The following is a 110333-nucleotide window of genomic DNA, read 5'->3' on the forward strand; positions in this document are numbered from 1 at the left end:
GGTACGGTTGTCGGTGTCATCATTTTGGAGTTGATCGGTAATATTCTCAATCTGCAAAGCCTGATCAGCCCCTACCTCAATCAGGCATTCCAGGGTGCCATCATTATTGTGGCGGTGTTGCTGCAAAGATCGAAACGGGTGGCAAACTAGTCACCAAAATCAACGCCTCAACCAGAGGCAAATCGGGAGGACTGCAATTATGTCATTTATCAAAGCAGCCGCACTGGCCCTGACCATCGGGAGCCTGGCTCTTGGTGGCTCGGCTATCGCACAGGAAAAGACCTACACAATCGGCGTTTCGGTACCAACGGCTGACCATGGCTGGACCGGTGGGGTAAACTTTTTGCCCAGCAGGCAGTTGATCGCCTTACCAAGGCCTATCCCAATCTCAGCTTTGTTCTGACCAGTGCGCCAGATTCAACCAAGCAGGCGGCTGATCTGGAAGATATGGTCACGACCCGCAATATTGATGGTCTGGTTATTCTACCGGGTGATCCGGACGCCATGACGTCCTCGATCAAGAAGGTCAAGGATGCCGGTAAATGGGTGACCGTTGTTGACCGCGCGCTGAGCCAGCCGGGCATCGAGGACCTCTACGTTGCCGGTGATAATCCGGGTCTGGGCACCACGACTGCAAACTACTTCAAGGAAGCCCTGCCCGACGGTGGCAACATCGTTATTCTGCGTGGTGCTCCCATTCCGATTGATGCGCAGCGCGTGGATGCCTTCATGGCTGGTATCGAAGGCACCAAGATCAATGTGCTCGACAGCCAGTTCGCCAATTGGAACCGTGATGACGGTTACAAGATCATGCAGGATTTTCTGACCAAATATGACAAGATCGATGCGGTCTGGGCGCAGGACGACGACACGCTGGTTGGCGTGCTCAAGGCCCTTAAAGAAGCTGGTCGCGACAAGGAAATGTGGTCTGTCGGCGGTGCTGGCATGAACCAGATCATCAAGATGGTTGAAGCAGGTGACACATCAGTGCCGGTCGATGTCAGCTACAATCCAAACATGGTGGCGACCGCTATTGATCTGACCGCATTGCACTTTGTCGCCGGTGCTCAGGTCGACGGCAAATTCATCATCAATTCAACGCTTATCACCAAGGAAAATGCGTCTGAATTCGATTATGAGAACACCCCGTTCTGATCGCTGATCCCGTACATAAAAGTTGAGGCCATCCGGGTGCTCCCCGGGTGGCCTTTTTGTTAGCGCGCTATAGCGGCTGGTCGAGCCGAACAGTCATGCCATCGTCGTGCACTGGGGCGAAGCGTTTGAGGACCTCAGGGTCGTGGCCCGGCACTACGATGGCACCTTTGGCCCTATAGGTCTGCAACAGTTTGAAACCATCAAGCATTGCTAGCGGATCGACGACGATGGGAAAGAGTTTTTCGCGCTCGAAATTCTCATAATAGTGGCTGGCGTCCGAGGCCAGGACCAGCGGCCCGTTAGCGGTATCGACCTCGACGATCTGCAGGCCGGAACTGTGGCCGCCGACCCGATGCACTCGCACACCGGGGACAATCTGCCCGCTACCGTCATGAAAGGTCAGCTTGCCGGCATAGAGCTGCTTGACGGCGGTGCAGACATGATCTGCGGTAAAAGGTGCACGCAACGCCGAATGGCACATGCAGGGCGACACGGCAAAGCCAAGTTCGGCTTGCTGAAGATGGAACTGGGCGTGCTCGAACTGGTCAAGACTACCGGCGTGATCATAATGCAGGTGCGTAACGATCAAATCGGTGATGTCGGTTGGGGCGATGTCCATCCGTTTGAGCATGTCGATTGGTTCGGACAGAATCGGGCGGCCACGGCGCGCAGCTTCCTTGGTGTCATAACCGGTATCGACCAAAATGGTGCGGGCGCCATTGCGCAATATCCAGACAAAATAATCCATGTCGTGGGGTGAGGCATGGTCGTCGTCAAACTGGAAGGAGTCGGCGCGCGTCCGGCCGTTGCGTTGCGCATATTTGAGCGCAAAAACTTCGTATTGATCGTCGGCCATCAATGTTCCTAGACGTGAAAAAAGCCGTGCTTGCGCAGGAGATCGAGCATCAATCCCTTGGCACGCAGCCGGTGATTGCGGTGAATCTGGCGGGCAGTTTCGGCATCGCCCGCTTCAATCGCCTTGAGCAAGGCGCGGTGATCTTCGTTGGACTTAGAAGGTTTAGGCCGCATGTGCAGCGTGATCATGCGAGCGCGGTGGGCTTGGTCGGAATAGGTCGAGACAATGCTTTTCAGCCGCCGGTTGCCAGCCAGGTCGACCAGCGCTTCATGAAAGTGATTGTCGGCTTCTGCCCAAGCGACGCGATCATCGCTGCCAAGCGCCACTTCCATGTCATCGACGGCCTGTCGCATGGGTGCCAGTTCTTCAATTGCGGGGCGCCGCGCCGCCAGATCATAGGCCGCCAAGGATTCGAGTTCGGTCAGGATCTGGTAAATTTCTTCCATGTCAGCGGCCGAAATGGGCAGAACACGCATGCCGTGGCGTGGCCGCACCTCGACAAGACCGTGCGCTTCGAGCATCAACATGGCCTCGCGCACCGGTGTGCGCGATAAACCCAGAAGCGCGGCCAATTCACCTTCAAGGTGATTGGAGCCGGGGGCAAGTTCATTGCTCATGATCTTGCGCTTGAGCTCGGTTACGGCCCGCTCGGTCTGAGACATGTGTCTGGTGCCCATGATTATCCCGACAGCGCTATACGATGGCCGCCCTGTGCGCTTCGATAGATAGCCTGTTCATACATGATAACATCGAGATAGTCCGCAGCGCTATTTTCCAATGGCGTGCCTTCGATCAGATGGCTGATCACGTGGGATTGCAACGCAAAGACGCAGTCTCCACCGAAGTTGCGATTTTCCCATTCATAAGCATGAGGGGCAAATGAATTTGTGCCGAAAGCGCGCAGGCTCAATTCACCATTGCCGGAAAGTTCAAGCGTCCCCTTTTCGCCCTCAATGCGCATTTCGCCCATTGTCAGGCGGCGGTTCTCAGCCACATGATCACTTAGCCGGTTGCCGTCGAGTTCGGCGCGAAAGCCATTGTCATAACCAAACAGGATGAGCCCTGCATCCTCGCCCTTAATCACCGGATTGAGGCGGCGCAGATCGCCAAAAACCCAGGATGGCTTGCCAAAAAGAAAACGGAAAGTGTCGACCCAATGCACGCCTGTCTCGTGCACGAAAAACCGTGGCATCTGCTGAAAATAGGGTTGGCGTGCCAGATAGGCCTCCGGCCCTTGGCCGTCGCCGGGGCGCAAGCTAAAGCGCGCCTGATATAGTTGACCCAGCGTATCGTCTTGCAACAGCGTCTTGATCTCGCGATACCAGGGCTGGAAGCGGAAGTTTTCATGGACGGTTATAGTCAGGCCCAATTCGGCGGCTTTTGCCGTCACGGCCCGTGCCTGCTCCAGATTTTCGCAGAAGGGCTTTTGGCAAATGACATGTGCGCCCGCTTCAAGCGCACGCGATACATAATCAAAGTGGGTTGATGGTGGAGTGATGATGTCGACAAGATCAGGCCGGGTTGTTTCCAGCATCTCTCCAAAATCGGCGAAGGCCCTGGCGCCGTAGCGCGTTGCCACCGCTTCGGCTTTCCCCAGCGTCTGATTGCATACACCGATCAGCTGAACCCCATCGATCCGGTCCCAGGCTTCATACTGGAACTGGGAGAAGTATCCTGCCCCGACTGCCGCCAGTTTCAACTCACTCATCAACTCTTCCCGGTCACGCTATTTCGTTGTTGGCCTGCACCCACCCTAAAGGTGGGCGGCCACGGCGTCAGCCATCTGCTGGGTGGTCGATGTGCCGCCAATATCGCGGGTGCGGAACCTGCCTTCGGCCAGAACGGCGCGAACGGCATCATCGAGCCGCTTGCCGGACTGGATCAATCCGTCACTGTTGTTTTCGTGGCCCAGCCAATCCAGCATCATGGCGCCGGAAAGGATCATAGCCAGTGGATTGGCCAAACCCTGACCGGCAATGTCGGGTGCGGAACCGTGGCATGGCTGGAACAGGGCAATGTCATCACCAATGTCAGCGGATGGCGCAAGGCCAAGGCTGCCCATCAGGCCGGCGCCAAGATCGGACAGAATGTCCCCGAACATGTTTTCGGTTACTAGCACATCAAAGGTCCAGGGGCGCTCCACCATCCAAAGGGCCGTCGCATCGACATAGGCGCTGTTGGCGGTGAGGTCGGGAAATGCCTTGGCCCGTTCCAGGAAAATCGAGCGGAAGAAGGCGAATGCCTGAAAGACGTTTGCCTTGTCGACACAGGTCACAACGCCCTTGCCGCGTCCGGCGGCCTTGCGACGTTGGGCAAGCTTGAAGGCAAAATCGAAGAGTTTTTCCGACACCTTGCGGGTGATCACCAGCGTTTCGGTGGCGCTCTCGTTGCCGTTGATGGTGCCCTTGCCGTGCGAAGCGAAAAGTCCTTCTGTTGATTCGCGGATCAGGACAAAATCGACCGTGGCGGCGCGCGGATCGCCCAGTGGGCAGGGCGCGCCGGGAAAGATGGTGACGGGACGGACGCCTGCATAGAGATTGAGTTCCATACGCAGGTCGATCTGCGGTGAAATTTCGGTTCCGTTGGGATAGCGGATTGAAGGCAGGCCCATGGCCGACAGAAGAATCGCATCGGCCTTGCGGGCCGCGGTGAGCGATTCGGCGGGCAGCGACTGGCCCGTCTTGGCGTAATGACCTGCACCGGCTGGATGGGACCGGAATGAGAGCGCGTAATCGGGCACCTGGCTGGTCACCTGCTGGATCAGCGCAATTGTGGGAGCCATGATTTCGGGACCAATTCCGTCACCGTCAAAAACCGCGATATCCAGATTTTTAACGCGGGCCGCTACATCATTCATCGTCGATCTCCTGGGTGGCCGCGCCTGCGCCCGGCAAATTCGTTATGGTCTGCATAGCGGGTTTCAACGCGCTTGACAATGCATACATTAACCAATACGCAAATAGTGGAGCGCTCGTTATGCGCCACTTTGCGCACTCGGCGGTCGTCAATGTCGGCCACGTGGCAGAGTTGATGAACAGGAGGAGAGCATGAAGAAATTTACAGCTTTGGCTGTTGCAGCAGCTTTGAGCATGGTAGGCGCGAGCGCTGCCCAGGCTCAGGAATATCCATTCCGCGATATTACAAATGCCGTGGTTTGGGGGGCTGGCGGCGGTACCGACACCATCAATCGCATGGTGATGGCAGAAATGGAAAAGTTTCTGCCCGTTGGTATTTCGGTAATCAATCAGACTGGCGGCGTCGCTGGCTCGAATGGCATGATCTACGTGCTCAATCAGCCCGACGACGGCTACACGCTTGCCGGTATTTCAGAATCCAACGTGACCGCTGCCGTTCAAGGTGGCTGGGACAAGCGCATGAACGTCTGGTTCCCGTTCATTGTTGGTGGCTCGCCACTGATGATTTCGGTGCCTGCCGGTTCACAGTACAACAGTCTTGAAGAACTTGTTGCTGCTGCTAAGGCCGCGCCAGAGACTATTCCGGCCGCTGCAAGTGGTTCGGGTTCGATCCATCACCTCAATCTTCTGGCACTGGAAAATGGTACCGACGCCAAGTTCCGTTTCGTTCCCTATCAGGGCTCTGCTCCCGCTATGGAAGCGGCCGTAAACGGAGAAGTGCAGCTGGTTATCGGCTCGCTGGCCGAACAGTTCCCACTGATCGACGGGGGCAAGCTTAAGCCATTGGCCATGTTGAGCGGTCAGGAAGCTTCTATTGGCGGCAAGACCATTCCAGATGCCCTGAGCGAATTTCCATCGTTGAAGCAATATCTGCCGCTGAGCCAGTCTATTGGTTTTGCTGTAGCCAATTCGGCTTCAGACGATGTCAAGAATGTGCTGTCGGAGGCCTTCACTCAGGCTATGGCATCGGACACAGTGAGCAAGTGGGCTAACGACAATCACTATGTGATCTCCGGTCAGATGGGTGATGCTGCCAGCCAGACATTTGCCAAGCTGGAAAGTGTTTTTGCCTGGACCCTCTGGGATCTGGGCGCGGCAACGGTAGACCCGGAAACACTGGGAATTCCAAAACCATAGGCGCATAATCAGCATGATTTGACCGGCCCAAGGGCCGGTCTTTTTGCAGCCTGGGGAGGCTAATTTGACAGACGAGAAGCGCTCTTTGCGTCAGAAAGATTTCTGGGCCGCATTGGCATTGATGGCCGCCTCGGCAGGGCTGTTGTTCAAAACACTTGAGATACCGTTTTTTCAGGCCCGTGCAGCCGGTATTGCTGACGGCAAATGGTACAATTCGGCGGCTATCGTGCCTTACATGGTCTTTGGACTGCTGTTTGTATTGTCGGTGACACTGCTGGTAATTTCCATTCGCGGCGATGGTTTGCCCACCAGGGCGGATCTGGAAAAAATTGCCGCGCAGGCGCGCGCGCCGCTATTCCAGAAATTCTGCATTATTTGCCTGATGCTGCTGGCCTATATTTTTGGGCTGGTACCGCGGGTTGATTTTACGCTCGCCACCGCACTGGTGATGATGGCACTGACCTATGGGTTTTATGAAGGGCGGATGCGCCCCGCTATATTGAGCCTGATCCTTGTCCTGTTGCCTTCCGTTTATGCCATGATTGTTCATTTTCCCAGCGAGCAATGGGCCAAGCCGCACGACGACGATATCGTCACTCTAATCGGCTTTGTCGTTCTGGTTGGGGTGGCTTTAGTTGAGGCCATTCGTACCCATGGATCGCTGCCGGGCTATTTGCGCTATGTGCCGATAATCAGTTTTTTCACGCCGCTGCTGCTGGTAATCGCCATGGCCTTCGGTTTTCATCAGAACGTGCCCAATCGGACGGGTCTGTTGTTTTCACAAATCGAATATCATTATTACGTCACGCTCAAGCCTCTGCTTGACGGGCGGAAGGACTGAGCCACATGGAACTCATCGCTTCCCAAATGACGGGCTTCGCCTATTCGCTGGCCCAATTGATCATTGATCCCATTACTTATCTCTATTTGCTGCCCGCCGTCGCACTGGGCATCATTTTTGGTGCGCTCCCGGGCCTGACCGCGACGTTGGCGGTCACCATTCTGACAGGTTTCTTTGGCAACAAGTTTCCGCTCGAATATTCGCTTATCGCCTTGATTGGCGCTTATGTCGGGGCAATTTACGGCGGCTCTTATCCGTCGATCCTTGTCAATATTCCGGGCACAGCAGCCTCGGCGGCGACGGCCATGGACGGCTATCCCTTGACCAAACAGGGTCGTGGCGGCGAAGCGCTTGGCCTCACAACAACAGCCTCATTCATTGGCACATTGATCGGCACCTTCTGTCTTTTGGTCGGGGTAGGGTTGCTTTTGATGATAAGCCAATCCATTGCCTCGCCGGAAAAGGCGCTTCTGGCTCTCTTCGGCATTCTGGTCAGTGGCACCCTTATGAGTCAGGACTTGGTGATCAAGGGGTGGATCGCCGGCCTTTTGGGTCTGGGCATGGCCATGGTTGGCCTGGATCCGTTATTGAGTGAGCCGCGCTACACTTTTGGCTGGGCCTATCTGCTCAGCGGCTTTCAGGTGGTGCCGGTGCTGATGGGGGCGTTCGCCATTCCCCAGATCATTTCGGGCCTGCTTGAAGGCACACTGATCTCCAAGGTTCGCGAGATCGGCCGGATCATTCCCAACTGGCGCACCATCGGCCAGCGGATGCCCACCATTGCTCGCTCGGGGGCGCTTGGGGTCGGTATAGGCGCCTTGCCCGGAGTTGGTGAAGACGTCGCGGGGTGGGTGTCCTATGGCATCGGCAAAAATCTCTCCAAGGAAAAAGAAAAATTCGGCAAGGGCGCGATTGATGGCCTGTTGAGTTCGGAGACCGCCAATAATGCTGCGATTGGCGGGGCCCTGATACCACTTCTGGTGCTGGGCATTCCCGGTTCGCCGCCAGCGGCCGCGCTATTGGGGGCGCTGATGATCAACAATGTCATTCCCGGCCCCAACATCGACCCCAACCTGATCCTTCATATTGTCTCGATCCTGGTCATGGCATCGGCCACCATGTTCCTGATGGGCCTGTTTACTGCGCGCGCCTTCATTCATGTGCTCAAAATTCCCCAGTCCATCTTTCTGCCGGTCGTTCTGGCACTGACCACCATCGGCTCGTTTTCGGTTGGCGGGGGTATCAACGATCTGTTCCTGATGGTCGTGGTGGGTATTGTTTCATTCGCTTTGATCGAAATGAAATATCCCATCGCGCCTCTGGTCATCGGGGTCATTCTGGGTGGGCTGTTTGATGAAAGCTTCCGCCGCACATTGCTGATTTCGGACGGCGATCTGTCGGGCTTTTTCACGCGTCCTGCAGCCGCAATCCTTTTGGCTTGCAACGTCTTGCTAATCCTGTCGCAATTGCCCATGGTCCGGCAACTATTTCGGCGCAAGATCCCGGTCATGGCGCCAGGCACGGGCGAGTGAGGCAAACTGATGTTTTTGGGCTGTATCGCCGACGATTTCACCGGAGCAACTGACCTTGGCGCGCTGATGGCGCGTGAAGGGTTGCGGGTGAGCCTGCATGTCGGGGTGCCCAAAAACGTTCCGCGCGACGCTGCCGACGCGATGATCATAGCCCTTAAGTCCCGTAATATCGCTGCTAGTGACGCCGTGGCGCAGTCATTGGCAGCGGCGCGTTTCCTGCGTGATCAAATGCAGGCTGAAGCGATCTATTTCAAATATTGCTCGACGTTTGATTCCACTGACAAAGGCAATATCGGCCCGGTACTTGATGCATTGATGGCCGAACTGGATGTTTCCAAAACCATCGCCAGCCCCGGCTTCCCAGAAAATGGCCGGCGATTGTTCATGGGCCATTTGTTCGTCCAGGATCGATTGCTATCGGAAAGTTCGCTGGCACGGCATCCGCTGACGCCAATGACTGACCCCGACATTGTCCGTGTCCTGGGTCGCCAGCGGCCGGGGCCGGTGGGCCTTATCTCCAAACTGGTGATCGATTCAGGGGCCGATGCCGTACGGCAGACTTTTGAGGAAGCCGCATCGGGTTCGGTTCTAATCTGCGACGTAATACAGACGCCGGATCTGGACGTCGTCGCCGCGGCTCTGCCAAAGCTAAGGCTCTATTCGGGGGGCTCCGCCATGGGTGGAGCGCTGGCGCGATTGCAGAACAGTCAGGGCGTCGAACAGCGCGGGCCGGCGACTGCCGACCCGGCCACGCTTCGCCCCATCATTTTTCCGGGTCTGGCTCGGACATGACCCAGTCTCAGGTGCGGCATGCCTTGGCAAAAAATGTCGATGCGGTGCAGATCAAGGCGATCGAAATTGTTGATCCTGCGGTTTCGGCCCGCGAGGTGTTGGCGCGCATCGGCAAGAATGGCGCCGTGCCGATGATTTATGCAACGGCCTATCCCAGCGATGTCGCCGAAGCGCAGGCAGCCTTGGGCGTGACTGAATCGGGCGAGCGCATCGAAGCTTTTTTGAGGCGCTGGCATCAGCGGCTCGCGCCGACGGGTTCAACGCATTCGTGGTTGCGGGTGGTGAAACATCGGGTTCTGCGGTGCGCGGCCTTGGGATTGACCACATGCAGATCGGCGTTGAAGTTGCGCCGGGCGTTCCGTGGATGCAGGCGGACGGGGTCTGGGCGATCCTCAAGTCTGGCAATTTTGGCACCGAGAGCTTTTTCTTCGACGCCCTTGAAAAATTGGGCATCGGGCAATGACGACGGCGCTGCGTGAAGAGCTCTGCCGGATTGGTCATTCCCTGTATGCGCGCGGGCTGACTTTTGGAAGTTCGGGCAATATTTCTGTGCGGCGCCCTGAGGGCGGCTGGATCGTTACCCCGACCAATGTGGCGATGGGCGATCTTGATCCGGGCCAATTGTCGATTCTTGATGAAAACGGAAATTGGATAGAGGGGCCCAAGCCGACCAAGGAAACCTTTTTGCACACCGCCATGTATGGCGCGCGCCGCGATGCGGGTGCCGTCGTGCACTTGCATTCGACCCATTCGGTTGCGGTCAGCGTGCTTGAGGATATTGACCCCGCCGATGTGCTGCCTGCCATTACCGCTTATTATGTGATGAAGGTGGGCGCTTTGCGGCTCATTCCCTATTTCCGGCCGGGTGATCCGGCGCTGGGCTCGACTGTTGCAGGGTTTGCAGCCAAACATCATGCACTATTGCTGGCCAATCATGGGCCAGTGGTCGCTGGTGCTGATTTGCGCAGCGCCCAGTATGCCACCGAGGAACTTGAGGAAACCGCCAAGCTGTTCCTTTTGTTGCAAGGCCACAAAATTCGCCCGCTCACCCCGGCGCAGGCCGAAGCCCTTAAGACCAGGCCCTAGGATTACAATGTTTGCCATCATCGTTGAGTTCGAGATCAAATCCGGTCAATTCGAAGCGTTTCTTGCCCGCGTCGAGCAGCAGGCCGCTGACAGTTTGCGGCTCGAACCCAATTGTCAGCAGTTTGATGTGCTGGTGGATCCAGCCAGGGCCAATCGTGTCATGCTGTATGAAGTCTACAATACGCCGGATGATTTTCAGACTCATCTGAAGGCTGACCATTTCAAGGCTTTTGATGCTGAAGTTGGTCCCATGGTCGCGGCCAAGCGTGTCGATCAACTGCACCGCCGCGCCTCAGACGCCGCCTAATTTTCCGGGCGACGGATAACGCCACTGGCACCCAGCCGGTCGATAACCTTGTCCGCCATGCTGTCACAGCGTGCGCCATCAAAGGGCAGGATATCGGCAAAGGAGTTGCCAATTTTTTCCGTCAGCGTTCGACGGAGAGCCTGCCGGGCACGATGCAGGCGGGTCTTGACGGTTTCGGGTTTCAGGCCCAACTGTTCGGCAGTTTCATTGACCGAACAACCTTCAACATCACGCATCAAAAAAACAAGCCGAAACGTCTCGGGCAATTGTGAGATTGCATTTTCCAATAGTGTACGCATCTGGGTTCGATCGACCTCACTGTCGGCGGTCCCCGGGGCAAGGGAAATTGGTTGAAGAGCGGCAAGGCCCGGATCGGCCATTCCTGCATTTTCCAAGGCGTCGAGATCCGTCATAGGCCGCCGTTTGCGAACCCTGCCGATGGCATCGTTCAACGCAATGCGGGTCAGCCAGGTTGAAAAACGCGCGGTGCCGAGAAATCCATCGAGATGGGTAAAGGCGCGCACGTAAGTTTCCTGCACTACGTCCTCGGCCTCGCTGTCATTGCGGACCACGCCCCATGCAATGCGGAAAAGGCGCTGATTGTTAGCCTTGATCAGTTTTCGGATGGCCGTTTCGTTGCCCAAGCGAGCCTGCTCGACCAATTCGGATTCGCTGTGGACAGACGCAGCTATGTCTGGCTGCTGCTGGACGATGCTCATGTTTCCCTCATTTCGAAGAGGCCAATATATCAGCAATTGTGGGGAAATTGGCGAGGGCAGCGTCGGGTAAAGCGATCAAGCCAGATCTGGCGGTATTGGGATAGTCGCGGTCTGGTGGTCGCCCAACCACTATCCTGCCGACCATGCCAGCGTGCTCATGCGGCTGGCAATAGTAATCGTAAACGCCAGTTACCGTCAGCCTCATCTCAAAGCTTTCGCCGGGCATCAGATAGCCAGAGTCCCACGGCCGCGCGCCATTGGGTATGCGTCTGGGGCGATCCAGAATATCGGGATGATAGGCAGTGGCGGTATGGGCATTGGCTGCATCCTTATTGGTCCAGCGCACTGTCTGGCCAGGCTGAATATGCACCCCGATAGGATCAAACCAGACGTGGGAGCCGTCCGGTCGGCCCGCCATGGTGATGTCAATGACATCGGTTGCAGCCAGCAAAGTAGGTTGAATGCTTAGCAGGGCAAAGGATGCCCCGCCGACCTGCAGGGCCTGTCGACGGGTTATCATTATTGTGCCACTCGGCTTTCCTCGGCCTGCGGAATATTCCACAGCACGACATGGACATGGGGTTCGGCGACGCCAGGGTGACCGGCGTTGTAATAGACATCGACATGGTCGACCTTACCCGCTGGCGCAGACAGATTGTCAAAGCTGTTGTCGGGATTGAGGTCCTTGAGGGGCAACATATAGATGGTGCTGACCAGCGCCCCATCATGGTCATAGGCGAGGAAGGGTCCTGCGGGCAGAGTGGCGGGATCGACAAACAACTGCCCCATGCCGGGCAGGAAGTCGGGCAGCGGCACCAGGGAACTGACCGCCGCAAATTCTCCAGCAGGCGGGGCCTTGGCGATTGTATCTGGAAGTTCATGGGCCAGCGCGGGCAGTGTGCTGGCAAACAGGATCATGGCGATCAGGGCTGACGTTCTCATTAATGCATCTCCAACAGGTTGATGCGGGCTTAACTGCCGCAACTGCCCTATTGGATGGTGTCGGCAACAAAAGGTTCCCGACACCGCGATGCAGTTGGATCAGGCCCTGGTTAGTGCCTGTTCGATATCAGCAATGATATCGTCGATATGCTCGATGCCCACCGAGATGCGCACCAGATCTTCGGACACGCCAGCGCGGGCCAGTTCCTGTTCGTTGAGCTGACGGTGGGTAGTCGAAGCTGGATGGCAGGCCAGTGATTTGGCGTCCCCGATATTGACCAGCCGCAGGATCATTTCGAGCGCATCGATGAACTTCCCACCGGCTTCCTTGCCGCCCTCGATACCAAAGCTGATAATGCCCGAGGCTTGGCCCTTAGTCAGCCGCTTGGAAAGGTCACTATACTTGCTGTCTGGCAAGGCCGCATAATTGACCCAGGTTACCTTGGGATGATTTTTGAGGAATTGGGCGACCTTGAGCGCATTTTCGCAATGGCGCTCCATGCGCAGTCCGAGCGTTTCCAACCCCATCAGGAAGAGGAACGCACTGTGGGGGGCAAGCGCGGCACCGGTATTGCGCAGCGGCACGACACGGCAGCGGCCGATATAGGCGGCGGGTCCAAGCGCTTCGGTATAGACCACATCGTGGTAGGATGGATCGGGTTCGTTCAGGACCGGGAAGCGTTCCTTGTTGGCAACCCAGTCGAACTTACCGCTATCAACGATCATGCCGCCGATGGAATTGCCGTGCCCGCCGATATATTTGGTGAGGGCGTGCACAACGATATCGGCACCAAAATCAATCGGGCGGCAAAGATAGGGCGTGGCGACGGTGTTATCGACGATCAGCGGCACGCCATGCTTGTGGGCAATGTTGGCGAGCTTTTCGATGTCGACGATATTGCCGGCCGGATTGCCGATGGATTCGCAAAAGACCGCTTTGGTCTTACTATCGATCAATCCGTCAATGGCATCGAGATCGTCGGCACCAGCCATGCGAACCTCAAGGCCCTGGCGGGGAAAAGTGTGCATGAAAAGGTTATAGGTGCCGCCATAGAGCTGGCTGATCGAAACAATATTGTCGCCAGCCCCGGCGATGGCCTGAATGGCATAGGTGATAGCCGACATGCCCGAGGCAACGCCCAGCCCGCCAATGCCACCCTCCATTTCCGCTACGCGCTGTTCGAGCACGGCGGTGGTGGGGTTCATGATACGGGTATAGATATTGCCGGCGACCTTGAGATCGAACAGGTCAGCACCGTGCTGGGTGTCGTCAAATGTATATGAGGTGGTCTGGTAAATTGGCACTGCGGCCGATTTGGTTGTCGGATCGGGCGTGTAGCCGTGGTGAAGGGCCAGCGTTTCCAGCTTCATGCGATTTTCCCTCTGAGGTAAATGGACCGAATTTGGCCCTGAAGTCAGCTCAGGAGCATACTAACCATTTGCGGCACAACTGGAAGGGACGGAGAAGCAAGAGGTTTCGAATATCGCCTTCAATTGCAGTATCAGTTGCTCTCCTGGCGGGAAGGGCGCGCAATAATTTACGCGCGAAGCGCGTTAGAGCTGGAACCAGCGTAATTGATCGGCATTGGCAGGCAGGGTGATGCAAGGGGAATGCCGGTGCGCGTGGGCCCGATCAGCCAAATCTTGGGCGACCGCAAATATTTCCGCTGCCGCAGGCGCCTTGAGTTGCGGCGAAGCGGGTATGGGATCAGGCCGCCACGCACAAAGCGATTCAAGCGTTGTTGTCGGCTCGGGCCGGGCGGACTTGAGTGTCCAGCAGCCGCTTTGTGGATTTACCGCATATAGATCAATCAGATCGTGACCGCGCTCAGCGATGAACGCCAAGGCATCAAGGCAATAGTCAATTGATGCATCGTCCATGACCGGGGGAAGCCCAAACGGACCCAACCGGGTTTCATGACCTCAAACCCCTCCAGCACCAGCGCGCGATATTGCGCCGAAACTTCTGCGCCAATGCCCAGCAGGTCGTGACCGTAAGGTCCAGCGCAGGAACAACCGCCGCGGGCCTGAATGCCAAAAATGTCATTGAGAAGGGTGACGACGAGCCCATGGTGCAAGACCTGACCGCCCGAGGCAATATTGAATGAGAAGATCGCCAGCCGGTCGGCGCTCGATGGACCCAGTAAATGCAGCCCCGGTGTTGCTTCGAAAAGACGAACGGTACGGGCGACGGCCTGCGCTTCTGCCGCCTCGATGGCATCAATGCCCATATCAGCCTTGAGCTGAAGCACCAGCCCAGCGCGGATATCGCCAATTATGCCGGGCGTTCCGGCCTCTTCGCGCGCTTCGATATTGTCTAGATAGGCGTGTTGGTCGGGGGTCACGAAACTGACAGTGCCGCCGCCGGGCGCCGAGGGACGTTCGATGCAAAACATTGCACGGTCGGCAACGAGAAGTCCGGATGCCCCCGGGCCCCCGATAAATTTGTGGGGCGAGAGCACAATGGCATCGATCTGGTCGTTGGCATCGGCCTGACTTGGGGACATGCTGATGGGCAAATAGGGCGCGCCGGCGGCAAAATCGACTACGCACAAGGCATTGAACTGGTGCAGCAATCGGGCAAGAGCGCGGACGTCGGTCTTGATGCCCGTCACATTGGAGGCGGCGGAAAATGCCCCGATCAGCTTGGGGCGGTCCTGGTATTTTTGCAAAGCCGCCTTGATCGCGTCATTGCAGGGCTGACCATCGGCAGCCAGCGGAATGCGCACAACTTCGGCCAACGACTCACGCCAGGGTAGTTCGTTGGAGTGATGCTCATAGGGGCCGACAAGGACGACGGGTCGCTCCGACGGATCAATTGTCGCCATCAGCCTGTCGCGCAGCGTCCTGTCGCAGGGCAGGGAAAGACCAAGCACAGAAACCAGCTTGTTGACGCCCGCGGTGGCGCCTGATCCGGCAAAGATCACTGCATGTTGGTCACCGGCACCGACGCATTGGCGCACTGTTTGCCGCGCCGCCTCGCGCAAGGCGCCGGTGCGGCGCCCGCCATAGGCAGCCTCGGAATGGGTATTGGCATAGGATGGCGAGACGTGGGTGCGGATAGCGTCTTCGATCAGATCGAGCTGGCGGCCCGATGCTGTATAATCGGCATAGATCAACGGGCGCGTACCGAACGGGGTCGCAAATGCGGGGCATTGCGTCAGCGCGGGATCGCGGCGCACGCGCTCCAGCACGGTTTCGGCGGTGGAACCGTCAACGATGAATTGAGATGCGACAGTCATTCCTTACGACGCCAATACTGTAAAATTGCAGATTGTGAGTACAATATGCTATTTTTTGACAAAATGCTAGTTAATTCGCCTAGATATCGGCAAAATCAAGCAATCCCAGTGGTTTATCAGTCTGGCGGCGATGTGGCCGGGTTGGTGCCAAAGCGCGACAGTGAAAAAGCGTTCAAATCGATGGGGTGCGGCTGTTGCAATAGACGGGCGGCAACGGCCTCGCCGATTGCGGCAGAATGCTTGAATCCGTGTCCCGAGCAGGGCGAAACCACAAGCACATTGTCCCTTTGTGGATGCTGATCGATAATGAAGCCGCTATCGGGCGAAGCGGTATAAATGCAGGTCTGGGTGCGCGCGACCTGCGGCGTCAAACCAGCAAATCGGCCAGCCATATGGGACTGGTACATCTGGGAGGATTGCTCAGGCGTCACCAGGCGGTCGATGGCGTTGGGATCGGATGCGGGGCCGTAACATTCATCGGCTGTTTTCATCGACTGCCCATCGATACTGGGAAAGCCGTAAAAAAAGCCCGACTCGTCATCGCCATGAGGCCACATGAACACCGGGGATTTTTCCCAGATGGATCTGGCGTCAGGTTCAATCATGAACCAATGCATCACCTGCCGCGTGGGTTTGAGCAGATCAATAAATGGTGCACCCAACAGGGCGGGTGCCCAGGCCCCGGCGGTGACGGCCACATGCCCCGCAAGAATTGTTTCGTCGGCGGTCACTATTCTGACGGCGGTCTGATCGGCGGCAATGTCGCGCACTTCGGTATCGAGCTGGATGGTTGCGTTGTGGCGTTGGGCCAGTGTCAAATTGGCCGCGACACAGGCTTCGACACGCAAATAGCCGCCACCAGGTTCAAAATAGCCAATCTCGTCGGGCTGCGGGGTAAAGTTGGGATAGCGGGCGGTTATCTCGTCGGCGGTGAGGATTTCGTGATCGATGTCGAAGCGGCGGGCCGCGGCTATCGAGCGATCAACGAACCCGGTGCGGCCGGGACGTTCCACATTGTCGCCCGGCCGACCGATAATCAGGCTGCCGGTTTGATGGAACAGATCCGCGCCCGTTTCAGCTTCGATCTGGGCCCAGAGTTGGTGGGAGCGTAATGCAAGCGGCACCAGAGCTTCGCCCTCTCCAATGGCGCGGCGGGTGATGCGGGTTTCGCCATGGGTTGAGCCCTGATTGTGCGGTGGGGTGAACCGGTCAATGCCAAGAACCCTGGCACCTGATTTGGCCAGGTGCCACAGGGCGGCACTCCCCATGGCCCCCAGGCCAACAACGATATAGTCATACTGGCGCATGTTCAGGCCGGTTGCACAAGGTTGGCCAACAGGCGAAATGCGCCGGGCACAAGTTTATCGAGTTGATGATGCAGAACCAGCGCTGTGTGGGTATGACGTCCTTTGCCGATGCTGGCCGAAAGCAGCGCACCTTCGAGCGGGGCTTCGCCCGCATCGTGCATTGCGATGATTGGCTGATAAATTGGATCCCATTCGGCGGCAAAGTAGAGGCCGCGTTCCTTGTCCCAGCCGGCCCAATCCTCCGGGCTGATGCGGTTTGGCCCATTAAGCAACGGGTGATCGGGCTGTAGAATTGTGACCTCGGCATCAGGATTGGTCACGCGCCAGCGCAGGGATGGCGACCCGATGACCAGCCGTTTGGGTGGCGTACTGTCCGGGTTCCAGCCATCGCTGGGGCGGTGGTAGAGCGTCAGCAAATGGCCGCCATTGGCCACCCACTGGTGCAGTCTTTGGCTATTGGCATTGAGTGCCGGGCGTGCACCAAAGCCGAAGGTGCCAATGAGGATGGTCGTGTAGGTCGAGAGATCAGCGGCCAGTGCGTCATCATCGAGTTCATCGACCCGCAAACCCATGGCGCGCAACCAATAGGGTACGCGATCACTGCCACCGCCAACATAGGCGATAGATGATTTGGGTAACATCAGTTCGAGCGCCAGAATGTCGAGCGCTTGCGGCTGGCGGTAATAACTGCGCCCGATGTGGGGATAGGCAATCTCGTTGGTACGATATGCGGGGGTGAGATCGACCAGTAGCGGCAGATGATAACGACCGGGGGCCACCGATTGTGGCGGGGACACCGCAAAACCGGTTGAGGTGGTCGCTACTTGCCAGCCGTCGGGGGCTTCGAGCACCAATGAATGGTCAGCCAGCATTGGGCGCAAATCGCTCCGGAGGGCTTTGGGTGCCGATTGGCCAGTCCGGAGAATGATTGCGTCAGGCACCAGATCAACGGAGTGGGCGGGAGAGATGCTCAAGGCCTCTTCGAGATCAAAGTTGGCTCGAGCGCTGCGGCCCTTGATGTCGGCCTTAATTTCCACACTCAACTCGCCATTGCCACCAAGGCTGTGAAAATGGTGCGGAAACTGCTCGGACAATGGTGTGTCGGGCGCCGCCGTAACGGCAAACCTTAATCCCTGCGGGTCGTTCCTGGGGGCGCCAATGCCAACGTCGGTCCGCGCAATTGGCGTTGCGGTTATGGGGGTGCTGTCGGGATCGGTGTGGATGAATAATGCGGCGTTCTGACCGGGTGCCAACCGGTTCGGTTCAACCCAGATGGTGGGTTCGACGCCTTGAGCCAACAGCAGGGCCATGTCAATTTCAGCCCGTTTGCGGTCGAGGCGGTGGCGATGGGCAACAAGGCTGGCGCTATCGCTGTGGGCCAGTGCAATCTCGATGGCCTCGGCGGCGGCAATAAGGGCGGTAACAATTCCATCGCGCTGCGGGAACGACCTGAGCGCCTGATTGATATGATCCTGCGCGACACGCAAAGCGACGCCGCTTTTTTCGGGCAGCAGGTCTGCCAGTTCGGCCAATGAGGCTGGTAAATTGGCGCGAATGTCGGTTTCTGGCTCGCTCGGGCCGCGCTTGAGATGCAGTGGCCACCGCGTTGTCGGCTCGGCCTTCCAGCGCCCCATGCCCTGGGTCGCGTGAAAAGCGCGTGACCATTGGCCAATCTGATCGAAGGCGGCGCCGGTCGGCAGATCACGTCCGGGCACCGTTATCTCAACAGTGGTCGGGGGTGGTGGCAGTTCGTCGTCATAGGTATCGCCGCCGCCTGATCTTGCCGGAAGATAGTATTTTGCGACCGTCCATGGGGTGAGACCGGGTGTGACAAATTCGGGTGCGGCGGCGAGATTCAGCGCGACTTCCGCTGCCTCGGTCATGGCGCGGTGATGCCCGTGTTGTCCCGGAACGTCAAGGAAGGTGGGAATGACAATATCGGGCCGATAGTAGCGATAGGCGGTGACCATGCGCTCGATAATCTTGTCACGCCCCCAACGCGCCAGTGTGTCGGTGCCGTTCTTGGAAAAACCAAAATCGTGGGCGGTGTCGTCAGGGCCGTGGCCGAGCCAAGCGACATCGGCGTCAAGAACGCGTGCCGCCTCTTCCATTTCGCGGGTCCGCAACACGCCCAACGCTCCACTGCGCTCGGGGCCAAGGCTGTTCTGGCCGCCCTCGCCACGGGTCGAGCAGGCAATGACCAGTCGCATGCCATAGCCATAGCGTAGGGTGGCCAGCATGCCTGAATGCTCATCGTCAGGGTGTGCGCCGGAATTCATGACCGTTAAAGTTGAGGTCAGGCGCGACAGCGCACGGTGTAGCTGGACCAGGATGGGGCGTGATTTTTGCTTGGCCAGACGCTCGCGGGCGGTCGACATGGCAGGCTCCTATTGTACGGCGATATGGGGTGCGAGGTTGAGGCGCGGGGTTATGGTTTCAAGCATCGGCAGCGCCGCGGCACCAAGGGCGGCGGTAAGTTGACCGGTTTGGCCCCGCATGATGCGTGGTGCCGTCCGGCCGCGATGGGCCGCAATCGAAACTGGCAGCGGATCGAGCGCTGCGATCAAGGCATCAATTATGGAATCGGGCAGGGCACCGCCCAAAATGATGGTTTCAGGGTCGAGCAGGTTTTCAATGGTTGCCATAGTGGGGGCCAGATAGTCAGCTGCTTCGGCGATCCAGTCGATCAATGTTGGATTGGCGGTATCGTGCAGGTCCTGAAGCTGGGCGGTTGTTTCGCCCTTAAGTCCAACGCCGGCCAGCCGTTCGCGCAAGGCAAAAAGCGAGGCGACGCGCTCAAGGCTGGCCTCGGGTCCAAAAGTGGCAGTGCGGTTACGTGGCGCTACACAGATGTGGCCGATTTCGCCGGCATTGCCAAATGCACCGCGAAGCGGGCGCCCCTCATGAATGACACCCAATCCAAGGCCGACGCCGAAATATAAAAAGCAGAAATTGGCATGGTTGCGCCCGGCTCCATAAAGGCGCTCGCCCACTGCTGCGGCAGTCGCATCATTCTCGATCTCTACAGGTTCGCCGATGGCTTCGGAGACAATGGACTTGGCGTTCTGGCCGGTCCAGCCGGGTAAAGTTGCGGGGCCAACCGAGCTCATGCCTTCGATTTCGAAAGGCCCGGGCATGACGACACCGACCCCAAGCAGTTTTGTCGGCTGCTGGGGCAGGGTGGTGCGAATGCTGGAAACTGCGCCATTGAGTTCAGGCAGAATGTGAGCCGGATCGGTATTCTTGACCGGTCGAATTGACTGGGCGCGGATCTGGCCCGACAGGTCGATCAGGACCGTGACCATATGATCGGCGGCAATTTCGATGCCCACGGTCATCGGACCATCGGGATTGATGGCAAACTGGATGGGTGGCTGGCCACGCCCGCTGCGTCGCCGCCCCAGTTCGATCAACAGGGCTTCGCCGACCAGTTCCTCAACAATGTTGGTCACGGCTTGTGGGGTCAGGTGAGCGCGCCGGGCTATTTCGGTGCGTCCCAGCGGTCCGTGCGCGCGCACCATATCGAGCACGACACGGCGATTGTGCGAGCGATTGCGGCCAGGATTGCTCCCGATGGCCAATTTGGCCTGTAGTCCGTTGTGTTGGGTTTTGCTCATCTGGCACTCCAAACTAGAGGCTATTTTGACAACGATAATAACTCAAGTAAATTATTGTATTGACATTTGGGGCTGGGTCGGCTGACCTTTCGGGCTTGAGATGGTCGCGACTATTCTCGAAATGAGGGATATTTGTCCGCACGGTCAGACGCCGCACGCCGAGGGCGGACCACAAGGAGGATTTAGATGCGCAAACGCTTTACGATTGCTGGCCTCGTTGCCGGTATCAGCCTGATGGCCATGAGCGCGGCTCAGGCCGTTGAGATCGAATACTGGCAGTATGTCTTTGATACCCGCGTCCAGGCGATGGACCAGTTGATCGCCAATTTCGAGAAGGAAAATCCCGACATCACCGTCAAGCAGGTGACCTTTCCCTACGCCGATTATCAGACCCGCATAGTTGCAGCAAAACTTGCCGGGCAGGGGCCTGATGTCATGCAGTTGTTCTATGGATGGCTCGACAAATTCAAATCCGGCGAACTGCTTCAACCGCTCGATCCAGCGGTATTTCCACACGATGAAATCGAGAGTGACTTTTTCCCTATCGTTTCGGCGATGAAGCGTGGCGACGACTATTACGGCCTGCCAACCGCCGTGCGTTCGCTGGCACTGTTCTACAACAAGGATATGTTTGCGGCAGCCGGACTTGACCCGGAAAATCCCCCCAGACGCTTGATGAGTTGGTCACCACCGCCAAGGCGTTAACCAAGATGGACGGTGGTGGCAACATCACGACCGAAGGCATGACGCTTGATTTCGCCGGACAGGACCACCATTGGTGGCGTGAGGCGCTGGTGCGCCAGTTTGGCGGAGCGCCCTACACTGATGACTATAAGACGGTCACCTATGACGATCAGGCCGGCGTTGATGCGCTCAAGTTCTACACCGACCTGCAAACCAAGGAAAAAGTGGGCATGGCCGGCTTCATGGATGAAGGACAGGCTGCATTCCGTGCCGGTCTGGCAGGCATGACGATTGACGGCACTTTCCGTCTGGGTTCTTTCGCTTCCAATTCATTCAAGTGGGGCGTCACCGAATTGCCAGCAAATGCTGACGGGGTTCGTTCGAACTATGCCAGCTATTTTGCCAATTGTATCGGCGCTTCGGCAACCGGGGAAAAACTTGAGGCATCAGAAAAGTTCCTCAAATATGTTTCCTCTCCTGAGGCCATGCAGATATGGCTCAAGGTTGTGGGTGAATTGCCTGCCCGCAAGGCAGTCGCTCTGACCGACGATAATGTAGCAGACCCAATCTATGGTCCGTTCCTGAAAGGTCTTGCTTATGCCCACACGACCCAGTTCGTCGATGAAGCGGGACAACGTCAAACCGCAATTGATATGGTCAACCGTGTGCTGATCAACGGTGATGATCCAAAGGCGTCGCTGGACGAAGCGGCCAAGCAGGAACAAGCCATTATCGACGACGCGGCGCAGTAATCCGCCATGAGCATGGCGTCGGATAGCGTAAAACGGGTTGGACAGGAACCGACAACGATCTGGAACAGGTTCTCCATTCGCACCAAGCGGGTGATCTGGGCCTGGACATTTCTTGCCCTGCCCATCCTTTTTTACGGTGGCATTCGCTTCTATCCGACGTTTCAGGCATTCTGGCTGTCACTGACCGACTGGGATTTGTTGCGCCCCGCAAAATTCGTGGGTCTGGCAAATTATCAGTCGATGCTATCCGACCCGGTGTTCTGGCGCGTGTTCCAGAACACCTTTGCCTATCTGATCATTGGCACGCCGCTCAGCCTTTTGATCTCATTTGTCATTGCCTATTATCTGGATCGCGTGCGGTTCATGCACGGGTTCATTCGTGCCTTGTATTTCTTGCCGTTTCTCACCACAGCGGCTGCCATGGGGTGGGTGTGGCGCTGGTTCTACCAGCCGGTGCCGATCGGTGTTCTCAACGGGTTCTTGAGCGTTCTTGGCATGCCTCAGCAAACCTTTCTGCGGTCCCCCGATACGGCGCTGGTTTCCATTTTGATGCCAGCTATCTGGGCCGGCCTTGGCTTTCAGGTGATCATTTTCATCGCCGGGTTGCGCGCTATTCCCTCAACATTTTATGAGGCGGCGCGCATTGACGGGCTTGGCGATTGGGCAATCTTCCGCAAGATCACTTTGCCCTTGCTCAAGCCAACAACAATCTTTCTGGTGGTGTTTTCCTCAATCGGATTTCTGCGGATTTTCGATCAGGTTTACAACATGACCACCAATGATCCGGGTGGGCCGCTCAACTCGACCAAGCCGTTGGTACTGATGATTTATCAGACGGCCTTCTCATCTTACAAAATGGGCTATGCGGCTGCTCAAACCGTGGTGTTGTTTACGATTCTCCTGGTGGTTTCGCTGATGCAACTTTGGGTAATGAGGAAGCGCTGATGAGCACCATGGATGTAGAACTGCCCGCCAATCGCATGCGCATTCGCCCGGGCCAGATCCTCACCTGGACATTGCTGCTTCTGGGCGGTCTGGTCATGATCACGCCGCTTCTTTACATGTTTGCCACGTCGCTCAAGACCTCGGGCCAGATCTATGATCTCAAGCTCATTCCGGCAGCGCCAACGCTGGACAATTACATCTCTGTGCTTTCGGACGGCCGGTTTATGCGCTGGTTCGTCAATTCCACGCTGATCGCTTCAATCGTTACCGTTTCAAATGTGTTTTTCGATTCAATGGTGGGGTACACGCTCGCCAAGTTCGAATTTCGCGGCCGTTATTTCATCTTTCTGGCGATCCTGTCGACCTTGATGATCCCAACCGAAATGCTGGTCATTCCCTGGTATTTGATGTCCTCTCAGTTGCATTGGATCGATACCTATTGGGGTATCATGTTTCCGGGTATGATGACCGCGTTCGGCACGTTCTTGATGAAGCAGTTTTTTGAAACCGTGCCCGATGATTTCCTCGAAGCGGCGCGGGTTGATGGCATGAACGAATTCACCATCTGGTGGAAGATTGCCATGCCGCTGGTAACGCCAGCAATTTCGGCGCTGGCGATCTTTACCTTCCTGGGCAATTGGACGGCGTTCTTCTGGCCGCTGATTGTCACCACCAGCCGCGAACTTTACACGCTGCCGGTGGGGCTTTCGAGTTTCTCGGTTGAGCAATCGATCCAATGGGAAAAGATCATGACCGGAGCGGCGCTCGCGACCATTCCGACGCTGATCGTATTTCTGGTGCTGCAACGCTTCATCGTGCGCGGCGTGATGCTGGCCGGACTCAAGGGTTAAAATGGGCGACCTTGAGGCACAGGATACCAGCAGTTTTCCCGATCCGGTCTATAAGGAAACCGTACTCGGACCTCTCTTTGACGGCGCACGCAATCATCATGCTAACGGTTTTCGCGCCATCGACCGGGCGCACCTGGTCATGCTTGCCGAGACTGGTATTCTAACCGGCAGGCAGGCCAGTGAAATCGGGCAGGCCCTGATGGCCATTGATGCCGAAATTGATCCTGGCCAGCTCGTTTATACCGGCGAAGTCGAAGACTATTTCTTCCTGATCGAAAAAGAGCTTAAGGCCCGGCTCGGTCCGGATCTGGCGGGTCGGTTACACACGGCGCGGTCGCGCAATGACATTGATCACACCTTGTTCAAACTTGGGCTCAAGGCGCGTATCGACTTACTCTTGGCCAAGGCTACGGCACTCCTCGATGTGCTCATTGCCACGGCCACCAGGCACAAGAATACGCTCATTGTTGCCTACACCCACGGTCAACCTGCCCAACCAACGACTTTTGGCCATTATCTGGGGGCGGTCATTGAAGTGTTGAGCCGGGACATCGAGCGGGTGTTTCAGGCGCGCGAGGTGGTTGATTTGTGCCCAATGGGTGCGGCGGCGATCACCACGACCGGGTTCCCGATCTATCGGGCACGCGTTGCCCATCTTCTGGGTTTTGCCGTTCCCTTGCAGAACTCATACGGCTGTATCGCTTCGGTGGACTATATCACTGCCACCTACAGTGCCATTGAACTGATGTTCCTGCATATGGGCCGACCCATCCAGGACTTTCAGTTCTGGAGCAGCTTTGAGGTGGGCCAACTCTATGTCCCCAATGCGCTGGTACAGATTTCCTCGATCATGCCGCAGAAGCGCAACCCGGTGCCGATCGAACATTTGCGCCATCTCTCGAGCCAGACGTTCGGGCGCGCCCGCGCCATGCTCGACATCATGCACAACACGCCTTTTACCGACATGAATGACAGCGAGGGTGAAAGCCAGGCGATGGGTTATCAGGCCTTTGACAGCGCCTTCCGCGTGCTTGATCTCATGGCCGCCGTTGTTGAACAGGTGAGCATTCAGCCTGATCGCGTTGCCAACAACATTAGGCGTTCCTGCATCACCATTACCGAGCTGGCCGATACGCTGGTGCGCGACGAGGGGCTGTCGTTTCGTCAAAGCCATGAAGTGGCGGCAGCGGTTGCGCGTGCGGTTATCGCAATTGACGGCGAGTTATCAATTGATGGCTTTTCGCCATTTGCCAAAGCGTTCGAAAAAGCGACGGGCCGGGCGAGCACCATAGACGCCAACCGGTTCGCCGAGATCGTTTCGCCCCGAAATTTTGTGCGGGTCAGGACACGGTTTGGTGGGCCGGCTCCTCATTCCCTTGGTTTGGCGCTCAAGGGTTATCAGGCCCGAGCAGCCGATTTTGCGCAACGTTGTCGCGGCCATGCAGACGTCGAAGCAGCGGCGGCGACTGAGTTGGAAACCAGGTTCAATTTACTTTCGGGAGCGGCGTGATGGCAGAAATCGAGCTTGGCAATCTGGTCAAGAAATATGGAAAAGTCACTGCCGTCCATGGCATAGACCTGACGATTGCCGATGGAGAGTTTGTGGTCTTTGTTGGCCCTTCAGGGTGCGGTAAATCAACGACCCTGCGGATGATTGCCGGCCTTGAAGACATAACGGGCGGTGAGCTGCGTATCGGCGGGGAAGTGGTCAACGAACGCGAGCCCAAGCAGCGCAACATCGCCATGGTTTTTCAGAATTACGCCATCTACCCCCATATGACCGTGGGTCAGAATATTGGCATTGGCCTTTACACCTCCAAGCTGAACGCCGATGAAAAACGCGCCCGCATTGCTGCAACTGCAGAAACACTTGGACTTGAAGATCTGCTGGAGCGGCGCCCTGCTGCTCTCTCGGGTGGTCAGCGCCAGCGCGTTGCCATTGGCCGCGCCATGGTGCGCGATCCAGTGGCCTTTTTGTTTGATGAGCCGCTGTCCAATCTTGACGCGCAATTGCGGGCACAAATGCGCATCGAGATCAAGCGACTGCATCAGCGGCTGGGCACTACCATTGTTTATGTAACCCATGATCAGGTAGAGGCCATGACGATGGCTGACCGGATCGTGGTCATGCGCGATGGGCGCATATTGCAGGTGGGCACGCCGACGGAAATGTATGAACAACCAGTTGATATATTTACTGCGCGCTTTATCGGTAGCCCGTCGATGAACCTTGTATATGGCACCATCAATAACGGCGTGCTCAGTGTTGCCGATGCGACTTTGGCCGATGCAAAAGTGAGTGGGTTGCCGAATGGGGCAGTGCAAGTCGGGGTGCGTCCACATGATTTGCTGGTCGGGGAAACCGTGGCAGATGGCTTGGCCATGACAGGGCGGGTTACCGCTGTTGAGCCGCTGGGCTCGGAAACGCTGGTGCATCTGGACGTGGCTGGGGCCGAAGTCATTGGGACGGCACCGGGCAAACTGATGCCCAAGGTCAATAGCGAAGTGACCGTTTCGGCTGCGCCCGGCGCTCTTTATCTCTTCGACGCAAAAACAGAACAGGCGCTAGGTCGGCTATGAGTCGTGAAGCGGGTCGATCTGGCGTTATCTGCGCGGGTCAGAATCTATTGCGATCTGGTGTTTTCCGGCTTGCCCGCCATGCCTGATCTCGGGCGTGAAGTTTTTGCTTCCGCCATGGACAGCGTTCTGGGTGGGGGGCTTTTATCGCAGCGGCGCATTTGCAGGCGCTGGGGCGCCCGGTCAAACTGTTGTCACGATTTGGCACCGATCCCATATCAATGGCGCTGGCGCCTCAATTTGCCGTTGCGGGCCTTGATTTGGAGCATGTGGAGCGGCATGCCGACGCTGGTCCGCAGATAACCGTGGTCATGGCTCACGATGGGGATCGCGCCTTCCTGTCGCGCCGCGCAGGCACCGCCTTGCCAAATGATCTTGACGCAGTTCTTGGGGGGACTACTGCAAGTCATTTGCACATCGCCGAATTTGCCACACTCAAGGAACATCCCGATCTAGTGCGTCTGGCCAGGCAATCTGGCATGACGGTGTCACTCGATCCGAGTTGGGATGCCACGCTCATTCATAGCCCGGATTTCCTGGCGGTCTGTACCGGTGTTGATCTGTTCCTGCCCAATCTTGAAGAGGCACGGGCGATATCGGGACAAGCAGACGCAACAAGGGCACTCGATATGTTGGCGCGCCATTTTCCGTTCGTCGCGATCAAGCTTGGCGCGGAAGGCGCAGTCGCTGCTGACGGTCATGGCCGACACAGCATTGCTGCGCCGCGTGTTTCAGTCGTCGATACAACCGGCGCGGGCGATGCCTTCAATGCGGGGTTTGTTCATGCCTGGCTCAATGGCAGGCCTGCAGATGACTGCCTTAGGGCCGCCATTGATCTGGGCAGCCGATCGGTGCAGGCGCCGGGCGGTACCGCAGCATTGGCGCTGGCGGGCTAGTCCACACTTCGCTGGCGAAGTTGTGATCAAGCGCCTCGGCATCCTTAGCGCCATCTTAAGGTCATAGGTTAATCATGTGATAGCGCGCCGTTGTGGCAAAGGGGCGCGTCCGGTGGCGGCCGAAACGCTCACCCGCATCACTCGATTCTATGAGGCCTGCTCATGTTGCTTGAAACCGACAATCGCTTCTCCCATTTAACTGCCCTTCGGGTACTGATACTTGTGCTTATCCTGGGGCTGGCCGGGACGGGTGCATCGGTGGCCAATAGCGCTGCATTCGTGCGCTCCCTTTGGCCTGAGGCTGCCGCCCGAGGCGTCAGCCGTTCTGCGTTCGATGCAGCCTTTGCCAATTACACGTACTTGCCCAAGGTTATGGAACTGACGCGCAAGCAGCCCGAATTTACCAGCACGGTCGCCGATTACCTCAACAAGCGCGTTACCGACTCGCAGGCGCGCAAGGGGCGGGTCATGCGCAGCGAGTGGGCCCAAACCCTGGCCGGTGCCGCCCAACGGTACGGCGTGCAGCCCGAAATTGTGCTGGCAATCTGGGGCATGGAAACCAATTATGGTGGCTTCATGGGTGGCAACAATACCATCTACGCGTTGGCTTCACTGACTGAGGGCGGCTACCGGTCGAGCTTTTTCAAAAGCGAACTACTGACCGCCCTGCGGATCATTTCTGATGGCAATGTCACCCCGGCCAATATGGTCGGGTCCTGGGCCGGCGCCATGGGCCACACCCAATTCATGCCATCAAGCTATATGCGCTATGCCGTCGATTATAATGGGGATGGCCGCAAGGACATCTGGAAATCAGTCCCCGACGCCCTGGGCTCCACCGCCAACTATCTGAATTCGTTCGGCTGGAATTACGGCGAAACATGGGGCTATGAGGTCAAGTTACCGACTGGCTTTGACTATGATCGAGCGCGCGCTACGGGCAAGGTCAGCATCGCAACCTGGGAAAAAATGGGGATCAGGCGCGTGTCGGGCCGCCCATTTCCGCGCCCAAGCGATGTGACGCGTCTTTATATGCCTGCGGGCGCCACTGGACCGGTTTTCCTGCTCACGCCGAACTTTGACGTGATTAAACGCTATAATAATTCGGACAGCTACGCTTTGGCCGTTGGTCACCTGGCAGACCGGATCATTGGCGGCGGCGATTTTGCTACGCCATGGCCCGCTGGCAACTATGGCCTCAATGCCAGCCAAAGGGTTGAATTGCAGCAGCGCCTCAACAAAGCAGGCTATGCGGTCGGCAGTGCAGACGGGGTGGTTGGCCCCAAGACGCGCGCCGCCGTCATTGCCTTCCAAAAACGCAACGGCTTGCCCGCAGATGGCTATGTTTCGGGCTTGCTGCTCAATGCGCTCAAGCGCTAAAATGGGGTTGGATGATCGCGCCCGGCTTTGAAGTCTTGACAGGGCCGGGGCGCAAATCTAATAAGTCGACGCGCCATGCAAATGCTGATCCGTCAGCCCGTTGTCGGCAGCCCCTTGGGGCGGAGTAGCTCAGTTGGTTAGAGCAGCGGAATCATAATCCGTGTGTCCCCAGTTCAAATCTGGGCTTCGCTACCATTTATCCTCAATGCGAAATCGCAATTGATCGCGCCAGCCGGTCGGCGCCAAAAATCAAACGCCCGTCGAACCAATCCATAGGTAAAATTGCGCGCGGTCGTGCGTAACGATAAAAATTTATTATCATAAGAATTTTGAATCAAAATTGGACAGCGTCGGCGTCAGGGAATTTGATTGGCCATCAATTCCAAAGATGGCGTTCCATGTCTGACAAAAAGTTTTATCTCAAATTCGTCGATGCCGATGTTCAGGGTATCATTTCGCTTTATTGGGACAATGCGCCCAAAACCTGCGAAGCTTTGTGGAACGCGTTGGCGACGCCGATCCAGTGGCGGGCTACCCATGCGATGTTTTCGGGGCCCGAAATCATGATGGGCCTCCCCGAAACTCACCGCAACTTCGACCCAACGGCGTTGCCTGCTGAAAACCAGACGGTTTTGCCCGAGGCAGGCGAATTGCTCTGGTTCTATCAGCCGAAGAATTTTTTCAAGATTGACCCCAGCGAATTCTGGGAAATTGGCATGTTTTACGGTGTGGGCGGTCGCACATTTGGCCCAACGGGTTGGATCCCCTGCACCTATTTCGGCAAAATGACCCAAAACCTTGATGCGGTGGCTGAGCAATGCCGCCTGATCCGCATCGAGGGCGCCAAGACGGTCGAGTTGGGCCGCCTCGTATAAGCTGCTGCCGGGCTGGGAGGCCCGGTTCACCACTTTCAGAAGGGAATAAGAAATGAAGATTGCGATCAAGACAAGTGTGATTACGCTATCCGCCCTCATGGGGACGACGGCTTTCGCTCAGGACAATACGCTGACGATCAATTCGTTCGGTGGCGCCTATGAGGATGCCCATCGTGCCTGCATCATCACCCCGTTTGAAGAAGAAACCGGGGCCACGGTCAATGTGGTTACGGCCTATTCGGCTGATGCGTTCGCCCAGTTGCGTGCGCAAAAGGATGCGCCGCAATTTGACGTCCTGCACTTTTCGGGTGGCCAGGAAATTGTTGGCGCCAGCGAGGGTCTTCTGGCTCCAATCGATGCGGCAAAGCTGACCAATGCTGCCGATGTATATGATTTCGCCAAGGCCAATCTGGCGGGGGGCGAAGGCCCGGCCTATTCGATCGCGGCCATTGGGCTGGTCTACAATACCGAGGCCTTGCCTGAAGCGCCCAGCAAATGGACCGATCTACTCAATCCCGATTATAGCGAGCACCTGGTTCTGACCGATATTTCCAATGGTTATGGAATGCTGGGCTTCTTGATGCTTAATCAGGTGCAGGGGGGTGATCTGTCCAATATCCAGCCGGGTCTTGATGCGGTAACTCAGCTTCTTGATGCCGGTGCGATCATTGTTTCAACGTCGCCCGAAATCCAGCAGGAATTTGCCCAGAACGACGCCTGGATTGCCCCTTACGCGTCCGACTATGCCTATACGCTGCGCAAGGCCGAGCTGCCATCTGGTTTTGCTCAAGGTGCTGAAGGCACGCCTGCCAGCTATATTACGGCGAATTTGGTCGCTGGTCGGCCCAATATGGACTTGGCGCTCAAGTTCATCGACAAGGAAATTTCTCCTGCCGCTCAGGAGTGCTTTGCCGAAGCGCTGCGCTATTCTCCGACCAATTCCAAGGCAGAACTGAGCTCTGAAGTGGCCGCCGATATCGCCTATGGCGAAGATGGCGTCAAAGGGTTGATCCGTTTTGACCCGGCAACGATTGAAGCCAATCGCACGGCTTGGGTTGAGGCCTGGAACAAGACCATAGCGCGCTGATCAAATATTGGTCCGGGCATTGCATTTTGCCCGGACCGCCACGCTGTGGCGGTCAGCTTACGCCGAGGAGGCCTGCTGGTTTAGTGCTGGCAGCTGAACCACCTTTCCAAGGATTTTCTGCCGATGAATGATCGCACTGAAAGTTTGCTGCTGGCGCTTCCCGGTTTGCTTCTTTTGGTGCTGGCGTTTTTCATGCCTATTGGCCAGATGTTGATCCTGAGCGTTTCAGGACCCGATGGCGTAACGCTGTCCCATTTCGTCCGCTTCCTGTCTGATCCGTTTTATCTGGGCATCTTGTGGCGCACTGTGCGCCTGTCGCTAGTAATTACCATCATTTGCGCTGCCATCGGCTTCCCGCTCGCTTACATCATGGCTCGCGTCGGGCCGAAGCTGCGGCTCTGGCTGGTGGTCATGGTTATCCTGCCATTGATGACCAGCGTTGTTGTGCGCACATTTGGCTGGATGGTCCTGCTCAGTCGAAGTGGGATGATCCCCGAAATGCTGCGGGACATGGGCCTTGTGGGTCGTAGCTTTGCACTGATGCAAACCGAGGCTGCCATTGTCATTGGCATGGTGCAGGTTTTGCTGCCGTTCATGACGCTATCCATCCTGGGTGTCATCACCCGAATCGACGGGCGACTGGAAGAGGCGGCGCGCACCATGGGGTGCTCGTTCCTGCAGTCTTTCCGTACGGTTGTTTTGCCCTTGGCGCTACCAGGCATAGTTGCTGGTTCGCTATTGTGTTTCACGCTTTCGGCGAGTTCTTTTGTCACGCCAAATCTGCTCGGCGGCACGCGGATACAAGTCCTTGCGGCCTCGATTTACAAGTCGGTGACCCAGACGCCTGACTGGCCGTTTGCGGCGGCACAGGCTGTCATTCTGTTTGCCGGTATTCTGCTGGTTCTGGTGCCCTATATCAAAATGACGGGGCCGAAAGATGGTTAGGTCGATCCCGACATGGTTGCGTGTTGCCGCTTTTGTCTTTGTTTTGGCGACCGCACTGATCCTGCTGGCGCCGCTTTTCGTGGTGATCGGGGTCTCGATATCAGAAAGCCAGTTCATTGCCTTTCCGCCAAATGGGTTGAGCCTGCGCTGGTATCAACAGGTCCTGTCCTCAAATGCCTATCTGGGGGCTGGCTGGATCAGTATCCAGATAGCCTTGATGGTCACCGTTCTGGCGACGCTAATTGGTGGTGCGGCGGCCGTTGCCATTCATCGGCGTCAATTGATATTTTCGGACCTGTTGGCGACGGTGTTCCTGTCGCCACTGGTCCTGCCGACGATCATTTATGCTATCGGCATGTTGATGTTCTGGAGCGCCGCCTTCGGGCCGGTTTCTCCCATCACCCTGGCGCTGAGTCACACCATAATCGCGCTGCCCTATGTGGTGCGTACAACGCTGGCGGTGTTGGCTGAATCCGATCCGTTTCTTGAAGAGGCAGCGCGCACCATGGGGGCAAATCGGTTGCAGCGATTATCTTTTGTTGTCGTGCCTCAATGCATTCCGGGCCTGGCGGCTGGCGCGTTTTTTGCCTTCAATATTTCGTTTGATGAAGCGGTGTTGTCCCTGTTCCTGCGCGGGCCAACGCTGACAACATTGCCAGTACAGATTTATGGCCAGCTTGAATTTTCTCCTGATCCGTCAGTGGCGGCGGTTTCATCGATCATGATAGCGCTGACTGTCATCCTGATTTTCGTTATCGACCGAATGCTTGGTCTGACCCGATTTGCGAGCGCCTGACCCATGGCCAATGTCCGTTTGAGTTCGATCAAAAAATCCTTCGGCAAGACCGATGTGCTGCATGGCATTTCGCTTGACGTTGCATCGGGAGAGTTCATTTCTCTTCTCGGAGCGTCGGGCTGTGGCAAGACCACCTTGCTGCGCATCGTTGCGGGGCTGGAAAGCGTTACCGCTGGTGGGGTTGAAATCGAGGGTGTCGATGTAACGCGCCTGCCGCCCGAAAAGCGGGACATCGCCATGATGTTTCAATCCTATGCGCTTCTGCCGCACTTGAGCGTTTCAGAAAACGTGCGTTTTCCCTTGCGCATGCGCGGCATCGGTAGTCGCGAGGAGCAGGCTGAAAAGGTTGCCGCTGCGCTTGAAACTGTACAGCTGGATCATCTTGCCGACAGGCGCCCGCGCCAGCTTTCGGGCGGGCAACAACAACGCGTTGCGTTGGCGCGGGCGATTGTTTCGCGACCCAAGGTCTTGTTGCTCGATGAGCCGCTGTCCAATCTGGATGCGCGCCTGCGTGAAGACATGCAGGTCGAACTGATCGAAATTCACCAGCGCCTTGGTCTGACAACGATATTTGTGACCCACGATCAGGAAGAAGCGCTGAGCCTTTCGGACCGGATCGTGCTGCTTAACGGCGGCAAGATCGAGCAAGAGGGCACGCCGGCCGAAATATACTCTCAGCCCGAGACCGGTTTTGCCTCGAACTTCATTGGTTCGGCTAATCTGCTGCCTGCTGAAATCATTGACGGCGAAACGGGTCCGGTGGCCAAATTTTCCGATGGTCAGACCCTGCAGCTGGCGCTCGAGGTGTCGGCGCGCGGGCCGGTCACTATTGCGCTGCGTCAGGAGGATTTGAGCCTTGATGCTAACGGTGATGGTCCCAAGGCCAAAGTGCGGACCCGTGTATTCCTGGGCGCGCGTAACCGCTATGTCCTGGGGCTTGCCGGTGAGCCGCTGCGTGCGCTGACCGCCAATGACGTCGAATTCAGCGCCGGACAATCGGTTGGATTGAGCATAGATCCGCAGCGTATTCGCGTCCTGCCGCGATAGCGCCCCTTATGACAAATGCGCGAAAATCGCTTCTGGTGGCTGCCAAGTCTGCTAGAGGTGGGGCCATGCGCATTCTGGACATGACCACCTTTGTTGCTTTGGCACGGCACCGCCATTTTGGTCGGGCCGCCAAGGAATTGCATACAACTCAGCCTGCCATTTCCATCCGCCTTGCCGCCATGGAACAGGAATTTGGCTGCCAACTGATCCAGCGGAGCGGGCGCAGCTTTTCGTTGACGGCGGCGGGCGAAACGGTGCTCGAAACTTTTTCAGCAATCCTGTCGTCATACGATGCGCTCAAGCATGATCTGGCAGATGGGGAAACCCACACAAATCGCGTCGTGCGGATCGGGGCCATTGATTCCATATCATCGACATGGATGACCCCGTTCGTTGAACGGCTGCACGAGACGTTTCCAACGCTCAAGATCGAGCTGACAGTCGAGGGTACCAAAAATCTGGTCGAAGGCATGAACAAGGGCGAGTTTGATGTGATCTTTGCGCTGGACCCGGCCATCGGCAATACGTTCCGCAGTTTTACGTCCTGCATATTGCAAATGACCTGGGCCGGCTCGCCCCGCATCATCGACCCCGATCATAAATACAGCGTGGATGATCTGGCCCGGATGCCGATCATAACCTTCCCCAAGGACACGCCGCCCTATCGCATGGTCGCGCCCTATTTTCAGGACGAGCAGATTTTGGCGGGGAAGCTGACCAGCTCGAACTCGCTCTATTCAATCATCAATTTGTTGATCGACGGTTTTGGGGTGGGCGCTATTCCCAGCGTCACGATTCTGCGCGAACTGCAAATGGGACTGCTGCATCCCATTCAGGTGACCAAGCGTTTTCCGCCGATGCCGATCATCGGCACCTATCAGGCGACAACCGATATTGATCTTATCCGCCGGGTGGTCGAACAATCGCGCATGAGCGCCGCCTTGTTTTGTGCCTCCGTCGATCCCAACATGGCCTGGGTCGATTAGGCTGTTGGGCGCGCCGATCCAGTCTGGAGCCGAGCGTCAGTTGCCGCAGTCCCAAATCGTTGGCGCTTTCCGGGCGCTGATGGCTGAGGATGGGGGGCGGCGAAATCGTCTAGAATCGGGCAATCCGGCCGTGCATTGCCGTGGCAATTGTGCGCCAGATGCTTGAGTGTGGCGCTCATTTCCTGGAGGGCGGCGGCCTTTTGTTCGAGCAGGCGAACCTGTTCAAGAGCAATTGCCTTGACGTCGGCGCTGGCCCGCGACCGATCCTGCCAAAGGGCCAGCAGATCACGCATCTGATCGACCGAAAAACCGAGGTCCCGTGCCCGGCTGATAAAGCGTAGACCATGAAGCGCCTTGTCGTCATAAACGCGATACCCCGCCTCGGTGCGCGCCGCCGAGGTAATCAGCCCGATGGATTCATAATAGCGGATCATTTTGGCCGACACGCCTGAGGCCTTTGCTGCTGTGCCGATATTCATCGTGCGCTCCTTGGGCTGGCGCCATGTCATTGCGCCTGATCATTGGCCCCAATGTGGGGGGCCGTGCCGCGTCCGGCAAGACCCATGGGACTCGGCGACCACCCCATTCTTATCGTGGTAACGGAAAAACATTGCAAATAACTGACCGGTCAGTTATTAATATGCGAGTGTACCAATCTCTGTGGTGAAGTGAGATGCCCGGAAGCGAAAAGTCTGTTGCCCCAAAGTTCAGGCGCCGCGCCGATGACCGGCCCGACGAAGTGCTTGATGCTGCCTTGGAGCTGTTTGCCGATCAGGGGTTCGCCAATACCAAAGTTGAGCAAATCGCCAAGCGCGCGGGGCTTTCCAAAGGCACGGTCTATCTCTATTTCCCATCGAAGCAGGCGATCATCGAAGCGCTGGTGCGCCGGGCCGTAACGCCGGTGGCGGAGCGGGCTCTGGCGCATGCCGGCGCCTTTGCCGGTGATCCACGCAACGGCATTTCAGCTGCGCTGCGTCAGTTGGCCCATGGTTTGGCGGATGTCAGAATTCTGGCCATTCCCAAGCTGGTTGTGCGCGAAGCCGCTTTGGTGCCCGAATTGGCGCAAATGTATCGGCATGAAGTGCTGGATCGGGTGCTGCCGGCCATCGAGATGTTGATTCAACGCGGCATTGACGCAGGCTATTTTCGCCAGGTCGATGCCAATCTGACCTTGCGCAGCCTCATCGGGCCGATCCTCGTGCATCTGATGCTGGCAGATGTTTTTGACATTTCCCCGCCTGAGGGATTGTCGTTTGATCGCCTGATCGAGAACCATTTGACCATATTGTTCGACGGGTTGAGTGCGCCGGAACAGGTAGGTGCGCCATGAACGCCATTTGGGGGTTCCTGACCGGTTTGCTCGGCATTGTCATTCCCGGCTTCGGCACAGATCCGGGGACCGCCTTTAGCGGCTATATTGAAGCTGAATATGTTTATGCCGCCCCTGCCAGTCCCGGCCGTATCGAGAGTTTTTCGGTTGCCGAAGGGCAGCTTGTCGAAGAGGGCGAGGTGCTGTTTGCCCTTGATCACGCCCAGCAGGATGCGTTGCTGGCGGGGGCAGAGGCGCGGGTGGCCGCAGCCGATGCCACTGCCAAAAATCTGGCCACCGGTGGTCGCGCCGCAGAGGTTGATGTCATTCGCGCTTCGCTCAATCGGGCAAAGACAGATCTGGCGTTGGCACAGACGACACTGGAGCGCTCGGAAAAACTGAGCGAACTGGGCCTGACGCCAAAGGCCAAACTGGATCAGGATCGGGCAACATGGGCGAGCGCTGAGGCGCAGGTCGAGCAATTGTCGGCTCAATTGCAGGTGGCCGAACTGCCGGCACGGAATGAACAGCAATTGGCGGCGGAAGCCAATCTGTTGGCCGCCAGGGCGGATGTGGCCAAGGCCAGTTCAGATCTTGCCGAACGTACGGTTCTGGCGCCCAGCGACGGTATTGTGGATCGCCTGTTTTTCAGCCGTGGCGAAATGGCCAGTGTTGGCCAGCCGGTGGTGGCGCTGCTTCCGGCGGGGGCACTCAAGGTCAAATTTTATGTCGACGAGCCGGTTCGCGCCAGTTTTGCTCTTGGAGATCAGGTTGGTATCGGTTGCGATGCCTGTGCGCCCGATATCACCGCCCACATCAGCCGCTTCGCTGCCGATCCCCAATTCACCCCGCCAGTGATCTACAGTCGGGATGAACGCGCTCGGCTGGTCTATCTGGTCGAAGCCATTATTGATGCCCCCAAGGGGCTGCATCCGGGCCAGCCGGTCAGTGTCGAGCCGATGAAATGACCGATGTCATTGCGGTTACCGGACTGACCAAGATCTATGGCGACAAGCGGGTGGTCGATGATTTCGACATTACCGTGCCGCGCGGGGCAATCTATGGATTTCTGGGTCCCAACGGCTCCGGCAAGACAACGACGATCCGCATGTTGTGCGGGCTGCTAACGCCTAACGCCGGGCAGGGCACCTGCTTGGGATTTGATATCCGTACCGAGGCCGACCGCATCAAGGAGCAGGTTGGCTACATGACGCAGAAGTTCTCGCTTTATGAAGATCTGTCGATCCGCGAGAACCTTGACTTCATTGGTCGAATGTACCGGGTCAAGAACCGGGGCGAGCGGGTTGCGGCGGCGCTCGATGATCTGGGACTGGCCAATAGGGCGAGCCAGTTGGCGGGAACCCTGTCGGGTGGTTGGAAACAGCGGTTGGCGCTGGCCGCCTGCCTTTTGCACGATCCAAAGCTCCTGCTGCTGGACGAACCCACCGCCGGCGTTGACCCAAAGGCGCGGCGCGATTTCTGGGATGAGATCCGGCGTTTGGCGGGGCAGGGCGTTACCGTTCTGGTCTCCACCCACTATATGGACGAAGCGGTTCAGTGTGACCGGATCGCCTATATTGCCTATGGCCGCAAGCTGATCGACGGCCCCTCCGCCGAAATTCCGCAGCAAGTGGGGTTGGAAACCTGGCGGGTGGAAGGGCCGGACCTTGCCGCGCTGGAAACGCGACTCAAATCCATGCCGGGCATCGTTCAGGTTGCCCGATTTGGTTCGTCACTGCATGTGTCCGGCACCGACAGGCAAGCCTTTGAGAAAGCCGTCAATGCGCTCAAGGCCGAGGGCACGCATCGCTGGAGTCAGCAGATTGCCGGGCTTGAGGAAGCCTTCATTTATCTGATGGCCGGTTCACAGGACAATTTTGCCGCGGCACCTGACGAGGCCGCTTCACCATGAACGCGGTTTTTTCCTTTGCCCGGTTCAGCGCCGTACTGATCAAGGAATTCATCCAGATGCGGCGCGACCGCGTCACATTTGCCATGATGATCGGTCTGCCCATTGTGCAATTGATGCTGTTTGGCTTTGCTATCAATGCCGATCCCCGCCATTTGCCAACCCTGATTGAATTGGGCGACAATGGCCCGATTACCCGCGCTGTGATCGCGGGCATGCAAAATTCGGATTATTTCGATTTTCAAGGCGTTGTCGGTGGCGAGGCATCCGGCAACGAGGCGTTGCGGCGTGGGAGCGCCAACTTTGTCGTCGTCATTCCGCAAAATTTTGAACGCGATGTAGTGCGCGGGCACCGTCCCGAAGTCCTTCTGGATGCTGACGCATCCGATCCATCAGCGGTCGGCGGGGCAGCGGGCGCACTGGGTGGTATAGTGCAGGTGGCCATCAGCGAAACCTTCAGCGGCCCCCTGGCAGGCATCGTGCCGCCACCGCCACCTTTTTCGGTCATCGTGCACCGCCAGTATAACCCCGAGGGCAAAACTTCCACCAATATCGTGCCGGGCCTTTTGGCGATCATTCTGTCGATGACCATGGTAATGATCACCGCCGTCGCCATCGTCAAGGAGAGTGAACGCGGTACTATGGAAATGCTGATCGCGACGCCGGTGCGCCCGCTCGAGGTGATGTTGGGTAAAATCCTGCCGTATGTGATGGTCGGCTATGTGCAAACCATCGTGTTTCTGACCGCTGCCTATCTGGTGTTTGAGGTGCCGTTTCAAGGTTCGGCGCTGGCGTTCTTCATGGGTTTCAATCTTTTCATCGTCGTCAATCTGGCGCTGGGCTTTCTGATTTCAACGGCGGCGCGTTCCCAGATGCAGGCGATGCAGCTTTCGTTTTTTACCATCCTGCCCTCGATCCTGTTGTCGGGGTTCATGTTTCCTTTTGCCGGCATGCCGGGCTGGGCGCAGTTTCTGGGGCAGGGCGTGCCAGCGACCCATTTTTTGCGCATTACCCGAAAAGTCATGCTCAAGAGCGCCGAGATCGGCGATATCATGCCGGAAATGGGGGCGTTGGTTTTAACGCTTCTGGTCATATCTGCGGTCGCCATGCTGCGCTATCGGCAGACGTTGGACTAGCGTGGACAACAGCAGACTTGCTTTACGGCCAACAAGCGGTCATGAATGTTCGCTACGTTTTCAGGCCTCACAGGCTCAGTGCATGTCTGGTTCGCCGGAAATGCACGGTTACCCCTGAATTTGCGAACGTTAAGGCTCCAGACGCATGTTGTGTTCTGGGCAACCGGCGCTTTCGCGGATTTGCGCGACGGGTCACATCAAAAGGTTTCGAGCATGGCTATCAACGGTACAGTAAAATTCTTCAATTCCACCAAAGGCTTCGGCTTCATTTCGCCAGAAGACGGCTCCAAGGATGCATTCGTGCATATTTCGGCCGTTGAGCGCGCTGGCATGTCCGGCCTTGATGAAGGCCAGAAGGTTTCCTATGAGCTGGAAAGCGGCCGCGACGGCAAGGTTTCCGCCACTAATCTGGCACTGCTCTAGTTTAATAATGGCGTCGGGGCTATTCCCCGGCGCTACTCCTGATCGCCGGACCCATCGGCGCTCAGATAATCATCAACCTCGTCAAGACTGGCGCTGAACTCATAATCGGCGTTGCCCAGCAGAATGGCCTTGCTTTGTGCATCGCGCACCATATAGCCGCCGTGCGCTCGGGTGCGCGGGGTGGATTTTAGAATGGTCATGATGGTGACTCCCTTGCGGGTTGCGATGCGTTTGAGGCGCCGCATGCGGGCGGCATCAGAATTTGCGCGGCTCAAGGTCTACTCCCTGTTCGATTTTATGTGCTCATAACCCAAAAGCTGCGCGGGCGGTAAGGCATTCTGCGTCTCCGGGCATGCAAGTGCGGCAAACCACAGGGCGAACCTGATAAATCGTGCAGGTTGCCGCTTTGCCCACCTCGCCCTTGAGCGCCCGGCAACGCTCGCCATCGCAGGCCATGCCGCCCAGATCGACAGCCACCAGTTTTTCAGGGATCAGATCGAGATCGGTTTCGGGTTCGGTCGAAAATCGCGGCCAGTCAGCAGAATAGGCGCAGCAGGCGCCGCAGGACTGGCAATCAAATTGACCGGCATCTTCTGCCGCTTGGATTTGGTTCATGCCCCCATAAACCAGCTTGGGTCGAATTTGGCCAGTGCGGTCCGGTTCCGATTGACCCGACTCTTATTGCGTTCTAGCCCTATGTCCTGATTGAAAAGGGAGAATGGACCGATGCAATATCGCTATCTGGGACGCTCGGGGCTCAAGGTGTCGGTGCTCACCATGGGAACCATGACCTTTGGCGGGTCTGAAAAGGTTGGCAACACGGCCCAACGTGAGGCGACCAATCAAATTGATCTTTGCCTTGATCACGGGATCAATCTGCTCGACACCGCCAATATGTATAACGACGGGGTCTCCGAGGAAATGATCGGGGTGGCCCTGGCCGAAAATGGACGTCGGCAAAAAAGTCTTGTGGCCACAAAGGTGCGCTTCAGGATAGGCGAGGGCCCTAACGAGGTCGGCCTCTCGCGCCACCACATAATTGCTCAGGCCGAAGCCAGCCTCAAACGGCTTCAGACGGATGTGATCGACCTGTATCAGGTGCATGAATGGGATGGGATGACCCCCATTGAGGAAACCATGGAGGCGCTCGATACGCTGATCAAGCATGGCAAGGTGCGCTATGTCGGCTGCTCCAACTATTCGGGTTGGCATATCATGAAGGCACTGGGCGCAGCCCAAGCCCACAATTACCAGCGCTTCATTTCCCAACAGATCCACTATACGCTCTACTCGCGCGAGGCGGAATTTGAACTGGTGCCAATTTCGCAGGATCAGGGGCTCGGCATTCTGGTCTGGTCGCCACTGGCCGGCGGCCTGCTGTCTGGCAAATACCGGCGCGACGGTGGGCCAGATACCGGTCGGCATGTCGGTGGTTCAAGAGAACCCCCGATCCATGATCGCGAACGGCTTTATGACATTGTCGATGTGATCGTTGAAATCGCGCGCGAGCGTGGTGTTTCGGGTGCCCAGGTTGCCCTGGCGTGGACCCTGGGTCGACCCGGCGTAACATCGGTTGTGATCGGCGGACGCAATCAGGCACAGTTTTCCGACAATCTGGCTGCGGCTGAATTGGTCCTGAGTGCGGGCGAGCGCGCCCGACTAAACGCCGTCAGCCAGCCCAACTTGCCTTATCCCTATTGGCATCAGGCTTTTACCGCCCACGATCGTCTAGGCCCCATTGACCGCGATCTGATTGGCCCGCATCTGGAAGAAGACCAAGGTGAGTGATTTCCTGTTTGCCCCGCCATCACCCCCCAGTGTGCCGATTGCACGGGGGGGACTATATGCGGTTCACCGGATCTATTGCGTCGGGCGCAATTATGCCGAACACGCCCGCGAAATGGGGCATGACGGGCGCGAGCCGCCGTTCTTTTTCGCCAAGCCGGCGGACGCGGTGATCGTCGGTGGCGCCTCAACGCCCTATCCACCCCAGACCGCCGATTTGCACCCTGAAGTGGAACTGGTCGTCGCCATTGGTCAGGGCGGAGAGGATATCGCGGTGGGTTCAGCGCTTGAACATGTCTATGGGTATGCCGTCGGCCTTGATATGACGCGACGCGATTTGCAAGCGGCGGCCAAAAAGGCGGGGCGGCCCTGGGCCATGGCCAAGGGTTTTGACCATTCCGCCCCGATGTCCAGTATCGAGCCAGTTACCCAGATCGGCCACCCCGACAAGGGTTGTATAACCTTGAGCGTCAATGGTGCTCCGCAGCAGCGCGGCGACCTGGCCGATCAGATCTGGGGGGTGGCTGAAACCATTGCCTATCTATCGCAATTTGTCGGCCTGCGGGCAGGCGATCTGATCATGACCGGCACGCCGGCTGGTGTCGGCCCTGTGGCGCGTGGCGATGTGCTTGAAGCCGAAATTGCAGGTGTGGGCAGTTTGCGCACGATCATCGTTTAATGGTCGAGTGGTCTGCACAGCAAGATGAGGCTTTGGTGGCTGTTGCCGCATGGCTCAAGGACAAGTCGGGGCCGCAGGTGTTTCGTCTGTTCGGCTGGGCCGGCACCGGCAAATCGACGCTGGCCGTGCATCTGGCCCAGGACGTCAAATCGGTCAAATATGCCGCTTTTACCGGCAAGGCCGCGCTTGTCATGCGCAAGCGCGGCTGCAAGGGTGCCCAGACCATCCATTCGCTGATCTATTCGCTGGTATCGGAAAAAGAGGGCGAGCCTCGCTTCGTGCTCGATCCCGAGTCACCGGCTGCCGATGCCGACCTCATCGTTATCGATGAGGTCTCGATGGTGGACGAGCAATTGGGACGCGACCTATTGAGTTTTGAGACCAAAATTCTGGTCCTGGGTGATCCGTTCCAGCTGCCGCCGGTGCAGGGGGCAGGCTTTTTTACCAGCGAAGAGCCCGACATCATGCTCACCGAAATTCACCGGCAGGCCTCGGACAATCCGATCATTCGCCTGTCGATGGACATCCGCGAAGGTGGTTATCTCGAACGAGGCCGTTATGGGGAAAGCCTTGTCGTTGGGCGCGAGGACGTGGACCGTGGCGCGGTTCTGGAGGCCGACCAGGTTCTGGTCGGGCGCAACAAGACGCGGCTTCAGTACAATGACCGGCTGCGTGAATTGAAGGGCTTGCCCTATCATGAGCCGGTCACCGGGGACCGCATGGTGTGTCTGCGCAATAATCCGCGCAAGAAACTGCTCAATGGCCAGATCTGGATCGTCACCGAGGTCAATCGCAAGGCCAACGGCAAATATCAGTTGTTGCTGGCCGACGATGAGGGGCGTGGCGAGGCCAAGGTTCTGACGCACAAAGCGTTTTTTGCGGGCGAAGAAGATAAAATGGCCTGGCCCGAGCGGCGACAGTATGACGAATTTACCTTTGGCTACTGCCTGACAGTGCACAAGGCGCAGGGCAGTCAGTGGGACAATGTCTATCTGTTCGATGAAAGCTTTGTGTTCCGCGAAGAGCGGGCGCGCTGGCTCTACACAGGTATTACGCGCGCTGCCGAGAAAATTACCGTCGTCAGTTAGGCCATTGCGCAGCATTGCGTCATGATTGGAACAAACTTGGCCCATTAATGAGCGGGACCAATTTTGTTCGCGATATTGGCCAAAGGTCTGGGGCCTATGCGATTTCTGGTGCTTGCGCCCAGCGACGCTATCCCCCATCCTAAGGCCATAACGGTAATTGGCAATCTCAACCCCTGGAGGAATTTGCATGCACCATGACACGCCCCTGATCTCGATGATCGTCGGTGGATTGGTGCTGGCCTATATTCTGGGCATGATCGCCAATCGCTTCCGCCTGCCGCCGTTGGTGGGCTATTTGATTGCCGGGGTCATGGTAGGCCCGGCCACACCGGGCTTTGTTGCCGATCAGGCGCTGGCCAATGAGTTGGCCGAAATTGGTGTTGTCCTGCTGATGTTCGGGGTGGGGCTGCATTTTTCGCTCAAGGATTTGATGAGCGTCAGAGCACTGGCGATTCCGGGCGCTTTGGCGCAGATCTTTCTGGCTACACTTTTGGGATTCGGGCTGGGTATGCTGTTGGGCTGGGGACCCGGGGCGGGTCTGATTTTTGGCCTTGCCCTCTCTGTCGCCTCCACTGTCGTGTTGCTCAAGGCCCTGCAAGACAAACGCTTGATTGAAACCGAGCGCGGCAAAATTGCGGTCGGCTGGTTGATTGTCGAAGACATGTCGATGGTGCTGGCGCTGGTGTTGATCCCCGCCTTTGCCAGTCTAGCGGGTGGGGAGGCCGTCGCGCACGACCCGTTTGTGACCTTTGTCGAACGGATCATTGGCATGCAGGTCGGGATCTGGGGCATTCTGGGCCTGACACTGGTCAAGATCGCGGCTTTTGTCGGTTTCATGCTGATCGTGGGTCGGCGCATCATTCCCTGGGCACTTCATCACACTGCCCATACTGGCTCGCGCGAACTGTTCCGGCTGGCGGTTCTGGCCATAGCTCTTGGGGTGGCCCTGGGGTCGGCCGTTCTATTTGGGGTTTCAATTGCGCTGGGCGCTTTTTTTGCCGGGATGATCCTGTCCGAAAGCGAGCTCAGTCATCGCGCCGCGCAGGAAACCCTGCCGCTGCGCGACGCCTTTTCGGTGCTGTTTTTTGTATCTATCGGCATGTTGTTTGATCCCTCGATCATCATGACCAATCCGCTCGAAGTGCTGGCAACCGTGTTCATTATTGTTGTGGGCAAGTCGCTGGCCGCCTTCGGCATTGTGCGCCTGTTCGGGCGATCAATGTCGACCGCATTGACTATTTCGGCCAGTCTGGCCCAGATCGGCGAGTTCTCGTTCATTCTGGCCAGTCTGGGTGTGTCGCTGGCCATCTTGCCGGTGGAAGGACAGAACCTGATTTTGGCAGGCGCACTGATTTCCATCGTACTCAACCCGGCAGTATTTTGGGGGCTGGATCTGGCCCGCCCGGCGCTTGAGGCACGCTTTGGCGGACCAAGGGTTGCCCCTGTTGAACCAGAGGCCGAACGGGTTGAGCCGGGCGAAACACAAGCAACGCCCCAAGAGGTTGAGGTTGAGCCCGCCGAAGCTGTTGTCGATGAGGATGACGAGATCGTCATCGAGCCAACCAGTCTCAGTGATCATACGATTTTGGTCGGGTTCGGCCGCGTCGGGGGTGTGGTCGGCGCGGGGTTGCAGGCCCGTGGGGCACCGCTGGTGGTGGTTGAAGATTCCGATAGCAGCATCGCTGCTGCGCGTGAATTGGGCATTGAGGTTATCGTTGGAAATGCTGCCAGCGTCGAGGTACTTGAGCTCGCTAACGTGGCGGGCGCAAAAAGCCTGTTGATCGCCATTCCCAATGCGTTTGAAGCGGGTCAGGTAACCGAGCAGGCCCGCAAGCTCAACGCCGGTTTGCACATCATCGCGCGTGCCTATTCAGATGAGGAACAAAGTTACCTGAGTGGGCTGGGCGCCGATATTGTTGTCATGGGCGAGCGCGAAATCGGGTTGGGCATGCTCGCCTGGTTTGCCGGTGAACGCGGCAATGCGACAGCGGCGGGCATGGAGAGCGAAATTCGGCTCGATCCAGGCGAAAATGTCATTATCACTGCCACGGCGAACGAGGTCGTGGAAACTGATCCCGGTGCCATCATCGACGCGCCCGAGAATCTGGCTGATGTGTCTGAACCGACAGAGGCGGGAAGTGAGGACGATCCGGATCGCAAGGCGGTGGCGGAAGTTGAAGGAACGGCGCGCGTCAAGTTGGATGAGCCCACAGAAAAGACCGACCCGCAGCCCGCCGATGGATCCTCCGACGAGACGCCCAAGGATGAACAGGCCGAAATTGCAACGGCAGAAAATGGCGATACCGAGGAGGCGGTTATCATTTTAGGGCCGCCACCATCGGATGAGGCCCAGGCCGAAACGGCCCTCGCGGGTAACGTCGAGGGCAATGTAGAAGCTGCCGACGCCGATGGCACGACGCAGTCGCCCGCAGAGGCCGATGAGGTGGCAGAGGAGTCCGACAAGCCTTCGGTGCCACCGGTATCGCCCGAACCCAAAAACTGAGCGGGGCGGACGACGGTCATGATCTCGCAAAAGGCCAAATATGCACTGCGGGCGCTGGTGTCGCTAGCCAAAGCCGGACACGGCCAGACGATGGTGATCGGCGAGATTTCGCAGCAGGAAGCCATTCCGAAAAAATTCCTTGAGCAGATCCTGCTCGAATTGAAGCGGGCGGGATTTGTCACCAGCCTTCGCGGGCGCAGCGGTGGTTATTGCCTGCTGCGCGCACCCGAGGACATTCGATTTGGCGAAGTGCTGCGATTGATCGACGGGCCGGTGGCGCCGTTGCCCTGCCTGTCATTGATCGCCTATCGCAAATGCGATGATTGCTCCAATGAGACCAATTGCGAGGTGCGGCATGTCTTCATGCGTGTGGCAATGGCAACGCGGCAAGTACTCGACAGCACCAGCGTTGCCGATGCCCTGACGGGTGCCAGCGAGATCGACTGAATGCGCGAGCAACGCAAAATTGGAACAATATTGCGCCAAATGCCATAATATGTCGGACATTAGCCCGATTTTACTCCCAATCTGACCGTCTTGGAATGGCATTCTCAAAAGCGGGCCTTACCAGCCTTTCATAAGGGCTTTATTAATCTCTACTAATGCGCTAGAGTATACCTCTAACCATGTGGAGGTCACTATGACGTACATGCTCAAATACGTAGCGGTTGCGGGGCTCATAGCCGCGTTGGCACTGGGCTTTGTCATTACCACTCACGCTCAGGAAACTGTGTTGCCATCGCACCACGATATGCTGGCGTCAGCTCTGATCTAGGGGATTTTGCCGGACGCCGGGCAAGAAAATAGCAGCGTCACTATCCAAAATAATATTCGAGATGCAAAGAGGGTCGCCTTGCGGCGACCCTCCCATGAGTATTCGGCCTCATGAGCCTGACTGTCTTGCAGTCCGAAGGAAGTGGGATTATCCGAGGATCGCCTCCGACAATATTACCCCATATCCAAGACCCTCATTGAGCGCCGTAATCTCATTAGACATTGGATCACCTCCTTCACGTTAGTTGAACATGAGTTGAGGATGCGCCGGTTTTTCCAGTCTGTAAAGGCACTTGGGCGAACAAGCGGGGAAAGCCCGTTCACATTATCTCTGACGCGCTAGCGCCGACTGGGTTTTTCTGCCCCCGCAATTGCAGCAGGGTGGCGATCCCAACGCCCAATGCAACCACGCCAATTATGATACTGGCGAGGGCGTTGACGTCGGGGGAAACGCCCAGTTTGATCTTGGAAAAGATCACCATGGGCAGGGTCGAAGAGCCGGGCCCCGAGACAAAACTGGAGATCACCAGATCGTCCAGCGACAGGGTAAAGCCCAATAGCCAACCCGAAATCAGGGCAGGGGCAATTATGGGCAGGGTGATATCGACAAAGACCCGGAACGGGGTGGCGCCCAGATCCATGGCCGCTTCTTCAAGGCTGATATCCATATCCACGAGTCGCGATTGCACGACGACAAACACGTAGGCCATGCAAAAGGTTGTGTGGGCGATAATGATGGTCATCGTGCCACGCCCGGCGGGCCAACCGATTAACGATTCCATGGCCACGAAAAGCAATAAAAGGGACAGTCCAGTAATGACGTCGGGCATGACAAGGGGCGCCGATATCATGCCGGCGAGCATGGTGCGGCCCCGGAAACGGCGAAAGCGCACCAGGGCAATGGCCATCAGCGTTCCCAGAACCAGGGCGAGACTGGCGCTGGCAAAGGCGATTTGTAGCGAAAGACCAGCGGCTCCCAATATCTGGGGATCAGCAAGCAACTCTCCGTACCATTTGACCGAAAACCCGGACCAGACGGTAACCAAGCGGTTTTCGTTGAACGAGAAAATGACCAACGAAATGATTGGCGCGTAAAGGAACGCAAATCCCAAAATTGCCGCTGTCGGCAGGAACGGACCCTTGCGCATCTACCGCTCCACCGTGGCGCTTTGGGCGCGCTGCATCAGCATGATTGGCACGACCACGACAATCAGCATGGCGATGGCAACCGCTGCGGCGCGTGGCCAATTGGTGTTGGAGAAAAACTCATCCCACAAGACCCGGCCAATCATCAAGGTGCCGGGTCCGCCCAGCAGTGACGGGATTACAAATTCCCCGATAGCAGGAATGAAAACCAGCATCGTTCCGGCAATGATGCCGGGGACCGAAAGCGGCAGCGTGATGGCCAGAAAAGTGCGCAACGGACGCGCCCCCAGATCAGCCGAAGCTTCGAGCAGCGTTCCGTCGAGTTTGACCAGATTGGTATAGAGCGGCAGGATCATGAACGGCAGGTAGGTATAGACGATGCCGACATAGACTGCGAAATCGGTCTGCATCATGATCAAAGGTTCGATGCCGAACAGGCCGAGAAAATTATTGATCACCCCATTGCCCCGCATGAAACCGGTCAGGGCGTAAACGCGCAGCAGGAACGATGTCCAGAATGGCAGGATGACCAGCATCAGCAGCACATTGCGCCAGCGATCCGAGGCGCGGGCAATGAAATAGGCCATGGGATAGCCGAGCGCCAAAGCGATCAGTGTGGCAATGGCCGCGATCTTGATCGAATTGATATAGGCGTTGACGTAGAGGGAATCCGAGAACAGCTTGACGAAATTGGACAGGTGCAGCGTCAGTTGCACCGTACCGGCCTCGCCAAAGGTCAACAGGTTTGAATAGGGCGGGCGGCCAAACTGTTTGGTCGACAGGGATATCCCAAAGACGACGGCCAGCGGGACCAGAAAGAAAATTGTCAACCACACGGCCGGGGCAAAAATGATCAATGCCCGACCTGACACACCGAGACGGCTGAGGGCCTGTTCGGCCAGTTTCAAGGGGCGGGGCACGCTCGTCGATGGCTCAGGCGTGCGGCTCATGCCGTCAAAACCGATCCGGCGTTACCCGCCCAGCTCAGATATACCCGCTCATCCCATTTGATGGCTTCAAGATCGCCGCGCATGGTATTGGCTTTGGTGACGCGCACTTTCTTGCCGCTATCAAGTACCACCTGATAAACGCTGGTGTCGCCGAGATAGCCGATATCGTCGACCAGTCCGCGGGTAATATTGGCCACCCCGTCTGGCCGGTCACGGGTCAGCAATATCTTTTCGGGGCGGATGGCCCACCAGAGGCGCTGTGCTGGCGCGCAATCGACGCCATGGTCGACATAGATGGCACATCCGGCCTCGGGGCTATCAATCATAATGTGATCGGACTCGTCCTCGGTCACCACGCCTTCAAACATATTGGCCGAGCCGATGAAATTGGCGACGAAACGGGAGTTGGGAAACTCATAAATGTCCGTCGGCTCGCCGATCTGGGCAATTTCGCCCTGGTTCATCACCCCGATCCGGGTGGCCAGCGACATCGCTTCCTCCTGATCGTGGGTCACAACGATAAAGGTCACGCCCAGCGTTTCCTGGATCTTGACCAGTTCGAACTGGGTTTCCTCGCGCAGCTTCTTGTCGAGCGCGCCGAGGGGTTCATCGAGCAGCAAGAGCTTGGGCCGCTTGGCGAGCGCGCGGGCCAGCGCGACGCGTTGGCGTTGGCCGCCGGAAAGCTGGTGGGGTTTGCGCTTTCCGTACTCGGCAAGCTTCACCAACGCTAACAGTTCGTTAACGCGTTGGCCCACTTCTGTTGACGCGATGTTCTCGCGTTTGAGCCCATAGGCGATATTCTGTTCGACATTCATATGCGGAAACAGCGCGTAGGATTGGAACATCATATTGACCGGTCGGCTGTAGGGTGGGACCGCTGTCATGTCTTGCCCGTCGATCTCAATCGTGCCCGCTGTCGGGGTTTCAAATCCCGCCAACATGCGCAAAAGCGTTGATTTGCCCGACCCCGATCCGCCCAGCAGGCAGAACAGTTCGCCCTGATAGATTTCAAGCGACACGTCGGAGACTGCCGCGACATCGGCAAACTTCTTGGTGACGTTGTTGATACGGACAAAAGGTTTGGCCGCGGGGTCGCGCCAGGGACGGGTATCGGCGGCGATCAAGGGCTGTTTGGACATTGTCTACTCGGCGTGGAGAAAATTTTGGGGGCGGCCAGAACCGCCCCCGGCGCGGTTACTGGCCAGTCTTGATCCGGGTCCAGGTCCGGGTCAGCAGTTCGTCATAATCGGGTGTGTGCGACTTCATCGGGAACAGCTTTGAGGCCGTTTCAGCATCGGGATAGATGGCCGGATCGTTCTTGATGTCGTCGGACACATATTCCAGCGCTGCCTTGTTGCCGCTGGCATAAAAGACATAATTGGTTATGTCGGCAGCAATCTGGGCATCGAGCACGAAATTGATGAATTTGTGCGCATTGTCGGGATGCGGTGCGTCGGCTGGGATGGCCAGAAGGTCAAACCATTTGAGCGCGCCTTCCTTGGGGATGACATATTCGACGTCAATGCCCTGGTCGGCCTCGGCGGCGGCATCGCGGGCAATGAACACGTCGCCCGAATAGCCGACCGACAGGCAGACTTCGCCATTGGCCAGATCATCGATATACTGGGACGAATTATAGTAGCGGATATAGGGGCGGATGGAGGTCAGCAATTCCTCGGCCTTGGCCAGATCATCAGGGCTTTCGGAAAGCGGGTCGAGGCCAAGGTAATTGAGCGCTGAGGCAACCATTTCAACCGGCGCATCAAGCAGCGTCACACCGCAATCAGCCAGTTTTGAAACCAGTTCAGGCTTATAAAGAATATCCCATGTATTGAGCGGCTGGTCCGGTCCAAGCGCAGCCTTGAGCTTGTCGACATTGTAGCCGAGCCCGGTGGTGCCCCACATGTAATCGACCGAATGGGCATTGTCGGGATCATGAACGGCTGTGTCCTTCATGATCTGCGGGTCCATGTTAGCCAGGTTTGGCAACCTGGATTTGTCCAGTTTCTGGAACAGGCCAGCGACAACCTGACGCTCGAGGAAAAAGCCCGATGGCACCACGACGTCATAGCCAGAATTGCCAGCCAACAATTTTGCTTCGACCAGTTCGTTGCTGTCAAACACATCGTAATTGACCTTGATGCCGGTGGCATCTTCGAACTTGGCGATGGTGTCTTCGGCGATATAGTCGGACCAGTTGTAGACGTTGACGACGGCTTCTTCCTGGGCCAGCGCGGGACCCGCAATCAGAAATGCGCCAAGCGCCAAGATGAGCGACTTGTTCATCAAATGAACTCCTGTTGAGTTTAAAGGGGATCCTTGTGGCATCGCGACGCGGCGATGACATCAAATCTGGAGGTAATGGGGGAGGCGAAAATTCGCGTACGCACGGGCAGGGATGGCAATGACACAACTGCATGCAACCGACTGGCTACAGCGGAAACAGTTTTGACGTGTAGCCCGGTCTCGGGCGCTGATCGACCTGCCTCGGCGGCGCGGTCAGCAATTGCTTTTTCCAGTGAAGTTTACCCTGCTCAATGTTCACCGCGCCAAACTAGTGGGAAATTGGAAGGGCGACAAGTGATAGTGCGACATGATTGCAAGGGGCTTGACCGCAAACGCGCCAATGGCGCAAAACCGGGCGCGTTTGGCTCGTGTTCGAGCCACAGTCCCAAGCCAAGGAGCGCCCTCTGATGAGCGCCAAACCCTATCTCTCGATTTCCAGCGACGTCAAAAAAGCCCTTAGCGAAGGCAAGCCGGTGGTGGCGCTGGAATCTACCATTATCACCCACGGCATGCCCTATCCGCAAAACCTGGAAATGGCCAGGAATGTCGAAGCGATCGTGCGCCAACATGGCGCCGTGCCCGCCACGATTGCCATCATGGACGGACGGTTTGTTGTTGGTGTTGAGGGGGATGATCTCGAAAGGCTGGCGCTGGAAGGGGGAAAGGCCGCCAAGGCGTCGCGACGCGATGTTAGCGCCTTGCTGGTGCAGGGGGGCATGGCGGGGACGACCGTGGCCACCACAATGCAGATTGCCGGGCTTGCGGGCATCCGCGTTTTTGCAACCGGCGGTATTGGTGGGGTGCATCGCGGTGCCGAAGACACGTTCGATATTTCGGCTGATCTTGAAGAATTGTCCCGCACCCCCGTTGCCGTTGTGTGCGCTGGCGCCAAATCGATACTGGATATTGCCAAGACGCTGGAAGTTCTTGAAACCAACGGCGTTCCGGTCATCGGCTATCAAAGTGACGAGTTTCCCGCTTTCTGGGCGCGTCAGAGCGGGTTCAGGGTTGATCATCGCTTTGATAGCGCCGACGAAATTGCCAAGGTCTTGGCCCTGCAGATTGATTTGGGAATGGGTGGCCTGTTGGTGGCCAATCCAATTCCTGAAGCCGATGCACTCGAGGCCAATGTGATCGAGGCGCGGATCGGGGAGGCCCTTGCCGACGCCGAACGCCAGGGGGTCAATCGCAAGGCGCTGACCCCGTTCCTGCTCAATCGCATCTTTGAACTGACCGATGGGCAATCGCTCAAATCCAATATCGCGCTGGTTGAGAACAACGCCATTCTGGGTGCAAAAATTGCAGTGGCATTGGCAAGCAAGTCGGCACCCAGGCCGAGTGTTCGACGCGCATGAGTGCCCGCATTCTGGTTGTTGGCGATGTGATGACCGATATCATCGTCATGCCCGAAGGTCCGATGGTCAAAGGATCGGACAGACGGGCCAAGATACGCAACCGCCCCGGCGGTTCGGGTGCCAATCAGGCGGCATGGCTGGGCTCGGTAGACGCCGATGTCATATTTGCGGCGCGCGTCGGCAGTTCGGACCGCATGGGCTATGAGAACTATTTTCGCGGTCAGGGCGTGGTTGGCGTGTTGGCCAGCGACACCCAGTTGCCGACGGGCGTTCTGGTTACCATTGTTGATCCCGACGGCGAGCGGAGCTTTCTGACTGACCGCGGCGCCAATCTCAATCTTTGCGCCGAGGATTTGCCCGATAGCCTGCTTGATGATGTGGGTCTGGTCCTGGTTTCTGGCTATAGTCTGTTCGAGCCGGGTCCGCGCGCTGCGGTGCTTGGTCTTTTTGCAGCAGCGCGGGCACGCAAAATTGCCATTGCCGTTGATGCGGCTTCGATCGGGTTCCTCAATGAAGTGGGTGCCAAAAATTTTCTTCAATGGACCCGTGGTTGTGCCTGGTTGCTGGCCAATCAGGATGAGGCCAGGGTTTTGACCGGGTCGACCCGGCTTGAAAAACAAATGCGGGTTCTGGGTCAGAATTTTGACAATGTGGTGATCAAGCGCGGGCGGTCGGGCGCTGCGGTCGGCGGTCGAGATGGTGTGGTGCTGACATCGCCTGCGCCTGAGGTTCGTGTGGTTGACAGCACCGGGGCAGGCGATGCCTTTGCCGCCGGGCTCCTGTCGGCGGTGCTCGGTGACGCAACCGTTGAGGTGGCGCTGGAAGCAGGGATTGCTGCAGGCGCGCGGGCGGTTCAGGCCATCGGTGGTCAACCGCTCTAGCGGTTGGTTGGCGAAATGGGCAAACTGGCAGCCGGTGCGACATAGGCAACAAGGGTTACATCATGCTGATCATTGCGCAAATTTTGGTGGCGTCGATTGCGCTGCTGCACCTTTATATTCTGGCTCTGGAAATGTTCTGGTGGACCAGCCCGCGTGCTCTTAAGGCCTTTGGCACGACGCTTGAGTTTGCGCAGGCAAGCAGGGCCATGGCAGCCAACCAAGGCCTTTACAACGGCTTTCTGGCGGCGGGATTGATCTGGGGGCTGATCCAACCGGACTTCGGATTTGGCTGGCAGATTCAGCTGTTCTTTCTGGCCTGTGTCGCGGTCGCTGGACTGTTTGGGGCCGCCACGGTCGGACGCCGGATCCTGTTCATCCAGACAGTGCCAGCCGTGGCCGCCATGATTGCCCTGATCCTCGTCTAGTCAGCAAAACCGGCGAGGATACGTACCCAAGACCGGATGCCGCCATGGAAGCTGGCCAGATCGTATTTTTCGTTAGGACTGTGGATAGCATCGTCGACGTGGGCGAAGCCGATCAGAAGCGTATCCATATCAAGAATCTTCTTGAATTCGCCTGCGACCGGAATGGAGCCGCCTGAGCCGGTAATGGCAGCCGGATTGGGCCATTCATCGGTCAGGGCCGCCAATGCCTTTTGCAGGAAGATGCCGTCGCTGGGCACCGTTATCGCCGGAGCGCCGCCGTGCTCGGAAAATTCCACAGTACAATCCTCGGGTAGGCGATCGCGGACGTGTTTGCGGAAGGCCGTGCGTATCTTGTCGGGGTCCATACCAGAAACCAGCCGGAAGGAAATCTTGGCGCTGGCCCTGGCCGGTATAACGGTCTTGAAGCCGTCGCCAGTGTAGCCACCGGTGATACCATTTATTTCGCAGGTCGGGCGCGCCCATATCTGTTCAAGGACGCTGCGGTTTTGCTCGCCGGCGGGAAGCGCTAGGCCGGCTCCCTCAAGAAAAGCCACGTCGTCAAATCCAAGATCGCGCCATCCGGCCTTGACGGCATCTGGCACTTCGGCAACGTCGTCATAAAATCCCTCAAGGGTCACGCTGCCATCGGGGCGGCGCAGGTCGGCAATGATATTGGCCAGCACCTGAATAGGGTTGCGGGCGGCATTGCCAAACATGCCCGAGTGCAAATCCTTGTTGGCGCAGGTGATTTCAATTTCTTCCCCGACAAGACCGCGCAGCATGGTGGTGATCGAAGGGGTCTTGCGGTCCCACATATCGGTGTCGCAGACCAGGGCGATATCGGCCTTGAGCTCATCGGCATTGGCGCGCATGAAGGGGGGCAGGTTCTTGCCGCCGCTTTCTTCCTCGCCTTCCAGCATCATGGAAATCCTGACTGGCAGCGCGCCGGTTGCAGCCTTCCAGGCACGGCAGGCCTCAACAAAGGTCATCAATTGCCCCTTGTCGTCAGACGTGCCCCGGCCAACGATGATCTTGCCATCGGGCCCTTGCTTGATCTGGGGCTCGAAGGGATCGGCGTGCCACAGGTTGAGCGGATCGACCGGCTGGACGTCATAATGGCCATAAAACAAAACATGGGGCCCGGCAGCGTCGTGCTGATGGGCAACGACAACCGGATGGCCGGGCGTCGGGCGGGCGGTCGCTACAAATCCCAATGATTGCAGATTCTCGGTAAGCCAGTCTGCGGCCCGCTGGCAGTCGCTGGCAAAGGCGGGATCAGTGGAAATTGACTTGATTCGCAACAGCGAAAACAGGCGCTCAAGACTTTGGTCGAGGCTGGCATCGACCTGGGCCAGAACGGCGTCAAGGGTTTGATTAGGCACGGGCATGGCAATCACTCTTTTGCTGAACGCGGCGACCATGGAACAGCGACACAGGCCTTGTCCAGTTGATCATCGCTATTGTCTTTTCTGAATTATCGCAGGTCAAAATCGCTAGTGCCTTGGCCCTGCGACAAACGTGCCGGCGCAAATGGCCTGCAATTGGCGAACCGCTTCGCCGTGTCGCCGCTCCTTGTGGCGAACCGAATGGAAGGCGCGTGTCGGCAGGGCGAAATCGATGATTGCCAGTTCGCCCTGATCGAGCAAATGAGCAGCGGCGGACAGGGAGACGGCTGCGGCACAATTGCTGGCCGCCACCGCCGCCAGAACCGCTTCGTTAGACGGCAGCACGAGCGAGCGCTGCAACTTTGCAGGATCGCAGCCATTGTCGCGCAACGCCTGCTCCAGAGCCGCGCGCGTGCCGGAGCCGGGTTCACGCGCGATCCACTGGGTCTGCACCAAGAGATCGGAAGCGGTAATGCTCCTGGCGGTTGCCAGAGGATGGTCAGGGCGGGCGACAATCACCATGATATCCTTGGCAATGACTTCGGTTGCAAGGGCTGCGTTTTCAATGTCGCCTTCTGCAAACCCGATTTCGGCCAGCCCGTCCAGGACGGCCTGAGCCACTGTTTCGGTATTGCCGACGTGCAGGCGAATATCAATGCCGGGAAAGGCCGTGCGAAACTGCATCAAACGGGACGGCAGCCAATAGCTGGCAATAGTCTGGCTGGCATGAACCGCGAGTGTTCCCCTGTGCAACTGGCTCAGCTCGCTCAACACCAGTTCGGCAGTGCGCACACGCGCCAGAATGGTTTTGGCTTCGACGAGAAAGGCGCGTCCTGCTGCCGTGATTTCGATGCGCCGGCCAACCCGCTCAAACAGGTGCACGTCATGGAAGGTTTCCAGTGCCTTTATCGAGGCGCTGACCGCTGATGGGGTGAGGCCGATGGCGTGGGCGGCATTGGTGAGATGCTCGCGCTCGGCGACGGCAACAAAGATTTCAAGTTGTTCGAGGGTCATGGTAATTCGTTCGACTTAATCGAATGAAACGTAGAATATTATTCGATGGAAGTACACAGAACCACGTGACAGTTTCGGGTCGAACCACGTTCCGAGAATGAGATATGTTCAAGATCCATCGTTTGCTCCCCGGCCTTTTGCTGACCTTTGCGCTAACGGCATTGGCGTGGGGCGTGGAGCAGGTGGAGCGGCACTGGCTGGGTCAGGCCTGGTTTGAAGCGCTGGTGTTGGCGCTGATTCTGGGGACAGTGGCGCGCTCTATATTTGGCCTGCACCCGGCCTTTGAGGATGGCGTACATTTTTCTGGCAAGACGGTGCTGGAAATCGGGGTGATGCTGTTGGGCGCCTCCTTCAGCGTCAGGGCGCTGGGCGATTTTGGCCCACTGCTGATCGGGGCGATTGCCGGGGTAGTTTTCATTGCGCTGGCGCTCAGCTACGGGATTGGGCGTACAATGGGGTTGCCGCACCAGTTGGCGGTGCTGGTTGCGTGTGGCAATTCCATCTGTGGCAATTCAGCGATCATGGCGGCCGCGCCGGTTATCGATGCGTCGGCCGAGGATGTGGCAGCCTCGATCGCCTTCACTGCGGCGCTGGGTATCATTGTGGTGCTGGTTCTGCCGCTCGCGCTTCCGGGGTTGGGGCTGGCGGAGCGTTCCTATGGGATTCTGGCCGGAATGACAGTTTATGCCGTACCCCAAGTCATCGCCGCTACCGCGCCTGTGGGGTTGGTGGCAATCCAGGTAGGAACACTGGCAAAGCTGATCCGGGTCCTGATGCTGGGGCCTGTTGTCGTTGCGCTCGGGCTGGGCGCTGGACGCAAGGCTGGTTTGAGGCCTGGCGTTGGACGGCTTGTGCCATGGTTCATTGTCGGTTTCTTGTGCCTGATGGGGCTTCGCAGCCTCAATGTCATACCGGTGGCGGTCATCGGTCCCGTCGGTGTCGTTTCTACGATACTGACCACGGCGGCGATGGGCGCGTTAGGGCTTTCCGTTGATCTAGGTACGATGATGCACGCCAATGGCCGGGTGCTGACGAGCGGTGTGCTGTCCATCGTGATGCTCCTGGGGCTCAGCCTTGGCGCTCTTGCCTTGTTGGGCCTTTGGTAGTCTGGAGATGTCCGAAGGGATATTGTTACGCTCGATCACGGTCCTGTGATCAAAAAGCGCGCAGCGACGCGTAACGATATTGTCTGCGGAACGAACTTCACACTACGGAACGAAACTGGTTTCGCCCGTGAAAAGGAGATTCTCATGAACCGCATGTCCACTATCGCTCTTGCCGCTTCACTGCTTACTGCCGTTGCGGGTGCGTCGGTTACCCAAGTCGCTGCGGCGGAAGGCGCATCCGAGCATTGCTACGGTATTTCGCTGGCTGGCCAGAACGATTGTGCCGCCGGTCCTGGCACCACTTGCGCTGGCACCTCGGTTATCGACTTTCAGGGCAATGCCTGGAAAGCTGTTCCAACCGGCACCTGCTCCACCATCTCGGTAGAAGGCGATCGCATGGGTTCGCTTGAAGCCCTTGACCGCGACCTTCCAAACGTCTGATTTCTGAGCTCCAATGTCCCGGGGGTCCAAGACTGGACCTCCGAACTATTGCAAATTGGGGTTGCTCGCGACTAATCGGGCCTTTTTGACTGAGGATTAAACGTCATGTCTAATTTATTGCGGGCTACCCTCAAGTCCTATTTGAGCGCGGACCGGCTGATCGCCAGTTTTCCTCACTCGGTCGCCCTTCTGGGATTGCGCATTGCGCTGGCCATCCCCTTCTGGCGGTCAGGCATGACCAAGTGGGACGGGTTTCTCAATCTATCGAGCGGAACGCGCTACTTGTTTCAGGAGGAGTTCAAACTCCACATTCTGGGCCAGACATTTGCGTATCCGGCGCCGCTGATTACGGCATTTCTGGCCGGGGTCGGTGAGGTGGTACTACCGGTTCTGTTGATATTGGGATTGTTCACCCGTTTTGCGGGATTGGGCATTCTGGCAATGACCATCATCATTCAATTGACGATTCCCGATGGCTGGCTGAGTTTTCACCTGCCGTGGGCGGTCAAGGCGCTGTCGTTGATGGCGTTTGGCGGCGGCAAGCTTTCGCTGGATGCCGTGATCATTCGGTTGGGCATGGCATCGCCCGACCGGGCGGCGACCGCTAGGGCTTCTTCTTGACCTTTGGAGGGGCCTGGCTGGTACCATCCGTTGATGCTTCAACCTGCTCTATTGTGAGTTGCAACCTGGATCGGGGAGGACTGTCGCCCGCTCCCGGCCAGCCTTCACGCTGGCGCCCCCGAACGCCGTCGTTTTCTTCGGTCTGATCGTGAAATAGCTGAATGGCTGTTTCAAATGGCATGTCGATGCCAGCCGCATCAAGCGCCGATTTGATCGCTTCAATGACGCGCGACTGTGTATGCACTACATCGGTCCGCAAGGAGTTTGTCCACCAGCGTGGCCGAAGGGTGATCCACGATGCAGCCAGATCCACCACCAAAACTTCGGCAGCGGGGTCTTGTTCCACACCCTCCACGGACTTGACAGCATTAAGCATGACGCTCTTGGCATCGGCAATATTGTCACCATAGCCGATGCCAACATCATATTGCGAGCGGCGCTTGTCAAAGGCGGTGTTGACGGTCACCGCATTGGTATAGACATCGGAATTCGGGATGAGCGCCATGCGCCCATCATAGGTTCGAATGGCTGTCACGCGGGTTTCGATGTGATCGATCGTGCCTTCGTACCCATTGATCACGATCTGGTCGCCGGGACGAAATGGTTGTCGTAAGAGGATAAGCAGCCCGGCCAGCCAGTTCTGCAATATGTCTTTGAACGCAAAGCCAATGGCAACTGAGCCAATGCCCAGGCCAGCGACCAAATCGCCGGGTTTGACCGAGGGCAGGACGATTGTCAGGGCCAGCAGACCGCCCAGAGCAATCACCACCGCTTTGACAAAGCCTCCCAACACATCGCCCAAATTGCTTCGGTCGCGATGTTTCGCCCATTGGCGGACGCCATGTTCGATGGCCATGGAAATAAAGAAAAATACCACCAACAAAGCAATGGCGACCGCGATATTGGGCAGCAGCCGGAAAAAGCCGTCAATCCAGTTGTTGATGGTGATGACAATGGCGTCGGGCGAGACATCAATCTGTTCGACTGGCGCATCGGATGGGGACGCCGCGCTTTCGACTGCTTCTTGGGCCCAAGCCTGCATGTCGCTGCGTCCTGACTGGTTTAGGGTCAGTGTAAAACGCCCGGAGCACGCAATTGTTCCGGCATTTTCCTGACAGGCAGCGATGAATTTGAGCTGCTACCCCACCTCGGCCCAACCGCCGGCCTTTTCGCTGGCAACAACAGCGTCGAGGACCCGCATGTTGGCAATGGCGTCATCAATACCCCAAGGCAGGGTCTTGTTGCCGAGAACGGCCAGGGAAAATGCCTCGGCCTGCTCGGTATATTGATCGCATGCGGGCAGGATTTCGCGACGGGCGAGCGAACCGTCAAACGGGCCGCCAACGTCGATGGTGATTGCGGAGCGTTCGTCGGCAGGCGCGTTGAAAGGAATGATGATTTCAAGTTTTGCCTTGCTGCCGAGAACCTGAACTCGCTGATGGCCAGCCGACTGGGTCGAGCAGATGAAGTTGAGGGCTTTACCCTGGCCGAAATCTGCGATGACGCTGGCGTGGCGATCGGTCTTGAAGGTGGGGTCGCGATCTACCAGGGCGACCACACGCCTGGGTTCGGCCTCGAACAGAAAGCGAGCCGCGGCGATGGGATAGCAACCGATGTCCATGATGCCGCCACCGCCAATATCGGCCATGTTGCGAACATTTGCCGGATCGTCGTTGAAATAGCTGAAGACGGCATTGATGGCATTGATCTGGCCAAGTTCGCCCGAGCGGATGATGTCGCGGGCTCGCTGCCATTGGGGATGAAAGCGCACCATAAAGGCTTCGAGAATCAGCCGGTCGGGCGGGCACTGACGCAAGGCTTCGGCGTCCGCTGCATCAAGGGCAATGGGCTTTTCGCACAGGACGTGTTTGCCAGCCCTGGCCGCTGCAACGGTCATCGGCACGTGCAAATGGTTGGGAAGCGGATTGTAGATGGCGTCTATGTCGGGATCGGCAAATAGTTCTTCGTATGAGCCAAATGCCTTGGCGATACCCAATTGGTCGGCAGCCGTCCGTGCCCTGGCCAGATCACGCGATGCGATGGCGACGACCTCGGCATGCGGGGCCTTCATGATGGCAGGGGTCACCTTGCTCATGCCGATGTTTGCGGTGGATAGAATGCCCCAGCGGACTTTTCCGTCAGTATTCGCCATCATCTTCTCCTCAAATTACCGTTTCGGCTCTAGCTGTTTGCGGTCTTGTGCTGCCCGTCGGCGAGCCCGAGGGCGCGGCGCATCTCGTCGATCAGGCGTTCCCCAGACCAAAAATTGTCTTTAAGCCATTGTTCTGCCTTGGTGTATTGGTCAGGTGAATGCGGCACCCAGCCAATTCGCAGCGCCACGGCTCTTTGTCCTTCACCATGGTCATACATGGCCGCGAGCTGCTCGAATACGCGCTTGGAATCGCCGTAGGCGTTGATAATCATCGCGGGATTGATTGGCTCAGCCCAATTAGACGAGGCAAGCACAACATTTTTTACCTGCATTCGCTGAGCGGCCTGAAGAAGGCGGGCACAGTTGGAAACAGCCTGCCAGTGAACTTCATCGGCGGCTTTGGGATTGGGGCTGGTACCCAGATGCACCAGCGCATCGACGTTGGTGAGTGCTGTAACAATCCGGGGATCGTTATAATCAATCGTTCCAAGATCGGCGGTAATATCAGTTCCGGGCCGGATATCGAGGCCAACGCTATCCGGAAAAGCAGTCATGACTGTGCGCCCGACTGCCCCGAGTGCGCCAGTAACCAACAAGCGCATGGTCTAAAGTCCTTCCAGCATTTTGTCCTGAAGTTGACGCAGGGCGTAAAGACGCGTCGTTGTGTCGGGCGTAGCGTTGGCCCTGGTGATCAAATCTCCCTGCTTGACCGGTGCCATGATTTTGCCCCCCTCGAGCAAACCAACTGGTAGCGCCTGGGCGGCGCGGGCGTCGGCAACGGTCATGGTGAACGAGCGATAGCAGGTTTCCCCAATGGCATCCAAGGGCTCGCCTGCGGCCAGATCGCGCTTTGCGACCGCGCAGACTTCCGCCACGGGCCGAGCCAATGGCACCATGTCCGGTTTGCCGTACAGCATGATGCGTGCGGCGGTCAGGGGCACTTCAAGACTGGTCAGATGGTAGGGGCGAAAGAAACAATAATAGGGTCCGTGGCCAATGTGCAGATCGTCCATCCGCTCGATGATGCGAGGATGTTCTGCCTTGGCAATAACGAAGACACCCGGCGCGACGCCCTTACCGATAGTGTAGTCGACCACGCCCATCCCGTTAAGAATGCCGCCGTCGGCGCGTGGGATCAGGACCTTGGCCATGTCATCGCGGTCGGTCTTGGGCCCGTGCATCCCCGGAATGTCGGGAACAAGTCCCGTGGCATTGGCAATGGCACACATTTCCACCATCGTCTTGGAACCATCGATGAACTCAACCAGCATGCGCGGGTTCATGTTGCGTCGCGTCGCTTCCGCGCGATATTCGTCGGGAACGGCATTGTGGCGCAGCGGATTGTTCTTGCCTTTGCCGGCGGCAACAACGGGTAGGCCAAGGGCTGAAACAAACTCGATCAATTCCATACACGAGCTTGGTTCATCGCCTGCACCGACCGAATAGACAACGCCAAGTCGGTCCGCCTGACTCTTGAGATAGGGGCCTATGGTCACGTCGGCTTCCACATTCATCATCACCAGATGCTTGCCGTGCTCCATGGCCATGAGGTCATAGTCGGCGGCAACGCCCGGCTTGCCGGTGGCATCGATGACCACATCAATCTGGGGGGTGGTGACCAGGGTTTCGACCGAGGTGATGGCAATCTTGCCCGCCTCGATGGCGGTGCCTGCCTGTGCCGGGGTATCGGCCTCACGGCCGCGCGTATCATCGCCATAGGCGATCCGGATGGCATCAAGGGCCGTGTGGGGGCGGCGCGTTGCAATGGCGGCAATGGAAATGCCATCCATCATGCTGCCCTGGGTCACCAGATCGGTACCCATTTCCCCTGAACCAATGACGCCGACGCGAATGGTCTTGCCGGCATCGGCGCGGGCTTTGAGGTCCCGGGCGAGCCCGGTAAGTGCTACATTGGCGGTCATGGCGAACTGACTTGTCAAAGGTGTCTGGGTGGTGGGTTGGCTCTAGCACCCTGGGGTGCTGCGCTGGAAATAATGTGGTCTGACAAGGGTCTATCAGAGGGCGGGCAAACAGTCCAAACATTCGCATTTGGCCAATGATTAGAGGCGTCTGGAACAGACCGACCCCTAAGGTTAGCACTTATTAAACCGTTAGCGGGCAAAGTTCGCTCTGGAGAAGTCTCCGTTAGCGCGAGCCATATCATGAACTCAATTGCTGCCAGATCCGTTGCCTTGCCGGCAATTCTGGATCTCGATGCGCTGGATGGCGTGCGGGATACCTTGCTCGAAGCTATCGAGGTTGGATCCGTGAGTGTGAATGCGGCGGGGGTTGAGCGGGTTTCGACCAATGCGTTGTTCATGTTGCTGAGCGCTGCCGGGTCGGCACGGCGCAATCAGGTCGGTCTTGAGGTTGTCAATCCGAGTCGGGTCATGGCCACTGCAATCGAGCGTCTTGGGCTGGGTGATCAATTTGAGGGAACGATCGGAAGATGACAGGTTTGCGCATCCTGACTGTTGATGACAGCCGAACCATTCTGGCGATGCTACATCATACCCTGTCAAACGCGGGGTTTGAGGTATTTCAGGCAGAGGATGGGCGACAGGGCCTTGAAGTGTTGCGCACCCAAAAAGTCGATGTGGTCATCACTGACATCAATATGCCGATCATGGATGGCATTGAGTTTATCAAGGCGGTGCGCGCCAGTGGCGAATTCCAAAGCCTGCCCGTGATAATTCTTACCACCGAGACCAGCCAGGACAAGCGCGATCAGGGCAAGGCTGCGGGTGGTACCGGATGGATCGTCAAACCGTTTGATCCCGAAAAGCTGATCAGCGTCATTCACCGGGTTGTCCATTGAGCCCGCTACCAAAATACGCGTGCGCCGCTCATGAGTGATCTGGACGAATTCAAAGTCACCTATTTCGACGAGTGCTCGGAGCTTCTGGGCGAGCTCGAAGAGATTTTTGCAGTTATCGAGCTGGGCGATCGCGATAGCGCGCGGATCAACGCGGCATTTCGGGCTGTGCACTCGATAAAAGGAGGCGCAGGCGCCTTCGGTTTCAGCGCGCTGGTCGAATTTGCGCACGGCTACGAAACCCTGATGGATCAGGTTCGCGACGGGCGCGTATCCATGAGCGACGACGTGGTGACGTTGTGCATTCGTGCCAACGATCTGCTCGCCGATTTTGTTGGAGCGGCGCGCAGCGACGCACCGCTGGCCGCTGAACATGGTCTGGCAGAAAAACTCCAGATGGCGGCGTTGGCAGAAGGGCAGGCGATCGACGGCGAACTTGATGATTTCGACTTCGATTTTACGCCCATTGCGGTTGATCTGGGTAAGGACGAAGCCGAAACCAAGATCGAGGTTCATACCGATCAGTTCGCCGATGCACCTTCAACCGATCTTGATGGGCAATGGGAAATTAGCTTCCGGCCGCACGCGGCGCTTTACGCGCGTGCTAACGACCCCTTGCTGTTGTTCCGCGAACTCGCGGCGCTTGGGCATATGAGTGTGCAGGCCCAAATGCTTGATTTACCGCCTCTGGCCGATTTCGAACCGTTTGGAGTCTATTGCCTGTGGACGATTTCCCTGGTTTCGCCTGACCTCACTGAAGCTATGATCCGCGAAGTTTTTGAATTCGTTGAAGGCGATTGCGATATATCGGTGGTTCGTCTGGGCGAGCAGACGGGGACGGGGGAAAATGACGTAACGGTGCAGGTTGCCATATCGGCCACCGACGTACTGGACCCAAATATCAATGATTTCCTGATGCTCAGCGACGACGAAATCGGCGCGATGATTGAGTTTGGCGAACCGGATGACCTGCGCGAGGCACCTCTGGTTGGCCAAGAGACGGTGGGCGCGAGCATACCCCAAGAGGCGATTGCGGCCGGGCCGGAAGCTGGTATTCCTGAGCCGACGAGTGCTAAACCGATTGTCGAGTTGGCTGATGAAGGCGACCGACGGGCGGTTGGCGTGCAGTCCATCCGTGTTGATCTCGAAAAGGTAGATCGGGTCGTCAATATGGTGGGCGAATTGGTCATCACCCAATCGATGTTGACCCAGCAGATGGATGAAACGCTGCGCACGCAATATACCGAACTGGTTCGCGGGCTCGAGGTTTTGGCGCAGACGACACGGGGATTGCAGGACTCGGTGATGGCGATCCGGGCGCAGCCGGTCAAATCGGTGTTTTCGCGCATGCCGCGGCTGGTGCGGGAGCTTGGCCTTAAGACCGGCAAGACGATCAAGCTCGAAATGGTCGGCGAAGCCACGGAAATCGACAAGACGGTGATCGAGCAATTGTCCGATCCACTTACCCATATGATCCGCAATTCGGCCGACCATGGCATTGAAAGCGGTGCGGTGCGGCTGGCGGCAGGAAAGCCTGAAGCTGGTACGATTCGACTGGGGGCCGAGCAAGCCGGCGGCAATATTCTGATCACTATTGAGGACGACGGGGCAGGGATCAATCGCGAGCGGGTGCTGCAGGTGGCGCGTTCCCGAGGCGTTGTGGCGCCCGATGCAGACCCCACCGACGAGCAGATCGACCAGTTGATTTTTGCTCCCGGCTTTTCGACAGCTGAGGCCGTTAGCGACATCTCGGGTCGAGGGGTCGGTATGGATGTCGTCCTGTCCAATATCCGCAAGATCGGTGGTTCGGTAAATGTGCGCTCAAGGCCGGGTCGTGGAACGCGCATGACCCTGCGTTTGCCGCTTACCCTTGCGGTACTGGATGTGATGTTGGTTCAGGTGGGCCAGAGCCGCTATGTGGTGCCGCTATCCTCCATCGTCGAAACGATTCAATGCAGTCGCGCAGCATTTTCGCGGGTGCCGAGCGGCGGGCAGGTGCTGCACGTTCGCGGGGAATATGTCCAGGTGATCGACCTTGCAGAGCGTTTTGAGCTTGATGGCGCACGAGATGCGGAAAGCCGGTTCCTGGTGCTTTGTGAAGCCGAGGGGTCCCACAAGATTGCGCTGATCGTTGACGACATCATGGGGCAGCAGCAAGTGGTCATCAAATCTCTTGAAGAAAATTTCGAACGCGTTGAGGGCATCGCGGGAGGCACAATCCTTGGTGATGGCAATGTTGCCCTGATTGTGGATGTGCAAGGGCTCAAGGCGAGTGATCCGCACAGGACAGCGGCCTGACAAGGCGCGGAAAGGCAAATGATGGAAGCGCTAGATATGCGTGACGATGCGGTCGACCAATCAGCTATTGCGGCGCAAAACGCCCTGCAACTGATCGCTTTTTCAATCGGCGAGCAGACCTATGGTGTCGAAATCACCACGGTGCGGGAGATCCGCGCGTGGAATGGAGCGACGCCTCTGCCCAATACACGCGACTATGTTCGCGGGGTCATTAATCTGCGCGGCACCATTGTGCCGATCTTTGATCTGAGAGCTCGATTTGGCGATGGCAAGACGACGCCGACAAAAAATCACGTGGTTGTTGTGATGTCCGTTGGGAACAAGTGGGTGGGCATTCTGGTGGATGCCGTCAGCGATATTCTGACCGTTTCGCGCGATGACATTCACAATGTGCCGGAAGGCAATTCCATCGATACCGAATTGCTCAATGGCATTGTCACCCATGAGGGCCGGATGGTGGGGCTGATTGACTTGCTCGCGGTGGTTTCAAGCGCCAGGGCCGACGCCTGATCGCTGCATCAGAGGTGCACGCCGCTAGAACAGTTCAGCTTCGCCCGATTTGAGGTGCGCTGCGATGCCCGAAAGGGCCGGCAGGCGTAATTCGTCCAGGGTCAGGCCTGCCCAAATGGCGTCGATATCTCGAGGCTGGGCAGCATTTATCCCATCCAACTGCCGCACAACTGACGCTAGCCCGCGACAGCGCTGCTCGATGCGATCCTGGTCCTGAAGGGTTTTGACAATCTGGGTCATGGCGCGCTGGCGTGCGGATTCGGGATCGACACCCGTTTCGGCAAGAATCTGCAGTGCCTGATTGATACCATCGACCAGCACGGCTGTCTGCCGCGCGGTTTCCTCCAGTTCAGTTGCCAGCCGCTGCATCGCCATTGGGACCAATTCCTCACCTGTGGTGTCTATCATATCGTAGAAGTCTGAAGTGGTTCTTGCCGAAAAATCCATGCGGGCAAAGCCCTTATGGATTGGTTAGCAATTCAATAACCGGTTGGCACTAGGCTTTGGTACACACTGATGGAATTCAAACGTAAATGGCCTTGAGGCAAACTCTTCCCGCCGAATTCGACCGAAGCGTTGTGACGACCATCCATCAGGGCGACTATCGTGTCTCTGACCAGACCGCGGTGACCTTGTCGACGGTGTTGGGATCCTGCGTTTCAGCCTGTGTGCACGACGCGGTTGCCAGGGTTGGGGGGATGAACCATTTCCTTTTGGCCGAACAACCGGGATCTGCCCGAGAGAAATTCGGCGCTTCGGCGCGGTATGGGGCGTTTGCGATGGAGCGGTTGATCAATCGTGTTCTGAGCTTGGGGACAGGCGACAAAGCCAATCTCGAAATCAAGATTTTTGGCGGCGGCCGCATAAATACAGCGCTTGATGATGTGGGTGGCAAGAACATTGACTTCGTGCGCGGGTTCCTGCGGGCCGAGGGATACGACATTGCCGGCCACGATCTGGGGGGCAATTTTGCCCGGCGGGTCCTGTTCAAACCGGCGTCAGGACGCGTATTCGTCAAGCGGCTCGATAGCGCGGCGGGCATGTTGATCGCCACCCAGGAGCTGGTGGACGCCCGGAGCAAGCATGGGGGTAAACAGGCTTTGCCCGACATCGAATTGTTCTGAGAAATGTCGTTTTGAAGTGCCTGCGCCCTTGGCAGGGGTGGAGCGGCGTAGCAGGCCTTATCAAAGTGTTAGCAAGGTCAAGCAAACTATAGAGTTGGTTAACCATTGCTGGCTTAGTGTGCCAATCATGGACATTAACTCCTTTTGAGCGGCGGACGTTTACCGGTATGCAATATTTGCGCCTAGCGTTGGTCGGGTGCTGCCTGTGGCTGGTTGCAATCGCTGCGGCAGCCGGGTTGCTGCTGGCATTTGGCTCAAGCGCCGAGATCATCGTGGCCATTGGAGCGCTCTTCGGTCTGGCGGTGGTTCTGTCGCTGCTGGCGGCAATCATGCACCAGCGCGGGCATCGAAATACACTGGCGGCAATCGCGCGGGCTGCGGGCTTGACCGAGGTCGCGGACGAAAGGTTTTCCATTCGTGACATTGTGGCTCGAATGGGCACCCGGCTGGAGCGGGCACACCATTTCAAAGCCGGCCTTGAGGCGATCGGGCAACCCGTGCTGCTGGTCACCGAAAGTGGGACAATTGAAGCGGCAAGCCGGGGGGCGGCAGCCCTGGTCAAGGGCAAGGTGGAAGGGGAAACTCTCGATGCTGTCTTTGGGGCGGGTTATCTCGAAACAGGTGGAGGAAGCGCCGAGCAGTCACTGATTCTGTTGGGCGGACGGCGATTTGAAGTGAGCCGCCGGGCCATTGGTGTGGGTCGTTACATTCTGGAATTTTCTCCGGCGGGTCAGTTCATCGAAGATGATGATCTGGATGCCTTTGCTTCGGCGCTGGCAGGTGGGCAAACCGGCTTTCGATTTGAGGATGATGTTGCCCGGTTCAATCCGGGCCTTGCCGCGCTCAACCTGGGCATTGAGGCGATTGACGAAAGCGTGCGGGCACTGGACGAACTTGCCGGCCATATGGCGTCTGCCAACGTTACCGGTCTGACGCGGCAGGTCGATGCTGTCAGGGCAAAAATCATGGGCATAGAGGGCGAACGGGATCAGCAACAGGTCTTGCGGCTGGCGGTGGAGCGCAAGCTTTCAGCGATTGCGGAACTGGTTGCCGATTTTGAGGCCCAGGCCGACCGTATGCGTGACATGGCGTTGGGCGCACGCCGAGGGGTCAACGGCATACGCGACCGGGTAGTGGGCGGCGTGGCCAGCGCCGCGCAACTGAGCGCGATGGGACAGGACGCGGCAGATCTGGCGGGCGAGGTCGATCTTAGCGCGCGCCGGACCCAGGTTGTTGTCGGCGATCTCGACATCATGACGCTAGAGGTCGGCAAACTCGTTGCGGCCATTGAAGAAGTTTCCTTCCGCACCAACTTGCTGGCGCTCAATGCTGCGGTCGAGGCGGCCCGGGCCGGGGAGAAGGGTGCCGGATTTGCCGTGGTTGCCGAAGAAGTGCGCATGCTGGCACAGCTCACCAATCGTTCCGCCAAGGACATCAGGGCGGTGGTCGACCGTGGGCGCGCCAATATGACTGCCGGTGTTAAAGAATCGACGTCATTGCAGCAAATGACTGTCGATCTTGAAAAGCGTTTACGCAACATAAGCAATGAGGCGGGCAGTATTGCGCGCAATTTGAGCGAGGATGGGCAGTCTCTTGCTCAGATCGAGGCCCGGCTGGGGCCAGTTAATCAGGGTTCCACCTCGGCGCGTGCACCAGTTCTGCGGCGCGCCTCCTAGAATTTCTGGCGTGTTGCGCAGTTTGGATGGCATTGAATGGAACAGGTCGAGTTCACTCTCAACGACATCGAATTTGAGAGGATCAAGGCCCGTGTGCGGGCCGAGGCGGGGATTTCCCTGAGCGATGCGAAACGGACATTGGTCATTTCGCGACTTTCCAAGATTGTTCGCACCCTCGGCATGGTCAGTTTTGCCGACTATCTCGATTTTCTGGAGCGTAATGCGAACGGCGCGGCGCGTCAGGACTTCATCAATGCGCTGACCACCAACCTGACGCGGTTCTATCGCGAAGAGCACCATTTTGAACATTTGTGTGCCCATGTTGAGAAATTGATTGAAACGCGTCCGCGCGGCACCCGGCTGCGAATCTGGTCTGCTGGCTGTTCGACCGGCCAGGAGCCCTACAGTATCGCGATGTCGTTGATTTCAGCCTTTCCGGAATTGCGCCGCTGGAATTTCAAAATACTGGCTACCGACATTGACACTGCGGTTCTGGCCAAGGCCGCAACGGGCATCTATCCCGACGGAGAATTGTCAGGGCTGGCGCCCGAGCGTGCCCGACTGTTGGAGCACTCGGCAGGCAGTACAGTTCGCGTCCGGCGCGAAGTGCAGGAACTGGTGGCCTTCAAGCCTCTCAACTTGATGACACAATGGCCGATGAAGGGGCCATTTGACGCGATCTTCTGCCGGAATGTCGCGATTTATTTTGACAAGGCTACGCAACGCGAAGTGTTTACGCGGTTCTCCCACCTATTGGCACGCGGCGCTTTTCTCTACATCGGTCACTCGGAAAATATCGGCAGCGGGTCACGCGACTTCAAACTGGTCGGCAAGACCATCTATCAGTGCAAGACCGGACTGGGACGGGTGGAAGCCGCATGACGATCAAGGTGCTGGTAGTCGATGATTCTGCTCTGATCCGGGGTGTGTTGACGCGGATGCTGGTTAACGAGGGTGATATCGAAGTCGTGGGGACGGCGCTTGATCCGATTGATGCGCGTGCAAAGGTCAAGACGCTCAATCCCGACGTGATCACGCTCGATATTGAAATGCCCAATATGAACGGGCTGCAGTTTCTGGATCGGTTGATGCGACTGCGGCCGACGCCGGTGGTGATGGTTTCAACGCTGACGACCAAGGGTGCCAGTGAAACATTGCTGGCGCTTGAATTGGGCGCTGTGGATTTTGTTGCCAAACCCGGTGTGGGGTTGGATGGAGGTCTTGAAACTTTCGGAGCGGGGCTGCGTGAAAAGATTCGCGCCGCTGCTACCTCCGATGTTCGGGGTCGCGCGCAACGGGTGGATGCGCCCAAGGTTGCGGTCCGTACGGCAGCGGGGCCCGCTGGAGCCTTGATCGCCATTGGTGCCTCAACCGGGGGTGTTGAAGCAGTGCGTGCCGTCCTCAGTGCCCTGCCAGTTGATTGCCCCCCGATTGCCATTGCCCAGCACATGCCGGCGGGCTTTACCAGTCGGTTTGCTGCACGGCTCGATAGTCTTTGCGCCATCAATGTGGTTGAAGCCGAAGATGGTATGGTGGTTCAGACAGGCAATGCTTACGTTGCACGCGGCGACTATCATTTGCGGATTGAGCGCCGTTCGGGCCAGCTCAAATGCCGCCTGGATCAAAAAGATCAGGAAAGCGGGCACCGACCCAGCGTCGATGTGTTGTTTGGGTCAGTGGCGCAAACTGTTGGTGCGGCCGGGATCGGCATCATCCTGACCGGAATGGGCCGGGACGGCGCGCGTGGCCTCGGGCAGATGCGGGACGCGGGCGCCCACACAATTGGTCAAAGCCGGGCGTCGGCCCTGGTTTACGGGATGCCCAAAGTTGCCTTCGAAGAGGGAGCCGTGGTTGAGCAGGCCCCGCTTGACGAAATTGCGTTGCGGTTGGCAAACGCTCTTGGCCGGGCCAGGTCGGCACCCTGATTGAGTGGGAACGGCAAGAGTTGAAAACCTGTTGCCCGGTGCGTGGCAACGCAAAGGGTTCGATTGATGGATTCGTAACGGTTGGGGCTTAGGTTCGTTGGATAAGTCCGGACAGATCCGGCTTTCTGAACGGGTGAACACGTTAATGCCAAAAGCCAGCGCTGTGAGCGTCATGATCGTTGATGATCAGCAGTCCATGCGTGGTATTTGCAAATATATTCTGACTCAGTTGGGGTTCAAGGAAATCGTTGAGGCACGAAGCGGGCGCGATGCGCTGGGTAAGCTCGAAAAAGCCAGTGTCGATCTGATCATTTCCGACTGGAACATGGACGACATCGACGGGCTGACCCTGCTCAAGGTCGTGCGCAAGCATCCTCGAACAACGGCTGTGCCGTTCATCATGGCGACGGGGCGCTCCGATAAAGAGCAGGTCAAGGAAGCCATTACGTTTGGTGTCAACAATTACATCGTCAAACCTTATGACGCCTCAACGATGCGGCGGCGCATAGAGGCCGTCATCGGCGCCCTGACTTAAGCGTTCCGCCATAGCGCATGGTTGGCGCGCGGATCATCAATCACTTTTTTCAGTTGGGTCGCAGTAAACGCTCAATTAAGCAGGCTTTGGTATTTGTGCCTACGGGCGAACCCGCGTCATGGCGTGTCGCAAATGGGGGATGAGTATGTTTGAGCGGATTAGAAACGCATTCGGTAATATCAAACTGACCACAACGATTGCTGTTTTGGTCATTTCGGCGACAGTGGTGTCGGCGGCCGCCATTTCGGCGGCGATATATGTCACCTTGAGTGAGTCGGCGCGCGAGTCTGCCCAGACCCAACAAACTTCAAACCTCAAGACCGCGGCCACTGTTTTGAATAGCCTGCTGCCCGGCGCCACCGTTAGCTGGAATGATGACGGCTCTCTGGACGGGATCAAGACCTGGGTCATGCCGCGCCAATTTCTCAACAACGACCTGGTCGATTCAATTGTCCGGATCACTGGTGAATCTGCGACGCTTTATACCTGGAACGATGAGGCTCAGCGATTTGAAGCGCTTAGCACTACCCTGCGTGACGCAGACGGCAAGCGATTGGTCGGCATGCCGCTCGACGAAACTGACCCGGCCTTCGCTTCGATTACGGCCGGCCTGCCCTATCGTGGTCAAGCCAATATTGAGGGTGAAAATTATTTCACCGCTTATCAGCCCATCGCTGATCTCGTCCGGCAAGGAGCGCGGCATTATCTATGTCGGGTTGGACAAGGCTCGAGCGGAAGCGGTGATATTTGATACGCTTCGTTTAACGGCGCTCTGGGGCGCGATGGCAACAGCCATTCTGGGGATTGTCGGGTTGGCATTGTCGCGCCTGATGATGGCTCCGGTGCCAAAGTTGGCCAGGGTCATGACGGAAATTTCGGCCGGGGACTATGCGACCGAAGTGCCATACACCAAGGGCGGCAATGAAATTGGCGACATGGCTCGCGCGGTTGAAGTTTTCCGGGAGAATGGGCTCAAAATTCGCGAGATGAATGAGGATGAGCGGTCGGCCTCGGTTCGTCGCAATTCTGAACGCGCGCAAATGATGCAGGCCCTGCGCGCCGCATTTGGCGAGGTGGTCGATGCGGCGGTGGCGGGCGATTTTACCAAGCGCGTCGGTACTGAGTTCGCCGATCCCGAACTGAACGGATTGGCAACCAGCGTCAATAGCCTGGTCGAGACGGTTGATCGGGGCCTTGGCGATACTGGTATTGTACTCGCTGCCCTGGCCAATACTGATCTGACCAAGCGCATGGATGGCGACTATCAGGGCGCCTTTGCCCGGCTAAAAGCCGACATCAACGCGGTGGGAGACAAGTTGGGTTCGGTGGTATTGCAACTGCGCCAGACGTCGCGAGCGCTGCGCACCGCGACCGGCGAGATCCTGTCGGGCACCAACGATCTTTCAGAGCGCACGACCAAGCAGGCGGCGACCATCGAGGAAACCTCGGCGGCCATGGAACAACTGGCCAGCACGGTTACGCAGAACGCCGAGCGCACCAGGGATGCGTCCAACAATGCTTGTGAAGTTATTGTTGCAGCTGAGGAGGGCGGCGTTGTTATGGGGCAGGCCAATGAGGCCATGGACCGCATCACCACGTCTTCGACCAAGATTTCGAGTATCGTCGGGCTGATCGACGACATTGCGTTCCAGACCAATCTGTTGGCGCTCAATGCCTCGGTTGAGGCCGCGCGGGCGGGGGATGCCGGTAAGGGGTTTGCCGTTGTTGCCGTTGAAGTGCGGCGGCTGGCGCAGTCGGCGGCCAGTGCCTCTTCGGACATCAAGCAGTTGATTGAACAAAGCTCAACCGAGGTCAGCGGCGGCAGCAAGCTGGTGGCCAGCGCTGCGGCGCGGCTGAGCGCGATGCTGGAAAGTGCGCGGGCAAACGGCGCGCTCATGGAAGCCATGGCGCGCGATAGTCGTGAGCAGGCGGCTGCTATCGAAGAGGTCAATATTGCCGTGCGGCAAATGGATGAAATGACCCAGCACAATGCCGCACTGGTTGAGCAGACCAACGCGGCGATAGAACAAACTGAAGCGCAGGCGCGTGATCTGGATGGCGTGGTCGACGTTTTTGTGGTCCATCAGGAACAGGAGCCAGCATGGCAACAGCCGCCTGCCGGGCGGCCTGAGGTCCACAAATTGCAATCGGCATCCCGGACTTACATGAGCCAGGGAAATGCAGCGATTTCTGACGATTGGAACGAGTTCTAGACGGGGTTGGCCAGTCGTTACCGGAATATACCTACTTCCCAATCAATTGAGGAGAAACCAGCGCAATTTAAGCTTGCTCAGAACGTCCCACACCCGACCCCGCGCACTGGCGATGGGACCCATAAGGAGCATGGCCATAATGGCGCTTTTCTCGTCCAACCGACGTTTAAACGAACGCAGCAAAATTGATGCGATCAATCGATCGCACGCTACTATCGAGTTCGGCCTCGATGGCACCATCGTTGATGCCAACCAGAATTTTCTCGACACAATGGGGTATCGGCTCGACGAAATTGTTGGCCAGCATCACCGGATATTTGTTGCGCCATCGCACGCGCAGTCGAGCGAATATGCCGCGTTCTGGCAAAAACTGGGCCGGGGCGAGTTCGAGACGGCTGAGTATGGACGCCTGAACAAGGCGGGCGAGTTGATCTGGTTGCAGGCGAGCTACAACCCGCTGCTGGATGGCCGCGGCAAGCCGGTCGGCGTCATAAAATTTGCAACTGATATTACCGAGGCAAAAAATCAGGCCGCAGATCATGCCGGCCAGATTGCGGCAATTTCTCGGGCGCAGGCGGTTATCGAATTTGAGTTGGACGGCACCATTCGCAGTGCCAATGAAAATTTCCTCTCCGTTCTCGGCTACGGCCTTGATGAGATCGTTGGTCGTCATCACCGCATGTTTGTGGAGCGTGAATTTGCAGGCAGCGCAGAATATGAGCGGTTCTGGCAGCGGTTGCGCGAGGGTGAATTTCTCGCAGCTGAATACAGGCGCATTGGCAAAGGCGGGCGAGAAGTCTGGATTCAGGCTTCGTATAATCCGGTGCTTGATGCCAAGGGCAAGCCGTTCAAGGTGGTCAAATTTGCGACCGACATCACCGAGCGAAAAGTTGCCGAGGGCATCATTGCCCAGTTGCGTAACAGTCTGGTGCGGCTGGCAGACGGGGATCTCTTGGGCCGGATCGACACCAGTTTCAGCGGCGAGTATGAGCAACTGCGGCTGGCCTATAATCAGACGTTGGAGCGGTTTTCCGATATAGTAACGCGGCTCAAAAACACCTCGCGCTCCCTTAAAACCGCTACCGGAGAAATATTGGCGGGTGCCAATGATCTATCCGAGCGCACGACGCGACAGGCGGCAACGATTGAGGAAACCTCGGCAACGATGGAGCAGCTCGAGGTTACCGTCAATGAAAACGCGAAGGCAGCAGATGCGGCCAGCGCCAAGACGCGCTCCGTCAGCCAAAGCGCCGCCGATGGGGGCGAGGTCATGCGGGAAGCCAATGCAGCCATGGAGCGGATCACCGTTTCGTCGGGCAAGATTTCCAACATCATTGGCATGATCGACGACATCGCCTTTCAAACCAATCTGCTGGCGCTCAATGCGTCGGTTGAGGCGGCGCGGGCGGGCGATGCGGGTAAGGGATTTGCGGTCGTTGCCGTCGAGGTTCGTCGTTTGGCGCAATCGGCGGCCAGCGCGTCGGCTGATGTAAAAGTTCTAATTGAGCAGAGTGCAAACGAAGTCGAGGGCGGCTCGAAACTGGTCGCTGACGCGGCCAGCAAATTGCTCAATATGCTCGACGCGGTTCAGGAAAATACAGCTCTGATCGAAGGGATTGCCGTCGCCAGCCGCGAGCAGGCCTCTTCGATTGAAGAGATCAATATCGCCGTGCGGCAGATGGATGAGATGACCCAGCATAATGCTGCACTGGTCGAGCAGACAAATGCGGCCATCGAACAGACGGAGACTCAGGCGGTTGAACTCGATACGATTGTTGATGTCTTCAAGCTGGAAGCTGCGGTCGTGACCGAAACACCGGGTCAGACCCGGCAGCAACCGACCCGTGCGCCCCAGTTCAGCACGCAGGGAAATACGGCAATCGATCCCGATTGGTCCGAATTCTGATTTCCTGCGGATCATCTTGCGTCGCGGACGGTCTCATGGTTGAAGGCTGCAACCTTTGAGGAGCGTAAATGGCGCAGATTGGCCTCGTTGCCCACGATGACCGTAAGGACGATATGGCCAAATGGGTCAAGACCCATCAGGACCAACTGAGCCAACACGATCTGTTCGCGACCGGAACGACCGGCTCGCGCATTGTCTCGGCGACAGGACTTAGCGTCACCCTGCTCAAGAGCGGGCCACTCGGGGGCGATCAGCAATTGGGCGCGATGATCGCCGAGGGGCGACTGGATGTTCTGATTTTTCTGATCGATCCGCTTTCAGCCCAGCCTCACGATGTGGACGTCAAGGCGTTGACGCGGCTGGCTACGCTTTATGATGTGCTGTTTGCCTGCAACAAGATCACGGCTGATGCGGTGCTCAACGCGCTCAAGGATAATGGGGGCAATGGGGCTCACGGTTGACCAGCGCCCCTGCTTGTGAACAGATGCCGCAAAATGGCCCGGAACAATCCAGGGCCGGGGCAGATTGTTTTCAGGAAATCAGGACGGGATCCGGTTGTCGTTCGATGCAGTCATTGACGTTAAAAACGTCACCAAGCGATTTGGCGGGTTGACCGCGGTCAACGATTGTTCCCTGCAAGTGGCGCGGGGATCGATCACGGGTCTGATTGGCCCGAATGGGGCCGGTAAATCGACTTTGTTCAACATTGTAGCCGGCAATATCGTACCGGATGATGGCCAGATCATGTTTGACGGTGTTGATGTCACCGGCTTGCCACCGCATCAATTGTTTCGCACCGGCATGTTGCGCACTTTCCAGATCGCGCACGAATTTTCCCACATGACGGCGCTCGAAAATCTGATGATGGTGCCCGGTGACCAGCCGGGTGAGCACTTGAGCAATGTCTGGTTCCGCCCGCATCTGGCGGGATCGCGCGAAACCGAAGTGCGCAAAAAGGCGCTCGATGTCATCGATTTTCTCAAACTTGGCCATGTCCGCAATGAGCTGGCGGGCAATCTGTCGGGTGGGCAGAAAAAGTTGCTTGAGCTTGGCCGCACCATGATGGTCGACGCCAAGATCGTGCTGCTCGATGAAGTGGCGGCGGGGGTCAATAAGACATTGCTGCAGGATCTGGCGGGCAATATCGAGCGCATGAACCGCGAATTGGGCTACACTTTTTTTGTCATCGAACACGATATGGATCTGATTGGTCGGCTATGCGACCCAGTGATCGTCATGGCGCAGGGCGAAAAAATCGCCGAGGGCCCGATGAGTGACATTCGTGCCAACGAAGCAATTGTTGAAGCCTATTTCGGTTCGCCGGTGGTGGAAGCCTGATGCACAATATAATTTGGCGACGTCCGCATCCGCAGTATCGGGGGGTGCCGGAATGGCATTGATTGAATTGAGCCACGTGGTCGGTGGATATGGTGGGGCACCGATTCTCAATGGCATCGACATGGCCATCGAACGCTCCGATATTGGCGTAATTGTCGGGCCGAACGGGGCCGGAAAATCAACGACGCTCAAGGCAATCTTTGGACTGCTGAAAGTTACGGGTGGCGGCATCGTTTTTGATGGCGAGGAAGTTGCCAACTCGCTTCCTGACAAACTGGTGCCGCGCGGGCTGTCGTTCGTGCCCCAGGAAAAGAACGTTTTCACTTCGATGAGCGTTGAAGAAAACCTCGAAATGGGGGCGTTCACGCGGCGCGACGAATTCAGCGACACCATGGCCTGGGTTTACGACATGTTTCCCGCGCTCAAGGAAAAGCGTCGGCAGCCGGCGGGCGAGTTGTCGGGCGGCCAACGTCAGATGGTGGCGATGGGTCGGGCGCTGATGAGCAAGCCAAAGCTATTGATGCTGGACGAGCCTTCGGCTGGATTGTCGCCGCGCTATGTCATCGAGATATTCGAGACCATTGTGCGCGTCAACAAGGAAGGCGTCGGCATCCTGATGGTTGAGCAGAACGCGCGACAGGCGCTGGCCTTTGCGTCAAAAGGATTTGTTCTGGCCAACGGGCAGAACCGTTTTACCGGCACCGGTGCCGAACTGATTGCCGACCCGGAAGTCGCCAAGAGCTTTTTGGGGGCTGAGGATTTCATGACCGAGTTCGTATTTTTTCTCAATCAAGTGCTGGTTTCTGGCGCCGTGCTAGGCTCAATCTATGCGCTGGGCGCCATCGGTATCACGCTGATTTTCGGCATCCTGCGCTTTGCTCATTTTGCCCATTCCGAGCTGATGACGTCGGGGGCGTTCATCGCGTTTTTGCTGGCGCTCTGGTTTTCCTCAATGGGGGTGTCGCTGCCCATTCCCACCGGTTTTGTGGTGCTGCCGATTGCAATGGCGCTGGCCGCCGCTTTGGCATTGGGCATCGACAAGGGTTTTTATGCGCCGCTGCGCAAGCGGGGGCGCGGCCGGTTACGCTGTTGATCGCCTCGATCGGCGTGACGCTGATGATGCAGGGGCTGGTGCGGCTGTTTTTCGGCACCGGCAGCTACAGTTTTTTCGAGAACGAATCAAAGGCCATCTATCGCATTGATACCTCGTGGCTGGGATCAACCCGACCCTTGGTAATCACCCAGCCTCAGTTGCTCATGGTCGTGGTCACCATCATTGCCGTGGTGGCCCTGCACTTCTTCCTGACCCGGTCGCGGCTGGGCAAGGCGATGCGGGCGATGGCGGACAATGCCGATCTGGCGCAGGTCTCGGGGATCAATACCGCGCTGGTGGTGCGGGTGACCTGGATCATTGCCGGGGCGCTGGCCTGTATGGCGGGCACCATGCTGGCACTCGATGTAACGCTGAAGCCGGATCTGGCGTTCAATATCATCCTGCCAATCTTTGCGGCTGCCATCGTTGGTGGGCTGGGGCAGGCCTATGGCGCCATTGCGGGCGGGTTCCTCATTGGTTTTGCCGAAACCATTTCGGTGTTCAACTGGTCCATCGTGCTGCGGCCGCTCAAGTCGGTGTTGCCCGACTGGATTTCAATCCCCGGCAATCTGGCGCTGGTGCCGACGGAATACAAGCTGACGGTGGCGTTCCTCATTCTGGTGGTGACGCTTCTGGTGCGACCGACCGGTATTTTTAAGGGAGCGTCGTCATGATCCGGCGCTCGCTCACCCTGTTTTTCGGCCTGTTTGTCCTGATCCTTTTGATCGGCTCGATATTGGGGGCGCCATTTACCTCAAGTCGCCTGGTTGAAGCGGCGGCCTATTCCCTGATTGCACTGGGGCTCAATATCCAGTGGGGCTATGGCGGCCTGTTCAATTTTGGCGTCATGGGTTTCCTGATGCTGGGCGGCTTTGCCGTCACCTTCATGTCCTATCCGGTCAATCCCGATTTCTGGGGCTCGGACGGGCCGTGGATGCTGGGACGGGCGCTGATTGCTTTCGCCATCGGGGCGGGGCTGGTGTTGGCAGCGCGCCAGTCGCATCGCATTGGTATCAGGGGTGGCTGGAAAGTGGCCCTTACGGTGCTGGTGTGGTTTGTCGCCTATTGTACCTATCGCAGCCAGATTGATCCGGCGGCCGCCTATATCGAGGCCAATGCCGGCTTTGTCGGCGGGCTCGGAATCAATCCGGTGTTCGGGTGGCTGTTCGGCGGGGTTTTGGCCGCCGGTGTTGCCTATATCATTGGCAAGATTTGCCTTGGGTTGCGCACTGACTATCTGGCTATTGCCACTATCGGTATTTCGGAGATCATCCGGGCGCTGATCAAGAACATGGACTGGCTGACGCGCGGCACGTTGACCGTGTCGCCCATCCCCTGGCCAACGCCGCTGCCCCAGGATTTGCAGAGCGGTGGCATGGAAAACCTGACGGCGCTACTTTATGCGCGTTCGGGCTATCTGGTGCTGACATTGCTGGTGCTTGCCATTGCATTCTTCTTGATCTCGCGCGCCTATTCGGGGCCGTGGGGGCGCATGATGCGCGCCATTCGCGACAATCACATCGCGGCGGCATCGATGGGCAAGAACGTTACCAACCGCCAGCTGGAAATTTTCGTGTTCGGCTCGGTACTGATGGGTATTGGTGGCGGCATTCTGGTGTCGTTCACCCAGATTTTCGATCCCACCAGTTACCAGCCGATCAACCATACCTTTATTATCTGGGTGATGGTGATCGTGGGCGGCGCTGGCAATAATTGGGGGGCGGTATTTGGGGCGGTATTGATCTGGATGATCTGGATCATCTCCGAACCATTATCAAAAGCGGTTTTTGACACCCTGAGCTTTTGGTCCACCAGCATTGGCTGGCATGATATTCCCGATATTGAGGCGCGTTCAGCGCAGATGCGGGTATTTGTGCTGGGCCTCGTGATTACCATCGCGCTGCGTTACGCGCCAAGGGGGTTGATCCCCGAAGTGGTGCATCGCGAGAAGTAGTTTTTTGTGACCGGCAGCGTACTGGCCATGCCAACCGCGCCGAGAAACATCAATAATGAAAAAGGCCCGGAATCGCTCCCGGGCCTTCTGATTTGTTGTGGTTGGCCAGATTAGTTGATCGGGCCTTTTTCGACGAATTTGCCGCCTTCGACATCGAGTTGAACGATGATGCCGTCAACGTCGCCAGCCGCATCAAAGTCCAGCGCGCCACCGGCACCCTCATAATCAATATCGGTGCCGGCCTTGATCAGCTCGACAGCCTTGCTCCATTCGCCTGGCAGGATTTTTTCACCCGGGGCCGAGGCAACTTCGCGCAGGGCGGCGGAAAGACCATCGCGTGAGCCCGAACCATTCTTTTCGATGGCCAGCGCCAAAAGGAACGCCGCATCGTAGGCCTGAGGCGCGTAGGTGCTGTTGGGGTCGTTTCCAGCGTCGGTTGCCAGCTTGGTATAAAGGTCCGTGGCGGTGCCTTCGGGCGCGCCGGCGCGGGTAGCAACCATGCCTTCAACCGAGGCAGCGTCGATGCCCTTGAGCAGGTCGTCACCAACCATGCCGTCGCCACCAATGTAAGCGGTGAAATTGCCGCTCTCGACGGCCTGACGCAGAATGGTGTTTCCCGACGAGTTGGCATAGGCCAGAATGACGAGGTTCTGCGAAGCGGTCAGATTGCCCAGTTCGGCACGATAGTCGGCCTTGCCATCTTCATGGGCGACACTGGCAGCAACAGTACCACCGCCAGCCGTGTAGGCAGCGCTAAGCGCGTCGGCCAGACCCTTGCCATAGTCATTGTTGACATAGGTAATCGCGATATCGTCGATGCCTTTTTCGAGCAGAAGGCTGGCCATCTTGACGCCCTGAAGCGCGTCCGAAGGCGTGGTGCGATAGACAAGATCGTTGTCATCGAGCGTTGTCAGGGTTGGTGCTGAGGAAGCTGGCGAGATGAAAACGACGTTGCCCGACAGGCCTGAGCCGTTGAAGGCGCCGATGGTTTCACCGGTGCACAGCGCTCCAACAATGGCGGTCGCATTGTCGGAATTGATAACCTTGTCGGCTGCTGCTGCTGCGGTGGTGGCGTCGCAGGCACCGTCGGCCGATACCAGGGTCAGCTGGCCGCCAAGAATGCCGCCTTGTTCGTTGACCTCCTTGACTGCCAGTTCAGCGCCAGCAAAAATGGGTGGGGTGAGGCTTTCGATCGGGCCGGTAAAGCCGCCGATGAAGCCAATGGTGACGTCCTCTGCAACGCTCGGGACGACGAGGGCGAGGACCGATGCGGCGGTCGCTACGCTCAATAGTGTCTTGTTCAGTTTCATGTTTTCCCTCTGTCTTGGTCGAACAGCCAGTGCGCATTGAATTGGCATCTCTGCAGCTGTCCGACAAGCATTGGGGGCACGACCTGTGCCCCGCTGGAGGCGATATTGCATAATTTTCAAGTATGAGTCACCCGGTATTGATCATCTGGTCAAATCACCGACTCGATTGCTTAACGGGGGCAGGACCGCTAAGCTTGCACTCTGATTTGGTGGCGTGGACAAGATATATGCTGGGAACGCTTCGTTATGGTTTGGTGGTGCTGGCGGTATTGCTGGCGATCCCGGCGAGCTTTGCGCAAGCCGAATTTACGGTGCTGGATCAGGCTCAGGACGCGTCAGGGTCCGCGACCAATGCGCCCGCACCTGATGATCCGGCCGCGCCGCCACCGATTTGCGGCACAAAACCCATCAATATTGCCCGAATGGGCTGGTCGTCGGCGGCGCTGATGGCCGAAATTCATGCCCGTGTCCTGACCAGGGCATTTGACTGCAAGGTTCAGGTGGTACCCGGCGATCTGGCAACCACCGGCTCGTCAATGGGCTCGACCGGGCAACCGGCGGTTGCGCCTGAAATGTGGGTGACGCGCATATCGGATGTCTGGAACGGGGCAATCAAGGCGCAGATGGTGCGCCCGGCGGCCACCACTTACAGTGATCAGGTTTTTGAGGGTTGGTATGCGCCCAGCTATCTGGTTGCGGCCTATCCCGACATTGTTGATGCCGCAAAGCTGTCAGCAATCCTGCCCGAAATTGCCGGGGGGCAAAAGATAACCCTGATCTCATGCCCGACCGATTGGGGGTGTCGCATCATCAACCAAAATCTTGTTCGGGCGCTGGGTATTGAGGATTTGGTCGACATTGTGACACCCGCCAATCGGTTTGCCATGGATAGTTTGATCGCCGAGGCCGTGAGCAAACGCGATCCGGTGCTGCTGTATTATTGGCAACCCAACGCTGTCCTGGCACAGTTCAATTTTAGCCCGGTTAATCTGGGGCCCTATAACGAGGAAGCCTTCAAATGCCTGGCCCAAAGCAGTTGTGCTGATCCCGTGCCTTCTTCGTTCGCGCCAGAAAGCGTCATGATCGCGTTGTCCGAATGGGTGTTCACCGACGCGCCAGGCATTGCTGCCTATTTCACCCGTGCCATCCTGCCGACCAGTGAAATGAGCGTATTATTGATGGCGTTGAACGCGCCGGGCGCCAGTGTTGAGAGTGTTGCTGATCAGTTCGTGGCTGAACGTGGCGACATCTGGAGCGGGTGGGTTGGTTCAACGGGTCAATAGGACAAGCCAATTGTGCCAGTCCTGGCTGTGTTGACCAATGGTTGCAGTTGCCTTGGGGACCAGTGGGTGGATATAAAGGGCCCAGCATTAATATCGGCAGCAGGAGTTTTGCCTTGGAATTAAAGCGGATCAACGACAACGTCAGTGTTTCGGGGCAAATCCAACCCAGCGACGTTGCATCGCTCAAGGCCGCCGGCTTCGTTGCTATCGTCAATAATCGTCCGGATGGGGAGTCACCGGATCAGCCGAGCGGGGCTGAAATCGAAGCGGCTGCCAAAGCTGCGGGGCTTGATTATGTTGCCATCCCGCTCGGACGCGAGGGCGTTTCCCCCGATATGGTGGAAAAAACCAAGGCCGCTCTGGAGGGGAGCAGCGGCCCGGTGTTTTGCTATTGTCGGTCGGGAACCCGCTCAACAACGCTTTGGGCGCTGTCGCAGGCTGGCGTAATGGATGCCAAGGATATCGTCGCCCAGGCCGCTGACGCCGGATATGACATGTCTCATCTGGCCGGCCATCTCGGCCAGAACTGAATTTTTACGGCGCCGGTCCGCTACTCTGGCGTGGCTACCGGCGGCTGCTTTTATCCCTCCTGCTCGGATAGTAATTGATGCCCATCAAGAAAATACTTGTCGCCAACCGTTCTGAAATTGCCATCCGTGTGTTTCGGGCAGCCAACGAGCTTGGCTTGAAAACCGTCGCGGCGTTTGCAGAAGAAGACAAACTGGCGCTGCATCGGTTCAAGGCGGATGAAGCCTATCTGATCGGCAAGGGGAAGGGGCCGGTCGAGGCCTATTTGCAGATCGATGAATATTTGCGCATTGCTCGGCTTTCGGGGGCGGATGCGATCCATCCCGGTTATGGGCTGTTGTCGGAAAGCCCTGAATTTGCCGATGCGTGCGAAGCGGCCGGGATCATCTTTATCGGGCCGCGCGCCCAAACCATGCGCGATCTGGGCAATAAGGTTGCGGCCCGCGCCATGGCCGTTGCTTCGGATGTGCCGGTTGTGCCAGCAACCGATCCGCTGCCCGAAGACATGGATGAAGTGGCACGCATGGCCGAAAAGGTCGGCTATCCGCTGATGCTCAAGGCCAGTTGGGGCGGCGGCGGGCGCGGCATGCGCACTATCCGTTCGGCCAAGGAGTTGAAATCGGAAGTTTCCGAAGGCAAGCGCGAGGCCAAGGCGGCGTTTGGCAAGGACGAAATGTATCTCGAAAAGTTGGTGGAGCGGGCCCGCCATGTCGAGGTGCAGTTGATCGGCGACGATCACGGTAATCTGGTGCATCTGTTTGAGCGGGATTGCTCGGTGCAGCGGCGCAATCAGAAAGTGGTGGAGCGCGCGCCAGCGCCCTATCTCAACGACACGGTGCGCAAGGGTCTGACTGATGCTGCCCTGAAGCTGGGCAAGGCCGCCAATTATCGTGGTGCGGGTACGGTCGAGTTTTTGATGGATGCCGACACCGATGAGTTTTACTTCATCGAAGTCAATCCCCGCATTCAGGTGGAACATACGGTCACCGAAGAGGTTACCGGCATCGATATCGTCAAGGCCCAGATCAAGCTGCTTGACGGGGCGGTAATTGGTACCCCTGAATCGGGCGTGCCATTGCAGGAAAATATCCGGCTCAATGGCAATGCCATTCAGTGCCGCGTGACCACGGAAGACCCGGAAGAAAACTTCATTCCTGATTATGGCCGGATTACTGCTTATCGCGCCGCCACCGGTTTCGGTGTGCGACTTGATGGCGGCACGGCCTATGCCGGGGCGGTGATCACGCGCTATTATGACCCGCTTTTGGAAAAGGTCACCTGTTGGGCGCCGACAGCCGACGAGGCGATTAGTCGGATGCATCGCGCGCTACGCGAGTTCCGCATTCGTGGGGTCGCAACCAATCTGGCGTTTCTCGAAAACATCATTACCCACCCCGACTTTATAGAAAATCGCTATACGACACGGTTTATCGATACGACGCCGGAATTGTTCGATCTCAAGCGCCGCAAGGATCGGGCGACAAAGCTTTTGACCTATATTGCGGATGTCACGATCAATGGGCATCCCGAGGCGCGGGATCGGCCACGGCCACCCGCCGATGCTGCCGCACCGATTGTGCCTGAATTTGCGCCTCTGGCCACAATCGGGGGCAGCCGCCAGGTGCTCGACAGCCAAGGGCCAAAGGGGTTGGCCAATTGGATGAAAGAGCAGAAGCGCGTGCTGTTTACGGACACCACAATGCGCGACGCACATCAGTCGCTTTTGGCCACCCGCATGCGCTCGTTTGATATTACGCGTATCGCCCAGGCTTACTCGCGCGGTCTGCCCAATCTGTTCTCGCTTGAATGCTGGGGCGGGGCGACGTTCGACGTTGCGATGCGCTTCCTCAATGAAGATCCGTGGGAGCGCTTGGCGCAGGTGCGTGAAGGCGCGCCCAACATTTTGACCCAAATGCTGCTGCGCGGCTCAAACGGGGTGGGCTACACCAACTATCCCGATAATGTGGTCAAGTTTTTCGTTGCAGAGGCGGCGCGCGGCGGGGTCGATATTTTCCGTGTTTTCGACTGCTTGAACTGGGTTGAAAACATGCGCGTATCGCTGGATGCGGTGCTTGAGGCCAACAAGGTTGCCGAGGGCGTTATCTGCTATACCGGCGATGTTCTGGACCCGGATCGGGCCAAATATGATCTAAAATATTATGTCGGCTTGGCGCGCGAGCTGGAAGCGGCTGGCGCCCATGTGCTTGGCCTTAAGGATATGGCCGGGTTGCTCAAGCCAGCGGCGGCCAAAAAGCTTATCGAGACGCTCAAGTCGGAAACCGACTTGCCAATCCATCTGCACACTCATGACACATCTGGGGCAGCGGCAGCGACGGTTCTGGCCGCTGTCGATGCCGGGGTTGATGCTGTGGATGCGGCCATGGATGCCCTTTCGGGCACCACCAGCCAGCCAACGCTTGGATCGCTTGTCGCCGCGATTGCCGATGGCGAACGCGACGCGGGTCTGGATGCCAAGGCCATTCGGCAAATTTCGTTTTATTGGGAGGCCGTGCGCACGCAATATCGAGCCTTTGAAAGTGATCTCAAGGGCGGCGCCTCTGAAGTCTATCTGCATGAAATGCCGGGCGGGCAGTTTACCAATCTCAAGGAACAGGCGCGTTCTTTGGGCCTTGAAACCCGTTGGCATGAAGTCGCGCAGACCTATGCTGACGTCAACCAGATGTTTGGTGACATCGTCAAGGTGACGCCAAGCTCCAAGGTTGTCGGTGACATGGCATTGGCGATGGTTTCGTCGGGATTGAGCCGGGCTGACGTTGAAGATCCGCGCCGCGATGTGGCCTTTCCGGATTCGGTCGTCGGGTTCTTTGCCGGTGATCTGGGCCAACCCCCCGGCGGCTTTCCAAAGGCGTTGCAGGAGAAAGTGCTCAAGGGCAAGAAGCCCCTTACCAATCGGCCAGGGTCGTATCTGGACGATGTTGATCTTGAGGCCGAACGCGTCAAGGCCGCTGAAGCCAGCGACATGGCAATCGACGATTTCCGACTGGCATCCTACTTGATGTATCCCAAGGTCTTTGTGGATTTCGCCAAGACCCAGGATGCGTACGGTCCCACCGAAGTGTTGCCGACCCCGGTCTATTTTTATGGGCTTAAGGAAGGCGAAGAACTTCTGGTTGATCTGGAAAAAGGCAAGACGCTGGTCCTGCAATATCTCGGTCGCGCCGAAACCAACGAAAAGGGACAGGTTCGGGTATTCTTTGACCTGAACGGTCAGCCGCGCACCATAACGGTGCCCGACCGCCTGATGGCTGGCGAGATCGTGGCGCGGCCCAAGGCGGCACTCGGTGATGCCAAGCAGGTTGGAGCGCCGATGCCGGGTGTCATCTCGGGGCTGGCGGTCAAACAGGGCCAGAAGATCATTGCTGGCGATGTATTGTGTTCGATCGAAGCGATGAAAATGGAAACGGCTATCCATGCCGAGGCCGATGGCGTGGTTGCCGAGGTATTGGTCAAACCGGGCGATCAAATTGATGCCAAGGATCTGCTGATCCGCTTCGAATAGCGGGTTCGACCCCTGACACTTGCATGTTCTGAAGCGCTGCCGGCAGGCCCGGCAGCGCCCCTACGCTCCCTCTCCTCACCCACCAACTGTCACCCCGGGCTTGACCCGGGGCCCATCGTGAAATTTCTCCGCCCGCCAGATCGCCTGTCGACCCACTATCCCGAATTCTCACAATGGATCCCCGCTTTCGCGGGGATGACACGCAGTGGTGGACGGTGGGCCACAGTAGGTAGTGTCGCGGGCATGATACGCTGACTCTGGGATGTTCTCGCCAACAACCACCACCCAACCCAAAAACCAAAAACAAAAAGATATCCCCGCCCCCTCACCACTCCCGCATAATCCATCCCAGCCTTGCGCCAGAGCGCGATCATGACGAGTGATGAGTGCGGGGTGGTCGGGGGTCCGAAGTCGTTTGGGCCCAGGTTCTATTTTGGTGCCCCGTTATCTTCCCTCGCCGGGATAACGTTGAGCGCTGCAGCGCCAAGACAGGTGCAGCGACAACGCGGGATCATGGCCGTTACCCGCCAAGCGCCTCTATGGAATAAAAAATCCGGCCGCTGGGGCGAGACCTGGTCTCACTCAAAACTGCGGAAGACCCGCGACGAGACAAGGTCTCGCCCTGGCCGCTCAACGCGGCAAAATTTTTGGGGATCAACCGGCGGCCCGCTTTTGGCCAACCGGGGCTTTGGCGCGACTGGACTAGCGGCGGTGCCGATAGGTGGCATTTACCGTTGCCTTGACCGGTAGGCGCGAGACGATCCAGCTCACCATCATTGGCACCAGCAGGGCGTCGTCAATCCATCCCAGAACCGGGATGAAATCGGGCACCAGATCGATGGGGCTGAGAAGATAGAACAGCACGCCGATCATGGAAAACTTGAGATAGGCCGGCGTCAACGGGTCGAGAAAGGCGTGATAGAGCGTCACGACTTCCTTGCGGAACAGGATGATGCGGGCGAATGCGGAGCGACCAAGGTTTTTCATCATGCTGATTACATGGTGTCCTATCGGGCGCGATCAAGAGGGCGCGGTTCTTAACCACGAAAGTGTGTCGAGCGGGAAAAGATTAACAAAAGGTTTACGTTTGGCACGCGGCTTGCCACTTAATGGGTAGAACGGCGTTCGTTCTGTTTCAATTCGAGACAATTGCCCCATTCTGGCACAGGTGAGCCACCATGACCGAGATCAATCGCATAAAGCGTTCCAATTTGACACCGGGCCTGCCGATGGTGATTGAGGCCCAGCGGCCGCGACCTTCGCTCAAGCGCAGTGAAACGACGGCGGCATTCGTCAGTCAATTGCTGATCGGGCGGCGCCAGTCGGAACAGAAATTGATGCGGTCGGCCAACCCTGCGGTTACCGCCTATACCAATGGGGCGCAGATTGCTGTTTTACGCATGCCACAGGGTTATCGGAAAATGGTTGTCGTCTAACGCATCGTCAGGTCACGTCGCGACCAGCGCCCGCGATCGAAACCGGGGGAATAGCGGCGCGTTTGCCGATACCCAATATCTGGCGCACCGTCGGCGGTCCGCTAATTTTTGAGTTTTAGCGGACCGACCATGTTGGCGGGTTTGACCTCGGCGTCAAACTCCTCGGCGGTCAACAGACCCAGTGAGATCGCAGATTCCTTGAGGGTTGATCCGGTTTTGTGGGCGTTCTTGGCAATTTTAGCGGCGTTGTCGTAGCCGATCTTGCGGTTGAGTGCCGTCACCAGCATCAGCGACTTGTCGACCAGTTCGGTAATGCGTTCGCGATTGGGCTCAATACCGATGGCGCAATTGTCATTGAACGAGCGCGCCGCATCAGCCAGCAAGCGGACCGATTGCAGGAAGTTGTAAGCGATCACGGGCTTGAAAACGTTCAGTTCGAAATTACCCTGACTGGCGGCAAAGCCGATGGCGGCGTCATTGCCCATCACCTGCACCGCGACCATGGTCATCGCCTCGGACTGGGTTGGATTGACCTTGCCGGGCATGATCGATGAGCCGGGTTCGTTTTCGGGAATGGACAGTTCACCGAGACCCGACCGTGGCCCCGAGGCGAGCCAGCGCACGTCGTTGGCAATTTTCATCAGGGCGGCGGCCAATTGCTTGAGCGCACCAGACGTGCCCACGAAGGCGTCGTGTCCGGCCATAACAGCATATTTGTTTGGGGCGGTGACAAAGGTTTGACCGGTGAGCTCGGCGATTTCACCAGCGACCGTCTGTCCATATTGGGGGTGCGCATTGAGCCCGGTGCCGACGGCCGTGCCGCCCAGCGCCAGTTCGTGCAATTGGGGAATGGTGGCCTTTATCGCCTTGACGGCAAGATCAAGCTGGGCGACCCAGCCGCTCATTTCCTGCCCCAGCGTAATCGGGGTCGCGTCCTGCAAGTGGGTGCGGCCAATTTTGACCACGTCCATGAATTCTTCGGCCTTGGCAGCCAGCGTGTTGCGCAGGGTATCGATGCGCGGGAACAAGTAGTTTTCCAACGCTTCAACCGCCGCGATATGCATTGCCGTGGGATAAGTGTCGTTGGACGACTGGCTCATATTTACGTGGTCGTTGGGGTGCACGGGTTTTTTGAACCCATGGTGCCGCCAGCCATTTCAATGGCGCGGTTGGAGATCACCTCGTTGACGTTCATGTTGGACTGGGTGCCCGAACCGGTCTGCCAGACAACCAGCGGGAAATGATCATCGAGCTTGCCTGAAATGACTTCGTCGGCCGCAGCAACAACCAGGTCGCAGGTGGCCTTGTCCATCAAGCCGAGCTTGTGATTGGCAAGGGCAGCAGCTTTCTTGAGAATACCGAAAGCAGTGACGATTTCCTTGGGCATGCGTTCGCTGCCGATATCGAAATTGGCCAGGCTCCGCGCGGTCTGGGCGCCATAATATTTGGCGGTCGGGACGTTGATGGTGCCCATCGAGATCCGATTCAACACGCATGGTCATGGGAAATCTCCAGTGGAGTTAGGACGCAGGCATACGCAAACGGCCAGCCCTCGTAAGGACCGACCGCTGCAAATTTTTGATTACGGGCGCAAAATGGCGCGTCGATTCTAGTTCTTTTTGGCGTCGAGAACCTGACGACCGCGGTACATGCCGGTCTTGAGGTCGACGTGATGCGGACGGCGCAGCTCGCCAGAATCCTTGTCTTCAACATAGGATGAGGCGGAAAGTGCATCGGCCGAGCGGCGGAAGCCGCGCTTCATCGGCGAGGTCTTTCGTTTTGGCACTGCCATGTTTGTAACTCCGAATTCAATATCGTTGCGCCGCCAAAGCGCGGCCCAGAGACGTAAGCTCTGTAGGGATTGGCGCCGTCTATAGAGCACAATCCCCCGCTTGGCTAGAGGATTTTGCAGCAGATTTGGCGTTCATCCCGCTTATAGCGCCAGCTTGGTGCCGCTGGCAACACAGGCGGCGCGCTGACCGTACTCGCGCGTGCGGTTGATCAGGATCGTGGCAATGCGGTTCATGCCGGATGAGGGCATCGCGGGACGGCGCAAAAGCGGGTTGGGGAGAGCAGTGGTCATCAGGGCTGCCCGGCGCCAGGTCATGGCGGTGGCATCGTCGCCAAAGGCGGCCTCGGTTCCAGCCACGATCCCGAACTGCCCGTCCGGGCCCCATTCGGCGATATTGAGGTAGATTTCCATGATTCGTTTTTTGGGTATGATCAGGTCGACGTAGATGGCCAGGGGGATTTCGAGCAGTTTTCGCAATGGGTTACGGGCGTTGGTCAGGAATAGGTTGCGGGCAACCTGCATGGTCAATGTCGAGGCGCCGCGGGTCTTTTCGCCAGCCATCAGATTATTGATTTCATCGCGAAGGGCCGCCAGATCGACGCCCCAATGGCGGCAGAACTGGCCGTCTTCGGACATGATAACGGTTGCCTTGAGGCGATCTGAAATGGTCTCGATATCGCGCCATTCGCGGGTCACAGGGCGGCCGGTGACGTAGCGTTCGAGCATGGGGACCGAGAGGGGATTAATCACCAGATAGAGCGGGGTTAAAATGAGCGGAATGGCCACAAGTACGCCTATGACAATGCCGATCCAGGACATTGCCTGCAGTATCTTGCGTCGGGAGGTGCGTTTTCTTCGAGCCATGGCTGTTCCTAGCCACAGCGCGGACCAACGTCAAAGATGGATTGCCGGAGGGGGCGCGATTGGTTAGCAACAAGCCATGTATGATTTTAATGCCGACATTGCCGATTGCGCCCGCTCGATCGAGGTGGCGCTTGATCAATATGTAACCGCTGAGAGGCTGGCGGGGCCGGGCGTCGCTTCTGACAGGCTGGTGGCAGCGATGCGCCATGGCAGCCTTAATGGTGGCAAGCGGTTGCGACCCCTGTTGGTGCGGCAGGCCGCGGCTGTTTTTGGGGTGCGGCCCGAACAGGCGTTGATGGCGGGCATGGCGGTCGAGGTGCTGCATTGCTATTCGCTGGTGCATGATGACCTGCCAGCGATGGATGACGACGATATGCGGCGCGGACGTCCGACCGTGCACAAGGCCTATGACGATGCGACGGCTATTCTGGTTGGCGATGGGTTGCAGACGCTGGCGTTTATGCTGTTGGCGCACCCCGATTGTCACCCTGATCCGGCGGTGCGCATAGCGCTTGTGGCTGAGCTTGCCAGCGGCAGCGGGGCGGGCGGCATGGTGGGCGGTCAGATGCGGGACATCGAAGGGGAACGGTCGGCGCTGGAGGCCGAGGATATCAGCCAGATGCAGGCGATGAAAACCGGCGCCCTGATCCGGGCCAGCGTGCGGATGGGCGCGCTATTGGGGGAGCAGACGCGCGTGCACTTTCGGCGCTAACCTTTTATAGCGAAGCGGCGGGGCGAGCGTTCCAGTTGGCGGACGATATTCTTGATGTTACCGCAAGTGCTGAGGCGATGGGCAAGGCGACCGGAAAAGATGCGGCGGCGGGAAAGCAAACATTGGTGCAGCAACTTGGTGTCGATGGCGCGCGCGAACATTTAGCAAAAACCGTCAATGACGCGCTGATTGGGCTTAGAACCTTTGGTCCGAAAGCAGATGGTTTGCGCGCAACTGCGAAATATTTTGGCGACAGGAGGAATTGATATGCCAAACTTGGTCAGTGTCAATATTGGTGTGCCTGAAAAAATTGATGCCAAGGCTGGATTAACCGGTATATTCAAGCGCCCGCAGTCTGGATCGGTTCAGATCGGGGCCGAAGCAGTTATAGGCGACGCCGTATTAGATCGCCGTCATCATGGCGGTGTAGATCAGGCTGTATATGTCTATTTGAATACCGATTATGATTGGTGGACGCAAGAATTGAACGCGCCAATTTCGCCCGGTACATTTGGCGAGAACCTGACAATTTCGGAAATTATTGGCGATAACCTTGCGATTGGCGACCGCTTTATTATCGGTGATGTGGTGCTGGAAATAACCTGTCATCGAACGCCCTGCCGGACGCTGGCGGCGCGGATGGGGGACGCTGGTTTTATCAAACGTTTTCTGGCGGCTGGACGGTCGGGCGCCTATTGCCGGGTGATGACGACCGGGGCGGTTACCGCCGGGGATAAGGTAGAACATAAGCCATTTGCTGGGCCGCGCGTGACTGTGGCCGAGCTGATGGCGCACGAGGGTACACGTGAGCTGGATGCTGACTATATGGCGCGGGTTCTGGCAACGCCAGTACACTATAAGATGCGTCAAGATTTTGAGAAACGACTCGCCAAAGCTGAATGAGCTAAACCATGACACTTGCTTCTGTTCGCGCCTATTTTGCAGCGCATGCGCCCGACATTGAGGTGATTGAAACCGAGGACAGTTCGGCCACGGTGCCGCTGGCCGCAATTGCCCATGGGGTGGAGCCGGGACAGATCGCCAAGACGCTGTGCATCAAGGTTGGCGGAGAAAAACTGCTGCTGGTGACGCGCGGGGATGCACGGTTGGATAACAAGAAGGCCAAGGCCGCTTTTGGTGGGCGACCACGCATGTTGGGGGCCGAGGAAGTGGAGGCGTTGACCGGTCACAAGGTCGGCGGCGTCTGTCCGTTCGGGCTGCCCAAGCCATTGCCGATCTATGCTGACGTGTCGCTGAAAATCTATGACGAAGTGATCCCCGCAGGTGGGTCAACGCATAGTTCAGTGCGCCTAAGTGTTAGCAGATTGGTAACGTTGACAGGCGCGCGCTGGGTCGATGCGTGTGAACCGCCGCTGGTTTGACCCCACAATTTTGCATAGCTCGGCGTTTGGAGCGTCTTGACGAATATCCATATATCGAGTAATCTCGATATATGGAATCAAATCAAGCTATTGATGTCTTTGCTGCCCTGTCGCAATCAACGCGGCTGGAAGCGTTTCGGGTGTTGGTCAAACACGGGCCGTCGGGGCTTCCAGCGGGCGACGTGGCTCGGTTGTTGGATGTGCCGCAAAACACCATGTCGACGCATCTGGCGGTTCTGGCGCGGGCGGGTCTGGTTGAGACCGAACGGCAGAGCCGGACCATCATTTATCGGGCCGTGATCGACCGGGTTCGCGAGCTTGCGACATTTTTGGTGCAGGATTGTTGCGGGGGACGGCCTGAATTGTGTGAGCCGTTGATTGCGGCCATGACACCTTGCTGCAGCGGGGAAAGCGCGGTCGGTCGGGACGTCCCGCACGACTAAGCCGGTGTCAGATTCGATAGTCCTCCCAAAAATACCCATTAGAGTGAATTCATGACTATTTTTGAGCGATATCTGACCCTTTGGGTTGCGATCTGCATTGTGGTGGGCATTGGTGCGGGCCATTTTATCCCCGGTCTGTTTCAGGCCATTGGGGGGCTCGAATATGCGCAAGTCAACCTGCCGATGGCGGTACTGATCTGGCTGATGATCATTCCGATGCTGGTGCGAATTGATTTTGCCGCACTCAAGCAGGTTGGACGACACTGGCGCGGCATTGGTGTGACGCTTTTCGTCAACTGGGCGGTCAAACCATTTTCGATGGCGCTGTTGGGTTGGTTGTTCATCGGCTGGTTGTTCCGACCGTTTCTGCCCGAAACGCAGATTGATAGCTATATCGCTGGTCTGATCATTCTGGCGGCGGCCCCGTGTACCGCGATGGTGTTTGTGTGGTCCAACCTAACCAAGGGGGAGCCGCATTTTACCCTGTCGCAGGTGGCGCTCAATGACGCGATCATGATCGTGGCGTTTGCGCCTTTGGTTGCGCTGTTGCTGGGTCTTTCGGCCATTACCGTGCCCTGGGACACGCTGATGCTGTCGGTTGCGCTTTATATCGTCGTGCCGGTACTTGCGGCGCAGATGTTGCGGCGGTGGCTTTTGGCCAATGGTGGGATGGTGGCCATCGACAAGGTGCTGGCTGTTTTACAACCGATTTCGATCGGCGCCCTTTTGTTGACGCTGGTGATGCTGTTTGGTTTTCAGGGCGAGCAGATCATTGCGCAGCCGCTGATCATTCTGTTGCTGGCGGTGCCCATTCTCATTCAGGTCTATTTCAATTCAGGGCTGGCCTATGTGCTCAACCGGGCCAGTGGCGAAGAGCATTGTGTCGCCGGTCCATCGGCACTGATCGGGGCGTCGAATTTTTTTGAACTGGCGGTGGCGGCGGCGATCAGCCTGTTCGGATTCAATTCGGGCGCGGCGCTGGCAACGGTTGTGGGGGTTTTGGTGGAAGTGCCAGTCATGCTCTCGGTGGTCTGGATCGTCAATAATTCAAAGGGCTGGTACGAAGCGGGCGCTGCCGTGCGCCGCAATGAGCAAAAGCGGGTAGAACCATGAGTGTCACGATTTATCATAATCCAGATTGCGGGACCTCGCGCAACACGCTGGCGATGATCCGCCAATCGGGGGTGGAACCCGTTGTAGTTGAGTATCTCAGGTCGCCACCCCATGCCGACACTATTATCGAAATGGTGGGCAATGCGGGTCTCACGCTCGCCAAAGCGTTGCGCCAGAAAGGCACGCCCTTTGCCGATTTGGGGCTGGGCGAGCCAGGTGTGACCGACGTACAGCGGCTTGAGGCCATTGCCGCGCACCCGATTTTGCTGAACCGGCCCTTTGTAGTCGCGCCCAAGGGGACAAGGCTGTGTCGGCCTTCCGAAGTCGTGCTCGATGTTCTGGACAATCCCGATATCGGGCCATTCACCAAGGAGGATGGCGAGGTGATTATTGATGCCGCGGGGCAACGCATTGTCTGATTTGCCCAATATTGTCCAGGACGCTTTTGAACGTCCCGATGCTGCCCGGCTGGGCGTTGCACCAACCGGGCACAAGCCGCGCATATTGATGCTTTATGGTTCGCTGCGGCAGCGCAGCTACAGTCGGTTTCTGACCGAGGAAGGTCGGCGGCTTTTAGAGGCGTTCGGCGCGGAGGTGCAAATATTTCATGCCAATGGATTGCCGTTGCCCGACGATGCCGACGCCAGCCACGCCAAGGTGCAGGAATTGCGCGACCTGATGGTGTGGTCGGAAGGGCAGGTTTGGACTAGCCCTGAACGGCACGGAGCCATGTCGGCGACGATCAAGGCGCAGATTGACTGGATACCCTTGCCCGGCGGTGCGGTTCGGCCAACACAGGGGCGGACGCTGGCGCTGATGCAGGTCTCGGGCGGTTCGCAATCGTTCAATGCGCTCAACCAGATGCGGATTCTCGGGCGCTGGATGCGGATGCTGACCATTCCCAACCAGTCTTCGGTCGCCAAGGCCTGGCAGGAGTTCGAAGAAGACGGGCGGATGAAGCCCTCGTCATTTTATGACCGGGTGGTCGATGTGATGGAAGAACTGGTCAAGTTCACCCTGATCAATCGCGGTGCGAGCGACTATCTGACCTCGCGCTATAGCGAACGCAAGGAAGCGGCGGCAAAGCTGGAAAAACGGGTGTTGCTGAAATCGATCTGAGGCGACGCTATTGCGCCGCCATGGTTTCAGATTTGCCGTAATTTTTTTCGATATAGTCGGCAACCATCTGCTTGAACTGATCGGCAACGTCGGCGCCGCGCAGGGTGGCGACTTTTTTGCCATCGACAAATACCGGGGCGGCGGGGGTTTCCCCGGTGCCGGGCAGGGAAATGCCGATATTGGCGTGTTTGCTCTCGCCGGGGCCATTGACGATGCAGCCCATCACGGCAACGCTCATGGCTTCAACGCCGGGATAGCGCTCTTTCCATTCGGGCATCGAGGCGGACAGATGGTCCTGGATTTCCTTGGCCAGCGTCTGGAAAGTCGAGGAGGTTGTGCGCCCGCAGCCGGGGCAGGCGGCAACCACCGGAATAAACTGGCGAAAGCCCATGGTTTGCAGCAATTCCTGGGCTACCCTGACTTCGGTGGTGCGGTCGCCGCCCGGTTCGGGGGTGAGTGAAATGCGGACGGTGTCGCCAATACCCTGTTGCAACAAAATGCCGAGCGCGGCGGAGGAGGCGACAACGCCCTTGGTGCCCATGCCCGCTTCGGTCAGCCCCAGATGCAGCGCATAATCGCAGCGCGCCGCCAGATCCTGATAAACCGCGATCAGATGCTGGACGTCCGAGACCTTGGTTGAAAGGATGATCCGGTCGCGGCCAAGACCGAGTTCTTCTGCGCGTTCGGCCGACCCGATGGCCGACTGGATGATGGCTTCGCGCTGTACGGCGGCCGCGGTCACCGGGTTGGCGCTCTGGGCATTTTCATCCATCAGGCGGGTCAAAAGCTCTTCGTCGAGCGATCCCCAATTGACCCCGATGCGCACCGGCTTGTTCCAGCGCATGGCCAACTCGATCAGGGTGGCGAACTGGGTGTCGCGCTTGGCCTTGAAGCCGACATTGCCTGGATTGATGCGATATTTGGCCAGCGCCTCGGCGCAGGCCGGATGATCGGTCAAAAGCTTATGGCCGATATAGTGGAAATCGCCGATCAGCGGCACGGTAATGCCGGCGCGATCCAGCCGGTCGCGAATGTGGGGCACAGCGGCGGCGGCCTCGTCGCGATCAACGGTGATGCGGACCAATTCGGACCCGGCACGGGCGAGCGCGGCCACCTGACGGAAGGTTGCCTCGATATCGGCGGTATCGGTATTGGTCATTGATTGGACGACGATGGGGTGACCACCGCCGACGACGATCCCGCCAATATCGACACCAACTGAATTTCTGCGATGGGATGGACCAGCCATTATTGCGTCCTCTTGCTGGCCCACAAATAAGCGCTCGGGGCCAAGAGCGCAATGATGGCGCGGTGCCGACGGTGCGAAGCGCTAGAGCGGCGGGCGTTCCGATAGAATCGGAACTCGCGCTCTAGTTATTGGTGTCGCGTCGTTTTTTGCGGAAAACCGGTTCCCACTTTTTCGCACGATGCTCTAGAAGTTGTCCTTGCCCTTGCGGATGGCGGCAAAAACGTCGGCTGGCGGTGCGCCGGTCAGGCCAAAATGGGCGGCAAGGCCCGGTTCGTCGGCGCGCAGGAACGGATTGGCCAGTTTTTCGGTGCCCAAAAGGGCGGGGACGGTAAAGCGACCGGCGGCGCGCAGTTCGGACACTTCGGCGGCGCGGGCCTTGAGCGCCTGGTTTTCGGGATCAATCGAGAGGGCGAAGCGGGCATTTGCCGCGGTATATTCGTGGCCGCAATAGACCAGGGTCCGGTCGGGCAGGTCGCGCAGGATTTTTAGCGCTTCCCACATCGGGCCGGGGGTGCCTTCGAACATGCGCCCGACACCGAGCGAAAACAGGGCATCGGCGGAGAACAGGTGGCCGCCGGCGCGGTCGTGGAAAACGATGTGACCGAGCGTGTGGCCGGGGGCGCTCAGCACATCAAAGCGGGTTTGCCCGAGCATGACCTCATCGCCGGGTGCCAGAAGTTTGTCGAGGCCCTCGATCTTGTCGGCTTCGGCCTTGGGGCCCCAGACGGTGACCTCAAAATCGCGCTTGAGTTCGGGGATGGCTTCGACGTGATCAAGGTGGTGGTGGGTGATGAAAATATCGGAAAGGGTCCAGCCGCGATGCAGCAGCGCGGTCTTGACGGCGCGCGCCTCGGGGGCGTCGATGGCGGCAGTGCGGCCGGTGTCGCTGTCGTGGACCAGATAGCCATAATTGTCGTCGCGGGCTTCAAAAACATCAACGATCAAACTCATGGCGGCATATCCTTTCGTGCGATTTGGCTTGAAAGCTAGGGACGTGGGCGCACAATGACAAGCTCGGATTAGACAAGTTTTGTGCGCTCATGCAGAGTTGAAGAATGACCAGCGATGTGAAACGCCTGATTGAGTATTACAAATCCCCGCTGGGCCGCATTTCGCGGACGCTGGTTCGCGAGCAGATCGTGGGACTGGCCGACGATGTTGCGGGCAAGCGGATATTGGGGCTGGGGTTTGCGACGCCCTATCTGCGCTTTACGCTGGAAAAAGCCGAGCGGGTCATCGCCTTCATGCCGCAGCGGCAGGGGGCTTCGGCCTGGCCGCGCGAGGGCCCATCGCATACGGTGTTGTGTGATCCGCTGGAAATGCCGCTGACTGACGCAGCGATTGATCTGACGATTGCGGTGCATGCGTTCGAGCATATTGCCGATGCGGAGGAATTGATGCGCGAATTGTGGCGGATCACGGCACCCAATGGCGAATTGATCATAGTTGTGCCGCGACGGCGCGGCATTTGGGCGCAACGCGACACCACGCCGTTTGGTCAGGGCAATCCCTATTCGGCGGGGCAATTGGAAAAGTTGTTGCGGGATCATTCATTCGTGCCGGTGGGGTGGCGGGATGGATTATTTCTGCCGCCATTCCAATCCTCGCTGGTGCTGAAGTCCGTGCGATTTTTCGAGCGGGCGGGGCGACTGTTCGGGCCGACATTTTCGGGTGTCATCTGCGTTCGGGCACGCAAGCAGGCGTTTCCAGCGATCCCACGGCGGCGGCGGGCCGAGCGCTATGTGCGGGTTCCGGGACTGAGCGCGCAGACGGCGCGGTCGTCCTGAGGAAAAACAGTTTCCTTTGCGTTCCGCAGGGGCTTTGCTTATGGTCCGCGCGGCCTTACCAACCCAAGAATTTTTGATGACGAACCGACCCAAGCCGCAGCCCGGCATCCTTGAAATTGCCCCCTATGTTCCGGGTCGCTCGCAGGCGGCGGCGGGGCAGAAGGCGATCAAGCTGTCCTCAAATGAGAGCCCGCTGGGCGCCTCGCCGCAGGCTATTGCGGCCTATAAGGGCGTTGGCGATCATCTTGAAATTTATCCTGAAGGCTCGAGCGCGGTGCTGCGTGAAGCGCTGGCTGAAGTGCACGGGCTGGATGGGTCACGGATCGTTTGCGGCAATGGTTCGGATGATCTGCTGCATCTTCTGGCGCAATGCTATATCGGCGATGGCGACGAAGCGGTGATGAGCCAGTATGGGTTTTCGGTCTATCCGATCGTGACCGAGGCGGCGGGCGGGCGCATCGTGATGGCGCCCGAGAGTGATTTTGTGGCCAGTGTCGATTCCATTCTCGCGGCGGTGAGCGAGCGGACGCGGATTGTTTTTCTGGCCAATCCCAACAATCCCACCGGCACCTATCTTGGTGCCAGCGAAGTGCGGCGGTTGCAGGCGGGGCTGCGGCCCGATGTGCTGCTGGTGCTTGATAGCGCCTATGCTGAATATGTGACGACGAGCGATTATTCGGTCGGGGTGGATCTGGTTGAGCGCGCTGACAATGTGGTGATGGTCAGGACGTTTTCAAAGATGGGATTGGCGGCGGCGCGGGTCGGCTGGCTTTATGGGCCTGCCCATGTCGCTGATGCGCTCAATCGCATCCGAGGACCGTTCAATGTCAATCTGGGCGGACAGTTGGCGGCGGCAGCGGCAACACGCGATGTGGATTTTACCCGCAAGCTGGCGCGCTACAATGCGCAATGGCGCGACTGGTTGAGCGCGCAATTGGGCAGCAACCAGATGCGGGTGGTGCCGAGCCAGGCCAATTTTATCATGGTGCTGTTTGCCGAGCCGGCGCATGCGGATGCTGCGTTTGAGGCGCTGTTAGCCAAGGGGCTGATTGTTCGCCAGGTTGGCTCCTCCTATGGCATTGCCAATGGCTTGCGCATTTCCATCGGTCCGGAAGCAGCGATGCGTGCGGTTGCCGATGTTCTCAAGAATATGGTGTTTGGTTGATGAGTGCGCCGTTCAAAAAACTAGCCCTGATCGGCATTGGGTTGATCGGCTCGTCAATTGCGCTGGCAGCGCGGCGGTACGGGCTGGTTGATGCCATCGCCATTGCCACACGCAAAAGCGAGACGCTGGATGAGGCGCGGGCGCTTGAACTGGGTGATGTTTATACGCTGGACGCGGCCGAAGCTGTGCGCGGGGCGGATCTGGTTATCCTTTGCGTGCCGGTGGGGGCCTATGAATCGGTGATGCGGGCCATCGCACCGGCCTTGGCGCCGGGGGCGATCTTTTCCGATGTGGGGTCGGTTAAAGGCTTTGTGCACAAGACTTTGGCGCCGATGGTGCCCAAGGGGGTGAGTTTTATTCCGGGGCATCCGCTGGCCGGGACCGAACATTCGGGCCCCAAGGCGGGGTTTGCTGAATTGTTTGTGGGGCGCTGGTGCGTCCTGACGCCTGATGCCGAGGCGCGGTCCGTCGATGTTGAAAAGCTGACAAAGTTCTGGCGTGGCATGGGCAGTCAGGTCGAAACCATGGACCCGGCGCACCATGATATGGTTTTGGCGATAACCAGCCATATTCCGCATCTGGTGGCTTATAATATCGTAGGGACCGTGGCGGATCTGGAAGCGGATACGCAATCCGAGGTCATCAAGTTTTCAGCGTCGGGATTTCGCGATTTTACCCGAATTGCGGCTTCTGACCCGGTGATGTGGCGCGATGTATTCCTGACAAATCGCGATGCGGTTCTGGAAATGCTGGGGCGGTTTTCCGAGGATTTGTCGGTGTTACAGCGCGCGGTGCGCACGGGGGATGGCGATGCGCTTGAGGCGATGTTTACCCGCACCCGCGCCATTCGCCGTTCGGTCATTGATGCGGGGCAGGAAACGGCAGCGCCCGATTTTGGTCGCCCGCACCAGAGCGACAGCGACCCCACGCCGGTTAGCGCGGTGCGCGATCACGGCGGGGGCGACGACGCTTAGAGCGCCGGGCGTTTCGATAAAATCGGAACTTGCGCTCTAATTCCTAGTGTCGCGTCGTTTTTTGCGGAAAACCGGTTCCCACTTTTCCGCACGACGCTTAGGCTTCAGAATAATGGCGGGACGCTCGAGATGGGCACCAGTCCCGAAAAGATGCCGCCGCTGCGGGCGCTGAGTTTTTGGGTGTAGCTGCCGTCGGGACCAGCATTGCCGAAGGTGAGCGTGCGGAAGGGTTCTTCGAGCAAGGGGCCGACCCGCTCGACGACGCCGGTTGAAATGATGTCGATATTGCCGTTGAGCAAGCCCTGCGGATCAAGGCTCAATTCGCCGCTGGCGCTGAGCTTGCTGGTTTCGGTGTCGCTGGCAGTGATATCGATGAGCTTAAGCGTGCCACCGGCCTGCTGCATCTGGCGCAGCAGATCAGGATTGCCCAGCAGGCGGATATCGTCGGGCAGGCCCGAAAGCTCGGCCTGGATGCTGGCGGTGCCATCGGCGATGGTCAGGCCGGGAGCCGCGATATCGTGGGCCTCGGTATAAAGCGCCAAGGCGGCGGTGCCGCGTTCGGCATCATATTGTTCGGGAATATCGATCAGGTGAAATTCGGCTTTCGGGGCACTGGCGATGGGTTGGCCAAACAGTTTGTCGGTCCAGACAAGGTTGTCGGCGATGATGGAGAGGCGGGCGATGCGCCAGCCTTCGAGCCGCAAGCTGGCCTGTAGACCGTCCCAGTTGACATCGCTTCTTGAGCCGGTGAAATTATCGGAAATCGTTACGGGGCCAAGCGCTGAGGCCAGCAAATGGGTGGGCTGGTAGACCTGAGCACTGACGCGCAGACCCGGAATGGTTGTCAGGACATCGCCGCTGAGCAGGCTGGCATTTTCGCAATCGGCATTGAAATGGAAGGGATAGCCGGAAATATCAAGGGTTCCGCAACTTAACATCGGGGCGGTGGTGCCATCGGCGTCGGCCATCAATTCGATATTCTTGCGGATTTCGCCCGCTATATAAAACCAGCCGCCGGTCCAGACCAGAACGACGACCAATACGGCGATGCCGAGATAGATGATTCGCTTCATGATGTAGTATTAGCCTTGCTTGATGCGGGCACCAACCCGGTGATTTTTCAATCCGGGGCTGTCCTTGCCCCGAAATTGGGTCAGGTTATGGCGATGAGCGAATCACCTTCCCGTTCGACAAGCTATTGGGTTTTTGGCTACGGATCACTGATCTGGAATCCGGGCTTTGCTTTTTTGCGGGCCGAACGGGCAACGCTATGGGGTGCCCATCGCAGCCTGAGCGTCTATTCCCATCATTATCGGGGTACCGAGGCGCAGCCGGGACTGGTTTTCGGGCTGGCGCGGGGTGGTTCGTGCCGGGGAATGGCGTTTGAAGTGGCTGCAGATCAGTGGGACGAAACGATCGGGTATTTGCGGGCGCGGGAGCTGATAACCCATGTTTACCGGGAGGCGGAACGCCCGATCTGTCTGGCGAGCGGCGGGCGAATGCGCGCGGTGACTTATCTGGTTGATGAACATCACGTGCAATATGCGGGCAAGCTTAGCCTGGTGGCGCAGGCCGAAATGGTGCGGCTGGCAATCGGCCAATCGGGCCCCAATATTGATTACGTGCTCAATACCGCCCAGCATTTGCGCGAACTGGGTATTGGTGACCGGACGCTGGACGCGCTGGTCAGGTTACTCGGCCGCCGTCCTGATTAGGCAGCCGCTGAACGGCGCGTTTCGGGCTCGGCGCCTTCAAGATCCCAAATGGTGGTCATGCGCTCAACGTCATCGCGCGGGGTTGCCAGCCGAAAGGCACGGTCGGCGCAATCAAGCGCGAGCTTGAAGCGGGTGCGGCTCATCGGGTCAACGACCAACTCGGCAACCGAGCCTACCCAAAGCACCAGACTGCCCTTGGCGATCAGATAAAGCTCGCGTTCGGCCAGGCGAAATTGCTCAAGACTTTCGCTGACCAGACCATAGGCGCGGCCCGAACGGCCGAACCAGTTTACCGAGCGCTGCTGATTCGGTCCCAACGTCGTCGTTTTACCAAGTGATGCCATTTCCCCATCTCCCCTGCACTCCAGAAGAAGAACAAAAATAGAACAAAAAACAGTTAACGTCAAGTCGATTCAAATTCTATCTCTATATCTATGGTGCCAGTCGGGCTTTTTGTCAACATATAGTGTTTAGGCCTGATTACGGCTCTGCCTCGCATCATCGATGGCCTGTCGCAATTTTTTGTCGATCGGCCGGGCCAAACCCCGGTCTACCGCTGTTAGAATCAAATCAGTTGATTCTGGTTCGATGGCTTTTTTGAGTCTTTTGGTAAAAACGTCAGGCGCCAGCCCCGGCTCGATGGGCGGCAGGAACTTTGCCTCGGCGGTGCCGGGCCACAAAAGCAGGCTGTTGCGGCCCCAGAAAAGACCGGAATTGAGCGCAACGGGAACGACCGGAACGCCGAGTTCAGCATAAAGCCGCCCGATGCCCTGGCGATATTCGGGCTTGGCCAGCGGGGAGCGGCGGGTACCTTCGGGGAAAATGACGATGCGGCAACCGCGCGCGACGGCGGCGTGGGCCTGTTCCATCATCAGGGGAATGGCCTTTGCGCCTTTGGAGCGATCAACCTCGATGCAATCAAGGGTGCGCGCGGCCCGGCCAAAGAACGGCAGGCGCATCAGCTCCTTTTTGACGATATAGGCGGGGCGCCCGGTATAGGGAAAAATGGCAAAGACATCCCAGTCGCTTTGGTGCTTGGCGGCAATGATGCAGCCGCCCTCGGGAATGTTTTCCTCGCCAGAGACCCGGGTCTTGATGCCGCCAAACAGGCGCAGCAAGACCAGATTGATCGGCACCAGTATTTTGCCGTGGCCCAGCTGAAGGCAGTTCGGCGGCCCGTAATCAGGGCCGATATGCCAATGGCGATGGCAACCAGGGCCGTCTGGGTAATAAAAAGCAGATAAAATATTGCCGAACGAATTGCCTGCATCACCATGAGTTCGATATCTCCAATGGCATTTTGATATTGCGATGGTTTAGCGGGGAGGCGGGCTTTTGGCCAGCAGATCCGGGTAAACGCCGATGATCATGAGGTCTGGGCGAGGAACCGGCGCACGGTGACGCGCGAGGTTGTCGCGGTCAGGGCAGCAATGACCAGCACAACGGCAGCAATGCCGACAAGGCCGCTAATGCCCAGGGCAAAGCGCCCGAACAGAATGCCGACCTGCTGGCTGGTTTCGCCCGGCAAAACGCCGCTGGCGGCAGTGCCGACAAGGGTGAAGAACAGGATGGCCGCGATGCCGCCAATGACGCCGCCTTGCAGCCCGATGGACAAAAACCGTCCCTGAAACTCGCCGGCAATGAATTTGTTGGAGGCCCCGATATAATGGAGCACGTCGACAATCTCGCGATTGGAAGCCATAGCGCCGCGCGTGGCAAAAACGATGGCCAGCATGGTGGCGACGATGATCAGGGCCAATACCAACAATCCCGAGAGCACGATGGCCCCGGACATGGCGTTCAATTGCTGACGCCAGACGGCGTGAGTATCAAGGCTTGCGCCTTTGACGGCGGTCAAATCATTGGTGAGCTTGGCAATGTCGGCATCCAGCGGATCGTCGAGATGGACGACAACCAGCCGGGGAATTTCAATGGCGGTGAGATCCAGGCCGGCACCCAGCCACGGCTCGAGCAGGGCCTGACTTTCGGCCAGAGTCAGGGCGCGGGCCGAGCCAACGCCGGGGGTTGCCTCGGCGAGCGCAACGGCAGTGCGCAGGTTGGACTCCATCACCTCGCCCTCAACCGGGCGGATCTGGATGGTGACTTCCCGGCCAACGTCCGCCGACCAGGCAATGGCTGATTTTTGAACCAGCACGACGCCGCCAAGGGTCACCGCGGACAGAAATGTCATGATGGCGATCAGCAGCATCAGGGTGCGACCAGCGACTGAACGTTCGGGCACGATGGGGGCGGGACGACCGGGGCGGGGAATTAGATTTTTGATCTGCTCAATCATGGATCACCAACTCGCCCTTGGAGAGCAACATGCGGGGGTAGGAAAACTGATCGAGTAGCGGCAGCTCATGGGTCGCCAGAATGATGGTCATGCCCAGGGTGCGGTTGAGTTCGGCGAACAGGTGCACGAGGCGCGAGGACAATTCGGGGTCGACGTTGCCGGTGGGCTCGTCGGCTAGCAAGACCTTTGGGCGGGCAATGACGGCACGGGCGATGGCGGCGCGCTGTTTTTCGCCTCCCGAGAGCAGGGACGGCAGGGCATGCATGCGCTCGCCCAGGCCGACCCATTCGAGCAGTTCGGTCACATTGGGCCGATATTCGCTTTCGGCCTGTCCCAGAACCCGCAGCGGCAGGGCGACATTTTCGAAAGTGGTCAAGTGATCGAGCAGGCGAAATTCCTGAAAGACGATGCCGATGTGGCGGCGCATCTGCAGCAGGCGGTCATGACTCAGATTGGTGACATCCTCGCCAAACATCGTGACCTGACCACGCGATGGCTTGAGCGACAGCAGCAGCAGGCGCAGCAGCGAGGTTTTGCCGGCGCCCGAGGGGCCGGTCAGAAAGTGGAACGAGCCGGGCTCGACCGAAAAGGTCAGGTCCCGCAGGATTTCCGGGCCATTGCCATAGCGCAGGCCAACATCGGAAAATTCGATCAAAGTTCCAGGCTCCTCAATAGTCTGTCCTGTTTCGGTGCGACCGCAAACCGAATCACGCGCACCCCATCATATCAGGGCAAGGCGGTTGTGCGGCGTTTGGGGCGGGTTTGGGTGTGGATTGCGGTGCATTTATGTTTATTGCGGCTTCTGGCGGGGTGGTTTGAGGAGTTTTAACTTCGCCGCAATAGAATTGGGTCAATTCAGACCGACAGGCGCCCACTACTTTCATGATCATCACCTGCCCTCATTGCCAGACACGCTATCAGGTTGCCTTTGAGGCAATCGGTGCGGCTGGTCGAAAGGTGCAATGCGCCAATTGCCAACGCGACTGGCGGCAGGTGCCGTTGCCAGTGGAAGAAGACGAGGCGGCGATGAGCGAAGATGCGCTCGATGATGCCTTTGTTCAGGCGGCCAATCGGGCGGCAGAGGAAGCGGCAGAAGCGCGGGGCGACCCCGAGGATGGGGCTGAAACAAGCGGGCAACCGGTTGACCCGGCATTGCAGAAAAAGCGGCAGCGGGCTTTTTCGCAGCGGCAAAGCTCGATGATCGCGCAATTGCCGATGGCGCGTCTGCGCCGGGCGGCGCGGATTGGGGCCGCCTGCACGCTGGTGGGGATGATCGGTTTCGGCTTTCTTGGCCGCACCCAGGTGGTGGAAATGTTTCCGTCAATGGCGGGGGTTTATGAATCCATGGGGCTGGGCGTTAATGTCGTGGGGCTCAATTTTACCGATGTCCGGACCCAGCGGACGCTGCGCGATGGCAAAGAAGTGCTGCTGGTCCAAGCTGAAATTGTCAATGTTGCGCTGGGGCGGATGCCGGTGCCGCCCGTGGTGCTGACGCTGATCGATGCGCAGGGCAAAAATCTATATCAGTGGAGCGTGCGTCCGCTGGTGCGTTCACTGGTGCCGGGCAAGACGGCCAGCATCAGCACCCAGCTTTCGTTGCCGCCGGGCAATGTTGCCAAGGTCAAGCTGAGCTTTGCCAGCGGGAACAGTTCTTCCGATGCGCCGACCGCGGCTGCACCAGGCAATGCGCCTGGCGATGGTGCCGCTCCCAATGAGGCCGGTTCTGCCTCACCCAAACCCGCCCCCAGTCAGGAGCATGGATAATGGCTCGAATTCTTGTTGCCGAAGATGATGATTCGGTTCGCGCTTTTGTGGTCAGTGCCCTGGGCATGAAGGGGCATGAGGTTATTGCAGCCGAAGACGGCGGATTAGCCGCGGAAACGCTGGCGGAGGAGGCGGGGAAATTCGACCTGCTGCTCAGCGATATCAAGATGCCGATCATGGATGGCATTGCGCTGGCGCTGAGCACGGCTGCCGACTACCCCGATATCACCATTGTGCTGATGACTGGCTTCGCCGATCAGCGCGAACGGGCGCATGGGCTCGAGACGCTGATCTATGACGTGATCGTCAAACCGTTCACGCTGGCTGATCTATTGGCCAAGGTCGATGATGCGCTCGAAGGACGGCCGGTGGAAGTGTTGTCACTGGCGCGGCGCGAGCGCGACGGCTAGAGCCGGTCGGGCGTTCCGATAGAATCGGAACTTGCGCTCTAGCTTTTTTGGTGTCGCATCGTTTTTTGCGTAAAACCGGTTTCCACTTTTCCGCACGTTGCTTTAGAGCCAGTCGGGCACGCTATCGAGTGCGATCAAGGCGTCAAGCGAGGGGCGCGGGCGGATGATGTGATAGTCCTCGCCATTGACCAGAATTTCGGGCACCAACGGGCGCGAATTATAGGTTGAGGCCATGACCGCGCCATAGGCACCGCCGCTCATGATGGCTAAAAGATCACCCTCGACAACCCCCGGAATAGTGCGCCCCCTGGCCAGATAATCGCCCGTTTCGCAAACCGGGCCAACGATATCGGCGGTGATCGGGGCAAGGTTTGACGGATTGACCGGCTCGACGTCGTGATGGGCTTCGTAAAGCGTGGGACGCAGCAGATCGTTCATGCCGGCATCGACAATGACAAAGCTGGTAGCGCCGGGTTTTACATATTCAACTTTGGTCACGAGAATGCCGGCATTGCCCACGAGCAGGCGACCCGGTTCGATCACCAACTTGACGCCCAACTGTCCGATCTTCTCACGCACGACGGCCGCATAGGCGTCGGGGTGGGGTGGGGCTTCCTGATCTTGATTATAGGGAATGCCCAGACCGCCGCCGATATCGACATGCTCAATGGCGTGGCCATCGGCCTGCAGGGATCTGACCAGTTCGGCCATCAGGCCAAAGGCGTTGCCAAAAGGCTCAAGATCAGTGATCTGGCTGCCGATATGCATATCGACCCCGACCGCCTTGACGTGTTTGAGCTCGGCAATGCGGGCGTAGACTTCGTTGGCGCGCCTGTAGGAAATGCCGAACTTGTTTTCGGCCTTGCCGGTGGAAATCTTGGCGTGGGTGCGCGCGTCGACATCGGGGTTGATGCGCACCGAGACGCGGGCGATCCTGCCCATTTCGGCGGCAATCATATCGAGCCGTTCAAGCTCGGGCTCGCTTTCGAGGTTGAAGCAGTGAATACCCGCTTCCAGACCACGGCGCATTTCGGTGATGGTTTTGGCGACGCCGGAAAATACGATCATCTCGGGCTGGATGCCCGCGGCCAGAGCGCGCTCGAGTTCGCCCAGCGAGACAACGTCGGCACCGGCGCCTTCGCTGGCCATCAGCTTAAGCACGGCCTGATTGGAATTGGCCTTCATGGCATAGGCCAGAAGTGTCGGAATGCCGTCAAAGGCGGCTCTAATCACCTGAACGTGGCGACGCAGGGTTGCGGTTGAATAGACGTAGAATGGCGTGCCCACCTTTGCGGCCAGCGCATTGAGATCGACGTCTTCAGCAAACAGGACACCGTCGCGACGTTGAAAATGATGGACCATGGCAATTCTCCGGCGGCGGCAAGGCGTAGCGCTTGTCTAGAGCAAGGAAAGGGAAAACGAAAGTGTGCGTTTAACGCGCCTCGTAGGTGGCTTCGATGCGCTCGGCGACCATGGACTGCAAGGACCACAAATGAGGGTCCTGAATGCCCATGTCTTCAAGGTGGCGGACGGTGGCAAACAGATATTGGGCCATCGAGCCGCGCGGTCCGGTGGCCGTTGCCAAAACGTCGGCAACACGTTCATCGCTCAGACCACTGACATAGCGGCCACTGTTGCGATCCATGCAAAAGGTCAGGGCACGAATGTTGCGGTCTTCAACTCTGGCATTCACCCAGCGTGGCGGGAAGGCCGAGGGCTTCCAGCCCATTTCGCGCTCGAACAGCTTGATCATATTGGCTTTGATCCGGTCCGGTGGCAGGCGATAAAGTACACCTTTGCAGGCTCCGCCACGGTCGAGCGCCAGCATCAGGCCTGGGTTTTCATCGCTGCCGCGAAAGCGGTTGTTCCAACCGAGGCAAAATGAACGGTGCCAGCCATGCACCAGCGCGGTGCGCATTTCGACAAAGTCGCAGGCCGGTTTCCAAATCAGCGAGCCATAGGCAAAAAACCAGATTTCGCTGGCATCCGGATTTGCATCGAGCAGTTGCTCATAGGTGCGCTGATGATCAGAGGGCGTTGATTCCTCCATGCCCTCAGGGGGCTCGGGCATGGTGTCGACGGCTTTTTCGGGCTGCAGAAACTGGACGTGACGCTCGGTCAATCGCATTAGTCGTGGGGCACTTGGCATGGTCAAACCTATGATGTACGGGCATTCTCCCAAGGGCGAACCGGGTTGAGCGTGGCGATGAACAAGATTTTATTCAACCCCACCATCGCCGTGGCCGCCATGCTTTTTGCCGCGCAGTGGGCGCGGTTCGTGGGTTTGGCCAGTCAGTACCGACTTCCAGCGAGCGGCCTGATTCAAGACATTTGTCGGGGCGGTGCCGCCATAACTCTGGCGTGAGGCAACCGAGCTTTCAACAGTCAGAATTTTATGGATGCGGCTATCGATCCGTTGGTCGACCTGCTTGAAGTCCTCGATGGTCAGACCCTCAAGCCCGCAGTTTTTCTTTTCGGCCAATGCCACGATCTGGCCGGTGACGTGATGGGCATCGCGGAACGGCATGTTGACCTCGCGCACCAACCAGTCGGCAATATCGGTGGCGGTGGAAAAGCCAGCGCTGGCGGCGGCGTGCATCCGGTCGTGATTGATACTCAAATCGCCCACCATTCCGGTCATGGCGGCCAGCGAGAGCGAGAGGCTATCAAGGGCGTCGAAGGCAATTTCCTTGTCTTCCTGCATATCCTTGGAATAGGCGAGCGGCAGGCCCTTCATCACCACGATCAGCGAGGTCAGGGCGCCCAGAATGCGACCGATCTTGGCGCGGACCAGTTCGGCGGCGTCAGGATTGCGCTTTTGTGGCATGATCGAGGAGCCGGTTGAATATTTATCCGAGAGACGCACGAATCCGAACTGGGCCGAACTCCAGATGACCAGTTCTTCGGCAAAGCGCGACAGGTGCACGGCGCATATGGAGGCGGCGGCAAGGGTTTCGAGAATGAAATCGCGATCTGACACAGCGTCAAGTGAGTTGGCGGTGGGCCGATCAAAGCCAAGGGCTTCGGCGGTCATGTGTCGATCAATGGGAAATGAGGTTCCGGCAAGGGCGGCGGACCCCAACGGGCTTTCATTGAGGCGCTTGCGGGCATCGGCAAAGCGGGATGCATCGCGGCCGAGCATTTCGACATAGGCCAGCAAATGGTGGCCAAATGTCACCGGCTGGGCGCTCTGCAAATGGGTAAAGCCGGGCATGATGGTTTCGGCCTCGGCTTCGGCGCGGGTGACCAGACCCAGTTGCAGGGTATTGATCTGGGTGATCAGCGTGTCGATGGCGTCGCGGACATAGAGTTTGAAGTCGGTTGCGACCTGATCATTGCGCGAGCGGGCGGTATGCAATCGACCAGCGGTATCGCCGATCTGTTCACGCAGGCGGTTTTCCACGTTCATGTGAATGTCTTCGAGCGCGCGCGAAAATGTGAACGTGCCCGCTTCAATCTCTGCCAAAACCGATTGCAAACCCGATATGATCAGATCGGTATCGTCCTGCGTCAGTATGCCGGTTTGCGCCAGCATGTTGGCATGGGCGATAGATCCGGCAATATCCTGTTTGAAAAGGCGCTGATCAAAGCTGATCGAGGCGTTTATTTCTTCCATGATGGCGTCGGGGCCCGATGAAAAACGGCCGCCCCACATCTTGTTGCTCATCAATAATCCCTGGAGCTTGAATGTCCGAACAAAGCCCGCCCCCCGCCAAGAAGTCCAATACTCCCCGACTGATCGTTACACTGGGGCTGGCCAGCGTGGCGCTAGCTATATCGGGGTGGGTGTACCTTAGCAATGGCAGCGCGACCGCCAGGGAGTGTCCGGTGCAGGCCGCTCAAGCAGCGGTGATTGATAGTGCGGCTGTCGGCGAGTTGGCGGCGCTCAACCCGACCGGGGAAGGGCGGGGCTACGAAAAGACCGCGTTCAAAGACGCGTCCGGTAAGGACATGACCATCGCCGATTTCAAGGGCAAGGCGCTGTTGGTCAATTTCTGGGCCAGCTGGTGTGTTCCATGTCGCGAGGAAATGCCGGCGCTGGACGCGCTGGCGGCCAAATATAATTCGGACAATTTCATGGTATTGCCGATCAATCTCGATATTGGCGATGAGGGGCCGGGCAAGGCCAAGGCATTTATGGACGAGCAGGGGCTGACCAATTTGCCAATCTATACCGATGCAAGCTTTGCCGCGTTCAAGAAGTTGCAGACCGATGCAGTCGCCATCGGGTTGCCGACGACGTTGGTGCTGGATGCCAATGGTTGCGAGTTGGCGGTATTGCAGGGGCCGGCAGAATGGAATTCGCCGGACGGGGAAGCTGTGATCAAGACCCTGATCGGATTGGCGGGCAAGGGCGCTTAAACCAACCGGTCGACATCAGCGCCGCTCGAAACCACGATGGGCTTGGGGTCCGGCTGATCGGTGGTTTTGGGGTCGGCGCTGTTTT

At 57.9% G+C, this 110333-nt stretch carries 110 protein-coding genes, 1 tRNA gene and 8 pseudogenes (2 of these 119 cut by a window edge); 76 read left to right on the plus strand and 43 right to left on the minus strand.

The features are described 5' to 3' along the window. Nucleotides 1–150, plus strand: partial view of an ABC transporter permease gene (locus tag PSQ90_RS09230; protein ID WP_282210041.1) — the final stretch only. 441 nt of this gene lie to the left of the window's left edge; the window shows 150 of its 591 coding nt (coding positions 442–591); its start codon lies beyond the left edge, outside the window; the stop codon is at nt 148–150. A gap of 49 nt (nt 151–199) precedes the next feature. Next, nucleotides 200–1155 (plus strand): annotated as a pseudogene (locus tag PSQ90_RS09235) (substrate-binding domain-containing protein). 67 nt (nt 1156–1222) lie between these two features. On the opposite strand, the gene PSQ90_RS09240 reads toward PSQ90_RS09235, so the two are convergent. The 4 genes from PSQ90_RS09240 to PSQ90_RS09255 are packed head-to-tail and all read right to left on the minus strand — an operon-like array spanning nt 1223 to nt 4868. Beyond that, nucleotides 1223–2011: an N-acyl homoserine lactonase family protein gene (locus PSQ90_RS09240; protein WP_282210042.1), complete on the minus strand. Its 789-nt coding sequence runs from the start codon at nt 2009–2011 to the stop codon at nt 1223–1225. A gap of 8 nt (nt 2012–2019) precedes the next feature. Beyond that, complete coding sequence (locus PSQ90_RS09245) at nt 2020–2688, minus strand: GntR family transcriptional regulator (RefSeq protein WP_282210043.1); 669 nt, start codon at nt 2686–2688, stop codon at nt 2020–2022. A gap of 2 nt (nt 2689–2690) precedes the next feature. Next, nucleotides 2691–3719: a Gfo/Idh/MocA family protein gene (locus tag PSQ90_RS09250; protein ID WP_282210044.1), complete on the minus strand. Its 1029-nt coding sequence runs from the start codon at nt 3717–3719 to the stop codon at nt 2691–2693. A gap of 45 nt (nt 3720–3764) precedes the next feature. Next, nucleotides 3765–4868, minus strand: coding sequence for an isocitrate/isopropylmalate dehydrogenase family protein (locus tag PSQ90_RS09255; protein WP_282210045.1), 1104 nt, complete (start codon nt 4866–4868; stop codon nt 3765–3767). A gap of 190 nt (nt 4869–5058) precedes the next feature. Between PSQ90_RS09255 and PSQ90_RS09260 the strand changes: the two genes are divergently transcribed. The 7 genes and pseudogenes from PSQ90_RS09260 to PSQ90_RS09290 all read left to right on the plus strand — a co-directional run bounded on the left by PSQ90_RS09260 (nt 5059) and on the right by PSQ90_RS09290 (nt 10621). Beyond that, a complete protein-coding gene (locus PSQ90_RS09260) occupies nt 5059–6063 on the plus strand; it encodes a Bug family tripartite tricarboxylate transporter substrate binding protein (RefSeq protein ID WP_282210046.1) in 1005 nt (334 codons plus the stop codon). A gap of 64 nt (nt 6064–6127) precedes the next feature. Next, complete coding sequence (locus PSQ90_RS09265; RefSeq protein ID WP_282210047.1) at nt 6128–6904, plus strand: hypothetical protein; 777 nt, start codon at nt 6128–6130, stop codon at nt 6902–6904. 5 nt (nt 6905–6909) lie between these two features. After that, the gene (locus PSQ90_RS09270) at nt 6910–8436 is read left to right on the plus strand and encodes a tripartite tricarboxylate transporter permease (RefSeq protein WP_282210048.1); all 1527 of its coding nucleotides are present in this window, start codon (nt 6910–6912) and stop codon (nt 8434–8436) included. Between the two features lie 9 nt (nt 8437–8445). Next, on the plus strand, nt 8446–9228 hold the full coding sequence (locus PSQ90_RS09275) for a four-carbon acid sugar kinase family protein (RefSeq protein ID WP_282210049.1): 783 nt from the start codon (nt 8446–8448) through the stop codon (nt 9226–9228). Beyond that, nucleotides 9225–9691, plus strand: a pseudogene (locus PSQ90_RS09280) (nucleotide-binding domain containing protein). Before PSQ90_RS09275 ends, PSQ90_RS09280 begins: the two are co-directional and overlap by 4 nt. Beyond that, on the plus strand, nt 9688–10314 hold the full coding sequence (gene otnC / locus PSQ90_RS09285) for a 3-oxo-tetronate 4-phosphate decarboxylase (protein ID WP_282210051.1): 627 nt from the start codon (nt 9688–9690) through the stop codon (nt 10312–10314). The pseudogene PSQ90_RS09280 and the gene otnC overlap by 4 nt, the downstream one beginning before the upstream one ends. Nucleotides 10315–10321: 7 nt before the next feature. Then, entirely contained in the window at nt 10322–10621 is a 300-nt protein-coding gene (locus PSQ90_RS09290; protein WP_282210052.1) for a putative quinol monooxygenase, read from the plus strand. Here PSQ90_RS09290 and PSQ90_RS09295 read toward each other — a convergent pair. The 9 genes from PSQ90_RS09295 to PSQ90_RS09335 form a co-directional block, all read right to left on the minus strand. Further along, nucleotides 10618–11340, minus strand: coding sequence for an RNA polymerase sigma factor (locus PSQ90_RS09295; RefSeq protein WP_282210053.1), 723 nt, complete (start codon nt 11338–11340; stop codon nt 10618–10620). The two genes, PSQ90_RS09290 and PSQ90_RS09295, sit on opposite strands and share 4 nt — an antisense overlap. A 7-nt stretch (nt 11341–11347) precedes the next feature. Next, nucleotides 11348–11860, minus strand: coding sequence for a plastocyanin/azurin family copper-binding protein (locus PSQ90_RS09300; RefSeq protein ID WP_282210054.1), 513 nt, complete (start codon nt 11858–11860; stop codon nt 11348–11350). Continuing rightward, nucleotides 11860–12282, minus strand: coding sequence for a DUF5602 domain-containing protein (locus PSQ90_RS09305; protein WP_282210055.1), 423 nt, complete (start codon nt 12280–12282; stop codon nt 11860–11862). The genes PSQ90_RS09300 and PSQ90_RS09305 overlap by 1 nt, the downstream gene beginning before the upstream one ends. A gap of 99 nt (nt 12283–12381) precedes the next feature. Continuing rightward, the gene (locus PSQ90_RS09310) at nt 12382–13653 is read right to left on the minus strand and encodes an O-acetylhomoserine aminocarboxypropyltransferase/cysteine synthase family protein (RefSeq protein WP_282210056.1); all 1272 of its coding nucleotides are present in this window, start codon (nt 13651–13653) and stop codon (nt 12382–12384) included. Between the two features lie 183 nt (nt 13654–13836). After that, nucleotides 13837–14163, minus strand: a complete 327-nt coding sequence (locus PSQ90_RS09315) for a hypothetical protein (RefSeq protein ID WP_282210057.1) — start codon at nt 14161–14163, stop codon at nt 13837–13839. Then, nucleotides 14094–15524, minus strand: coding sequence for an aminotransferase class V-fold PLP-dependent enzyme (locus tag PSQ90_RS09320; protein ID WP_282210058.1), 1431 nt, complete (start codon nt 15522–15524; stop codon nt 14094–14096). Before PSQ90_RS09320 ends, PSQ90_RS09315 begins: the two co-directional genes overlap by 70 nt. Before the next feature lie 116 nt (nt 15525–15640). Continuing rightward, nucleotides 15641–16831: an N-methyl-L-tryptophan oxidase gene (gene solA / locus PSQ90_RS09325; protein WP_282210059.1), complete on the minus strand. Its 1191-nt coding sequence runs from the start codon at nt 16829–16831 to the stop codon at nt 15641–15643. 2 nt (nt 16832–16833) lie between these two features. Further along, nucleotides 16834–19209 carry a PIG-L family deacetylase gene (locus PSQ90_RS09330; protein ID WP_282210060.1) on the minus strand — a complete coding sequence of 792 codons (2376 nt, stop codon included), beginning with the start codon at nt 19207–19209 and terminating at the stop codon, nt 16834–16836. Between the two features lie 9 nt (nt 19210–19218). Continuing rightward, entirely contained in the window at nt 19219–20448 is a 1230-nt protein-coding gene (locus PSQ90_RS09335; protein WP_282210061.1) for an ROK family transcriptional regulator, read from the minus strand. A 186-nt stretch (nt 20449–20634) separates the two neighbouring features. On the opposite strand from PSQ90_RS09335, the pseudogene PSQ90_RS09340 reads away from it, so the two are divergent. The 14 genes and pseudogenes from PSQ90_RS09340 (at nt 20635) to PSQ90_RS09405 (ending at nt 34269) form a co-directional block, all read left to right on the plus strand. Beyond that, nucleotides 20635–21884 (plus strand): annotated as a pseudogene (locus PSQ90_RS09340) (extracellular solute-binding protein). Between the two features lie 6 nt (nt 21885–21890). Further along, nucleotides 21891–22829, plus strand: coding sequence for a carbohydrate ABC transporter permease (locus PSQ90_RS09345; RefSeq protein WP_282210062.1), 939 nt, complete (start codon nt 21891–21893; stop codon nt 22827–22829). 8 nt (nt 22830–22837) lie between these two features. Further along, on the plus strand, nt 22838–23680 hold the full coding sequence (locus PSQ90_RS09350; protein WP_282213022.1) for a carbohydrate ABC transporter permease: 843 nt from the start codon (nt 22838–22840) through the stop codon (nt 23678–23680). Between the two features lies 1 nt (nt 23681). Continuing rightward, complete coding sequence (argH, locus tag PSQ90_RS09355; RefSeq protein WP_282210063.1) at nt 23682–25190, plus strand: argininosuccinate lyase; 1509 nt, start codon at nt 23682–23684, stop codon at nt 25188–25190. Further along, complete coding sequence (locus tag PSQ90_RS09360; protein WP_282210064.1) at nt 25190–26260, plus strand: ABC transporter ATP-binding protein; 1071 nt, start codon at nt 25190–25192, stop codon at nt 26258–26260. The genes argH (PSQ90_RS09355) and PSQ90_RS09360 overlap by 1 nt, the downstream gene beginning before the upstream one ends. After that, nucleotides 26257–27153 (plus strand): annotated as a pseudogene (locus PSQ90_RS09365) (carbohydrate kinase family protein). Before PSQ90_RS09360 ends, PSQ90_RS09365 begins: the two are co-directional and overlap by 4 nt. A 162-nt stretch (nt 27154–27315) precedes the next feature. Next, a complete protein-coding gene (locus PSQ90_RS09370; RefSeq protein ID WP_282210065.1) occupies nt 27316–28533 on the plus strand; it encodes a lytic murein transglycosylase in 1218 nt (405 codons plus the stop codon). Between the two features lie 118 nt (nt 28534–28651). Beyond that, nucleotides 28652–28728, plus strand: a tRNA-Met gene (locus PSQ90_RS09375). Nucleotides 28729–28931: 203 nt separating this feature from the next. After that, the gene (locus PSQ90_RS09380) at nt 28932–29408 is read left to right on the plus strand and encodes a DUF3830 family protein (protein WP_282210066.1); all 477 of its coding nucleotides are present in this window, start codon (nt 28932–28934) and stop codon (nt 29406–29408) included. A 52-nt stretch (nt 29409–29460) separates the two neighbouring features. Further along, entirely contained in the window at nt 29461–30495 is a 1035-nt protein-coding gene (locus PSQ90_RS09385; protein ID WP_282210067.1) for an ABC transporter substrate-binding protein, read from the plus strand. 123 nt (nt 30496–30618) lie between these two features. Beyond that, nucleotides 30619–31440, plus strand: a complete 822-nt coding sequence (locus PSQ90_RS09390; RefSeq protein ID WP_282210068.1) for an ABC transporter permease — start codon at nt 30619–30621, stop codon at nt 31438–31440. Further along, entirely contained in the window at nt 31433–32236 is an 804-nt protein-coding gene (locus tag PSQ90_RS09395; RefSeq protein ID WP_282210069.1) for an ABC transporter permease, read from the plus strand. Before PSQ90_RS09390 ends, PSQ90_RS09395 begins: the two co-directional genes overlap by 8 nt. A 3-nt stretch (nt 32237–32239) precedes the next feature. Beyond that, nucleotides 32240–33283, plus strand: a complete 1044-nt coding sequence (locus PSQ90_RS09400; protein WP_282210070.1) for an ABC transporter ATP-binding protein — start codon at nt 32240–32242, stop codon at nt 33281–33283. A gap of 8 nt (nt 33284–33291) precedes the next feature. Then, nucleotides 33292–34269, plus strand: a complete 978-nt coding sequence (locus PSQ90_RS09405; protein ID WP_282210071.1) for a LysR family transcriptional regulator — start codon at nt 33292–33294, stop codon at nt 34267–34269. On the opposite strand, the gene cueR is transcribed toward PSQ90_RS09405, so the two are convergent. Beyond that, complete coding sequence (cueR, locus tag PSQ90_RS09410) at nt 34266–34748, minus strand: Cu(I)-responsive transcriptional regulator (protein WP_282210072.1); 483 nt, start codon at nt 34746–34748, stop codon at nt 34266–34268. The two genes, PSQ90_RS09405 and cueR, sit on opposite strands and share 4 nt — an antisense overlap. Nucleotides 34749–34942: 194 nt before the next feature. Here cueR and PSQ90_RS09415 point away from each other — a divergent pair, with 194 nt between their 5' ends. The 5 genes from PSQ90_RS09415 to PSQ90_RS09435 all read left to right on the plus strand — a co-directional run bounded on the left by PSQ90_RS09415 (nt 34943) and on the right by PSQ90_RS09435 (nt 39046). Continuing rightward, nucleotides 34943–35599: a TetR/AcrR family transcriptional regulator gene (locus tag PSQ90_RS09415; protein ID WP_282210073.1), complete on the plus strand. Its 657-nt coding sequence runs from the start codon at nt 34943–34945 to the stop codon at nt 35597–35599. Then, nucleotides 35596–36546 (plus strand): HlyD family secretion protein, encoded by a 951-nt coding sequence (locus PSQ90_RS09420; RefSeq protein ID WP_282210074.1) that lies wholly within the window; start codon nt 35596–35598, stop codon nt 36544–36546. The genes PSQ90_RS09415 and PSQ90_RS09420 overlap by 4 nt, the downstream gene beginning before the upstream one ends. After that, complete coding sequence (locus PSQ90_RS09425) at nt 36543–37490, plus strand: ABC transporter ATP-binding protein (protein ID WP_282210075.1); 948 nt, start codon at nt 36543–36545, stop codon at nt 37488–37490. Before PSQ90_RS09420 ends, PSQ90_RS09425 begins: the two co-directional genes overlap by 4 nt. Next, complete coding sequence (locus PSQ90_RS09430; RefSeq protein ID WP_282210076.1) at nt 37487–38623, plus strand: ABC transporter permease; 1137 nt, start codon at nt 37487–37489, stop codon at nt 38621–38623. The genes PSQ90_RS09425 and PSQ90_RS09430 overlap by 4 nt, the downstream gene beginning before the upstream one ends. 213 nt (nt 38624–38836) lie before the next feature. Then, the gene (locus PSQ90_RS09435; protein WP_282210077.1) at nt 38837–39046 is read left to right on the plus strand and encodes a cold-shock protein; all 210 of its coding nucleotides are present in this window, start codon (nt 38837–38839) and stop codon (nt 39044–39046) included. A 32-nt stretch (nt 39047–39078) separates the two neighbouring features. On the opposite strand, the gene PSQ90_RS09440 is transcribed toward PSQ90_RS09435, so the two are convergent. Continuing rightward, nucleotides 39079–39321: a hypothetical protein gene (locus PSQ90_RS09440; protein WP_282210078.1), complete on the minus strand. Its 243-nt coding sequence runs from the start codon at nt 39319–39321 to the stop codon at nt 39079–39081. 28 nt (nt 39322–39349) lie between these two features. Continuing rightward, nucleotides 39350–39661, minus strand: coding sequence for a YkgJ family cysteine cluster protein (locus PSQ90_RS09445; RefSeq protein WP_282210079.1), 312 nt, complete (start codon nt 39659–39661; stop codon nt 39350–39352). A gap of 111 nt (nt 39662–39772) precedes the next feature. On the opposite strand from PSQ90_RS09445, the gene PSQ90_RS09450 reads away from it, so the two are divergent. From PSQ90_RS09450 to PSQ90_RS09475, 6 genes and pseudogenes are all read left to right on the plus strand, one after another. Continuing rightward, nucleotides 39773–40834, plus strand: a complete 1062-nt coding sequence (locus PSQ90_RS09450; RefSeq protein WP_282210080.1) for an aldo/keto reductase — start codon at nt 39773–39775, stop codon at nt 40832–40834. Continuing rightward, nucleotides 40827–41510: a fumarylacetoacetate hydrolase family protein gene (locus tag PSQ90_RS09455; protein WP_282210081.1), complete on the plus strand. Its 684-nt coding sequence runs from the start codon at nt 40827–40829 to the stop codon at nt 41508–41510. The genes PSQ90_RS09450 and PSQ90_RS09455 overlap by 8 nt, the downstream gene beginning before the upstream one ends. Next, nucleotides 41510–42598, plus strand: coding sequence for an ATP-dependent DNA helicase (locus PSQ90_RS09460; RefSeq protein WP_282210082.1), 1089 nt, complete (start codon nt 41510–41512; stop codon nt 42596–42598). The genes PSQ90_RS09455 and PSQ90_RS09460 overlap by 1 nt, the downstream gene beginning before the upstream one ends. Nucleotides 42599–42785: 187 nt before the next feature. Beyond that, nucleotides 42786–44606: pseudogene (locus tag PSQ90_RS09465) on the plus strand (cation:proton antiporter domain-containing protein); the annotation flags it as partial. Nucleotides 44607–45119: 513 nt separating this feature from the next. Continuing rightward, nucleotides 45120–45548 carry an RrF2 family transcriptional regulator gene (locus PSQ90_RS09470; RefSeq protein ID WP_282210083.1) on the plus strand — a complete coding sequence of 143 codons (429 nt, stop codon included), beginning with the start codon at nt 45120–45122 and terminating at the stop codon, nt 45546–45548. 193 nt (nt 45549–45741) lie between these two features. Further along, the gene (locus PSQ90_RS09475; protein ID WP_282210084.1) at nt 45742–45876 is read left to right on the plus strand and encodes a hypothetical protein; all 135 of its coding nucleotides are present in this window, start codon (nt 45742–45744) and stop codon (nt 45874–45876) included. A gap of 319 nt (nt 45877–46195) precedes the next feature. Here the strand turns inward: PSQ90_RS09475 and PSQ90_RS09480 are convergent, their stop codons facing one another. From PSQ90_RS09480 to PSQ90_RS09495, 4 genes are read right to left on the minus strand one after another with little or no spacing between them, the layout of a single operon-like run. Continuing rightward, nucleotides 46196–47023, minus strand: coding sequence for an ABC transporter permease subunit (locus tag PSQ90_RS09480; RefSeq protein ID WP_282210085.1), 828 nt, complete (start codon nt 47021–47023; stop codon nt 46196–46198). Next, nucleotides 47024–47971: an ABC transporter permease subunit gene (locus PSQ90_RS09485; protein ID WP_282210086.1), complete on the minus strand. Its 948-nt coding sequence runs from the start codon at nt 47969–47971 to the stop codon at nt 47024–47026. It lies immediately after the preceding gene. Then, nucleotides 47968–49110, minus strand: coding sequence for an ABC transporter ATP-binding protein (locus tag PSQ90_RS09490; RefSeq protein WP_282210087.1), 1143 nt, complete (start codon nt 49108–49110; stop codon nt 47968–47970). Before PSQ90_RS09490 ends, PSQ90_RS09485 begins: the two co-directional genes overlap by 4 nt. A 55-nt stretch (nt 49111–49165) precedes the next feature. After that, nucleotides 49166–50260, minus strand: coding sequence for a polyamine ABC transporter substrate-binding protein (locus tag PSQ90_RS09495; RefSeq protein WP_407648106.1), 1095 nt, complete (start codon nt 50258–50260; stop codon nt 49166–49168). 404 nt (nt 50261–50664) lie between these two features. Between PSQ90_RS09495 and PSQ90_RS09500 the strand changes: the two genes are divergently transcribed. The 3 genes from PSQ90_RS09500 (at nt 50665) to PSQ90_RS09510 (ending at nt 52918) form a co-directional block, all read left to right on the plus strand. Beyond that, the gene (locus tag PSQ90_RS09500; RefSeq protein ID WP_282210089.1) at nt 50665–51612 is read left to right on the plus strand and encodes a pseudouridine-5'-phosphate glycosidase; all 948 of its coding nucleotides are present in this window, start codon (nt 50665–50667) and stop codon (nt 51610–51612) included. Continuing rightward, on the plus strand, nt 51609–52493 hold the full coding sequence (locus tag PSQ90_RS09505; protein ID WP_282210090.1) for a carbohydrate kinase family protein: 885 nt from the start codon (nt 51609–51611) through the stop codon (nt 52491–52493). Before PSQ90_RS09500 ends, PSQ90_RS09505 begins: the two co-directional genes overlap by 4 nt. A gap of 68 nt (nt 52494–52561) precedes the next feature. Then, nucleotides 52562–52918 (plus strand): DUF1304 domain-containing protein, encoded by a 357-nt coding sequence (locus PSQ90_RS09510; protein ID WP_282213023.1) that lies wholly within the window; start codon nt 52562–52564, stop codon nt 52916–52918. On the opposite strand, the gene PSQ90_RS09515 is transcribed toward PSQ90_RS09510, so the two are convergent. Both PSQ90_RS09515 and PSQ90_RS09520 read right to left on the minus strand, forming a co-directional pair. Continuing rightward, the gene (locus tag PSQ90_RS09515; RefSeq protein ID WP_282210091.1) at nt 52915–54306 is read right to left on the minus strand and encodes a M20/M25/M40 family metallo-hydrolase; all 1392 of its coding nucleotides are present in this window, start codon (nt 54304–54306) and stop codon (nt 52915–52917) included. The genes PSQ90_RS09510 and PSQ90_RS09515 overlap by 4 nt on opposite strands. A gap of 105 nt (nt 54307–54411) precedes the next feature. Then, nucleotides 54412–55317 carry a LysR family transcriptional regulator gene (locus PSQ90_RS09520; RefSeq protein WP_282210092.1) on the minus strand — a complete coding sequence of 302 codons (906 nt, stop codon included), beginning with the start codon at nt 55315–55317 and terminating at the stop codon, nt 54412–54414. Nucleotides 55318–55421: 104 nt separating this feature from the next. Here PSQ90_RS09520 and PSQ90_RS09525 point away from each other — a divergent pair, with 104 nt between their 5' ends. The 3 genes from PSQ90_RS09525 to PSQ90_RS09535 all read left to right on the plus strand — a co-directional run bounded on the left by PSQ90_RS09525 (nt 55422) and on the right by PSQ90_RS09535 (nt 57485). Beyond that, nucleotides 55422–56423, plus strand: coding sequence for a YeiH family protein (locus PSQ90_RS09525; RefSeq protein WP_282210093.1), 1002 nt, complete (start codon nt 55422–55424; stop codon nt 56421–56423). 144 nt (nt 56424–56567) lie between these two features. Then, on the plus strand, nt 56568–56864 hold the full coding sequence (locus PSQ90_RS09530; protein ID WP_282210094.1) for a BufA1 family periplasmic bufferin-type metallophore: 297 nt from the start codon (nt 56568–56570) through the stop codon (nt 56862–56864). Nucleotides 56865–56969: 105 nt separating this feature from the next. Continuing rightward, nucleotides 56970–57485, plus strand: coding sequence for a DoxX family protein (locus PSQ90_RS09535; protein WP_282210095.1), 516 nt, complete (start codon nt 56970–56972; stop codon nt 57483–57485). Here the strand turns inward: PSQ90_RS09535 and PSQ90_RS09540 are convergent. The 4 genes from PSQ90_RS09540 to PSQ90_RS09555 form a co-directional block, all read right to left on the minus strand. Further along, on the minus strand, nt 57469–58527 hold the full coding sequence (locus tag PSQ90_RS09540; protein WP_282210096.1) for a mechanosensitive ion channel family protein: 1059 nt from the start codon (nt 58525–58527) through the stop codon (nt 57469–57471). The genes PSQ90_RS09535 and PSQ90_RS09540 overlap by 17 nt on opposite strands. A 96-nt stretch (nt 58528–58623) precedes the next feature. Next, nucleotides 58624–59640 carry a Gfo/Idh/MocA family protein gene (locus PSQ90_RS09545; protein WP_282210097.1) on the minus strand — a complete coding sequence of 339 codons (1017 nt, stop codon included), beginning with the start codon at nt 59638–59640 and terminating at the stop codon, nt 58624–58626. Nucleotides 59641–59666: 26 nt separating this feature from the next. Then, nucleotides 59667–60239, minus strand: coding sequence for an NAD-dependent epimerase/dehydratase family protein (locus tag PSQ90_RS09550; RefSeq protein ID WP_282210098.1), 573 nt, complete (start codon nt 60237–60239; stop codon nt 59667–59669). A gap of 3 nt (nt 60240–60242) precedes the next feature. Then, the gene (locus PSQ90_RS09555; RefSeq protein WP_282210099.1) at nt 60243–61559 is read right to left on the minus strand and encodes an NAD(P)H-dependent oxidoreductase; all 1317 of its coding nucleotides are present in this window, start codon (nt 61557–61559) and stop codon (nt 60243–60245) included. A 240-nt stretch (nt 61560–61799) separates the two neighbouring features. Between PSQ90_RS09555 and PSQ90_RS09560 the strand changes: the two genes are divergently transcribed. From PSQ90_RS09560 to PSQ90_RS09575, 4 genes are read left to right on the plus strand one after another with little or no spacing between them, the layout of a single operon-like run. Continuing rightward, nucleotides 61800–62090, plus strand: coding sequence for an STAS domain-containing protein (locus tag PSQ90_RS09560; protein WP_282210100.1), 291 nt, complete (start codon nt 61800–61802; stop codon nt 62088–62090). Further along, nucleotides 62087–62455 (plus strand): response regulator, encoded by a 369-nt coding sequence (locus PSQ90_RS09565; RefSeq protein ID WP_282210101.1) that lies wholly within the window; start codon nt 62087–62089, stop codon nt 62453–62455. The genes PSQ90_RS09560 and PSQ90_RS09565 overlap by 4 nt, the downstream gene beginning before the upstream one ends. Before the next feature lie 30 nt (nt 62456–62485). Then, on the plus strand, nt 62486–64750 hold the full coding sequence (locus PSQ90_RS09570) for a chemotaxis protein CheA (RefSeq protein WP_282210102.1): 2265 nt from the start codon (nt 62486–62488) through the stop codon (nt 64748–64750). A gap of 18 nt (nt 64751–64768) precedes the next feature. After that, the gene (locus PSQ90_RS09575; protein ID WP_282210103.1) at nt 64769–65260 is read left to right on the plus strand and encodes a chemotaxis protein CheW; all 492 of its coding nucleotides are present in this window, start codon (nt 64769–64771) and stop codon (nt 65258–65260) included. Nucleotides 65261–65284: 24 nt separating this feature from the next. Here the strand turns inward: PSQ90_RS09575 and PSQ90_RS09580 are convergent, their stop codons facing one another. Beyond that, a complete protein-coding gene (locus PSQ90_RS09580) occupies nt 65285–65635 on the minus strand; it encodes a hypothetical protein (protein ID WP_282210104.1) in 351 nt (116 codons plus the stop codon). 158 nt (nt 65636–65793) lie between these two features. On the opposite strand from PSQ90_RS09580, the gene PSQ90_RS09585 reads away from it, so the two are divergent. The 14 genes and pseudogenes from PSQ90_RS09585 to PSQ90_RS09650 all read left to right on the plus strand — a co-directional run bounded on the left by PSQ90_RS09585 (nt 65794) and on the right by PSQ90_RS09650 (nt 79024). After that, nucleotides 65794–66384: a chemotaxis protein CheD gene (locus tag PSQ90_RS09585; protein WP_282210105.1), complete on the plus strand. Its 591-nt coding sequence runs from the start codon at nt 65794–65796 to the stop codon at nt 66382–66384. Nucleotides 66385–66551: 167 nt separating this feature from the next. After that, nucleotides 66552–68060 (plus strand): methyl-accepting chemotaxis protein, encoded by a 1509-nt coding sequence (locus PSQ90_RS09590; protein ID WP_282210106.1) that lies wholly within the window; start codon nt 66552–66554, stop codon nt 68058–68060. Between the two features lie 36 nt (nt 68061–68096). Beyond that, nucleotides 68097–68942, plus strand: coding sequence for a CheR family methyltransferase (locus PSQ90_RS09595; RefSeq protein WP_282210107.1), 846 nt, complete (start codon nt 68097–68099; stop codon nt 68940–68942). After that, nucleotides 68939–69985, plus strand: coding sequence for a protein-glutamate methylesterase/protein-glutamine glutaminase (locus PSQ90_RS09600; protein ID WP_282210108.1), 1047 nt, complete (start codon nt 68939–68941; stop codon nt 69983–69985). The genes PSQ90_RS09595 and PSQ90_RS09600 overlap by 4 nt, the downstream gene beginning before the upstream one ends. Before the next feature lie 145 nt (nt 69986–70130). Then, nucleotides 70131–70520 (plus strand): response regulator, encoded by a 390-nt coding sequence (locus tag PSQ90_RS09605; protein ID WP_282210109.1) that lies wholly within the window; start codon nt 70131–70133, stop codon nt 70518–70520. Between the two features lie 145 nt (nt 70521–70665). After that, a complete protein-coding gene (locus tag PSQ90_RS09610; protein ID WP_282210110.1) occupies nt 70666–71271 on the plus strand; it encodes a Cache 3/Cache 2 fusion domain-containing protein in 606 nt (201 codons plus the stop codon). Beyond that, a complete protein-coding gene (locus PSQ90_RS09615; protein WP_282210111.1) occupies nt 71162–72733 on the plus strand; it encodes a methyl-accepting chemotaxis protein in 1572 nt (523 codons plus the stop codon). Before PSQ90_RS09610 ends, PSQ90_RS09615 begins: the two co-directional genes overlap by 110 nt. Before the next feature lie 139 nt (nt 72734–72872). Then, entirely contained in the window at nt 72873–74639 is a 1767-nt protein-coding gene (locus PSQ90_RS09620; RefSeq protein ID WP_282210112.1) for a methyl-accepting chemotaxis protein, read from the plus strand. A gap of 68 nt (nt 74640–74707) precedes the next feature. Next, entirely contained in the window at nt 74708–75100 is a 393-nt protein-coding gene (locus PSQ90_RS09625) for a methylglyoxal synthase (protein WP_282210113.1), read from the plus strand. A 94-nt stretch (nt 75101–75194) separates the two neighbouring features. Next, nucleotides 75195–75977: an ABC transporter ATP-binding protein gene (locus PSQ90_RS09630; protein WP_282210114.1), complete on the plus strand. Its 783-nt coding sequence runs from the start codon at nt 75195–75197 to the stop codon at nt 75975–75977. A gap of 52 nt (nt 75978–76029) precedes the next feature. Beyond that, a pseudogene (locus tag PSQ90_RS09635) lies at nt 76030–76728 on the plus strand (ABC transporter ATP-binding protein); the annotation flags it as partial. 12 nt (nt 76729–76740) lie between these two features. Further along, nucleotides 76741–77070, plus strand: a complete 330-nt coding sequence (locus PSQ90_RS09640; protein ID WP_282213024.1) for an ABC transporter permease subunit — start codon at nt 76741–76743, stop codon at nt 77068–77070. Further along, nucleotides 77067–77744 (plus strand): branched-chain amino acid ABC transporter permease, encoded by a 678-nt coding sequence (locus PSQ90_RS09645; RefSeq protein WP_282210115.1) that lies wholly within the window; start codon nt 77067–77069, stop codon nt 77742–77744. Before PSQ90_RS09640 ends, PSQ90_RS09645 begins: the two co-directional genes overlap by 4 nt. Then, nucleotides 77741–79024, plus strand: coding sequence for a branched-chain amino acid ABC transporter permease (locus PSQ90_RS09650; RefSeq protein ID WP_282210116.1), 1284 nt, complete (start codon nt 77741–77743; stop codon nt 79022–79024). Before PSQ90_RS09645 ends, PSQ90_RS09650 begins: the two co-directional genes overlap by 4 nt. Nucleotides 79025–79134: 110 nt before the next feature. Here the strand turns inward: PSQ90_RS09650 and PSQ90_RS09655 are convergent, their stop codons facing one another. Further along, nucleotides 79135–80334, minus strand: coding sequence for an ABC transporter substrate-binding protein (locus PSQ90_RS09655; protein ID WP_282210117.1), 1200 nt, complete (start codon nt 80332–80334; stop codon nt 79135–79137). A 227-nt stretch (nt 80335–80561) separates the two neighbouring features. Here PSQ90_RS09655 and PSQ90_RS09660 point away from each other — a divergent pair, with 227 nt between their 5' ends. The 3 genes from PSQ90_RS09660 to pyc all read left to right on the plus strand — a co-directional run bounded on the left by PSQ90_RS09660 (nt 80562) and on the right by pyc (nt 85665). Beyond that, on the plus strand, nt 80562–81617 hold the full coding sequence (locus tag PSQ90_RS09660; protein ID WP_282210118.1) for a glycine betaine ABC transporter substrate-binding protein: 1056 nt from the start codon (nt 80562–80564) through the stop codon (nt 81615–81617). Nucleotides 81618–81730: 113 nt separating this feature from the next. Further along, nucleotides 81731–82147: a TIGR01244 family sulfur transferase gene (locus tag PSQ90_RS09665; RefSeq protein ID WP_282210119.1), complete on the plus strand. Its 417-nt coding sequence runs from the start codon at nt 81731–81733 to the stop codon at nt 82145–82147. 77 nt (nt 82148–82224) lie between these two features. Beyond that, entirely contained in the window at nt 82225–85665 is a 3441-nt protein-coding gene (pyc, locus tag PSQ90_RS09670; RefSeq protein ID WP_282210120.1) for a pyruvate carboxylase, read from the plus strand. Nucleotides 85666–86367: 702 nt separating this feature from the next. Here pyc and PSQ90_RS09675 read toward each other — a convergent pair. Then, nucleotides 86368–86655: a YkvA family protein gene (locus PSQ90_RS09675; RefSeq protein ID WP_282210121.1), complete on the minus strand. Its 288-nt coding sequence runs from the start codon at nt 86653–86655 to the stop codon at nt 86368–86370. Between the two features lie 188 nt (nt 86656–86843). Between PSQ90_RS09675 and PSQ90_RS09680 the strand changes: the two genes are divergently transcribed. Next, a complete protein-coding gene (locus tag PSQ90_RS09680; protein ID WP_282210122.1) occupies nt 86844–87101 on the plus strand; it encodes a hypothetical protein in 258 nt (85 codons plus the stop codon). A gap of 101 nt (nt 87102–87202) precedes the next feature. Here PSQ90_RS09680 and fumC read toward each other — a convergent pair. The 3 genes and pseudogenes from fumC to PSQ90_RS09695 all read right to left on the minus strand — a co-directional run bounded on the left by fumC (nt 87203) and on the right by PSQ90_RS09695 (nt 89757). Then, nucleotides 87203–88575 (minus strand): annotated as a pseudogene (gene fumC, locus PSQ90_RS09685) (class II fumarate hydratase). A gap of 135 nt (nt 88576–88710) precedes the next feature. Further along, entirely contained in the window at nt 88711–88893 is a 183-nt protein-coding gene (gene rpmF, locus PSQ90_RS09690; protein ID WP_282210123.1) for a 50S ribosomal protein L32, read from the minus strand. Between the two features lie 141 nt (nt 88894–89034). Next, nucleotides 89035–89757 (minus strand): transglycosylase domain-containing protein, encoded by a 723-nt coding sequence (locus tag PSQ90_RS09695; protein WP_282210124.1) that lies wholly within the window; start codon nt 89755–89757, stop codon nt 89035–89037. Nucleotides 89758–89956: 199 nt separating this feature from the next. On the opposite strand from PSQ90_RS09695, the pseudogene PSQ90_RS09700 reads away from it, so the two are divergent. From PSQ90_RS09700 to arsH, 7 genes and pseudogenes are all read left to right on the plus strand, one after another. Next, a pseudogene (locus tag PSQ90_RS09700) lies at nt 89957–90735 on the plus strand (polyprenyl synthetase family protein). 1 nt (nt 90736) lies between these two features. Next, nucleotides 90737–91372 (plus strand): MOSC domain-containing protein, encoded by a 636-nt coding sequence (locus tag PSQ90_RS09705; RefSeq protein WP_282210125.1) that lies wholly within the window; start codon nt 90737–90739, stop codon nt 91370–91372. Between the two features lie 8 nt (nt 91373–91380). Next, a complete protein-coding gene (locus PSQ90_RS09710; protein ID WP_282210126.1) occupies nt 91381–91851 on the plus strand; it encodes a YbaK/EbsC family protein in 471 nt (156 codons plus the stop codon). A gap of 71 nt (nt 91852–91922) precedes the next feature. Beyond that, the gene (locus tag PSQ90_RS09715) at nt 91923–92294 is read left to right on the plus strand and encodes an ArsR/SmtB family transcription factor (protein WP_282210127.1); all 372 of its coding nucleotides are present in this window, start codon (nt 91923–91925) and stop codon (nt 92292–92294) included. Between the two features lie 51 nt (nt 92295–92345). After that, nucleotides 92346–93407, plus strand: coding sequence for an ACR3 family arsenite efflux transporter (gene arsB, locus PSQ90_RS09720; protein ID WP_282210128.1), 1062 nt, complete (start codon nt 92346–92348; stop codon nt 93405–93407). Continuing rightward, nucleotides 93404–93826, plus strand: a complete 423-nt coding sequence (gene arsC, locus PSQ90_RS09725; protein WP_282210129.1) for an arsenate reductase (glutaredoxin) — start codon at nt 93404–93406, stop codon at nt 93824–93826. The genes arsB and arsC overlap by 4 nt, the downstream gene beginning before the upstream one ends. Beyond that, entirely contained in the window at nt 93801–94526 is a 726-nt protein-coding gene (arsH, locus tag PSQ90_RS09730) for an arsenical resistance protein ArsH (protein ID WP_282210130.1), read from the plus strand. The genes arsC and arsH overlap by 26 nt, the downstream gene beginning before the upstream one ends. 7 nt (nt 94527–94533) lie before the next feature. Here arsH and ispG read toward each other — a convergent pair whose 3' ends face one another. Together ispG and gloB are read right to left on the minus strand one after the other, a co-directional pair. Continuing rightward, nucleotides 94534–95775: a flavodoxin-dependent (E)-4-hydroxy-3-methylbut-2-enyl-diphosphate synthase gene (ispG, locus tag PSQ90_RS09735; protein ID WP_282210131.1), complete on the minus strand. Its 1242-nt coding sequence runs from the start codon at nt 95773–95775 to the stop codon at nt 94534–94536. A 183-nt stretch (nt 95776–95958) separates the two neighbouring features. Then, complete coding sequence (gene gloB / locus PSQ90_RS09740; protein ID WP_282210132.1) at nt 95959–96726, minus strand: hydroxyacylglutathione hydrolase; 768 nt, start codon at nt 96724–96726, stop codon at nt 95959–95961. 104 nt (nt 96727–96830) lie between these two features. On the opposite strand from gloB, the gene PSQ90_RS09745 reads away from it, so the two are divergent. From PSQ90_RS09745 to PSQ90_RS09755, 3 genes are all read left to right on the plus strand, one after another. Further along, nucleotides 96831–97562, plus strand: coding sequence for a class I SAM-dependent methyltransferase (locus tag PSQ90_RS09745; RefSeq protein WP_282210133.1), 732 nt, complete (start codon nt 96831–96833; stop codon nt 97560–97562). Between the two features lie 76 nt (nt 97563–97638). Next, on the plus strand, nt 97639–98727 hold the full coding sequence (locus PSQ90_RS09750; RefSeq protein WP_282210134.1) for a pyridoxal phosphate-dependent aminotransferase: 1089 nt from the start codon (nt 97639–97641) through the stop codon (nt 98725–98727). Then, complete coding sequence (locus tag PSQ90_RS09755; protein WP_282210135.1) at nt 98727–99701, plus strand: prephenate/arogenate dehydrogenase family protein; 975 nt, start codon at nt 98727–98729, stop codon at nt 99699–99701. Before PSQ90_RS09750 ends, PSQ90_RS09755 begins: the two co-directional genes overlap by 1 nt. A gap of 104 nt (nt 99702–99805) precedes the next feature. Here PSQ90_RS09755 and PSQ90_RS09760 read toward each other — a convergent pair whose 3' ends face one another. Next, nucleotides 99806–100774 (minus strand): DUF2125 domain-containing protein, encoded by a 969-nt coding sequence (locus PSQ90_RS09760; RefSeq protein ID WP_282210136.1) that lies wholly within the window; start codon nt 100772–100774, stop codon nt 99806–99808. Nucleotides 100775–100867: 93 nt separating this feature from the next. Here PSQ90_RS09760 and PSQ90_RS09765 point away from each other — a divergent pair, with 93 nt between their 5' ends. Next, a complete protein-coding gene (locus tag PSQ90_RS09765) occupies nt 100868–101416 on the plus strand; it encodes a gamma-glutamylcyclotransferase (RefSeq protein ID WP_328517496.1) in 549 nt (182 codons plus the stop codon). Here PSQ90_RS09765 and PSQ90_RS09770 read toward each other — a convergent pair. The 4 genes from PSQ90_RS09770 to ftsE all read right to left on the minus strand — a co-directional run bounded on the left by PSQ90_RS09770 (nt 101413) and on the right by ftsE (nt 104367). Then, nucleotides 101413–101760: a hypothetical protein gene (locus PSQ90_RS09770; protein WP_282210138.1), complete on the minus strand. Its 348-nt coding sequence runs from the start codon at nt 101758–101760 to the stop codon at nt 101413–101415. The two genes, PSQ90_RS09765 and PSQ90_RS09770, sit on opposite strands and share 4 nt — an antisense overlap. A gap of 126 nt (nt 101761–101886) precedes the next feature. Continuing rightward, the gene (locus tag PSQ90_RS09775; RefSeq protein WP_282210139.1) at nt 101887–102552 is read right to left on the minus strand and encodes a lysophospholipid acyltransferase family protein; all 666 of its coding nucleotides are present in this window, start codon (nt 102550–102552) and stop codon (nt 101887–101889) included. Nucleotides 102553–102782: 230 nt separating this feature from the next. Continuing rightward, nucleotides 102783–103712, minus strand: coding sequence for a cell division protein FtsX (locus PSQ90_RS09780; RefSeq protein ID WP_282210140.1), 930 nt, complete (start codon nt 103710–103712; stop codon nt 102783–102785). Beyond that, on the minus strand, nt 103705–104367 hold the full coding sequence (gene ftsE, locus PSQ90_RS09785) for a cell division ATP-binding protein FtsE (RefSeq protein WP_282210141.1): 663 nt from the start codon (nt 104365–104367) through the stop codon (nt 103705–103707). The genes PSQ90_RS09780 and ftsE overlap by 8 nt, the downstream gene beginning before the upstream one ends. 227 nt (nt 104368–104594) lie before the next feature. Here ftsE and PSQ90_RS09790 point away from each other — a divergent pair, with 227 nt between their 5' ends. Both PSQ90_RS09790 and PSQ90_RS09795 read left to right on the plus strand, forming a co-directional pair. Next, entirely contained in the window at nt 104595–105476 is an 882-nt protein-coding gene (locus PSQ90_RS09790; RefSeq protein ID WP_282210142.1) for a zinc-ribbon domain-containing protein, read from the plus strand. After that, complete coding sequence (locus tag PSQ90_RS09795) at nt 105476–105886, plus strand: response regulator (protein ID WP_282210143.1); 411 nt, start codon at nt 105476–105478, stop codon at nt 105884–105886. The genes PSQ90_RS09790 and PSQ90_RS09795 overlap by 1 nt, the downstream gene beginning before the upstream one ends. A gap of 102 nt (nt 105887–105988) precedes the next feature. Here the strand turns inward: PSQ90_RS09795 and lysA are convergent, their stop codons facing one another. The 3 genes from lysA to argH (PSQ90_RS09810) all read right to left on the minus strand — a co-directional run bounded on the left by lysA (nt 105989) and on the right by argH (PSQ90_RS09810) (nt 109553). Beyond that, nucleotides 105989–107248, minus strand: coding sequence for a diaminopimelate decarboxylase (gene lysA / locus PSQ90_RS09800; protein WP_282210144.1), 1260 nt, complete (start codon nt 107246–107248; stop codon nt 105989–105991). Nucleotides 107249–107318: 70 nt separating this feature from the next. Beyond that, a complete protein-coding gene (locus tag PSQ90_RS09805) occupies nt 107319–108035 on the minus strand; it encodes a gamma-glutamylcyclotransferase (protein ID WP_282210145.1) in 717 nt (238 codons plus the stop codon). Between the two features lie 69 nt (nt 108036–108104). Continuing rightward, nucleotides 108105–109553 (minus strand): argininosuccinate lyase, encoded by a 1449-nt coding sequence (argH, locus tag PSQ90_RS09810; RefSeq protein ID WP_282210146.1) that lies wholly within the window; start codon nt 109551–109553, stop codon nt 108105–108107. Between the two features lie 20 nt (nt 109554–109573). Between argH (PSQ90_RS09810) and PSQ90_RS09815 the strand changes: the two genes are divergently transcribed. Beyond that, complete coding sequence (locus PSQ90_RS09815; RefSeq protein WP_282210147.1) at nt 109574–110248, plus strand: TlpA disulfide reductase family protein; 675 nt, start codon at nt 109574–109576, stop codon at nt 110246–110248. Here PSQ90_RS09815 and PSQ90_RS09820 read toward each other — a convergent pair. Further along, a protein-coding gene (locus tag PSQ90_RS09820; protein ID WP_282210148.1) for a hypothetical protein crosses the window boundary here: on the minus strand, nt 110245–110333 show its 3' end. 127 nt of this gene lie beyond the right edge of the window; only the last 89 of its 216 coding nucleotides appear in the window; its start codon lies beyond the right edge, outside the window; the stop codon is at nt 110245–110247. The genes PSQ90_RS09815 and PSQ90_RS09820 overlap by 4 nt on opposite strands.

This window comes from Devosia rhodophyticola (assembly GCF_028816475.1).
Taxonomy (GTDB): domain Bacteria; phylum Pseudomonadota; class Alphaproteobacteria; order Rhizobiales; family Devosiaceae; genus Devosia; species Devosia rhodophyticola.

What these genes read in the sequence shown, in the direction of transcription:
- PSQ90_RS09755 (WP_282210135.1), top strand. Translation starts at nt 98,727, where the DNA reads ATGAGTGCGCCGTTCAAAAAACTAGCCCTGATCGGCATTGGGTTGATC.
- PSQ90_RS09390 (WP_282210068.1), top strand. Translation starts at nt 30,619, where the DNA reads ATGAATGATCGCACTGAAAGTTTGCTGCTGGCGCTTCCCGGTTTGCTT.
- ispG (WP_282210131.1), bottom strand. Translation starts at nt 95,775, where the DNA reads ATGGCTGGTCCATCCCATCGCAGAAATTCAGTTGGTGTCGATATTGGC.
- PSQ90_RS09745 (WP_282210133.1), top strand. Translation starts at nt 96,831, where the DNA reads ATGACCAGCGATGTGAAACGCCTGATTGAGTATTACAAATCCCCGCTG.
- PSQ90_RS09675 (WP_282210121.1), bottom strand. Translation starts at nt 86,655, where the DNA reads ATGATGAAAAACCTTGGTCGCTCCGCATTCGCCCGCATCATCCTGTTC.
- PSQ90_RS09790 (WP_282210142.1), top strand. Translation starts at nt 104,595, where the DNA reads ATGATCATCACCTGCCCTCATTGCCAGACACGCTATCAGGTTGCCTTT.
- PSQ90_RS09640 (WP_282213024.1), top strand. Translation starts at nt 76,741, where the DNA reads ATGACCGAGTTCGTATTTTTTCTCAATCAAGTGCTGGTTTCTGGCGCC.
- PSQ90_RS09805 (WP_282210145.1), bottom strand. Translation starts at nt 108,035, where the DNA reads ATGCCAAGTGCCCCACGACTAATGCGATTGACCGAGCGTCACGTCCAG.
- PSQ90_RS09605 (WP_282210109.1), top strand. Translation starts at nt 70,131, where the DNA reads ATGCCAAAAGCCAGCGCTGTGAGCGTCATGATCGTTGATGATCAGCAG.
- PSQ90_RS09555 (WP_282210099.1), bottom strand. Translation starts at nt 61,559, where the DNA reads ATGACCGCCAATGTAGCACTTACCGGGCTCGCCCGGGACCTCAAAGCC.
- arsC (WP_282210129.1), top strand. Translation starts at nt 93,404, where the DNA reads ATGAGTGTCACGATTTATCATAATCCAGATTGCGGGACCTCGCGCAAC.
- PSQ90_RS09795 (WP_282210143.1), top strand. Translation starts at nt 105,476, where the DNA reads ATGGCTCGAATTCTTGTTGCCGAAGATGATGATTCGGTTCGCGCTTTT.
- PSQ90_RS09620 (WP_282210112.1), top strand. Translation starts at nt 72,873, where the DNA reads ATGGCGCTTTTCTCGTCCAACCGACGTTTAAACGAACGCAGCAAAATT.
- PSQ90_RS09565 (WP_282210101.1), top strand. Translation starts at nt 62,087, where the DNA reads ATGACAGGTTTGCGCATCCTGACTGTTGATGACAGCCGAACCATTCTG.
- PSQ90_RS09310 (WP_282210056.1), bottom strand. Translation starts at nt 13,653, where the DNA reads ATGAAGCTGGAAACGCTGGCCCTTCACCACGGCTACACGCCCGATCCG.
- PSQ90_RS09660 (WP_282210118.1), top strand. Translation starts at nt 80,562, where the DNA reads ATGCTGGGAACGCTTCGTTATGGTTTGGTGGTGCTGGCGGTATTGCTG.
- PSQ90_RS09300 (WP_282210054.1), bottom strand. Translation starts at nt 11,860, where the DNA reads ATGATAACCCGTCGACAGGCCCTGCAGGTCGGCGGGGCATCCTTTGCC.
- PSQ90_RS09505 (WP_282210090.1), top strand. Translation starts at nt 51,609, where the DNA reads ATGAGTGCCCGCATTCTGGTTGTTGGCGATGTGATGACCGATATCATC.
- PSQ90_RS09490 (WP_282210087.1), bottom strand. Translation starts at nt 49,110, where the DNA reads ATGTCCAAACAGCCCTTGATCGCCGCCGATACCCGTCCCTGGCGCGAC.
- cueR (WP_282210072.1), bottom strand. Translation starts at nt 34,748, where the DNA reads ATGAATATCGGCACAGCAGCAAAGGCCTCAGGCGTGTCGGCCAAAATG.
- PSQ90_RS09600 (WP_282210108.1), top strand. Translation starts at nt 68,939, where the DNA reads ATGACGATCAAGGTGCTGGTAGTCGATGATTCTGCTCTGATCCGGGGT.
- PSQ90_RS09475 (WP_282210084.1), top strand. Translation starts at nt 45,742, where the DNA reads ATGACGTACATGCTCAAATACGTAGCGGTTGCGGGGCTCATAGCCGCG.
- PSQ90_RS09770 (WP_282210138.1), bottom strand. Translation starts at nt 101,760, where the DNA reads ATGGCATCACTTGGTAAAACGACGACGTTGGGACCGAATCAGCAGCGC.
- PSQ90_RS09585 (WP_282210105.1), top strand. Translation starts at nt 65,794, where the DNA reads ATGGCCTTGAGGCAAACTCTTCCCGCCGAATTCGACCGAAGCGTTGTG.
- PSQ90_RS09715 (WP_282210127.1), top strand. Translation starts at nt 91,923, where the DNA reads ATGGAATCAAATCAAGCTATTGATGTCTTTGCTGCCCTGTCGCAATCA.
- PSQ90_RS09480 (WP_282210085.1), bottom strand. Translation starts at nt 47,023, where the DNA reads ATGCGCAAGGGTCCGTTCCTGCCGACAGCGGCAATTTTGGGATTTGCG.
- PSQ90_RS09260 (WP_282210046.1), top strand. Translation starts at nt 5,059, where the DNA reads ATGAAGAAATTTACAGCTTTGGCTGTTGCAGCAGCTTTGAGCATGGTA.
- PSQ90_RS09350 (WP_282213022.1), top strand. Translation starts at nt 22,838, where the DNA reads ATGGATGTAGAACTGCCCGCCAATCGCATGCGCATTCGCCCGGGCCAG.
- PSQ90_RS09445 (WP_282210079.1), bottom strand. Translation starts at nt 39,661, where the DNA reads ATGAACCAAATCCAAGCGGCAGAAGATGCCGGTCAATTTGATTGCCAG.
- PSQ90_RS09595 (WP_282210107.1), top strand. Translation starts at nt 68,097, where the DNA reads ATGGAACAGGTCGAGTTCACTCTCAACGACATCGAATTTGAGAGGATC.
- PSQ90_RS09815 (WP_282210147.1), top strand. Translation starts at nt 109,574, where the DNA reads ATGTCCGAACAAAGCCCGCCCCCCGCCAAGAAGTCCAATACTCCCCGA.
- PSQ90_RS09315 (WP_282210057.1), bottom strand. Translation starts at nt 14,163, where the DNA reads ATGGACGATGCATCAATTGACTATTGCCTTGATGCCTTGGCGTTCATC.
- PSQ90_RS09305 (WP_282210055.1), bottom strand. Translation starts at nt 12,282, where the DNA reads ATGAGAACGTCAGCCCTGATCGCCATGATCCTGTTTGCCAGCACACTG.
- PSQ90_RS09380 (WP_282210066.1), top strand. Translation starts at nt 28,932, where the DNA reads ATGTCTGACAAAAAGTTTTATCTCAAATTCGTCGATGCCGATGTTCAG.
- PSQ90_RS09705 (WP_282210125.1), top strand. Translation starts at nt 90,737, where the DNA reads ATGCCAAACTTGGTCAGTGTCAATATTGGTGTGCCTGAAAAAATTGAT.
- PSQ90_RS09550 (WP_282210098.1), bottom strand. Translation starts at nt 60,239, where the DNA reads ATGCGCTTGTTGGTTACTGGCGCACTCGGGGCAGTCGGGCGCACAGTC.
- PSQ90_RS09425 (WP_282210075.1), top strand. Translation starts at nt 36,543, where the DNA reads ATGACCGATGTCATTGCGGTTACCGGACTGACCAAGATCTATGGCGAC.
- PSQ90_RS09270 (WP_282210048.1), top strand. Translation starts at nt 6,910, where the DNA reads ATGGAACTCATCGCTTCCCAAATGACGGGCTTCGCCTATTCGCTGGCC.
- PSQ90_RS09255 (WP_282210045.1), bottom strand. Translation starts at nt 4,868, where the DNA reads ATGAATGATGTAGCGGCCCGCGTTAAAAATCTGGATATCGCGGTTTTT.
- PSQ90_RS09395 (WP_282210069.1), top strand. Translation starts at nt 31,433, where the DNA reads ATGGTTAGGTCGATCCCGACATGGTTGCGTGTTGCCGCTTTTGTCTTT.
- PSQ90_RS09295 (WP_282210053.1), bottom strand. Translation starts at nt 11,340, where the DNA reads ATGAGCATCGTCCAGCAGCAGCCAGACATAGCTGCGTCTGTCCACAGC.
- PSQ90_RS09400 (WP_282210070.1), top strand. Translation starts at nt 32,240, where the DNA reads ATGGCCAATGTCCGTTTGAGTTCGATCAAAAAATCCTTCGGCAAGACC.
- PSQ90_RS09415 (WP_282210073.1), top strand. Translation starts at nt 34,943, where the DNA reads ATGCCCGGAAGCGAAAAGTCTGTTGCCCCAAAGTTCAGGCGCCGCGCC.
- lysA (WP_282210144.1), bottom strand. Translation starts at nt 107,248, where the DNA reads ATGGTCCATCATTTTCAACGTCGCGACGGTGTCCTGTTTGCTGAAGAC.
- argH (WP_282210146.1), bottom strand. Translation starts at nt 109,553, where the DNA reads ATGAGCAACAAGATGTGGGGCGGCCGTTTTTCATCGGGCCCCGACGCC.
- rpmF (WP_282210123.1), bottom strand. Translation starts at nt 88,893, where the DNA reads ATGGCAGTGCCAAAACGAAAGACCTCGCCGATGAAGCGCGGCTTCCGC.
- PSQ90_RS09710 (WP_282210126.1), top strand. Translation starts at nt 91,381, where the DNA reads ATGACACTTGCTTCTGTTCGCGCCTATTTTGCAGCGCATGCGCCCGAC.
- PSQ90_RS09245 (WP_282210043.1), bottom strand. Translation starts at nt 2,688, where the DNA reads ATGGGCACCAGACACATGTCTCAGACCGAGCGGGCCGTAACCGAGCTC.
- arsB (WP_282210128.1), top strand. Translation starts at nt 92,346, where the DNA reads ATGACTATTTTTGAGCGATATCTGACCCTTTGGGTTGCGATCTGCATT.
- PSQ90_RS09540 (WP_282210096.1), bottom strand. Translation starts at nt 58,527, where the DNA reads ATGCAGGCTTGGGCCCAAGAAGCAGTCGAAAGCGCGGCGTCCCCATCC.
- solA (WP_282210059.1), bottom strand. Translation starts at nt 16,831, where the DNA reads ATGCGCCAGTATGACTATATCGTTGTTGGCCTGGGGGCCATGGGGAGT.
- PSQ90_RS09765 (WP_328517496.1), top strand. Translation starts at nt 100,868, where the DNA reads ATGAGCGAATCACCTTCCCGTTCGACAAGCTATTGGGTTTTTGGCTAC.
- gloB (WP_282210132.1), bottom strand. Translation starts at nt 96,726, where the DNA reads ATGAGTTTGATCGTTGATGTTTTTGAAGCCCGCGACGACAATTATGGC.
- otnC (WP_282210051.1), top strand. Translation starts at nt 9,688, where the DNA reads ATGACGACGGCGCTGCGTGAAGAGCTCTGCCGGATTGGTCATTCCCTG.
- PSQ90_RS09535 (WP_282210095.1), top strand. Translation starts at nt 56,970, where the DNA reads ATGTCTAATTTATTGCGGGCTACCCTCAAGTCCTATTTGAGCGCGGAC.
- PSQ90_RS09405 (WP_282210071.1), top strand. Translation starts at nt 33,292, where the DNA reads ATGACAAATGCGCGAAAATCGCTTCTGGTGGCTGCCAAGTCTGCTAGA.
- PSQ90_RS09385 (WP_282210067.1), top strand. Translation starts at nt 29,461, where the DNA reads ATGAAGATTGCGATCAAGACAAGTGTGATTACGCTATCCGCCCTCATG.
- PSQ90_RS09460 (WP_282210082.1), top strand. Translation starts at nt 41,510, where the DNA reads ATGGTCGAGTGGTCTGCACAGCAAGATGAGGCTTTGGTGGCTGTTGCC.
- PSQ90_RS09590 (WP_282210106.1), top strand. Translation starts at nt 66,552, where the DNA reads ATGCAATATTTGCGCCTAGCGTTGGTCGGGTGCTGCCTGTGGCTGGTT.
- PSQ90_RS09680 (WP_282210122.1), top strand. Translation starts at nt 86,844, where the DNA reads ATGACCGAGATCAATCGCATAAAGCGTTCCAATTTGACACCGGGCCTG.
- PSQ90_RS09575 (WP_282210103.1), top strand. Translation starts at nt 64,769, where the DNA reads ATGATGGAAGCGCTAGATATGCGTGACGATGCGGTCGACCAATCAGCT.
- PSQ90_RS09430 (WP_282210076.1), top strand. Translation starts at nt 37,487, where the DNA reads ATGAACGCGGTTTTTTCCTTTGCCCGGTTCAGCGCCGTACTGATCAAG.
- PSQ90_RS09560 (WP_282210100.1), top strand. Translation starts at nt 61,800, where the DNA reads ATGAACTCAATTGCTGCCAGATCCGTTGCCTTGCCGGCAATTCTGGAT.
- pyc (WP_282210120.1), top strand. Translation starts at nt 82,225, where the DNA reads ATGCCCATCAAGAAAATACTTGTCGCCAACCGTTCTGAAATTGCCATC.
- PSQ90_RS09420 (WP_282210074.1), top strand. Translation starts at nt 35,596, where the DNA reads ATGAACGCCATTTGGGGGTTCCTGACCGGTTTGCTCGGCATTGTCATT.
- PSQ90_RS09545 (WP_282210097.1), bottom strand. Translation starts at nt 59,640, where the DNA reads ATGATGGCGAATACTGACGGAAAAGTCCGCTGGGGCATTCTATCCACC.
- PSQ90_RS09345 (WP_282210062.1), top strand. Translation starts at nt 21,891, where the DNA reads ATGAGCATGGCGTCGGATAGCGTAAAACGGGTTGGACAGGAACCGACA.
- PSQ90_RS09515 (WP_282210091.1), bottom strand. Translation starts at nt 54,306, where the DNA reads ATGCCCGTGCCTAATCAAACCCTTGACGCCGTTCTGGCCCAGGTCGAT.
- PSQ90_RS09275 (WP_282210049.1), top strand. Translation starts at nt 8,446, where the DNA reads ATGTTTTTGGGCTGTATCGCCGACGATTTCACCGGAGCAACTGACCTT.
- PSQ90_RS09780 (WP_282210140.1), bottom strand. Translation starts at nt 103,712, where the DNA reads ATGATTGAGCAGATCAAAAATCTAATTCCCCGCCCCGGTCGTCCCGCC.
- argH (WP_282210063.1), top strand. Translation starts at nt 23,682, where the DNA reads ATGGGCGACCTTGAGGCACAGGATACCAGCAGTTTTCCCGATCCGGTC.
- PSQ90_RS09580 (WP_282210104.1), bottom strand. Translation starts at nt 65,635, where the DNA reads ATGGCGATGCAGCGGCTGGCAACTGAACTGGAGGAAACCGCGCGGCAG.
- PSQ90_RS09750 (WP_282210134.1), top strand. Translation starts at nt 97,639, where the DNA reads ATGACGAACCGACCCAAGCCGCAGCCCGGCATCCTTGAAATTGCCCCC.
- PSQ90_RS09360 (WP_282210064.1), top strand. Translation starts at nt 25,190, where the DNA reads ATGGCAGAAATCGAGCTTGGCAATCTGGTCAAGAAATATGGAAAAGTC.
- PSQ90_RS09330 (WP_282210060.1), bottom strand. Translation starts at nt 19,209, where the DNA reads ATGTCGACCGCCCGCGAGCGTCTGGCCAAGCAAAAATCACGCCCCATC.
- PSQ90_RS09335 (WP_282210061.1), bottom strand. Translation starts at nt 20,448, where the DNA reads ATGAGCAAAACCCAACACAACGGACTACAGGCCAAATTGGCCATCGGG.
- PSQ90_RS09470 (WP_282210083.1), top strand. Translation starts at nt 45,120, where the DNA reads ATGATCTCGCAAAAGGCCAAATATGCACTGCGGGCGCTGGTGTCGCTA.
- arsH (WP_282210130.1), top strand. Translation starts at nt 93,801, where the DNA reads ATGCCGCGGGGCAACGCATTGTCTGATTTGCCCAATATTGTCCAGGAC.
- PSQ90_RS09655 (WP_282210117.1), bottom strand. Translation starts at nt 80,334, where the DNA reads ATGAAACTGAACAAGACACTATTGAGCGTAGCGACCGCCGCATCGGTC.
- PSQ90_RS09610 (WP_282210110.1), top strand. Translation starts at nt 70,666, where the DNA reads ATGTTTGAGCGGATTAGAAACGCATTCGGTAATATCAAACTGACCACA.
- PSQ90_RS09485 (WP_282210086.1), bottom strand. Translation starts at nt 47,971, where the DNA reads ATGAGCCGCACGCCTGAGCCATCGACGAGCGTGCCCCGCCCCTTGAAA.
- PSQ90_RS09250 (WP_282210044.1), bottom strand. Translation starts at nt 3,719, where the DNA reads ATGAGTGAGTTGAAACTGGCGGCAGTCGGGGCAGGATACTTCTCCCAG.
- PSQ90_RS09370 (WP_282210065.1), top strand. Translation starts at nt 27,316, where the DNA reads ATGTTGCTTGAAACCGACAATCGCTTCTCCCATTTAACTGCCCTTCGG.
- PSQ90_RS09435 (WP_282210077.1), top strand. Translation starts at nt 38,837, where the DNA reads ATGGCTATCAACGGTACAGTAAAATTCTTCAATTCCACCAAAGGCTTC.
- PSQ90_RS09525 (WP_282210093.1), top strand. Translation starts at nt 55,422, where the DNA reads ATGTTCAAGATCCATCGTTTGCTCCCCGGCCTTTTGCTGACCTTTGCG.
- PSQ90_RS09650 (WP_282210116.1), top strand. Translation starts at nt 77,741, where the DNA reads ATGATCCGGCGCTCGCTCACCCTGTTTTTCGGCCTGTTTGTCCTGATC.
- PSQ90_RS09695 (WP_282210124.1), bottom strand. Translation starts at nt 89,757, where the DNA reads ATGGCTCGAAGAAAACGCACCTCCCGACGCAAGATACTGCAGGCAATG.
- PSQ90_RS09570 (WP_282210102.1), top strand. Translation starts at nt 62,486, where the DNA reads ATGAGTGATCTGGACGAATTCAAAGTCACCTATTTCGACGAGTGCTCG.
- PSQ90_RS09530 (WP_282210094.1), top strand. Translation starts at nt 56,568, where the DNA reads ATGAACCGCATGTCCACTATCGCTCTTGCCGCTTCACTGCTTACTGCC.
- PSQ90_RS09290 (WP_282210052.1), top strand. Translation starts at nt 10,322, where the DNA reads ATGTTTGCCATCATCGTTGAGTTCGAGATCAAATCCGGTCAATTCGAA.
- PSQ90_RS09320 (WP_282210058.1), bottom strand. Translation starts at nt 15,524, where the DNA reads ATGACTGTCGCATCTCAATTCATCGTTGACGGTTCCACCGCCGAAACC.
- PSQ90_RS09450 (WP_282210080.1), top strand. Translation starts at nt 39,773, where the DNA reads ATGCAATATCGCTATCTGGGACGCTCGGGGCTCAAGGTGTCGGTGCTC.
- PSQ90_RS09500 (WP_282210089.1), top strand. Translation starts at nt 50,665, where the DNA reads ATGAGCGCCAAACCCTATCTCTCGATTTCCAGCGACGTCAAAAAAGCC.
- PSQ90_RS09625 (WP_282210113.1), top strand. Translation starts at nt 74,708, where the DNA reads ATGGCGCAGATTGGCCTCGTTGCCCACGATGACCGTAAGGACGATATG.
- PSQ90_RS09240 (WP_282210042.1), bottom strand. Translation starts at nt 2,011, where the DNA reads ATGGCCGACGATCAATACGAAGTTTTTGCGCTCAAATATGCGCAACGC.
- PSQ90_RS09760 (WP_282210136.1), bottom strand. Translation starts at nt 100,774, where the DNA reads ATGAAGCGAATCATCTATCTCGGCATCGCCGTATTGGTCGTCGTTCTG.
- PSQ90_RS09520 (WP_282210092.1), bottom strand. Translation starts at nt 55,317, where the DNA reads ATGACCCTCGAACAACTTGAAATCTTTGTTGCCGTCGCCGAGCGCGAG.